This window comes from Neobacillus novalis NBRC 102450, assembly GCF_001591805.1.
Lineage (GTDB): Bacteria > Bacillota > Bacilli > Bacillales > Cytobacillaceae > Neobacillus > Neobacillus novalis.
In genome coordinates this window covers 57672-173014 of the sequence record NZ_BCVP01000010.1, presented here as the reverse complement: position 1 = coordinate 173014, position 115343 = coordinate 57672, and the positions used below count along the sequence as shown (strand labels likewise).

At 41.6% G+C, this 115343-nt stretch carries 120 protein-coding genes, 2 pseudogenes and 3 riboswitches (1 of these 125 only partly in view); of the genes and pseudogenes, 100 read left to right on the top strand and 22 right to left on the bottom strand.

What is annotated here, in order from left to right; translation table 11 throughout:
* Nucleotides 1-95, top strand: the 3' end of a protein-coding gene (locus BANVL01_RS08780) for a flagellar hook-basal body protein (protein ID WP_066086152.1). 679 nt of this gene lie to the left of the window's left edge; the window shows 95 of its 774 coding nt (coding positions 680-774); the start codon falls outside the window, past its left edge; the stop codon is at nucleotides 93-95.
* Between the two features lie 40 nt (nucleotides 96-135).
* Here the strand turns inward: BANVL01_RS08780 and BANVL01_RS08775 are convergent, their stop codons facing one another.
* On the bottom strand, nucleotides 136-585 hold the full coding sequence (locus BANVL01_RS08775) for a PilZ domain-containing protein (protein WP_066086155.1): 450 nt from the start codon (nucleotides 583-585) through the stop codon (nucleotides 136-138).
* A gap of 144 nt (nucleotides 586-729) precedes the next feature.
* Here BANVL01_RS08775 and flgM point away from each other — a divergent pair, with 144 nt between their 5' ends.
* The 8 genes from flgM to fliD all read left to right on the top strand — a co-directional run bounded on the left by flgM (nucleotide 730) and on the right by fliD (nucleotide 7999).
* Nucleotides 730-1011, top strand: a complete 282-nt coding sequence (flgM, locus tag BANVL01_RS08770) for a flagellar biosynthesis anti-sigma factor FlgM (RefSeq protein WP_169803150.1) — start codon at nucleotides 730-732, stop codon at nucleotides 1009-1011.
* Nucleotides 1004-1474 carry a flagellar protein FlgN gene (locus BANVL01_RS08765; RefSeq protein WP_066086165.1) on the top strand — a complete coding sequence of 157 codons (471 nt, stop codon included), beginning with the start codon at nucleotides 1004-1006 and terminating at the stop codon, nucleotides 1472-1474. The genes flgM and BANVL01_RS08765 overlap by 8 nt, the downstream gene beginning before the upstream one ends.
* 12 nt (nucleotides 1475-1486) lie before the next feature.
* Nucleotides 1487-2920 carry a flagellar hook-associated protein FlgK gene (flgK, locus tag BANVL01_RS08760; RefSeq protein WP_066086170.1) on the top strand — a complete coding sequence of 478 codons (1434 nt, stop codon included), beginning with the start codon at nucleotides 1487-1489 and terminating at the stop codon, nucleotides 2918-2920.
* Between the two features lie 23 nt (nucleotides 2921-2943).
* Nucleotides 2944-3819 (top strand): flagellar hook-associated protein FlgL, encoded by an 876-nt coding sequence (flgL, locus tag BANVL01_RS08755; RefSeq protein ID WP_066086175.1) that lies wholly within the window; start codon nucleotides 2944-2946, stop codon nucleotides 3817-3819.
* A 168-nt stretch (nucleotides 3820-3987) separates the two neighbouring features.
* Nucleotides 3988-4842 (top strand): flagellin Hag, encoded by an 855-nt coding sequence (gene hag, locus BANVL01_RS08750; protein ID WP_066086176.1) that lies wholly within the window; start codon nucleotides 3988-3990, stop codon nucleotides 4840-4842.
* A gap of 177 nt (nucleotides 4843-5019) precedes the next feature.
* On the top strand, nucleotides 5020-5910 hold the full coding sequence (gene hag, locus BANVL01_RS08745; protein ID WP_066086179.1) for a flagellin Hag: 891 nt from the start codon (nucleotides 5020-5022) through the stop codon (nucleotides 5908-5910).
* Nucleotides 5911-5995: 85 nt separating this feature from the next.
* Nucleotides 5996-6361: a flagellar protein FlaG gene (locus tag BANVL01_RS08740; protein WP_066086182.1), complete on the top strand. Its 366-nt coding sequence runs from the start codon at nucleotides 5996-5998 to the stop codon at nucleotides 6359-6361.
* A gap of 111 nt (nucleotides 6362-6472) precedes the next feature.
* Nucleotides 6473-7999, top strand: coding sequence for a flagellar filament capping protein FliD (fliD, locus tag BANVL01_RS08735; RefSeq protein ID WP_066086185.1), 1527 nt, complete (start codon nucleotides 6473-6475; stop codon nucleotides 7997-7999).
* 18 nt (nucleotides 8000-8017) lie between these two features.
* On the opposite strand, the gene BANVL01_RS08730 is transcribed toward fliD, so the two are convergent.
* Nucleotides 8018-8716, bottom strand: coding sequence for a glucosaminidase domain-containing protein (locus BANVL01_RS08730; RefSeq protein WP_066086188.1), 699 nt, complete (start codon nucleotides 8714-8716; stop codon nucleotides 8018-8020).
* Nucleotides 8717-8883: 167 nt separating this feature from the next.
* On the opposite strand from BANVL01_RS08730, the gene BANVL01_RS08725 reads away from it, so the two are divergent.
* The 27 genes and pseudogenes from BANVL01_RS08725 (at nucleotide 8884) to BANVL01_RS08595 (ending at nucleotide 30775) form a co-directional block, all read left to right on the top strand.
* The gene (locus BANVL01_RS08725) at nucleotides 8884-9993 is read left to right on the top strand and encodes a flagellar hook-length control protein FliK (protein ID WP_066086190.1); all 1110 of its coding nucleotides are present in this window, start codon (nucleotides 8884-8886) and stop codon (nucleotides 9991-9993) included.
* Nucleotides 9994-10006: 13 nt separating this feature from the next.
* Nucleotides 10007-10444, top strand: coding sequence for a flagellar hook capping FlgD N-terminal domain-containing protein (locus BANVL01_RS08720; RefSeq protein WP_066086192.1), 438 nt, complete (start codon nucleotides 10007-10009; stop codon nucleotides 10442-10444).
* Nucleotides 10444-11229, top strand: coding sequence for a flagellar hook-basal body complex protein (locus BANVL01_RS08715; protein ID WP_066086195.1), 786 nt, complete (start codon nucleotides 10444-10446; stop codon nucleotides 11227-11229). The genes BANVL01_RS08720 and BANVL01_RS08715 overlap by 1 nt, the downstream gene beginning before the upstream one ends.
* Before the next feature lie 88 nt (nucleotides 11230-11317).
* Nucleotides 11318-12274, top strand: a complete 957-nt coding sequence (gene fliM / locus BANVL01_RS08710; protein ID WP_066086198.1) for a flagellar motor switch protein FliM — start codon at nucleotides 11318-11320, stop codon at nucleotides 12272-12274.
* A gap of 118 nt (nucleotides 12275-12392) precedes the next feature.
* Nucleotides 12393-12638, top strand: a pseudogene (gene fliN, locus BANVL01_RS28185) (flagellar motor switch protein FliN); the annotation flags it as partial.
* Between the two features lie 23 nt (nucleotides 12639-12661).
* The gene (locus tag BANVL01_RS08700) at nucleotides 12662-13021 is read left to right on the top strand and encodes a hypothetical protein (protein WP_066086206.1); all 360 of its coding nucleotides are present in this window, start codon (nucleotides 12662-12664) and stop codon (nucleotides 13019-13021) included.
* A 77-nt stretch (nucleotides 13022-13098) separates the two neighbouring features.
* Nucleotides 13099-13470: a flagellar export chaperone FliS gene (gene fliS, locus BANVL01_RS08695; protein ID WP_066086209.1), complete on the top strand. Its 372-nt coding sequence runs from the start codon at nucleotides 13099-13101 to the stop codon at nucleotides 13468-13470.
* A gap of 121 nt (nucleotides 13471-13591) precedes the next feature.
* Complete coding sequence (gene flgB, locus BANVL01_RS08690; RefSeq protein ID WP_066086213.1) at nucleotides 13592-13978, top strand: flagellar basal body rod protein FlgB; 387 nt, start codon at nucleotides 13592-13594, stop codon at nucleotides 13976-13978.
* Between the two features lie 4 nt (nucleotides 13979-13982).
* Nucleotides 13983-14423 carry a flagellar basal body rod protein FlgC gene (gene flgC, locus BANVL01_RS08685; protein ID WP_066086216.1) on the top strand — a complete coding sequence of 147 codons (441 nt, stop codon included), beginning with the start codon at nucleotides 13983-13985 and terminating at the stop codon, nucleotides 14421-14423.
* Between the two features lie 14 nt (nucleotides 14424-14437).
* Complete coding sequence (gene fliE / locus BANVL01_RS08680) at nucleotides 14438-14728, top strand: flagellar hook-basal body complex protein FliE (RefSeq protein WP_066086217.1); 291 nt, start codon at nucleotides 14438-14440, stop codon at nucleotides 14726-14728.
* Between the two features lie 195 nt (nucleotides 14729-14923).
* The gene (gene fliF, locus BANVL01_RS08675) at nucleotides 14924-16516 is read left to right on the top strand and encodes a flagellar basal-body MS-ring/collar protein FliF (RefSeq protein WP_066086220.1); all 1593 of its coding nucleotides are present in this window, start codon (nucleotides 14924-14926) and stop codon (nucleotides 16514-16516) included.
* Nucleotides 16517-16534: 18 nt separating this feature from the next.
* Complete coding sequence (gene fliG / locus BANVL01_RS08670) at nucleotides 16535-17578, top strand: flagellar motor switch protein FliG (RefSeq protein ID WP_066086225.1); 1044 nt, start codon at nucleotides 16535-16537, stop codon at nucleotides 17576-17578.
* Nucleotides 17568-18320, top strand: a complete 753-nt coding sequence (locus BANVL01_RS08665) for a FliH/SctL family protein (RefSeq protein WP_066086229.1) — start codon at nucleotides 17568-17570, stop codon at nucleotides 18318-18320. The genes fliG and BANVL01_RS08665 overlap by 11 nt, the downstream gene beginning before the upstream one ends.
* Nucleotides 18313-19638, top strand: coding sequence for a flagellar protein export ATPase FliI (gene fliI / locus BANVL01_RS08660; protein ID WP_066086233.1), 1326 nt, complete (start codon nucleotides 18313-18315; stop codon nucleotides 19636-19638). Before BANVL01_RS08665 ends, fliI begins: the two co-directional genes overlap by 8 nt.
* Nucleotides 19635-20072: a flagellar export protein FliJ gene (gene fliJ, locus BANVL01_RS08655; protein ID WP_066086240.1), complete on the top strand. Its 438-nt coding sequence runs from the start codon at nucleotides 19635-19637 to the stop codon at nucleotides 20070-20072. Before fliI ends, fliJ begins: the two co-directional genes overlap by 4 nt.
* Before the next feature lie 22 nt (nucleotides 20073-20094).
* Nucleotides 20095-20442, top strand: coding sequence for a flagellar motor switch protein FliN (gene fliN, locus BANVL01_RS08650; protein WP_066086243.1), 348 nt, complete (start codon nucleotides 20095-20097; stop codon nucleotides 20440-20442).
* A 14-nt stretch (nucleotides 20443-20456) separates the two neighbouring features.
* Complete coding sequence (locus tag BANVL01_RS08645) at nucleotides 20457-21071, top strand: flagellar biosynthetic protein FliO (RefSeq protein WP_066086248.1); 615 nt, start codon at nucleotides 20457-20459, stop codon at nucleotides 21069-21071.
* Nucleotides 21072-21135: 64 nt separating this feature from the next.
* Entirely contained in the window at nucleotides 21136-21825 is a 690-nt protein-coding gene (gene fliP, locus BANVL01_RS08640) for a flagellar type III secretion system pore protein FliP (RefSeq protein WP_066096397.1), read from the top strand.
* A 14-nt stretch (nucleotides 21826-21839) separates the two neighbouring features.
* Complete coding sequence (gene fliQ / locus BANVL01_RS08635) at nucleotides 21840-22109, top strand: flagellar biosynthesis protein FliQ (protein ID WP_066086251.1); 270 nt, start codon at nucleotides 21840-21842, stop codon at nucleotides 22107-22109.
* A 1-nt stretch (nucleotide 22110) separates the two neighbouring features.
* Nucleotides 22111-22887 carry a flagellar biosynthetic protein FliR gene (gene fliR, locus BANVL01_RS08630; RefSeq protein ID WP_066086254.1) on the top strand — a complete coding sequence of 259 codons (777 nt, stop codon included), beginning with the start codon at nucleotides 22111-22113 and terminating at the stop codon, nucleotides 22885-22887.
* A gap of 13 nt (nucleotides 22888-22900) precedes the next feature.
* On the top strand, nucleotides 22901-23992 hold the full coding sequence (gene flhB / locus BANVL01_RS08625; protein WP_066086256.1) for a flagellar biosynthesis protein FlhB: 1092 nt from the start codon (nucleotides 22901-22903) through the stop codon (nucleotides 23990-23992).
* Between the two features lie 4 nt (nucleotides 23993-23996).
* A complete protein-coding gene (flhA, locus tag BANVL01_RS08620; protein ID WP_066086258.1) occupies nucleotides 23997-26027 on the top strand; it encodes a flagellar biosynthesis protein FlhA in 2031 nt (676 codons plus the stop codon).
* Complete coding sequence (gene flhF, locus BANVL01_RS08615; RefSeq protein WP_066086261.1) at nucleotides 26024-27157, top strand: flagellar biosynthesis GTPase FlhF; 1134 nt, start codon at nucleotides 26024-26026, stop codon at nucleotides 27155-27157. Before flhA ends, flhF begins: the two co-directional genes overlap by 4 nt.
* Nucleotides 27135-28004: a MinD/ParA family protein gene (locus BANVL01_RS08610; protein ID WP_066086265.1), complete on the top strand. Its 870-nt coding sequence runs from the start codon at nucleotides 27135-27137 to the stop codon at nucleotides 28002-28004. Before flhF ends, BANVL01_RS08610 begins: the two co-directional genes overlap by 23 nt.
* Nucleotides 28005-28022: 18 nt before the next feature.
* On the top strand, nucleotides 28023-28724 hold the full coding sequence (locus tag BANVL01_RS08605) for a sigma-70 family RNA polymerase sigma factor (protein WP_066086268.1): 702 nt from the start codon (nucleotides 28023-28025) through the stop codon (nucleotides 28722-28724).
* A 106-nt stretch (nucleotides 28725-28830) separates the two neighbouring features.
* The gene (locus BANVL01_RS08600; protein ID WP_066086271.1) at nucleotides 28831-29769 is read left to right on the top strand and encodes a manganese-dependent inorganic pyrophosphatase; all 939 of its coding nucleotides are present in this window, start codon (nucleotides 28831-28833) and stop codon (nucleotides 29767-29769) included.
* Nucleotides 29770-29941: 172 nt separating this feature from the next.
* Nucleotides 29942-30775 (top strand): DMT family transporter, encoded by an 834-nt coding sequence (locus BANVL01_RS08595; protein WP_066086274.1) that lies wholly within the window; start codon nucleotides 29942-29944, stop codon nucleotides 30773-30775.
* Between the two features lie 78 nt (nucleotides 30776-30853).
* Here BANVL01_RS08595 and BANVL01_RS08590 read toward each other — a convergent pair whose 3' ends face one another.
* A complete protein-coding gene (locus tag BANVL01_RS08590; RefSeq protein WP_066086276.1) occupies nucleotides 30854-32698 on the bottom strand; it encodes a helix-turn-helix domain-containing protein in 1845 nt (614 codons plus the stop codon).
* Between the two features lie 263 nt (nucleotides 32699-32961).
* On the opposite strand from BANVL01_RS08590, the gene BANVL01_RS08585 reads away from it, so the two are divergent.
* The 4 genes from BANVL01_RS08585 to BANVL01_RS08570 all read left to right on the top strand — a co-directional run bounded on the left by BANVL01_RS08585 (nucleotide 32962) and on the right by BANVL01_RS08570 (nucleotide 36803).
* Nucleotides 32962-34146: a M20 family metallopeptidase gene (locus tag BANVL01_RS08585; protein ID WP_066086282.1), complete on the top strand. Its 1185-nt coding sequence runs from the start codon at nucleotides 32962-32964 to the stop codon at nucleotides 34144-34146.
* A gap of 96 nt (nucleotides 34147-34242) precedes the next feature.
* The gene (locus BANVL01_RS08580; protein WP_066086286.1) at nucleotides 34243-34440 is read left to right on the top strand and encodes a DUF3311 domain-containing protein; all 198 of its coding nucleotides are present in this window, start codon (nucleotides 34243-34245) and stop codon (nucleotides 34438-34440) included.
* Nucleotides 34440-35915, top strand: a complete 1476-nt coding sequence (locus BANVL01_RS08575; RefSeq protein WP_066086290.1) for a sodium:solute symporter family protein — start codon at nucleotides 34440-34442, stop codon at nucleotides 35913-35915. The genes BANVL01_RS08580 and BANVL01_RS08575 overlap by 1 nt, the downstream gene beginning before the upstream one ends.
* Nucleotides 35916-36230: 315 nt before the next feature.
* Entirely contained in the window at nucleotides 36231-36803 is a 573-nt protein-coding gene (locus tag BANVL01_RS08570) for a DNA-3-methyladenine glycosylase I (RefSeq protein WP_066086291.1), read from the top strand.
* A 232-nt stretch (nucleotides 36804-37035) separates the two neighbouring features.
* Here the strand turns inward: BANVL01_RS08570 and BANVL01_RS27695 are convergent, their stop codons facing one another.
* Nucleotides 37036-37200: a hypothetical protein gene (locus tag BANVL01_RS27695; protein ID WP_169803149.1), complete on the bottom strand. Its 165-nt coding sequence runs from the start codon at nucleotides 37198-37200 to the stop codon at nucleotides 37036-37038.
* 335 nt (nucleotides 37201-37535) lie between these two features.
* Between BANVL01_RS27695 and BANVL01_RS08565 the strand changes: the two genes are divergently transcribed.
* Nucleotides 37536-38243 carry a GTP pyrophosphokinase gene (locus BANVL01_RS08565; protein ID WP_066096400.1) on the top strand — a complete coding sequence of 236 codons (708 nt, stop codon included), beginning with the start codon at nucleotides 37536-37538 and terminating at the stop codon, nucleotides 38241-38243.
* A gap of 79 nt (nucleotides 38244-38322) precedes the next feature.
* Here the strand turns inward: BANVL01_RS08565 and BANVL01_RS27690 are convergent, their stop codons facing one another.
* Complete coding sequence (locus BANVL01_RS27690) at nucleotides 38323-38484, bottom strand: hypothetical protein (protein WP_169803148.1); 162 nt, start codon at nucleotides 38482-38484, stop codon at nucleotides 38323-38325.
* A 197-nt stretch (nucleotides 38485-38681) separates the two neighbouring features.
* Between BANVL01_RS27690 and BANVL01_RS08560 the strand changes: the two genes are divergently transcribed.
* Nucleotides 38682-39029 carry a metal-sensitive transcriptional regulator gene (locus tag BANVL01_RS08560; RefSeq protein ID WP_066086295.1) on the top strand — a complete coding sequence of 116 codons (348 nt, stop codon included), beginning with the start codon at nucleotides 38682-38684 and terminating at the stop codon, nucleotides 39027-39029.
* A 75-nt stretch (nucleotides 39030-39104) separates the two neighbouring features.
* Here the strand turns inward: BANVL01_RS08560 and BANVL01_RS08555 are convergent, their stop codons facing one another.
* Together BANVL01_RS08555 and BANVL01_RS08550 are read right to left on the bottom strand one after the other, a co-directional pair.
* Nucleotides 39105-40379 (bottom strand): MFS transporter, encoded by a 1275-nt coding sequence (locus BANVL01_RS08555; RefSeq protein WP_066086298.1) that lies wholly within the window; start codon nucleotides 40377-40379, stop codon nucleotides 39105-39107.
* Nucleotides 40380-40394: 15 nt separating this feature from the next.
* Nucleotides 40395-41705 carry an alkaline phosphatase family protein gene (locus BANVL01_RS08550; RefSeq protein WP_066086301.1) on the bottom strand — a complete coding sequence of 437 codons (1311 nt, stop codon included), beginning with the start codon at nucleotides 41703-41705 and terminating at the stop codon, nucleotides 40395-40397.
* 154 nt (nucleotides 41706-41859) lie between these two features.
* On the opposite strand from BANVL01_RS08550, the gene BANVL01_RS08545 reads away from it, so the two are divergent.
* The 3 genes from BANVL01_RS08545 to BANVL01_RS08535 all read left to right on the top strand — a co-directional run bounded on the left by BANVL01_RS08545 (nucleotide 41860) and on the right by BANVL01_RS08535 (nucleotide 44699).
* Nucleotides 41860-42813 carry an alpha/beta hydrolase gene (locus BANVL01_RS08545; RefSeq protein ID WP_082804917.1) on the top strand — a complete coding sequence of 318 codons (954 nt, stop codon included), beginning with the start codon at nucleotides 41860-41862 and terminating at the stop codon, nucleotides 42811-42813.
* 178 nt (nucleotides 42814-42991) lie between these two features.
* Nucleotides 42992-43486, top strand: coding sequence for a flavodoxin domain-containing protein (locus BANVL01_RS08540; RefSeq protein WP_066086306.1), 495 nt, complete (start codon nucleotides 42992-42994; stop codon nucleotides 43484-43486).
* A 184-nt stretch (nucleotides 43487-43670) separates the two neighbouring features.
* Complete coding sequence (locus BANVL01_RS08535) at nucleotides 43671-44699, top strand: ATP-grasp domain-containing protein (protein WP_066086309.1); 1029 nt, start codon at nucleotides 43671-43673, stop codon at nucleotides 44697-44699.
* A gap of 58 nt (nucleotides 44700-44757) precedes the next feature.
* Here BANVL01_RS08535 and BANVL01_RS08530 read toward each other — a convergent pair whose 3' ends face one another.
* Nucleotides 44758-45132 (bottom strand): nucleotide excision repair endonuclease, encoded by a 375-nt coding sequence (locus BANVL01_RS08530; RefSeq protein ID WP_066086313.1) that lies wholly within the window; start codon nucleotides 45130-45132, stop codon nucleotides 44758-44760.
* Between the two features lie 326 nt (nucleotides 45133-45458).
* Here BANVL01_RS08530 and BANVL01_RS08525 point away from each other — a divergent pair, with 326 nt between their 5' ends.
* Both BANVL01_RS08525 and BANVL01_RS08520 read left to right on the top strand, forming a co-directional pair.
* On the top strand, nucleotides 45459-46040 hold the full coding sequence (locus BANVL01_RS08525; RefSeq protein WP_066086318.1) for a TerD family protein: 582 nt from the start codon (nucleotides 45459-45461) through the stop codon (nucleotides 46038-46040).
* A 184-nt stretch (nucleotides 46041-46224) separates the two neighbouring features.
* Entirely contained in the window at nucleotides 46225-46620 is a 396-nt protein-coding gene (locus tag BANVL01_RS08520) for a hypothetical protein (RefSeq protein ID WP_066086323.1), read from the top strand.
* A 73-nt stretch (nucleotides 46621-46693) separates the two neighbouring features.
* On the opposite strand, the gene BANVL01_RS08515 is transcribed toward BANVL01_RS08520, so the two are convergent.
* Complete coding sequence (locus BANVL01_RS08515) at nucleotides 46694-47758, bottom strand: putative glycoside hydrolase (protein ID WP_066086326.1); 1065 nt, start codon at nucleotides 47756-47758, stop codon at nucleotides 46694-46696.
* 110 nt (nucleotides 47759-47868) lie between these two features.
* Between BANVL01_RS08515 and BANVL01_RS08510 the strand changes: the two genes are divergently transcribed.
* From BANVL01_RS08510 to BANVL01_RS08420, 19 genes are all read left to right on the top strand, one after another.
* Nucleotides 47869-49380, top strand: coding sequence for a helix-turn-helix domain-containing protein (locus tag BANVL01_RS08510; RefSeq protein ID WP_066086330.1), 1512 nt, complete (start codon nucleotides 47869-47871; stop codon nucleotides 49378-49380).
* A gap of 188 nt (nucleotides 49381-49568) precedes the next feature.
* Entirely contained in the window at nucleotides 49569-51242 is a 1674-nt protein-coding gene (gene hutU / locus BANVL01_RS08505) for a urocanate hydratase (RefSeq protein ID WP_066086335.1), read from the top strand.
* Nucleotides 51243-51263: 21 nt separating this feature from the next.
* The gene (gene hutI, locus BANVL01_RS08500; RefSeq protein WP_066086338.1) at nucleotides 51264-52556 is read left to right on the top strand and encodes an imidazolonepropionase; all 1293 of its coding nucleotides are present in this window, start codon (nucleotides 51264-51266) and stop codon (nucleotides 52554-52556) included.
* Entirely contained in the window at nucleotides 52534-53526 is a 993-nt protein-coding gene (locus BANVL01_RS08495; RefSeq protein ID WP_066086342.1) for an agmatinase family protein, read from the top strand. The genes hutI and BANVL01_RS08495 overlap by 23 nt, the downstream gene beginning before the upstream one ends.
* A 170-nt stretch (nucleotides 53527-53696) precedes the next feature.
* Nucleotides 53697-54980, top strand: coding sequence for a YjiH family protein (locus BANVL01_RS08490; RefSeq protein ID WP_235845520.1), 1284 nt, complete (start codon nucleotides 53697-53699; stop codon nucleotides 54978-54980).
* Nucleotides 54981-55321: 341 nt separating this feature from the next.
* The gene (locus tag BANVL01_RS08485) at nucleotides 55322-56341 is read left to right on the top strand and encodes a hypothetical protein (protein WP_066086346.1); all 1020 of its coding nucleotides are present in this window, start codon (nucleotides 55322-55324) and stop codon (nucleotides 56339-56341) included.
* Nucleotides 56342-56444: 103 nt separating this feature from the next.
* Nucleotides 56445-57557 carry a glycosyltransferase family 4 protein gene (locus BANVL01_RS08480; protein ID WP_066086347.1) on the top strand — a complete coding sequence of 371 codons (1113 nt, stop codon included), beginning with the start codon at nucleotides 56445-56447 and terminating at the stop codon, nucleotides 57555-57557.
* Nucleotides 57557-58339 carry a HipA family kinase gene (locus tag BANVL01_RS08475; RefSeq protein ID WP_066086348.1) on the top strand — a complete coding sequence of 261 codons (783 nt, stop codon included), beginning with the start codon at nucleotides 57557-57559 and terminating at the stop codon, nucleotides 58337-58339. Before BANVL01_RS08480 ends, BANVL01_RS08475 begins: the two co-directional genes overlap by 1 nt.
* A 288-nt stretch (nucleotides 58340-58627) precedes the next feature.
* Nucleotides 58628-58867 (top strand): glutaredoxin family protein, encoded by a 240-nt coding sequence (locus BANVL01_RS08470; protein ID WP_066086351.1) that lies wholly within the window; start codon nucleotides 58628-58630, stop codon nucleotides 58865-58867.
* 18 nt (nucleotides 58868-58885) lie between these two features.
* Nucleotides 58886-59236 (top strand): VOC family protein, encoded by a 351-nt coding sequence (locus BANVL01_RS08465; RefSeq protein WP_066086354.1) that lies wholly within the window; start codon nucleotides 58886-58888, stop codon nucleotides 59234-59236.
* Nucleotides 59237-59459: 223 nt separating this feature from the next.
* Nucleotides 59460-59568, top strand: a riboswitch (TPP riboswitch).
* Nucleotides 59569-59647: 79 nt separating this feature from the next.
* A complete protein-coding gene (gene thiM, locus BANVL01_RS08460; protein WP_156482230.1) occupies nucleotides 59648-60466 on the top strand; it encodes a hydroxyethylthiazole kinase in 819 nt (272 codons plus the stop codon).
* Between the two features lies 1 nt (nucleotide 60467).
* A complete protein-coding gene (thiD, locus tag BANVL01_RS08455) occupies nucleotides 60468-61286 on the top strand; it encodes a bifunctional hydroxymethylpyrimidine kinase/phosphomethylpyrimidine kinase (RefSeq protein WP_066086360.1) in 819 nt (272 codons plus the stop codon).
* Nucleotides 61283-61945 carry a thiamine phosphate synthase gene (gene thiE / locus BANVL01_RS08450; protein WP_066086364.1) on the top strand — a complete coding sequence of 221 codons (663 nt, stop codon included), beginning with the start codon at nucleotides 61283-61285 and terminating at the stop codon, nucleotides 61943-61945. The genes thiD and thiE overlap by 4 nt, the downstream gene beginning before the upstream one ends.
* On the top strand, nucleotides 61929-62435 hold the full coding sequence (gene thiW / locus BANVL01_RS08445; RefSeq protein ID WP_082804916.1) for an energy coupling factor transporter S component ThiW: 507 nt from the start codon (nucleotides 61929-61931) through the stop codon (nucleotides 62433-62435). The genes thiE and thiW overlap by 17 nt, the downstream gene beginning before the upstream one ends.
* 179 nt (nucleotides 62436-62614) lie before the next feature.
* A complete protein-coding gene (tenA, locus tag BANVL01_RS08440; RefSeq protein ID WP_066096411.1) occupies nucleotides 62615-63286 on the top strand; it encodes a thiaminase II in 672 nt (223 codons plus the stop codon).
* 7 nt (nucleotides 63287-63293) lie between these two features.
* The gene (locus BANVL01_RS08435; protein ID WP_066086367.1) at nucleotides 63294-64028 is read left to right on the top strand and encodes an ABC transporter ATP-binding protein; all 735 of its coding nucleotides are present in this window, start codon (nucleotides 63294-63296) and stop codon (nucleotides 64026-64028) included.
* Nucleotides 64018-64797 carry an ABC transporter permease gene (locus tag BANVL01_RS08430; RefSeq protein ID WP_082804915.1) on the top strand — a complete coding sequence of 260 codons (780 nt, stop codon included), beginning with the start codon at nucleotides 64018-64020 and terminating at the stop codon, nucleotides 64795-64797. The genes BANVL01_RS08435 and BANVL01_RS08430 overlap by 11 nt, the downstream gene beginning before the upstream one ends.
* 8 nt (nucleotides 64798-64805) lie before the next feature.
* Nucleotides 64806-65801: an ABC transporter substrate-binding protein gene (locus BANVL01_RS08425; RefSeq protein ID WP_066096414.1), complete on the top strand. Its 996-nt coding sequence runs from the start codon at nucleotides 64806-64808 to the stop codon at nucleotides 65799-65801.
* Nucleotides 65802-65982: 181 nt separating this feature from the next.
* Complete coding sequence (locus BANVL01_RS08420) at nucleotides 65983-66510, top strand: protease inhibitor I9 family protein (protein ID WP_235845514.1); 528 nt, start codon at nucleotides 65983-65985, stop codon at nucleotides 66508-66510.
* Nucleotides 66511-66560: 50 nt separating this feature from the next.
* Here the strand turns inward: BANVL01_RS08420 and BANVL01_RS08415 are convergent, their stop codons facing one another.
* Both BANVL01_RS08415 and BANVL01_RS26660 read right to left on the bottom strand, forming a co-directional pair.
* A complete protein-coding gene (locus tag BANVL01_RS08415) occupies nucleotides 66561-67292 on the bottom strand; it encodes a protein-glutamine gamma-glutamyltransferase (RefSeq protein WP_066086371.1) in 732 nt (243 codons plus the stop codon).
* Between the two features lie 166 nt (nucleotides 67293-67458).
* Complete coding sequence (locus BANVL01_RS26660; protein WP_174524278.1) at nucleotides 67459-67887, bottom strand: MFS transporter; 429 nt, start codon at nucleotides 67885-67887, stop codon at nucleotides 67459-67461.
* A 193-nt stretch (nucleotides 67888-68080) separates the two neighbouring features.
* A riboswitch (M-box (ykoK) riboswitch) is annotated at nucleotides 68081-68246 on the top strand.
* Between the two features lie 177 nt (nucleotides 68247-68423).
* Here BANVL01_RS26660 and ftsW point away from each other — a divergent pair.
* The 11 genes from ftsW to pepF all read left to right on the top strand — a co-directional run bounded on the left by ftsW (nucleotide 68424) and on the right by pepF (nucleotide 80295).
* Complete coding sequence (ftsW, locus tag BANVL01_RS08405) at nucleotides 68424-69587, top strand: putative lipid II flippase FtsW (protein WP_066086378.1); 1164 nt, start codon at nucleotides 68424-68426, stop codon at nucleotides 69585-69587.
* Nucleotides 69565-70908, top strand: a complete 1344-nt coding sequence (gene mgtE / locus BANVL01_RS08400) for a magnesium transporter (RefSeq protein WP_235845513.1) — start codon at nucleotides 69565-69567, stop codon at nucleotides 70906-70908. The genes ftsW and mgtE overlap by 23 nt, the downstream gene beginning before the upstream one ends.
* 145 nt (nucleotides 70909-71053) lie before the next feature.
* A complete protein-coding gene (ytaF, locus tag BANVL01_RS08395; RefSeq protein WP_066086381.1) occupies nucleotides 71054-71683 on the top strand; it encodes a sporulation membrane protein YtaF in 630 nt (209 codons plus the stop codon).
* A 148-nt stretch (nucleotides 71684-71831) separates the two neighbouring features.
* Nucleotides 71832-72479 carry a helix-turn-helix domain-containing protein gene (locus BANVL01_RS08390; RefSeq protein ID WP_066086383.1) on the top strand — a complete coding sequence of 216 codons (648 nt, stop codon included), beginning with the start codon at nucleotides 71832-71834 and terminating at the stop codon, nucleotides 72477-72479.
* A 23-nt stretch (nucleotides 72480-72502) separates the two neighbouring features.
* Complete coding sequence (locus tag BANVL01_RS08385) at nucleotides 72503-73462, top strand: LCP family protein (RefSeq protein ID WP_066086387.1); 960 nt, start codon at nucleotides 72503-72505, stop codon at nucleotides 73460-73462.
* Between the two features lie 76 nt (nucleotides 73463-73538).
* Entirely contained in the window at nucleotides 73539-74723 is a 1185-nt protein-coding gene (locus BANVL01_RS08380) for an FtsW/RodA/SpoVE family cell cycle protein (protein ID WP_066086391.1), read from the top strand.
* Between the two features lie 191 nt (nucleotides 74724-74914).
* Nucleotides 74915-75115 (top strand): cold-shock protein, encoded by a 201-nt coding sequence (locus tag BANVL01_RS08375; RefSeq protein ID WP_066086395.1) that lies wholly within the window; start codon nucleotides 74915-74917, stop codon nucleotides 75113-75115.
* 142 nt (nucleotides 75116-75257) lie between these two features.
* Nucleotides 75258-76100, top strand: a complete 843-nt coding sequence (locus BANVL01_RS08370) for a hypothetical protein (RefSeq protein WP_235845511.1) — start codon at nucleotides 75258-75260, stop codon at nucleotides 76098-76100.
* 43 nt (nucleotides 76101-76143) lie between these two features.
* Nucleotides 76144-77514: an MATE family efflux transporter gene (locus BANVL01_RS08365; protein ID WP_066086404.1), complete on the top strand. Its 1371-nt coding sequence runs from the start codon at nucleotides 76144-76146 to the stop codon at nucleotides 77512-77514.
* Between the two features lie 84 nt (nucleotides 77515-77598).
* Nucleotides 77599-77967, top strand: a complete 369-nt coding sequence (locus BANVL01_RS08360; protein ID WP_066086406.1) for a hypothetical protein — start codon at nucleotides 77599-77601, stop codon at nucleotides 77965-77967.
* Nucleotides 77968-78507: 540 nt separating this feature from the next.
* Nucleotides 78508-80295: an oligoendopeptidase F gene (gene pepF / locus BANVL01_RS08350; RefSeq protein WP_066086412.1), complete on the top strand. Its 1788-nt coding sequence runs from the start codon at nucleotides 78508-78510 to the stop codon at nucleotides 80293-80295.
* Between the two features lie 91 nt (nucleotides 80296-80386).
* Here pepF and BANVL01_RS08345 read toward each other — a convergent pair whose 3' ends face one another.
* The 4 genes from BANVL01_RS08345 to BANVL01_RS08335 form a co-directional block, all read right to left on the bottom strand.
* Nucleotides 80387-80671, bottom strand: a complete 285-nt coding sequence (locus BANVL01_RS08345; RefSeq protein WP_066086416.1) for a DUF2642 domain-containing protein — start codon at nucleotides 80669-80671, stop codon at nucleotides 80387-80389.
* 181 nt (nucleotides 80672-80852) lie between these two features.
* Complete coding sequence (locus BANVL01_RS08340; protein ID WP_066086419.1) at nucleotides 80853-81035, bottom strand: hypothetical protein; 183 nt, start codon at nucleotides 81033-81035, stop codon at nucleotides 80853-80855.
* An 81-nt stretch (nucleotides 81036-81116) separates the two neighbouring features.
* Nucleotides 81117-81230, bottom strand: coding sequence for a YjcZ family sporulation protein (locus BANVL01_RS26655; RefSeq protein WP_082804913.1), 114 nt, complete (start codon nucleotides 81228-81230; stop codon nucleotides 81117-81119).
* A gap of 281 nt (nucleotides 81231-81511) precedes the next feature.
* Nucleotides 81512-82030: a J domain-containing protein gene (locus BANVL01_RS08335; RefSeq protein WP_066086420.1), complete on the bottom strand. Its 519-nt coding sequence runs from the start codon at nucleotides 82028-82030 to the stop codon at nucleotides 81512-81514.
* Between the two features lie 334 nt (nucleotides 82031-82364).
* Between BANVL01_RS08335 and BANVL01_RS08330 the strand changes: the two genes are divergently transcribed.
* Both BANVL01_RS08330 and BANVL01_RS08325 read left to right on the top strand, forming a co-directional pair.
* Nucleotides 82365-83330 carry a S8 family peptidase gene (locus BANVL01_RS08330; protein WP_066086423.1) on the top strand — a complete coding sequence of 322 codons (966 nt, stop codon included), beginning with the start codon at nucleotides 82365-82367 and terminating at the stop codon, nucleotides 83328-83330.
* 172 nt (nucleotides 83331-83502) lie between these two features.
* Entirely contained in the window at nucleotides 83503-85392 is a 1890-nt protein-coding gene (locus BANVL01_RS08325) for a Xaa-Pro dipeptidyl-peptidase (RefSeq protein WP_066086427.1), read from the top strand.
* Nucleotides 85393-85572: 180 nt separating this feature from the next.
* Here BANVL01_RS08325 and BANVL01_RS08320 read toward each other — a convergent pair whose 3' ends face one another.
* Nucleotides 85573-87108 (bottom strand): immune inhibitor A domain-containing protein, encoded by a 1536-nt coding sequence (locus BANVL01_RS08320; protein ID WP_066086431.1) that lies wholly within the window; start codon nucleotides 87106-87108, stop codon nucleotides 85573-85575.
* Between the two features lie 312 nt (nucleotides 87109-87420).
* Between BANVL01_RS08320 and BANVL01_RS08315 the strand changes: the two genes are divergently transcribed.
* The gene (locus BANVL01_RS08315; RefSeq protein WP_066086434.1) at nucleotides 87421-87984 is read left to right on the top strand and encodes a DUF2062 domain-containing protein; all 564 of its coding nucleotides are present in this window, start codon (nucleotides 87421-87423) and stop codon (nucleotides 87982-87984) included.
* Between the two features lie 45 nt (nucleotides 87985-88029).
* Here BANVL01_RS08315 and BANVL01_RS28180 read toward each other — a convergent pair.
* Nucleotides 88030-88410 (bottom strand): annotated as a pseudogene (locus tag BANVL01_RS28180) (C40 family peptidase); the annotation flags it as partial.
* A gap of 831 nt (nucleotides 88411-89241) precedes the next feature.
* Between BANVL01_RS28180 and BANVL01_RS08305 the strand changes: the two are divergent.
* The 7 genes from BANVL01_RS08305 to clpP all read left to right on the top strand — a co-directional run bounded on the left by BANVL01_RS08305 (nucleotide 89242) and on the right by clpP (nucleotide 96990).
* On the top strand, nucleotides 89242-90516 hold the full coding sequence (locus BANVL01_RS08305) for an L-lactate MFS transporter (protein ID WP_066086437.1): 1275 nt from the start codon (nucleotides 89242-89244) through the stop codon (nucleotides 90514-90516).
* An 89-nt stretch (nucleotides 90517-90605) separates the two neighbouring features.
* Nucleotides 90606-90965, top strand: coding sequence for a Na-translocating system protein MpsC family protein (locus BANVL01_RS08300; RefSeq protein ID WP_066086440.1), 360 nt, complete (start codon nucleotides 90606-90608; stop codon nucleotides 90963-90965).
* Between the two features lie 142 nt (nucleotides 90966-91107).
* Nucleotides 91108-93465 carry an FdhF/YdeP family oxidoreductase gene (locus BANVL01_RS08295; RefSeq protein ID WP_066086443.1) on the top strand — a complete coding sequence of 786 codons (2358 nt, stop codon included), beginning with the start codon at nucleotides 91108-91110 and terminating at the stop codon, nucleotides 93463-93465.
* 25 nt (nucleotides 93466-93490) lie between these two features.
* Nucleotides 93491-94315, top strand: a complete 825-nt coding sequence (fdhD, locus tag BANVL01_RS08290; protein ID WP_066086447.1) for a formate dehydrogenase accessory sulfurtransferase FdhD — start codon at nucleotides 93491-93493, stop codon at nucleotides 94313-94315.
* 514 nt (nucleotides 94316-94829) lie between these two features.
* Nucleotides 94830-95468 carry a pyridoxamine 5'-phosphate oxidase family protein gene (locus BANVL01_RS08285; RefSeq protein WP_066086450.1) on the top strand — a complete coding sequence of 213 codons (639 nt, stop codon included), beginning with the start codon at nucleotides 94830-94832 and terminating at the stop codon, nucleotides 95466-95468.
* A gap of 214 nt (nucleotides 95469-95682) precedes the next feature.
* Nucleotides 95683-96378, top strand: coding sequence for a sigma-70 family RNA polymerase sigma factor (locus tag BANVL01_RS08280; RefSeq protein WP_066086452.1), 696 nt, complete (start codon nucleotides 95683-95685; stop codon nucleotides 96376-96378).
* 30 nt (nucleotides 96379-96408) lie between these two features.
* Nucleotides 96409-96990: an ATP-dependent Clp endopeptidase proteolytic subunit ClpP gene (clpP, locus tag BANVL01_RS08275; RefSeq protein WP_066086454.1), complete on the top strand. Its 582-nt coding sequence runs from the start codon at nucleotides 96409-96411 to the stop codon at nucleotides 96988-96990.
* Between the two features lie 46 nt (nucleotides 96991-97036).
* Here clpP and BANVL01_RS08270 read toward each other — a convergent pair whose 3' ends face one another.
* Nucleotides 97037-98143 (bottom strand): AbrB family transcriptional regulator, encoded by a 1107-nt coding sequence (locus BANVL01_RS08270; RefSeq protein ID WP_235845510.1) that lies wholly within the window; start codon nucleotides 98141-98143, stop codon nucleotides 97037-97039.
* A 130-nt stretch (nucleotides 98144-98273) separates the two neighbouring features.
* Complete coding sequence (locus BANVL01_RS08265; RefSeq protein ID WP_066086458.1) at nucleotides 98274-99194, bottom strand: MBL fold metallo-hydrolase; 921 nt, start codon at nucleotides 99192-99194, stop codon at nucleotides 98274-98276.
* A gap of 160 nt (nucleotides 99195-99354) precedes the next feature.
* Here BANVL01_RS08265 and BANVL01_RS08260 point away from each other — a divergent pair, with 160 nt between their 5' ends.
* Both BANVL01_RS08260 and BANVL01_RS08255 read left to right on the top strand, forming a co-directional pair.
* Nucleotides 99355-100143 (top strand): hypothetical protein, encoded by a 789-nt coding sequence (locus BANVL01_RS08260; protein WP_066086462.1) that lies wholly within the window; start codon nucleotides 99355-99357, stop codon nucleotides 100141-100143.
* A gap of 4 nt (nucleotides 100144-100147) precedes the next feature.
* Complete coding sequence (locus BANVL01_RS08255) at nucleotides 100148-100612, top strand: hypothetical protein (protein WP_066086464.1); 465 nt, start codon at nucleotides 100148-100150, stop codon at nucleotides 100610-100612.
* 285 nt (nucleotides 100613-100897) lie between these two features.
* Here the strand turns inward: BANVL01_RS08255 and BANVL01_RS08250 are convergent, their stop codons facing one another.
* Nucleotides 100898-101158: a CGCGG family putative rSAM-modified RiPP protein gene (locus BANVL01_RS08250; protein WP_066086469.1), complete on the bottom strand. Its 261-nt coding sequence runs from the start codon at nucleotides 101156-101158 to the stop codon at nucleotides 100898-100900.
* Nucleotides 101159-101317: 159 nt separating this feature from the next.
* On the opposite strand from BANVL01_RS08250, the gene BANVL01_RS08245 reads away from it, so the two are divergent.
* From BANVL01_RS08245 to cysI, 10 genes are all read left to right on the top strand, one after another.
* Complete coding sequence (locus BANVL01_RS08245) at nucleotides 101318-101623, top strand: hypothetical protein (RefSeq protein ID WP_066086471.1); 306 nt, start codon at nucleotides 101318-101320, stop codon at nucleotides 101621-101623.
* A 236-nt stretch (nucleotides 101624-101859) separates the two neighbouring features.
* A riboswitch (SAM riboswitch) is annotated at nucleotides 101860-101961 on the top strand.
* Between the two features lie 97 nt (nucleotides 101962-102058).
* Nucleotides 102059-102187: a YezD family protein gene (locus tag BANVL01_RS28860; protein ID WP_425311862.1), complete on the top strand. Its 129-nt coding sequence runs from the start codon at nucleotides 102059-102061 to the stop codon at nucleotides 102185-102187.
* A gap of 142 nt (nucleotides 102188-102329) precedes the next feature.
* A complete protein-coding gene (locus tag BANVL01_RS08240; protein ID WP_066086476.1) occupies nucleotides 102330-103046 on the top strand; it encodes a phosphoadenylyl-sulfate reductase in 717 nt (238 codons plus the stop codon).
* Between the two features lie 14 nt (nucleotides 103047-103060).
* Nucleotides 103061-104128, top strand: coding sequence for a sulfate permease (gene cysP / locus BANVL01_RS08235; RefSeq protein ID WP_066086479.1), 1068 nt, complete (start codon nucleotides 103061-103063; stop codon nucleotides 104126-104128).
* Between the two features lie 175 nt (nucleotides 104129-104303).
* A complete protein-coding gene (gene sat / locus BANVL01_RS08230) occupies nucleotides 104304-105452 on the top strand; it encodes a sulfate adenylyltransferase (protein ID WP_066086482.1) in 1149 nt (382 codons plus the stop codon).
* Between the two features lie 15 nt (nucleotides 105453-105467).
* A complete protein-coding gene (gene cysC / locus BANVL01_RS08225) occupies nucleotides 105468-106067 on the top strand; it encodes an adenylyl-sulfate kinase (RefSeq protein WP_066086485.1) in 600 nt (199 codons plus the stop codon).
* A 20-nt stretch (nucleotides 106068-106087) separates the two neighbouring features.
* On the top strand, nucleotides 106088-106864 hold the full coding sequence (gene cobA, locus BANVL01_RS08220) for a uroporphyrinogen-III C-methyltransferase (RefSeq protein ID WP_066086486.1): 777 nt from the start codon (nucleotides 106088-106090) through the stop codon (nucleotides 106862-106864).
* Nucleotides 106865-106884: 20 nt separating this feature from the next.
* Nucleotides 106885-107643 carry a sirohydrochlorin chelatase gene (locus BANVL01_RS08215; RefSeq protein ID WP_066086489.1) on the top strand — a complete coding sequence of 253 codons (759 nt, stop codon included), beginning with the start codon at nucleotides 106885-106887 and terminating at the stop codon, nucleotides 107641-107643.
* A gap of 327 nt (nucleotides 107644-107970) precedes the next feature.
* Nucleotides 107971-109785: an assimilatory sulfite reductase (NADPH) flavoprotein subunit gene (locus tag BANVL01_RS08210; RefSeq protein ID WP_066096426.1), complete on the top strand. Its 1815-nt coding sequence runs from the start codon at nucleotides 107971-107973 to the stop codon at nucleotides 109783-109785.
* A gap of 206 nt (nucleotides 109786-109991) precedes the next feature.
* Nucleotides 109992-111707, top strand: a complete 1716-nt coding sequence (gene cysI / locus BANVL01_RS08205) for an assimilatory sulfite reductase (NADPH) hemoprotein subunit (protein WP_066086490.1) — start codon at nucleotides 109992-109994, stop codon at nucleotides 111705-111707.
* Between the two features lie 120 nt (nucleotides 111708-111827).
* Here cysI and BANVL01_RS08200 read toward each other — a convergent pair whose 3' ends face one another.
* Nucleotides 111828-112565, bottom strand: coding sequence for a metallophosphoesterase family protein (locus BANVL01_RS08200; RefSeq protein WP_066086492.1), 738 nt, complete (start codon nucleotides 112563-112565; stop codon nucleotides 111828-111830).
* Between the two features lie 75 nt (nucleotides 112566-112640).
* A complete protein-coding gene (locus BANVL01_RS08195) occupies nucleotides 112641-112859 on the bottom strand; it encodes a hypothetical protein (RefSeq protein ID WP_066086494.1) in 219 nt (72 codons plus the stop codon).
* 312 nt (nucleotides 112860-113171) lie between these two features.
* Here BANVL01_RS08195 and BANVL01_RS08190 point away from each other — a divergent pair, with 312 nt between their 5' ends.
* Nucleotides 113172-115154 (top strand): oxidoreductase, encoded by a 1983-nt coding sequence (locus BANVL01_RS08190; protein WP_066086496.1) that lies wholly within the window; start codon nucleotides 113172-113174, stop codon nucleotides 115152-115154.
* Nucleotides 115155-115343 lie beyond the last annotated feature (189 nt).

Here is a 115343-nt window from a genome sequence, read left to right as displayed (position 1 = left end):
TGATTAAGGCGCAACGGGGACTGCAGGCCAATGCCCGGGCCCTCAGCTATGCCGACCAAATGCTGGGGATTGCTAACGGAATCATGAGAACATAAAAAACGCTCGCATCAAAGGTGCGGGCGTTCTCCAACTATTTTATTGGGCAATTTTCCTTGTTAACGATGTTAATTTTTTTTGTAAATTTTCCTCCATACTAGGATTGATAAAAATGAATTTAATTCCGTACTGGTCGCGGTTGGACGCAACGGTTTGCTTTCTTTTTACCATACCCTCAAGTAAAAATGTCTCTTCTTCGAGAGTGAAATAAATAAGCAGCAACGATTTTAATGTCAGGGAATCTGATTTTGCCTCAATTCTAATTCCTGTCGTGCTGATATCACAAATAAGCGCAGCCTCTCTTGAAGAGGAATACAGTGGTTGAACGTTACACATTTTATTATTAATGTATAAACGATAGGCAAGACGTCTCTCAATACTATTCTCTTGTGCCTGAGGTTGACTTTTTCGATTATTCTTCAGCATCAACACAAGCATGGTTGTAATAATGATGAGAAGCACGAAAGACAGTGCCAGTAGTATGTACATGTAATTTCATCCCCTGTATGCGTTTTCTAGTAAAATAGTAGCATTAAAAAGTGAAGAAGAAAAGGAGAAGTTTTCCACTAACCAATTGAAGCAAACCTGCCGATACATAAGAATAGAGGAATGGATGGAAAGGAGCGGACCGTTGTGAAAATCAATAACGTTAATCAAATTAATCGAATTGGTGCAGTATACAATGCCTATCAAAAAAATAACGAGCAGCCAAAGAAGGCTACCGGTGAGAAAAAGGTGCAATTCGAGCAGGTAGAATTATCGAGCGAGGCGCAAAAGCAAATCCACCAGGAAAAAGCAGAGAAAATCGCTCACTTAAAACAACAGATTGCTAATGGGACCTACCAGGTTGACAGCGGGAAGGTCGCTGAAAAACTACTAGCTTTTTGGAAGTCAGGAGCAAAAATCGATGAATAAACTTACAGAAGCTTTGCAGACACTGGCAGACCTTCACGAAGCGTTAGTAGAGACGGCCAAAAAGAAACAGCAAATATTAATCAGTGCCGAGCTAAATCCGCTATTATCTATTTTAGCAGAAGAGTCGAAGCTGATTAAAAAAATTCAGGTAGCGGACCAAAAGCGAACGGCAATTTTAGGCGAACAAGCAAATCAGCATTCGCTTGCTGAATTAATCGAACGGGAGCCGGATGACGCGGTAAAGAAGGAATGGAGTGACCTGTACACTCATCTAAAGTCTTTATTAGCAGAAATCGAGCAGGTCAATCTGACGAACCAGCAATTAATCAAGCAGTCGTTAACATTTACAAATTATATGATCGAACAGATGGTGCCTTCATCGAACGGAACGGGTGTATACAGCCCAATGGCAGGCACACAGGAAAAGCAGGAATCTGTTCGTTTTTTTGATGCAAAGGCATAGGGGTGAAGAAAAGTGGGATCAACCTTTGGGGGATTAGAGATTGGTAAGCGAGCGATTTTAGCGCAACAGGCAGCTCTAAATACAACGGGGCACAACATTGCCAACGCCAATACAATTGGCTATACAAGACATGATGCGATTTTGAAGGCAACCAATCCGTTTGCCTATCCGGGCATGAATAACAGTACGGCACCGCAGTCGATCGGGACAGGCGTTGAAGTAACCGAGCTCCGACGGATTCGTGATCTTTTTTTAGATGGACAATACCGGATTGCCCAGCAGGCAGCGGGCTATTGGGATGCGAAAGCGAATGCACTCACAAGCATTGAGGGGTTATTTAATGAACCATCAGATTCAGGGCTGAGCATGATGCTTGACCGTTTTTGGGGAAGCTTTCAGGAACTGGCCAAGAACCCGGATAGTTTAGCGTTTAGAACGGTTGTGGCAGCGAACGGGAAGGCAGTGGCGGACAGCATTCAAGCGATTTCACGGGGAATTACCCAAATCGAAACCGAGTTAACGAAGGATGTATCGTTAAAAGAAGGGGAGATTAATGCTGCGATAAAAGAAGTGGCTGCCTTAAATAAACAAATTTCCTTGTTGACGGCAACAGGCCAGCAGCCGAATGATTTATTAGACAAGCGGGATCTACTAATTGATAATCTATCGAAATTAGTGGGTGTTCAAGCTACTCCAGGCCAAAATGGCATGGTCGACCTTAAGGTAGGCGGCGTGGCCATTGTCGATGGCATGACTCCGAAAACATTTTCAGTCAACCCACAAACGGGCGCAGCGATGGCTGATGGAAATGCCGTTACCATAGATGGCGGCGAAATCAAGGGTGCTCTTGAAATGTTGAGCGGGACTGGGTCATCTAGTATTCCATCATTAAGAAAAAATTTGGACCTTTTAGCTGGTGCGATTGCATCACAAATGAACAGCTTGCAGACAAGCGATGATGCGCGAAATTTAGATGATATTGCGGCGCAAACACAGGTAGAAAAGATCCTGTTTTTTGTTGATAAAGATGATCCTACCAAGCCGCCAAAGGATGCTGCCAGCATAATGGTCAATCCTCAACTATTGACGTCACCTGGAAAAATCGCTGCCGCAAAATCTGATTTCACTAGCGACGGCTCTAATGCGAAAGCAATGGCTGATTTGCAATTCCAAAAGATTACTATAAATGGCAGTCAAACGACGATTGGCGATTTCTATCTGTCGATTGTTGGTCAATTGGGCCTTGATGTCAATGGCGCAATCCAAGCGAGTAATAGCACGGCAGCTGTGGCGCAGCAAGTGGACAATCGCAGACAATCAATCTCCGGCGTTTCGCTTGATGAAGAAATGACCAATATGGTGCGCTTTCAACAAGCCTACAATGCCGCAGCGAAATATGTTTCCGCCGTCAACGATATGTTAGATAAATTAATTAATGGCTTATAAATGGCAAGAAAGGAGGATGTAGGATGCGCGTAACACAGCTTATGGTGACACGAAACTTTAACCAGAATTTACAGCGGAATAACACCGCAATTGATTCATTGCGCCAGCAAATCTCGTCCGGTGTGAAATACGAGAAAGTTTCCGATAATCCGATGGCGGCAATGAAAGGATTATCGCACCGATCGTCGATGATGCAACTTGAGCAATATCAAAATAATGCACAGGACGGGATCGACTGGCTCACAGCTGTTGATGATACACTCGGTAATGCTACGAATGTGCTCCAGCGAATTTACGAATTAACCGTTAAAGCCAGTAATGATACAAATGACGAGCTTGATCGAAAGAGTATCGCTGTTGAAATCCGTTCGTTAAAAGAGCAGCTTGGTAACATTGCCAATACCAATTTTATGGGGAAATATCTTTTTTCGGGTATAGACCAGAAGCAACCTTATAACAATGGTAAACTAGATATGGGCGTTCAGTCGGGGATGTCTTGGGAAGTAGGTCAAGGCATGTCGGTGAGTTCAAATGTAAATGCCCAATCGGTATTTGGATTTCAGGTTAATGGGAAAAATTTATTTGAAACCCTTGATCAGCTGTCAACAACATTAGAAGCCAACGAGAACCCTAATGATCTGATTGGCGTGATTGAAAAGCAAATGAACAACGTTCTCACCCAGCGCACTGTAGCAGGGGCCAATCAAAATTTGCTCGAATTAGCCTCCAATAAAATCGATCAAGCCACCTCCCTTCAGGAAAAAATGCTATCAAAGGTAGAAGATACGGACTATGCAAAGTCATATATCGAATTAACAGCACACGAGACAGCGTTAAAAGCATCGCTATCTGCTGGGGCGAGACTTATGCAGCCGACTTTAGTTGATTTCTTGAGATAAGTAGAACCTAAAAAAACTCGCTGATTTGGCGGGTTTTTCGTATTTAACGCAAAAATAAACATAAATAGATAAATTTTTTCAACTTTCCCCTCTACATATTTAAAAACCCTGTCGATACATAGAAATAGAGAGGAAGAATTTCCTTATCACAGTAGGAGGGTACATAAAATGAGAATTAACCATAACATTTCAGCTCAAAACACTTATCGTCAATTATCAACAAACAATGCAAATCAGGCAAAAAACATGGAAAAGTTATCATCAGGACAACGGATTAACCGTGGTGCTGATGATGCAGCAGGTCTATCAATCTCTGAGAAAATGCGCGCACAAGTTCGTGGCTTAGATCAAGCCTCTAAAAATGCACAAGATGGTATTTCCTTAATTCAAACTGCAGATGGAGCTTTAAACGAAACGCACTCTATTTTACAACGTATGCGAGAACTAGCTGTTCAAGCAGGTAATGATACAAATAATACAGAAGATAGAGCTGCTATACAAAAAGAAGCAGATGAACTATCGAAACAGATTACATCAATATCAGATGATACTGAATTTAATGGCACAAAACTATTAAATGGGACTGGAGCAGCAAATTTAAGCTTTCAGGTCGGTGCAAATTCCTCTCAAACACTTTCTTTAACTATTACTGCGATGGATTCATTTAAATTGGGTGTTTCAGCTGGAACTGATGCCCTTACATCAAAAACTGCAAATGCTATTGATTTAACAAGCAGTACTGCGGCGGCTACTGCTCTTGGAAAAATTGATATTGCAATTGGAAAAGTTTCAACCGAACGTGCAAATCTAGGTGCTACACAAAACCGTTTAGAATTCACAACAAATAATTTAGCAGCTACTTCTCAAAATCTTTCAAGTGCGGAATCTCGTATCCGTGACGTTGATATGGCGAAGGAAGTTATGGAAAGCAGTAAGAATGGAATTCTTGCTCAAGCTGCTCAAGCGATGTTGGCTCAAGCAAATCAGGCGCCACAATCAGTTCTTCAATTATTACGAGGATAATTTCAAAGGAGAGAAACCTTTATTTTTTAAGGTCTCTTTTGATAGGTAATTTCCTTAGTATTAATAATTTTGAGGTTAAAAGCGTAAAAATCTACATAACCTCTTAATTTTTATATTATGTTCGAAAAAAATTAGCAGATAGTATATTTTCTAATCAAAAAGTGGGGGACAAATGTTATGAGAATTAACCACAATATTTCAGCACAAAACACTTATCGTCAACTATCAACAAACAATGCAAACCAAGCAAAAAACATGGAAAAGTTATCATCAGGACAACGGATTAACCGTGGTGCTGATGATGCAGCAGGTCTATCAATATCTGAGAAAATGCGCGCACAAGTTCGTGGCTTAGATCAAGCTTCTAAAAATGCACAAGATGGTATTTCTTTAATTCAAACTGCTGATGGAGCTTTAAACGAAACGCACTCTATTTTACAACGTATGCGAGAACTTGCTGTTCAAGCTGGTAACGATACGAATAATACTGAAGATAGATTGGCTATTCAAACAGAGGCAGACGAGTTGGCAAAACAAATAACCGATATCGCTAATAATACAGAGTTTAATGGTACAAAAGTTTTAAATGGTGTAGGCGCTGCAAGCTTAAGTTTCCAAGTAGGCTCAAATGAAAATCAAACTCTAAGTCTAACAATCAAGGCAATGGATGCTGCTACTCTAGGAGTATCAGTAGCTGGTGCTACTCCAGATACGGATAATGCAGCTGCTACAGCAGCAGATGCTGCTATAACAAAAGGTGCTATCGATATGACCAGTAATTCTGCAGCATCCGGAACAGCTATTACTGCAATCGATAATGCAATTAAACTAGTTTCAACTGAACGTGCTAATCTAGGTGCGACACAAAACCGTTTAGAATTCACAACAAATAACCTAGCAGCAACTTCTCAAAACCTATCAAGTGCTGAATCTCGTATTAGGGACGTCGACATGGCGAAAGAGGTCATGGAAAGCAGCAAGAATGGTATTCTTGCTCAAGCAGCACAAGCTATGCTGGCTCAAGCAAACCAGGCTCCTCAAGGAGTTCTTCAATTACTTCGTGGATAATCTTTATTAATTGGGAGGCTCTAGGAAACCTAGAGTCTCTTTTTAAATAAAAAACGTATCAACAAAGGGATATGGTGATTAGATAATGGAAATTAATTCAAGATTTAATGCAAACCAAAATAATGTTTCTCCGTCTGTTCGGAAGAGTGATGAATTTGTGAAACAAGAAAATACATCTGAAAATAAGAGAATTCTAGAAACTAAACAACCAATTGACCTACAACCAGAGAAAACCCCGGAACAAACAAAAAATGCCCTTGAAACTTTCAATAAAATTTTTAAGCCTACCCATCTTGAGTTCCAAATACACCACGATTCAGGTAAATACTTTGTTGAAATTATCGATGATAAGACCAAGGAAGTACTAAAACAAATTCCTTCAGAGGAATTTTTAAAAATGATAGCCGAAGCAAAAGAAAATCATGGATTGATAGTTGATATTCGGGTTTAATCATTTTTAATAAGGCTTTTAGTCTTACTTTAAATTGATGTTTACCCTATCTTTTATTTTCTAAATAGCCGATACTAATACATAGATATTTCTTAATCTGAGGTGAAAAAATTGGCTACTTCTTCGATTACTAGAATAACTGGTATGGCAACGGGGATGGATACGGATTCGATTGTCAAAAAATTAATGGATGTCGAGAAAATCCCGTTAAATAAGCTCAAACAACAGCAACAAAAGCAGACATGGTTAAGTGACGCTTATCGCCAGTGGAATAAAGATCTGCTCTCGTTTCAATCCAATACATTGTTCAATATGAAATTATCAAGCGCTTATAACACGTTTGATGTAACTTCAAGCCTATCAAACTCAATATCTGGAACGGCAACAAGCAGTGCAATTGCTGGTACCTATACAGTAGCTGTGAACAGAATTGCCGAGTCGGCCACATTTACGGGTAACAAAGTTCAATTAGACCCGTCAAAACCTTTGGGTGATGGAACGGATAGCGTATTAACAACGATCAAAATTAAGGATAACAATGATTCAACAAAAACAATCGATATTGACATCAAAAATTCCGATACACTTAATGATGTCATTTCAAAATTCAATAGTGCAAAAGACTCCTCTGGTAAAAGTTTGGGATTGCAAGCAATTTATGATGGAAAACTGCAGCAATTTATCTTGAAAACAAAGGCCACTGGTGATGAAACAAAAATCGACTTTGGTCAGACTAGCCAAGAGGGCCAAGATTTTTTTAAAAACATTCTTGGGTTTGAAGAACTCTCGAAATCGGGTAAAAATGCGGATATTACCTTCAATGGAAATCAAATTACATCATTATCATCAAACAATGTGACGATTATGGGAATCAGTCTGACACTAAAAAGTCCGACCTTGGATGCCGCGGGAAACCCGCTTACTAGCACGATTAATGTCTCGCAAAATATCGATGCTGAAGTGAAAAATATACAAGATTTTGTTAATAAATATAATGACTTATTAGATAAATTAAACAAAGCTCTCGATGAACAATTCTATAAAGATTATCCGCCACTGACAGATGACCAACGGAAGGATCTGTCGGAAAAGCAAATTGAACAGTGGGAAGAGAAGGCGAAAAGCGGTCTGCTTCGCCGAGATAGTATCCTCACCGATATGATGAATAAACTGCGAAGCGCCATGGGTGCCATCGTAAGTAATGGCAGTACATATAATTCGCTTGGTTCGATTGGGATATCATCAAAAAGCTATCAGGACCGTGGAAAGCTATATATTGACGAAAAAAAATTACGGGAAGCAATTCAGGCAGATCCGGATGGTGTCCGGACCTTATTTTCACAAATAGGCGATACGGATAAAGGAACAAATGGAGTAGTTCAACGACTTTCTGATGTGATGACACAAGGGATTAAAGATTTAACAAAAAAAGCCGGGGTTACGGGAAGCTCCCTATATGATCAGAGTGTCATTGGAAAATTGCTCGCAAACATTCAGAAGGATATTACGCGGCAAAACAGCAGGATGTTTGATAAGGAAAATCAATACTACAAACAATTCGCCGCAATGGAAGCAGCAGTTAATAAATTCAACTCCCAAGGCTCGTGGCTGTATTCACAATTTAATAGCGGACAATAAAGAAAAGGTCGATTTCGCTTATGCGAAATCGGCCTTTGTTAGTTTTTCGAAGTAATGCTGTACGCCTGATACCCAATCGTTATTTAATTGGTTTGGGTCGTTGTCGGCGCCGATCGGTGCGTATTTCGCGCCGATTTGGGCAATTGTCATTTTGCCATCGTCCAAATAATTCTTCCTTAGGTTGCGGGCCATATCAAAGATGCTGTCTTCAACGGACGCATAGGTTTTTAAGCCGTTTTTCCCCATCATCCCCGCTACATTGTGTTTGTAATTGGCTGCATTTGAACTGCCGTTTCCTGTCTCGTGGATGGAAATAGCGGCAAGCAGTGCCGGGCTAATTTGATACATTTTCCCAGCTTCGACAAAGGTGTTTCCTTTATTTTTTAAAGCGCCCTTTAACTGGGAATCAAGGGCAGCGGAATCTACATTTTCATATTGTACCGGTGTTCCGCCCACTAAAGTGGACAGCAATTCTACGACGCTATCAGTATTAATCGAGTTAGGATTTATTCCTAAATTAATCGGATTCATCTTAAAATAATCAGCAATTGACTCGCTGTTACCACCATCGATTTTGGCAAGTTCTGCTTCAAGAATTACTTGGCTCAGCAGTGAAGAAAAAGAACTGCTTGTTGTTTTAGCAGCAATGGCAGTCTGGCCGTAGTTCGAAATAGTCTTATTCAATAATTGTTCGGTAAGTAAGGAATTTATATTCATGAACTTCTTTCCTTTCAAACAAGCATACCCTTTTATTTTACCTGATTTTGTCGAAAATGGAACGATTATTAAAAATTTTGTCAAACTTTGTTTATTTCTTGTTGTTTGATTCTTAGAAAACGATTATCCTTATGATAGTAAAGTTATAGAATAGTAGGTGGCAATAGGTGATTCAGCCTCCAATTGTAGGAAATAAATACATAATTAATGGGACTAACAGGACAGAGAATAAAGAAAAGAACACTCTTTTTGATGAGTTGCTGCAATCCACAGCCGGAAATGAGCAGGAAAATGACGAGGGAAATGTTGATTTGCTTTTAGGGTTAGTGAATATCCTCCAAGCGCCGTCGGCACAGCCAGCGCCGCAACTAGTACAACCTCAAGTAATAAACCAACCAATCTCGGATTTATCGCCGAATATTGTAATACAACAAGAGGATGCTCCACTGTTAGCGGAAAACCAGCAACGTGTTGTCCCTAACTTATTAAAAAAAGATGATTACCACCAACTGCCAATAAAAGCAGCTAATCATCAACCAGCTGCTCAACCAGTAGAATTAAAAGAAAATGAGATTCCTATTTTTCAGCAACAGCTGTCAAAAAAGTTGGTGATGGAAACAGCAGTTACTCAGTTAACTACCAATGCACCTGAGGATTTGCTTAAGGAAACTTTTATGGTAACCACTTCGGAGGAACCAGTAATCGGGCAGAAAAAAGAAGATTCCAATCCATTCAACATAACTGGATTCATTCCTCCAGAAAATCGGCAGACAAACGAATCGTCCGCAAGTCGGATAAATCCGGGTGAAAAGCCTGTTTTTCCTGTGCCAGTACGGGCAACCAATTTTCAACAGGACGTGGGGCAAGTTTTTCAAGCGGCGATTAAAGTGCAGGAGGCAAAGAAGGGGATGGAAGCAACCTTTACCTTACAGCCGGAGCATTTAGGGAAAGTTGATGTGAAAGTGCTGATTAAGGATGGGAATGTGACGGCAGAATTTCTGGCGAGCACCCCGTTAGGAAAGGATTTGCTGCAAACAAATGTGCAGGCGCTCCATATGGCACTGGAACAGCAGGGCTTTCGGGTTGATAAAATTGATATTTCGCAGCAATTCAGCCATTTGGCCAATTCTTTTTCACAAAAAGGAGATTCCAACTCAAGGCAAGGGCAGCCGGATTCACGGAAGCGGAATGAACGCTACATTCAAACGAAGGAAGAAGCCTATCTAGATTTTCCGAGCGAGATTGGCTGGAGTTCACAAATAAATACGACGGCCTAGAGGAGGAAACTAGTTGGCAACGATTAATGCGCTTAATCCATATACACAACAATCAAGCAACAATCCGCAAACAAAAGAGCTGGGTAAAGAACAGTTTCTTAAAATCTTGGTTGCCCAGCTGCAAAATCAAGATCCAACCCAGCCGATGCAGGACGGTGAAATGATTTCGCAAATGGCTCAGCTAAGTGTGCTAGAGCAGCTATCAAACTTAAACAATTCACTATCCGCCTATCTATATTTAAATTCTAACCAAGATAATTTAGCCCAATATTCTAGTATGTTAGATAAGAAGGTAACGTGGATGAATCCGGAAACGAATAAAATTGAGAGCGGCATTGTCACGGGTGTCCAATATAAGAATGGATTTGTATATTTTAAAATTGGCGATCAAGAAGTGCTTTCATCTGCTATCCTATCAGTAGAAATTAATCATAACGAGGTGGAAAAGTAATGTTACGTTCATTAAATACTGGAGTATCAGGTCTTCGTGCCTTTCAAACAAAGTTAGATGTGATTGGAAATAATATTGCAAACGTGAATACAGTCGGTTATAAAAAGGGCCGGGTTGTCTTTGAAGACATTTTCAGTCAAACCTTAAGGGGTGCTACGGCGCCATCAGCTTCTTCAGGCGGAATTAATCCGCTTCAGGTTGGCTTGGGAACAAAAGTAGCTAGTGTTGATAATTTATTTACACCAGGCAGTCCGACAACAACTAACAATCCAACAGATTTATACATTGATGGGGATGGGTTTTTTGTCGTTCAGAATTCCTCGAATGAAAGATTATTAACTAGAGCTGGTACTTTTTCATTTGATAGTAATAATCAGTTGGTCAATCCAGATGGGATGATTCTACTAGGTATAGATGGTAAACCTGTTAAACTTCCAGATGACAGCGTCGCATTTTCCATTGACATAAACGGAAATGTTAAAGGTTTTGATAAAGATGGTAAGGAGCTTCCTGGTGGTACAACGATTGGGATTTCCACAATTACCAATCCAGGAAGGTTAAGTAAGGTTGGCGGCTCATTATATCGCGATACGGATCCAATCATTATTAGTAATCCTAAAGATAAAACTGTGCAACTTATCACCGGCCAGCTTGAAATGTCCAACGTCGACCTATCGGAAGAACTAACCGACATGATTACCGCCCAGCGCGGCTTCCAAGCAAATGCGAAGATCATTACGGTTTCTGATTCGATTTTGGAAGAATTAGTAAACTTAAAACGATAATTAATAAATGATAAAGGGATTGGGGGAGAATACTCCCTCACCCTTTATCATTTTATGGAAATGGAACAAGATTGAGAGGAACGTAGCAATGGCTGATCGTAATTCGATTTCACATCAAGAGTTAACTGAAGCAAATCGGACAGCAAATGTGAAGGTTTATGATTTTAAGCGGGCGCAGAAGCGGCTATCGACAGAGCAGCTTCGAGTGCTGAAGAAAATTCATGAATCATTTGCCTATCGGTTGTCTTCCACATTTTCAACGCAGCTGCGGACAATCACCCAGGTTGATGTGGTTTCTGCCGAACAGCTCACCTATGAGGATTTCATTCAAACATTGCCCGGAAATACCGTATTAGCGGTGCTTGAAGCCGCCGGACAGGAAAAGCGTCTGGCCTTGAATTTCCCGCCGCGAATGGCTTTTGCGATGATTGACCTCCTGCTCGGCGGGAAAGGAACATGGGAGAACACTGAAACCACTTCGATTACTCCTATTGAATCAAATGTTTTAAAGCGGGTTGTCGAAGGGGTCATTCAGAATCTACACAAAGCCTGGACAGATATGATCACACTTAAGTTGAAAAGTGCTAGCGTTGAAACCAATCCACAATTTTTACAGCTTGTTGACCCTGCTGACCCTGTCGTGGTTATGACTTTTACAGTCAGCTTTGGGGAAATGCTGGAACGAATGCAGCTTTGTATGCCTTATACGTTAATAGAACCATTTATTTCAAATCTTTCGGCTCATAACTTGTTAGTGCATAGCCAAGAAGTGAAAAACAATCTAGAAAACGACTTCATTCAGGAACGAATTGAACATTTAACGGTTCCTGTTCGGGTGGAATTAGGGCGGGCAGCGATTTCGATAGAGGAGTTTCTTGGATTGTCTGTCAATGACGTGATCCAATTGGATCAGCTGGTTGATGAACCGCTAAGTGTAAAAATCAATGATGAGACGAAATTTTTGGCTTTCCCGGGAACGAAAAAATCACGGATGGCGATTAAGATTGAACAAGTAGTAGAAGGGGAAGAAAAAAATGAACGATAACGGCAAGCTTACACAGGAGGAAATGGATACACTTCTTGGCAGCAACAATGGATCAAAAACGGAGGAACCATTTCATTTTTCTGAGCTAACGGCAAAGGAAACGAAGCAGCTGAAAGAAGAGTCGGTAAATTTACCGCTCCTCCTTGATATCCCATTGGAGGTTGTCGTCGAGCTCGGCAGGACAAAAAAGAAAATCAGTGAGGTTCTTGAATGGACCAGCGGCTCGATTGTCGATTTGGACAAAATGGCCGGAGAACCGGTTGACATATATGTGAACAAAAAACTTGTTGCTAAAGGGGAAGTGGTCGTGATTGACGAACACTTCGGCGTAAGACTAACGGAAATTTCGCCAGCCCCCTTTTAAACTTGCAAACTAGGTGAATTTAAATGATAAATGAAAAAATAGGACTGCTGGAAGAATTTTATCAGCAAACACTATTAATGAAACAAGCACTCGAAACAGGCAAAGACGAAGCGGTCTTTGGATTGCTAGAGGAACGGCAGAACTGTATCGCCGCCATTGATAAACTTGATCAACAGGCTGGAACCACCCTGATGAATGAGCAAATAAAGGGGCAGCTGCAGCGGCAAATGCTCTTGGAACGTGACCTTCAGCAGAAGCTCCAGCAAGCATTGAAAAAGCTCAGCATCCAAATGCGCACACAACAAAATGAAACATTTTTAACCAAACAATACGAAGAAATGATACCGGTATCCAAAGGGATCTTTTATGATTCTAAGAAATAAGAAAAGCGGAAGTGCCCGTTTAGCGAAGTACACTAGTCGCTGGGCGCTGGAGCTAGACAATGAAGGGAAGTTGTAAGATGCTAAATCCGCAGGAAGTCTACCAAAGAAATCAAGTAATGACTGCTCGCCCGGAAGAACTAACCTTAATGCTCTATAATGGCGCCATCAAGTTTCTTCATCAGGCAAAACTGGCGATTGAAAAAAAGGATATCACGAAGGCAAATAGTTCTCTTGTCAAAACACAGGACATTCTTACCGAATTGATGACCACCTTGAACTTGGACTATGAAATTTCCAACTCGTTGTTATCACTTTATGACTATATGAAAAATCGCTTAGTTGAAGCGAATATCGCCAAAGACATAGCAGTTATAATCGAAATTGAAAATATGCTATTCGAACTAAAAAATACATGGGCGACAGCGATGAAACAGGGACTATCCTCCTAATGTGAAATCATTAGGAGTTTTTTAAATACAGACACGCATTTTTTGATTTCAAATACTGTTATATTAATGTAGAATAATATCGAATGCTGTCAAATTAATGAAATATTTGTAGGTGAAATCGATGAGTCAGATAATCGGAATTATGTCTCAAGCACTAGATGCTTCTTCGTTAAGACAAAAAGCTATTTCTAATAACATCGCAAATGCTGATACTCCTAATTACAAGCCCCAACGGGTATCGTTTGAGGACATGCTTCAGCAGGAAATACATAGCTCTTTTTCCGGAAAACGTACAAATGAAAAGCATATTGCCATCGGCCATGGAAGTACAATCCCATCTCCTAAACTAGTAAATGAACATACAGTGATGAGGAATAATGGCAACGGTGTTGATTTGGATTTTGAAATGACGGAAATGAGTAAAAACTCATTATGGTATCAATCGTTAGCCTATGGAATGAATGAAGAGTTCAATTTATTAAAAATGTCAATTAAGGGAAGAGGGTAAATAAATGTCGATCTTCCAATCTCTTTCAATTAACGGCTCGGCCTTAACGGCCCAGCGCCTTAAATTAGATGTCGTTTCCGCTAATATTGCCAATGCCAATACGACAAGGGGAGAGTTCGTGAATGGCAAATGGGTTCCTTACCGTAGAAAAATGGTTGAACTTGCTGCGGGCACGCCGTCCACTTTCGACTCCTATTTAAAGCAGGAATTAAATCCCACAGGAGTCCGTGTCAATAAAATTGTTGCGGATCAGACGCCCTTTAAAGCTGTTTATGACCCATCCAACCCGGACAGTGACGGGCAGGGCTATGTGATGATGCCGAATGTCGATGTGACAAAGGAAATGGTTGATTTAATGGCGACCTCCCGGGCCTATGAGGCAAATATAACGGCCTTTAATGCCGGAAAAACGATGCTGCAAAAAGCATTAGAAATTGGTAAATAAGGGGCAAAATTGTGATGAAAATTACAGGAATCGATCCAACAAGCAGTTTATTATCGTTAAATAAACCGCAAAAGACCGAAGGCACATCATCGTTTGAATCGATGTTAAATCAATATATTCAACAGACAGACAATGCTGTAAAAGATTTTGAAACCAAATCGATTTCCTTGGCAAAAGGTGAAGATATCAATTTGCACGATGTCACAATTGCAGCCCAAAAAGCAAGCATCGCCGTGCAACTAACCACACAAATACGTGATAAAGCAGTAGAAGCTTATCAAGAAATAATGAGAATGCAAGTCTAAAAGCGGAAGCGCCCGTTTAGCGACGTATGGACTGGAGCGCTTCGACTGAGATAAAGGAAACACGAAGAGCGGAGCGATTCGATGTTGACTTATCGTAGGGAGAAGAGCGAAGTCCACTAGTCGCTGGGCGCTGGAGCTAGACAAGTCTAAAAGCGGAAGCGCCCGTTTATTTTTTAAAGAAAAAGTGGAGAAATCATGAATCAACAGATACGAGAATTTAGTGGGAAAATCAGTGAGTATTGGAAATCGGTTAGCTCTAAAAATAAACTGCTGTCCATTGGACTGTTTATTTTTATTGTCTTAGTATTGTCGCTCACCATTTACTTTGTCTCCAAACCCAACCTTGTGCCGCTCTACACTAATGAGATGAGCCAGCAGGAAATTGGTGATATTAAGGCGGAACTTGATCGGCAAGGGTTTACGCAATATCAGTTGGGTAATAACGGGACCACCATTTTAGTTCCTGAAAAAGATGCTTCGAATTTACTCGTGTCACTGGCGGCCAAAGGGCTGCCGAAAACAGGCTCGATCAGTTTTTCCGAGATGGCAAAAAACATGCAGTTCGGGGCGACGGACCGGCAGCTGGACGCGATGGAGCGAGAAGCGCTGCAGGGACAAGTAGCCAATTTACTGTCACATGTAAATGGGGTAAAGAGCGCACAGGTCGTAATCTCGACTCCTAAGGAAACCTTATTTATTAAACCGAACGAAAAAGAAAAGGCCTCGGCTTCAGTCGTTATCACCCTTCAGCCTGGCTATGAACTGGAACCGAAGCAGGTTCAAACCTTATATCATTTAGTATCGAAGAGTATTCCTAATTTGCCTAAAGATAATATCATCATGACCGACCAATACGGGAATGGTCTGGACAATCTATCCCAGGAAAATGCAGGCACAACCGGGACGTATGAGGATCAGCGGAAGATTCAAAAGGATGTCGAAACAGATATCCAAAAAAACCTCCAGCAAATGTTAGGAACGATTATCGGCCAGAATAAAGTATTCGTACAAGCCTATGTTCGCTTAAATTTTGACCAGGTAAAAACAAAGGAAGATCTCGTTGAGCCTGTCAATAAAGAAACAAACGAAGGCATCGCGATCAGTGCCGAAAAAATCCAAAAAACCTACAGCGGGAAGGATAGTTCAGGTGCTGTAAGCGGCACCGGGGAATCCGACACCCCTGGTTATGCTGGGACTGGAACTAATGGGGCCCAAGAAAATAAGTCGGACGATATCGAAAGCCGTGTGAATTATGAAGTGAATCGCATTTCCAAGGAGATTGTGCAAAGTCCGTATAAAATCGAGGACATGACCATTAATGTCGGCGTCGAACCGCCTGATCCGAAGAATCCTGGGTCATTAACAAAGGATACGAAAGATAATATTCAGCAAATCCTTTCGAATGTGGTCAGAACGGCGCTCAGCGATAACCCGAATGTAACCGATCAGAATCTGGGCTCACGGATTACCGTCTTCCCAAGGGAATTTAGTGGAAATAAAGTGCCGGCGAGTGAATCCGTAACGGCAAGCACACTCCCTAAGTGGCTGCTTTACAGCTTAATTGGTGCAGGAGCATTGCTCATTCTCCTTATATTGTTCCTTATTTTTCGCAGGAAAAAGCCCGAGGAACTAGAAGATGAAGTGTTCCCAATGTTTGAGCCGCAAATGATTAGAACCGCTGTCGATAAAGAAGAGGAAAAAGTAGCCCTTAAACAGCAAATCGAACAAATGGCAAAAGAGCATCCAGGCGAATTTGTTGGTTTGCTTAGAAATTGGATGAAGGAATAAGAGGAGGGATGCACTAAGATGGAAAACTATACAAACATACAGAAGGCAGCCATCTTACTGCTTTCCTTAGGTCCGGATGTAACCGTACAAGTCATGAAGCATATGGAAGAAAAAGAGATTGAGAGTATTACAACTGAAATTTCAAATTTACGCAAGGTTCCACCAGAAGTATCCGAGAAAATTTTAAAGGAATTTCATGATATTGTTGTCGCTTCGCGGGTCGTTTCTTACGGCGGCGCAGACGTGGCCAAAGAATTACTGCTTCGCACCTTTGGTGAGGAAAAGGCAGCAAGCTTTATGAATCGAATCGATGAGGTCAAACACCCCGATGAGAAGCCATTTGAATTTCTTGCTGAGGTGGAGCCGAAAAGAATCGTTCACTTATTGCAAACAGAAAATGCTCAAACGATTGCACTCGTCTTGTCTTACCTTCAATCGGACCAAGCAGCCGCTGTGCTTTCGTTAATTTCGCCGGAGCGCCAGTTTGAAATCTCAAAACGGATTGCCTTGATGGGCACCACCTCTCCGGAGATTGTCCGCCAGGTGGAACAGGCATTAGTTGAAAAGTTGTCAATGGCAGGAACAAATGACTCGAACGGGCAAAACGGGATTGATTCAATTGTCAATATTCTCAGCAGTGTTGACCGCCCAACGGAGAAGAATATTCTTGAAACATTAGAAGATAAGGACCCAGAGCTTGCCAACGAAATCAAACAACGGATGTTTGTGTTTGAGGATCTGAGCCTTCTAGATAATCGCTCCATTCAGCGGATTTTGATGGATGTTACCAATCAAGACCTCCCGCTTGCCTTACGCAGTGCCAGTGAAGCGGTTAAAAATGCCATCTTCGCTAATATTTCCAAACGCCGCCTAGAAGGTCTTGAGGAAGAATTAGCTACTAATGAACCGGTACGTCAGAAAGAGATGGAAGAGGCGCAAAGCAGAATCGTCAGCATCGTTAGGAAATTAGAATACGATGGTGTCATCATTATTTCTCGAAATCAACCGGCGCAGGAACAAGTAGAAGAGATTATGGAAGAGGAAGAGGACCTTGTCATCTAAGATTGTTAAATCGCTGCATGTTGTCAAAAAAGAGGGACAGAAACTAATTACACTGCCAAATCATCCACAATTTACGGAGGAACAAACGGAAGCTGCCCCCGAGCCTGATCAATTGCTGGGTGAACAGGTTGAAATAGAGCTAGCTGAGCAAAAGGCGCAAATCGCTGCGGAATTAGCGGAATGGAAAAATAAGGAGCAAGCGCAGTTCCTTCTCCTGCTTGAAGAGGAAAAAAAGCGCGGCTATCAGGAAGGCTATCAAAACGGTTTTGACGAGGGGAAGGAACACGCAAACCTTCAATATCGCGAGTTGATTGAGCACGCAAGCGCTATTTTAGAACAAGCCTTTCAAGAAAAACAAGCCGTCATTCAAGAGGCCGAGCCGTTTGTGATTGCGTTGAGCGTCGAGATTGCCAAGAAAGTTCTACAACAGGAATTACAACTGAACCAAGAGGCATTGCTGCCGATGATCAAACAGTCGCTGTCATCCGTTTACGAAACCACTTCCTTAACGATTAGTGTTGCTCCATCGGACTTCTCCTTAGTCCAAAAGCAGCGTGAGCAATTGTTATCGGTCGTAAATGGGAAAATTGAGATAAAAATTGTGCCCGACTATTCAGTGCAGCAGGGAGGATGTATGATTCATACCTCTTCCGGAAGTGTCGATGCCAGAATCGATGTTCAATTAAGTGAAATCAAAAAAGCATTACTAACCTATCAGCAGGAGCTAGAGACAAGTGAGTAAATGGAATCTTCAAGCCTATTTAGATGTCCTGGAAACGGTGAATCCGATTAAGATGAATGGCAAAGTGACACAGGTGATTGGCCTGACAGTGGAATCACAGGGTCCTGATGTGAAATTGGGAGACATTTGTCATATTTTATCCAGCCAGCAGCAAAAACCGATCAAGGCGGAGGTGGTTGGCTTCCGTAATAATAAGGTACTGCTTATGCCGCTCGGGGAGCTTCATTCGATTGGACCGGGCTGTGATGTGGTGTCAACGGGCCGGCCATTAACAGCGAAGGTCGGGACAGACCTGTTAGGAAAGGTGTTAGACGGCTTAGGTAATCCCTTAGATGGCAGTCATCTTCCAGTCGGTCTCCTTGAGGTGAAGGCTGATAATCTTCCTCCCAATCCATTGCTGCGGCCACGGATTACTGAACCGTTAAGTGTCGGCGTTCGGACGATTGATGGATTGCTGACGGTTGGAAAAGGGCAGCGTGTTGGTGTGTTCGCCGGGAGCGGCGTCGGAAAAAGCACCCTGCTTGGTATGATTGCCCGCAATACGGAGGCAGATGTGAATGTCATTGGCCTTATCGGTGAACGGGGCAGAGAAGTGCTTGATTTTATTGAACGGGATTTAGGCGAAGAAGGGCTGAAGAAATCCGTCGTAATTGTCGCGACCTCTGACCAGCCGGCCCTGATTCGGATTAAAGGAGCCATGATTACGACGGCGATTGCAGAATTTTTCCGTGACCAGGGAATGAACGTGAATCTAATGATGGATTCTGTCACGAGGATTGCGATGGCGCAACGGGAAATTGGCTTAGCGATTGGCGAACCACCGGCGACGAAAGGCTATACCCCGTCTGTATTTGCGATGCTGCCCCGGTTACTGGAGCGGGCGGGAACGAATGAACATGGCAGTATTACCGCCTTTTATACGGTGCTTGTCGATGGTGACGATATGAATGAACCGGTGGCCGACACGGTCAGAGGCATCTTGGATGGACATATTGTCTTAGACCGCCGGCTTGCACATAAAGGAGTTTATCCGGCGATTGATATTTTAGCGAGTGTCAGCCGTGTGATGAAGGATATCGTCCCGAATGATCATCTACAGGCAGCAGAAAGATTGAAGCAGCATACGAGTGTCTACCAAAAAGCGGAGGGTTTGATTCAAATCGGTGCTTATAAACGGGGTACGGACCGGGAAATTGACGAGGCAATTGAGGCCAAGGGCTGGATTGATCAGTTTCGAAAACAAAGCACAACCGAAGCCCCGTCCATTCAAACGACGATTGAACAATTACAATCACGATTCGGAGTGAGCAGCAGATGACTTTTCGGTTTCCATACGAACATATCCTGTCCCTTAAAGAAAAGGAAAAAGAGCAGGCTTTTTCCGAATATGGCAGTTTGGTTAAGAAGAAGGATCAATTGAAAGAAGAGATTCATGGTTTGCTGGAGGAACAGGATGAACAAATCAATCGTTCCAATGGGATGACATCGGTCGTGGAAATGCAGCAGCAATCGCATTATCTGAATCTCTTAATCAAAAAAATTGCTCAGGCAAAAGAAGTACTGAGCAAAATCGATGAAGAACTGCGGGTTAAGCAGGAGAAATATATGGAAAAGCATAAGGATGAACGGATGTGGAATTTTCTCCGTGATAAATCTTTTGATGCCTTTCTGCAAAAAGAGAAAAAAGTCGAACAAGACCAGCTCGATGAACTTGCCGTCATCCGTCATTTTCATCAGCGGTTTTCCCATTAAATAAGTAAAGGGGCATTGCAGCGTGAAGGAAAGAAGAAGCGAATCGTATGGTGCGATCCAATCGGTGCAGTTTTCGCCCATCATCGAACAGCCGGACATTGCTCCAGAAAAAAAACAACTAACCTTACTAACCGATGTCTCCGTTCAAGTATCATTTGAACTTGGGAGAACGAAGAAAAAAGTCCGTGAAATTCTTGAACTGCAAACAGGGTCTGTGCTTCGATTGGACAAGCTCGCGGGTCAGCAAATTGATGTATTGGTCAACAACATGTCGATGGCTGCTGGTGAACTCGTTGTCATTGAGGATAAGCTTTCTGTCAGGATAGCGGAAATTGTCTCAAAGCAGGAACGGGAAAAGAATCTAAAGTGAAAGGGGAAAGGTTTGTGCATCATCTGAAAAAAGGGATTGTGATGTTAACTGCTATTTTGCTTCTTGTTCATTTGCCTTTACAAACGGCATATGCGAGTGAAAAGTCGGTTTACGATCAATACAAAAAAAACTCACAGCAAGAAAAAAACCTTCCCCCGGCTAAACCTGATACTTCTGCCGCCTCTACCGGGCTTTATGCGCTGCAGTTTATTGGGTCGTTTCTGTTAATCATTGCCTTAATCTATCTCGTGTTACGATTTATTTCACGGAAGACGAAACTCCTCGGATCAGGGGGTGCCTTTCATGCGATTGGCGGGCATCCGTTTGGCAATAATCGTTCCGTTCAGCTCCTGATGATTGGCGATACCTTATATATTCTTGGTGTCGGTGAAAGTATTAATGTCATCCGCACGATTCCTCCTGGGGAGGAGCAAACGAAACTGTTAGAATCAGTTGCTGTGACGCCTGTGGATATTTCCGATAGGTGGAAGGGGAAATGGAAGTTGAAGTGGAAGTGGAATCGTGACTTTTTTACCCGAAAAACTAAAGAGGAAAAATGGAATGCCCAATTCATCGAGCAGCTAAAGGACGTCCAATCTAACCAGGCCCACAATCAAGACCGCTCATGAAAGGGGGAGATGGATCGTGAGAAAAGTATTCCTCCTGACACCTTTAGTATTTTTTCTTTTTGCCATGAATGCTCTCGCGGCCCCAGCTGATACGGGACTGCAGCTTAACTTTGGCGGGTCGGGCGATGATACATCGATGACCGTGAAGCTCATCCTGCTGTTAACCGTTTTATCGGTTGCTCCGAGCATTCTCTTATTAATGACTTCGTTTACGCGAATTGCGATTGTCCTCTCGTTTGTCCGGAATTCGCTTGGAACGCAGCAAATGCCGCCGAACCAAGTCATCATGGGGATCAGTCTATTGCTTACTTTTTTTGTCATGGGTCCAACGCTGCAACAGGTTAATAATCAGGCACTGCAGCCGTTTTTTAAAGGTGAAATCAGCCAGAATGCGGCGATGGATAAAGCAACTGCCCCGATGAAAGAATTTATGGCCAAGCAAACGCGTGAAAGTGATTTAAAGCTATTTTTGGATTACAGTCAGAAGAAAAATATCAACAGCATCGACGATATCCCATTGACTACCCTTGTCCCGGCTTTTGCGATTAGTGAGCTGAAAACAGCGTTTCAAATGGGCTTCCTGATTTTTATTCCGTTTGTGATTATCGATATGATTGTGGCAAGTATCCTGATGGCGATGGGGATGATGATGGTCCCGCCTTCCTTGATTTCATTGCCGTTTAAAATTCTGTTATTTATCTTGGTTGATGGCTGGCATTTAGTCGTACAATCGTTGTTTGTCAGCTTTAAATAAGGAAGTGTGTTGTGATGACATCTGAGAGTATTATGGGACTGGGCCAAAATTCAATTTTTCTCACCTTAATGGTTGTAGCCCCGATTTTGGGGATCGCCTTAGTTGTGGGATTGATTGTCAGTATTATCCAGACGGTTACGCAAATTCAAGAACAGACACTGTCGTTTGCGCCAAAAATTATTGCTGTCTTCTTGGGATTATTGGTATTCGGTCCATGGATGCTCACCCATCTAGTCGATTTTACGCGGAATATTTTGGCTAATCTTTCGAGTTTCATAGGATAAGATGATGCCAAATTTAGATTATATACCGTTATTTCTGCTTGTATTTGTGCGGCTGACCAGCTTTTTTGTTTCCGCCCCCTTATGGATGGAGCGGCAAATTCCGGCCCCGTTTAAGTGGGGAAGTGCCTTTTTTATTTCCATCCTTGTTGTCGGCTTAATGGAAGTACCACAGGGACTGGAGCTCAATTCAAACTATCTTTTGTTAATAATGAAGGAAGTCATTGTCGGGCTCAGTATGGGGTTTTTTGCGGCGATTTTGTTTTATGCTGTTGAACTGGCTGGCAGTTTTATTGATTTGCAAAGCGGGTTTGCGATGGCTTCAATGTTTAATCCGCAATCGAGCATTCAGGAACCAATCACCGGCCGCTTTTATTACATTCTCACGATTGTCTTTTTTCTATCCATCAATGGTCATCACATCCTCATTCAAGGGGTCATGGCCAGCTTTCAATGGATTCCGATTGATTCGTGGCTCCCTAGTGATGCCTCTAGTAATTTGGTTATTCTTGCCTTAGATTCAATCAAAAACATGTTTTGGCTTGCTTTTTTAATTGCGGCACCGATGTTGGGTTCCATCTTTTTAGTCGATATCGCCTTAGGAATTCTAGCGAAAACAGCTCCGCAAATGAATCTGTTTGTCATTGGGATACCGGTGAAAATGATGATGCATTATATCGTGATATACATAACTCTGCCGGCCTTTTTTTATGTATTAGGCAGACTTGTCAATGTCATGGTTCAGTCGTTTGAACACATTCTCCAGATATTAGGGTCATAAAGGAACAAACAATATGCTGCTATCATTAGATTTACAATTATTCGCGGAAAAAACAGAAAAAGCGACACCACGAAAAAAACAGGATGCCAGGAAAAAAGGCCAGGTTGCCAAGAGTACAGACCTAACAAATGCGATTGTTTTAATTGCCTCGTTTTCGATTCTAGGAATCTATGGGCAGCAGATGGCTATCCGCTTATTTCAGCTAGTTCGTTCCGGTCTGTCCGATCTGCTGCTGATGAACCTGACGGAAGAATCTGTCCCGACCTTATTTGTCGGTCTGCTAAAAGAGGGGGCCATTATTGCTGTCCCGGTGATATTTATTGCTTGGCTGGCGTCATTAGCGTCTAATCTCTCACAGGTTGGCTTTTTGGTGGCACCTGAGTCATTGAAGTGGGATCTTAATAAACTGAACCCGATTACAGGGGCAAAGCGTTTATTCTCAGCAAGAACGCTGGTGGAATTCGTTAAATCGCTGCTAAAAGTCATTGCTGTCGCCACGGTAGCGGGACTGATGCTCTGGTCTGAAAAGGGTGAGTTTCTTAAGCTTCCACAAATGGAGCCCTTACAGATTGTTGGCTTTATTTCTTCGCTGATGATCCGGATGGGTCTGACGATTTCTGCTGTCTATTTAGTTATAGCGGCAGGGGACCTTGTGTATCAACGGTTTGATTTTGCCAAAAAGCTGCGGATGTCAAAGCAAGATATTAAAGATGAATATAAAAAAACGGAAGGCGATCCGTTAATTAAACATAAAATCAAGGAAAAACAACGGCAGATGTCACGTGCGCGGATGATGGCGGAGATTCCAAACGCCCAGGTTGTCGTGACAAACCCAACGCATTATGCCGTGGCGATTGCCTATGAAGCAGGAAAAATGCAGGTTCCGATTGTGGTTGCTAAAGGGGCTGATTTCCTTGCCCTTAATATTAAAGAAGCCGCAAAGGAACACAAGATCGTGATTATGGAGAATAAGCCATTGGCGCGGGCCCTGTATGCCAGTGTGGAAATTGGCGGGGAAATTCCCGAAGAGCTTTTTAAAGCTGTAGCAGAGATTTTAGCTTATGTTTATCGAATAAAAGGAACTTTGAGTAGTCAGCGAAGGTGAAACAATGAAACTTAAAAATCTTGTCGTATTACTGGCTGTTATTATGATTGTCGCCATGATGGTTATTCCCATGCCGACGTTTATGCTTGATATACTGCTTATCTTAAATCTATCCATTTCGATTTTAATATTATTAATAGCTATGAATACGAAGGAATCGCTTGATTTCTCGATTTTCCCATCACTGCTGTTATTAACGACGCTTTTTCGTTTAGCCTTGAACGTTTCAAGTACACGGTCGATTTTATCAAAGGCAAAAGCGGGGAATGTCATTGAGACATTTGGAAACTTTGTCATCGCCGGAAATGCCGTCGTCGGCTTCATTGTTTTCTTAATTTTAGTTATCATTCAATTCTTAGTGATAACAAAGGGCGCAGAGCGGGTAGCTGAAGTAGCGGCGCGGTTTACCTTGGATGCGATGCCGGGTAAGCAAATGAGTATTGATGCCGATTTAAATGCCGGGATGATTAGCGATAAGGATGCTAGAGGCCGCCGCCAAAAAATTGAGCGTGAAGCCGACTTTTACGGCTCCATGGACGGGGCCAGTAAATTCGTTAAGGGCGATGCAATCGCCGGAATCATTATCTTGATTATCAATGTCATCGGCGGTTTCATCATTGGGATGACGATGCATGGGATGGATTTTTCCCAAGCACTCAGCACGTTTACACTCTTGTCAGTTGGTGACGGTTTAGTCAGCCAGATTCCTGCACTGTTAATATCAACCGCAACAGGAATCATAGTGACAAGAGCCGCCTCAGACGGAAGTCTTGGCGATGACCTGACCAAGCAAATCTTTGCCTATCCGGTGCTATTGTATATCGTCGCCGCTGTGATTGCCCTGCTTGGGGTTGTGACTCCAATCGGGATTATCCTGACATGGGGGATTGCCGGTCTGATTGCGTTTGGTGGTTTTACGATGCAAAGGAGCCGCATCAAATCAGAGGAAGCGGAAGAGAATCTACAATCGGAACAAGAGCTCGAGGAGGTTCGTAAGCCTGAGAACGTCTTTAACCTGCTCAGGGAAGATCCGATTGAATTTGAGTTTGGCATTGGGTTAATCAAATTAGCCGATGCCACTCAGGGCGGCGATTTATTAGACCGTGTTGTCGCGATTCGCAGGCAAATCGCGATGGAATTAGGGCTCGTTGTCCCTGTTATTCGCATCCGCGATAATATCCAGCTTCGTCCCAATGAATATAGTATTAAAATAAAAGGCAATGAAGTGGCGAACGGGGAGATTCTGCTCGACCATTTCCTGATGTTGAATCCCGGAGCTGAAGAACATGGGATTGAGGGCATTGAAACGACCGAGCCGACATTTGGTCTCCCAGCCTTATGGGTGAATGAAGAAATGAAGGATCATGCGGAAATGTTTGGCTACACTGTCGTTGACCCTTCGTCTGTAATTAGTACACATCTATCAGAAACCATTAAGAAGTATGCCCATGAAATTTTAGGACGAGAAGAAACGAAGCAATTAATTGATCATGTGAAAGAGGGCTATCCGTCGCTCGTGGAGGAGCTTGTCGGTCAGACCTTGTCTGTTGGAGAAATTCAGAAAGTGCTTCAGAAGCTGTTGAAGGAGCATGTTTCGATCCGCAGCCTGTCTACGATATTTGAGGCATTGGCTGATAATGCTGTCTATACGAAAAATCCCGATATTTTAACGGAGTATGTCCGCCAGGGATTATCGCGGCAATTAACCTCTCAGCATACGCAAAACGGCGTCATCCATGCCCTTCGTGTTGGGGCCGGGATTGAAAAGAAATTGGCCGAGTCGATCCAGCGGACAGAGCAGGGCGATATTTTGGCTTTGGATCCAGAATCGAACCAGAGAATGCTTCAATCGTTTACGGAATCAATTCAGCAATCTTCACAGCTGGAGATTCGCCCCATCATTCTGACCTCAGCTGGAATTCGGATGTTTGTCAGACAGGTGACTGAAATAGCGTTTGGCGATATCCCGATTCTTTCTTATAATGAGCTCGAACCGAATGTGGAAGTTCAAAGTGTTGGAGTTGTGAATTTATGATTATAAAAACCTATGTAGTCGACCATATATCCGATGCTTACCCGCTGATTTTTCAAGATCTAGGAAAAGATGCGATTATTTTAAAAACAAAACCCGTTAAGGCTGCCGGTTTTTTCTGGTTTTTGCGCCGTAAGAAACTAGAGGTGGTTGCCGCAAGCGATCTTTCTGCCGGAGAGAGCCAAAAGCCAGCAGCACCGAAGCCTTCCGACCCTGAACCGGAGCAGGTAAAAATGGTATCGAATCAAGAAGTTCTGAAGGAGCTTTCTGAGGTAAAGGGGTTAATCCACTCAATAGTCAAAGGGGCCCCTGCCTCGAAGACGATTCCGCAGCCGCTTGAAAAATGGGTTGTAAGACTCCGAGACCAGGAGGTAGATGAGGAAGTCATTCAATTTCTTGTTAAACGAGTGACGATGAAATATGACCATTTAGAGCATGTGCCAAGTGAAGTAATCGAAGAAACCTTTCTCACCAACGTTGAAGAGCTGTTAGAAGAGGGCATCACTAAAGAGATGGATTCTAGTCCATTCTTGATTACCTTAATCGGACCAACCGGAGTTGGCAAGACGACAACAATCGCCAAATTGGCAGCGGTCCGGGTGTTGCAGGGACGGCAGCGTGTCGGGCTATTAACAACCGATACGTACCGAATTGCCGCCGTTGAACAATTAAAAACATACGCGAACATTTTAAATGTTCCCGTCGAGGTTGTGACGAACCCAGACGGAATCACAGATGCAGTAGATGGGTTAAAAAGCTGTCAGGTGATCCTGATGGATAGTTCGGGAAGAAATTATCTTGAGGACGAATACATCGAGGAGATTAATCAATATCTTCATTTTGATGCACCACAGGAAAATTATTTAGTGCTCAGTATGACGACGCGCTGGCGTGATTTAAAGATGGTCATCGAGAAAATGAAATCGGTCCCGATTGATAAATTAATTTTAACAAAATGGGATGAAACGACCTGTTTCGGTGCCGCCCTTAATATTCTGTACCACTATCCATATCCGTTATCATATATTAGTATTGGCCAAGCGGTTCCACAGGACATCATGCCGGCAACGGCCGATTATATCGCGAAAAAGATATTGGGAGTGGATGAGAATGCAGCAAGACCAAGCATATAGTTTGCGGCAGTTATCTAAATCCTTAGCGGACCCTGTCCGGTCTTCCCGTGTTGTTACGGTTGCCAGCGGAAAGGGCGGGGTCGGAAAATCCAATTTTGCCCTGAATTTTGCGCTTAGTTTGATTGAGCTTGGTCAAAAAGTCGTATTGGTTGACCTCGACCTTGGCATGGCCAATATTGATATTTTAATGGGGATAACCCCTCGATCCAATTTACTGGAAATGATTCAGCAACAGAAAAGTGTCTGGGATGTAGTAGAAAAGGGACCAAACGGTTTGGAATTTATTGCCGGCGGTTCAGGATTCACCAAACTCCTGCAACTACAGGAGGAGGAAAGAAGCTTCTTTTTTGCCGAATTAGAAAAACTGCACGGCTACGCGGACACGATCATTATCGATACAGGCGCAGGCTTAACCCTTGAATCGCAACAATGTCATCTGTCAGCAGATGAGGTTATTTTAATCACCACTGCGGAACCAACTGCGATTGCCGATGCCTATGCAGTTGTGAAGATTTTGCATAGTCAGCGCCCGTCTTTATCGTTTCAGCTCGTGATTAATCGCGTCACCAATCCGAAGGAAGGTATGGAAGTCGCGAGTAAATTCAAAACAGCTGTCCATTCCTTTTTGAATAGAGAAATAAAAATATTTGGCGCCATTCCCGAAGATAGTCATGTACTCCAAGCCGTGTTAAAACAAGTACCATTTTGTTTGGCCGCACCAAAGTCAGCGGCATCACTTACGTTAAAAAGATTAGCAGAGCGATTTGTTACCGGAAGCGCTGAACCAAGCGAGAATGGCGGCATTAAAGGCTTTGTCCGTAAATTGACGAAGATGTTGAATTTTTAATCAATGGGGGATTTGATAATGGAAGAGATGCTTGATAAATATATTCCATTGGTTAAAATGGTTGTCGCTCAGATGAAAAAAAAATTATCGGATCAGGCAGATGAAAGTGAACTTTTTTCGTCTGGGATGGTGGGATTATGGGATGCCAGCCTTAAATTTGATACGAATCAAGGCGTTAAATTTGAAACGTATGCCGTTCAGCGCATCCGCGGCGCAATCCTTGATGGCATACGGCAAACGGATCATGCTTCCCGCTCCTTAAGAAAAAAGGAAAAGTTAATCCGCGATGCCTTGGAAACGTTAGAGCAAGTCCTGCTAAGGAGGCCTTCTGTTGAGGAAATGAGGGAATATCTGGGGATGTCGGCTGCGGAATATGAGCAGACACTCATCCTATTATCTTCGATTAAACACGACTCTCTTGATGAGCCAATGGCTGACGATGGAATTGACGCTCCCAGCTATCACCAGATTGAGGACCATTATTTTCAAAAACAAGAGGAATGGATAGAAGCAAAAGAACGAAAGCAGCAAATGGCAGCCCTGATTGACTCGCTCCCAGAAAGAGAAAAACTGGTCTTGTCCTTAGTCTATTACGAAAATTTAAGTTTAACAGATGTAAGCAAAGTGTTAGACGTTCATAAATCCCGTATTTCACAGCTCCACTCGCAAGCAATCAAACGGCTTCGGGCAGCGGCTGAAAAGCATGGATTCAGTTTATAAATTTTTTTTTTGAATCCTTCTCCAGAATAATATATAATTTTCAGGTGGGCCAATCTCAGTTGTTTTGGCTTGTCCTACATAATTTCAAACGATTGGGAGTAGTAACATGGAAAAAGTACTTATATTCGGTCATAAAAACCCGGACACCGATACGATTTGTTCTGCGATTGCTTATGCAGATTTAAAAAAACAATTAGGCATGGACGCTGAACCGGTCCGCCTTGGGCAGATTAATGGTGAAACGGAGTATGCACTGAAACAATTCAATGCTGAGGTTCCGCGCTTGGTTGAACAGGTTTCGGCTGAAGTGAACGCTGTTATCCTTGTGGACCACAATGAACGCCAGCAAAGTGCCAATGATATTACGGATGTGCGCATTCTTGAAGTCATTGACCATCACCGGATTGCTAATTTTGAAACGAGTGACCCTTTATATTATCGCTGCGAGCCTGTTGGCTGCACGGCGACCATTTTAAATAAAATGTATAAAGAAAACGGCAAAGAGATTAAACCGGAAATTGCCGGATTGATGTTATCAGCGATTATTTCCGATTCATTGTTGTTTAAATCACCTACCTGTACGGCTGAAGATGTGGCAGCAGCGCGCGAATTAGCAGCCATTGCTGGTGTTGACGCTGACAGCTACGGCCTTGAAATGTTGAAATCCGGCGCTGATTTAAGTGATAAGACAGTGGAACAGCTCATTTCGCTTGATGCGAAAGAGTTTGAAATGGGCGGGAGCAAGGTGGAAATTGCTCAAGTCAATGCCGTTGACCCAAATGATGTTCTTGCCCTACAAGAGGAATTGGAAGCAGTAATCTCGAAAGAAATCGAGAAGAAGAACTTGGATTTATTCCTCTTTGTCGTAACAGATATTCTAACCAACGATTCCGTTGCTTTGGCATTAGGAAGCAAAACAAGTGCAGTCGAAAAAGCCTACAATGTGACACTTACCAATCATACCGCCACATTAAAAGGCGTTGTTTCACGTAAAAAACAAATCGTTCCTGTCCTGACAGATATTTTTAATAAAGGTGAGTTATAAGTAATCGACCGTCCATGTACCATTACATGGACGGTTTTTTCTATTGCTAGCACAAAATTTTTTCGTTGATAATAAATTCCTTCTTTTAATCGGCGCTCTTTTGTTGTAATCTATTAAATATTTAGAAAATCGAAATTATCAAATATTTTAATTGAAAAGGAGGAATGGACTTATGATTTTTTTGTCACTAATTAGTTCTTTTTTTAATGCACTGAATGCACTTTATGCAAAGAAAATTGTTGGGGAAATGAGAGATAATAATAGTTTTATTGTCACATCCTTTGCATTCGTAGGTTTGTTTCTCGGACTAACATTGCCGTGGCTTTATTTATTTAAAGCGAACGCGGTCTCAATTCCCTTACTTTTATTGGTCGTCTTACTAGATATGGCAGGAAATTTGCTCTTCTTTAAAGCAATGGAACGAATCGAGGTATCCGTCCTTTCCGTGTACATGGCTTTAACACCCTTATTCACGTTCATTCCGAATTCCTTCTTGAATGGGTTCCATCCCTTTGTTCTCGTGTCTGTTTTGTTTATCATGGTGGGGGTCTATTTCTTAAATTTGAAAGGCCGGAACCCATTAACACCTTTTCTTGAATTAAAAAAGCCAGGGAATTTACTGGGAATTGCTGCAGCAGTTGTATTTGGAGTGAGTATGGTGCCTTCGCAGCAGTTACTTGTTCATGGATGGGTAAATCCAGTTACACTTTACTTTTACCGTGCCAGCGGTATTGCTGCGATTACCTATCTGCTTTACCGGCCAAAGCTGTGGTTTCCTGGGCTGAATAAACATTTAAGTTTACGCGGAATGACAGTCATCATCCAATGGATTTGTCTTTTTACGGCATTAAAGTTTGCAGATGGAACACTTGTTGTGTCACTAGCGTTTACGTCACCATTATTTGCTGTTTTCCTAGCATGGTTCTATTTTAAGGAACGAATTACGCCCGCAAAACTAACAGCATGTGTGATCACAATTCTTGGTATTATTATTACTGTCGTTTAAAGGAAAAAACGTACATATTGGGGATGCATGTGAAAAATAGATAGTTAGGCGTCCCTTTTATCTAGGGGCGCCTTATCGTTATGACCCGTGCTGCGTCAGCTTTTCTTTCAAAAAAGGATAAAGGCTTACTGCTAAGTGGATATTTAAAAATTGTTGGCTATCCGATAAGTCAGTGGAAAGAATGTCTTCTATCCTTTTTAAACGGTACATTAATGTGTTTGTATGAATATGGATGGCTTCTGCTGCTTCTTTCGCATTTTGATTGTAATCAAGATAAGCAAAAAGCGAAGGGAGGAGTTCACCTTTTCGAGATTGATCATATTCAAAAAGGGGTCCTAGAAATTCGTTGATAAAATCGATAAGTTCCTCCTCGCTATTTTGAAGCAGAAGCCTTTGGACACCGAGTTCTTTATAGCTGATAACTTGATTTTTTCTTCCGAAACTATGAAGGAATTGAAGGCATTTCGCCGCTTCATGTAAAGATTTTGTTACCTTTAATAAGCTTGAATGAATTCTGCCGATACCGATCGACACCGTTGTTCCCCAGTTTTTTATGTGGATTTCCTGCCGAAATTTTGCTACAAGCTCCTTCACCTGATGATGTGCGTATGTGGGTGATACTTTTTGTTGATAAGTTAGCAGTACAACGATTTGATCGTGATTTCGTACGGCTATTCCATTTAAGGAATTTTTCAAAAATACCCGATTGGCCAATTGGACAAGATGGCGGATAATGCTGTTCCTTTTATGAGTATTGTCCATTTCGTCTACCCGAATGATAACGGTTAAATAGTCACCCAAAGGATCGAAATCCATCTGTTTGGCTTTTTGCAGAATGGTGCCATCCATTTTACCGGAAAAAAGACCTTCAATTAGTTCGCCATTTATTTTTTCCTGTGCGTCAAAAATGGCTTGATCTTTTACTAGTTCGAGCGAGATGACTGTACAGGCATGCTCTAATGCTGCAATATCAATTTCACGCATTTTTTTAGCGGAAACGATAATAAGTGTGCCAAAAAGTGACGCCTTTGCCCCAATTGGAAGGATCGTAATACACTGATTCTCCTCATTCATGTTTATTTCAAGGAATGAACGGACTGTACCAGGTGTTCTTAGCGACTCCTGGGCTTTATCCCTTATGGTTAATAACTCATCATCTGACAAGGTATTTTTATAGGTGTGAGAAATCAATTCGCCGAGATCATCAAATAACAAAACCGTATGGCCGGTCGTATCGTACAAATAACTAATAATGGAATCTAGACCCTCACCGTATAATACAAGTGCGGCTAGTCGATTATGGATATCCACTGATTGGGATAGCATCTCATTTTGTTTAGAGATTGTATTATTTAAATATTCAAGCTGCCTCACAGTCTGTTCTTGTTCGTGGTAAAGGTTCGCTTTCTCTAATGCAACTGCTGCTTGATGGGCAATCGCAGTTAATAGATTAATATCCTCCGGAATAAAGTGAAGCAATGGATCAAAAGAATCAAGCGTAATCACTCCGATGCACTCGCCTTTTAACAGAATTGGGGCGCAAATTGAAGAATAAGGAAGTGTTGGAATCGATTGATCCATCAGCTTATGATTCGATTCTGAAAGAGTTGCCGTTGCTTTTTCCACTTCCGTTCTGTTATGAAAAATTAAACATTTTTGGGCAGTAAAAGCAAGACCTGTCATAGACTCACCTGGTTTCAATCGAACCGTTAATATGTCAGATTTAAAATTGCTGTCAGACTTTGGGATCAGCAAATCTTGTTTTGGGTCATAAATGAATAAAACACCACCGCCTGCAGCATCAATGACCGAGACTGTTTGTACCATAATGGAATCAATAATGGTGTCTATGTCTAGGGATGAGTTTATTACATTGGAGACGTGAATTAATGATTGCAGCTGGCGATGGCTAAGTGTTTGCATTCATAATGCACCTCACTATCTGATGATTTTGGAAAAATCTTATCATTTCATTTCTTTTGTCTATTGTAACAAAATTCGCTAAAAGTGTGTGCATTTTATAAGTAATGATAAGGGAAAAGGGGATTTGTTGTGCTTTTTTGTGTGTTTTCACAAATTGTTTGTTAAAAATTTTGTAGAAAAATACAATAAAAAATATTCAGATTAGTTCTATAATTGAAAATAAATTTAAAAACTAAAAGACAACAAACTAGGAGATGACAAACATGAGTGTCAGCGAAACAGTAAATCTTAATCGATTAGCAGAGGAAGTTAGAGAACAGGTTATTAGCTGGAGGAGGCATTTGCATCAAAATCCTGAACTATCTTTCCATGAAGAAAAGACAGCTCAATTTATTTATGATACATTACAATCCTTTGGAAATTTAGAGATTTCTCGTCCGACAAAAACAAGTGTAATGGCACGTTTGATTGGCCCGGTGCCAGGTAAAACCCTCGCTATTCGTGCCGATATGGATGCTCTCCCAATCCAAGAAGAGAACACATTCGAATTTGCTTCGCAAAACCCTGGGGTCATGCATGCATGTGGCCATGATGGTCATACAGCGATGCTGCTCGGAACAGCAAAAATTCTCTCAGGCATGAAGGAGCATATTAAAGGGGAAGTTCGTTTCTTGTTCCAGCATGCAGAAGAGCTCTTCCCTGGCGGTGCTGAGGAAATGGTCGAAGCAGGAGTAATGAATGGGGTTGACCTTGTGATCGGTGCACACTTGTGGTCACCACTCGAAAAAGGAAAGGTTGGCGTCGTTTACGGCCCCATGATGGCATCGCCGGACACTTTCTGGATTACTGTTAATGGAAAAGGCGGACATGCAGCACTTCCACACCAAACCGTCGATTCCATCGCCATTGCTGCGCAGGTTGTAACCAATCTTCAGCATATCGTGGCAAGAAATACGGATCCACTAGATAATTTAGTTATTTCCGTGACCCAATTTATTGCTGGCACCACTCACAATGTTATCCCAGGTTCTGTGAAACTTTGGGGGACAGTTCGCAGCTTTGATGCAAAGCTGCGTGAATCCATCCCAGTTAAAATGGAGCGGATCGTCAAGGGAATTACTGAAGCACATGAAGCTGATTACGATTTCAAATATGAATTCGGCTATCGTCCAGTCATCAATGATAACGAAGTGACAGCTGTGATTGAAGAAACAGTACGAGAGGTATTTGATGAAAAGACGCTTGATTTGATGAGACCTAATATGGGCGGTGAGGATTTCTCAGCATTCATGGAAAAGGCTCCAGGCTGCTACTTCTATGTTGGAGCGGGTAATGAGGAGCTGGGTATTACTTATCCGCATCATCACGAACGTTTCACCGTTGATGAGGATGCACTAGAAATTGGTGTCAAAACATTCCTGCATGCCACGTTTAAGTTTTTAGCTTAAGTTATTAACGGAACCTTTGTATGAATAATAGAGAATAAGCAAAGGTTCTATTTAATAAAAGTGCAAAACTAGCAATTACAATTGGGGGTTATTTTTATGAAAATTCAACATCTGCTTGCACTTATTCCATTTATTGGCTTGCTTGGCGGGATAGCTTTTGCTAATAAAGTCACTCCATACGTGTTCGGGATGCCTTTTATTCTCTTTTATATCGTCTTGTGGGTTATTCTTACTTCCGCCATTATGGCAATGGTTTATAAGCTTGATCCTGCAAATAAGGAGGAGGAAATCTAATGAATATAGCATTAATCATTATTTTCGGATTTTTAGCCTTTTCCATCTTCCTTGGTGTACAGGCACAAAAGGGCAAGGACATGAGCCTTGAGCAATGGTCAGTAGGTGGACGAGGTTTTGGAACGATCTTTGTGTTCTTATTAATGGCAGGTGAAATTTATACAACCTTTACTTTCTTAGGTGGAAGCGGCTGGGCGTACGGTAAAGGCGGTCCAACTTATTATATCTTAGGTTACGGTTGTTTAGCTTATATCATGTCGTATTGGTTACTTCCTGCCATTTGGAAATATGCCAAAGATAACAAGTTAATGTCTCAATCAGATTTCTTCGTTAGCAAATATAAAAGTCCTTTTCTCGGTGTTTTTGTATCGATTGTAGGTGTAGTAGCTCTTATCCCTTATCTTGTCCTGCAATTAAAAGGCTTAGGAATTATTGTTTCAGAAGCATCAGCTGGCTCCATTTCATCAACTGCAGCTATTTGGATCGGTGTTATTTCGGTAACTGTTTATGTCATGATTTCCGGGATCCATGGTTCGGCATGGACAGCTGTAATAAAAGATATCATGATTCTTGGTGTTGTGTTATTCTTAGGAATTTATTTGCCTATTCATTATTATGGAGGCTTCCAACCAATGTTTGAAGCAATCGAGGCAGCAAAACCAGGTTTCCTTGCCCTGCCTGACACTGGTTTAAGTGTTTCATGGTTTATTTCCACAGTTCTATTAACCGCACTTGGTTTCTATATGTGGCCGCACACTTTCGGATCCATTTATTCTGCACAAAGTTCAAAGGTTTTCCGGAAAAATGCGATCATCATGCCACTATACCAACTAGTCTTATTGTTTGTATTTTTTGTAGGATTTGCGGCCATCCTCCAGGTAAAAGGTTTGGAAGGGCCAGCCGGTGACCTTGCCTTATTAAGGCTCTCGATGCAGACATTTAATCCATGGGTAGTCGGTTTAATTGGGGCTGCTGGCTTATTAACAGCAATAGTTCCAGGTTCGATGATTATGATGTCAGCTTCTACTTTACTTGCGAAAAACGTGTTTAAAGTTTTTGTACCAAAAGCGTCTGACCAACAAGTAGCTAAATTAGCTAAAAATCTAGTACCTGTAGTAGCGGTCATCGCTCTATACTTTACCTTTAAAGGTGGGGATACACTAGTAACCTTGTTATTAATGGGCTACAGTCTTGTAACACAATTGTTCCCAGCATTGGTATTCAGCTTAGCTAAAAAGAACATCGTAACAAAAGCCGGTGCTTTCGCCGGAATCGCGGTAGGGGTGTTTACAGTAGCATATATTACCATCAGCGCATCAACAGTAGGTACAATATTCCCTGCTCTGCCACAATTTATTAAGGATTTAAATGTTGGTGTTATCGCACTTATTATTAACCTAGTTGTTACATTTGTAGTTAGTTTTGTTACCAAATCGGCAAGTACTGGGAACAGCACGAATGAGCGTGTGGCATAATGAATAAATAAAACACCCCCAAAAGTCGTTAGAAGGAATTACGACTGGGGGTGTCTTTATTTTATACTAGGTTAATTAAACGCATGGAAAAAGAGAGCGACCGATCACATAGAGAGGTTGATAGCGGTTTTCTATTGAAAATCCGGTCACATCGAACTCGCTCCTGCCTCTTTATGTATACAAAATATTGTTTTAATAACAAACAATCGATAAAATAGAAGAGAAAAAATAATCTAGGGGATAAAGATATGCGTCATTATTTACGAATCAACCCCGACAGAGAAATGAACCACTTTAAGGGGAGGCATGGAAAAAATGAATAGATGCGGCTGGGTCAATCAGGATCCACTATATATCGATTACCATGACAATGAATGGGGTGTACCTGTCTATGATGATCGCTTACTATTTGAATATTTAAATCTCGAAGGGGCCCAGGCAGGACTGAGCTGGTATACAATATTAAAGAAACGCAACAATTACCGCCAAGCCTTTGATCATTTTGAAGCTGAAAAAATCATTCGTTACGATGAAAATAAAATCGAGGAACTTTTAAATAATGAAGGAATTGTCAGAAATAAACTGAAAATAAACGCGGTGATAACGAATGCCAGGGCCTATTTGCAGGTGGTCGAGGAATTTGGCTCTTTCCAAAAGTACATCTGGTCATTTGTTGGAGGGGAACCGATCCAAAATCACTTTAACGAGATGAAAGAGGTTCCGGCCACGACAGAAATAAGTGACAAACTAAGTAAGGATCTAAAAAAACGTGGTTTTAAATTTGTCGGCTCCACAATTTGTTATGCGTTTATGCAGGCAACCGGCATGGTAAATGACCATATCGTCACCTGTGACTGTTATCAAAAGGCTGTTCAAATAATGAAATAAAGAAAAAAGCGATTATCTCATTTGCGAGACATCGCTTTCTTTCGGTTGGGTATAGAAAAAGATAAAGACAGCGATCGATAGCAGAAATAAAAATATGCCGCCCTTTGATGGTTCAATAGTTGGTAAATCAATTAAATTTGGGCAGGACAAAAGCACAGACCTTGAAATGGACTGTAAACAAAATATAAAAAAGCCCACCACGGTTGTGATGGACTTCTGGGGAAAGAAAAGGCTATGACTCTGTTGGTTTTTCCATCAGAAAATCAGAAGCAGGAATCGGAATTATTTTTCCGCCAATTTGAACATGAATGGTATCGTTGAAAATGGCTTTCACAATTCCTTTTAATGAAATGGTGGAATTAACAGCGATTTTTTTAGAGTCAGATTGATTGGCCAAAGTAATCAACACCTTTCAAATGATGTAAATCAAATCTATCATTGAAATAATCAAACAAATGATACATTAATTTATTCGCAAAAACATCGTGATTTCCTTCATTACCAATCATTTTTTTAGAAAAAAATGTTCAGGTTACCTTCATTTCATTATACAAGGGGTGTGAATTATATTGAAATAATGTTAACATGAATCTTGAACCGAGCTGGGTGCCGCTAGGTATTTCGGCCAGATGTTCTGGAGAAACTACGGACCAATCAAATCGGATCCAGCATAGTAACCGGCAAACACCATGGAGAGGACGTTGCTGATTGAATATTGAGCAATTGATTGATATGAAAGAATTGAAAGCATTGAAAGTGGAACTAACAAGGTTCATAATGGCCTATAAATTTGCATTAGACGAAATGAATACGAAAATAAATATACTAAAAGATGAGTTTAATTATATTCACGACTATAACCCAATAGAACATGTAAAATCGCGGATTAAGTCGCCGGAAAGCATTTTTAAAAAGGTATATCGGAAGGGCTATGATTTTTCGTTACCTTCGATTAAAGAAAATGTCAGGGATATTGCCGGGATTCGGATTACCTGTTCCTTTATCTCGGATATATATGAATTGAGTAAGATGATTGCCGGACAGAAGGATGTTCGCGTTGTTGATTATAAGGATTATATTAAAAACCCGAAGCCGAATGGCTATCAAAGCCTTCATTTGATTTTGGAAATTCCTATCTTCATGTCTGACCGAGAGGAATTAACCTATGTTGAGGTGCAAATCCGGACGATTGCCATGGATTTTTGGGCCAGTTTAGAACATAAAATATATTATAAGTACAATAAAGAAGTGCCGGACCGGATGATTGCTGAATTAAAAGACGCAGCTGTAATCGCAGCGGAGTTAGATCGAAAAATGGAACGGCTTCATAAAGAAGTATCTGATATAAAACAAGCTGAACATGAAAAAGAAGAACTCCTGTCATTAAATAATGGAAGTTTTAATCTGCCGTTTTTTGAACAGCTGCTGCAACGAAAATAGCCTTCGTTGGTTTCGAAGTGAAGTGCAAGAAAGCCTCTCATTTATTAAAAGTGAGAGGCTTTCTTGAATAAAGAAAGATTTATCGGGTTGGTTTTTCGAGCAGATATTCTGCTGTTGGAAGTGTAATGATCTTTCCGCCAATTTGTACATGAATGGTATCGTTGAAAATGGCTTTCACGATTGCCTTTAAAGAAACAGTCGAATTAACGGAAATTTTCGGCGCTTCAGATTGGTTTGCCAATGGAACCAACACCTTTCAAATAGTTATGAAATTATTATAAATGATTTCATCCGATAAATGCGAGCGTAAAGAACCAGAGATTTGGAAAATTCTCTAGAGATATTAAGCGGGATTTTTTAGAATGAATAAAAGGCCATATATCGTATCGTTTTACCCTACCGGGGTATGATATAATAAGAGAAAAAGGAGGCGGTTGAATGTCTTTTGATCAAGGTGAAAACGAAGAAATATTGGATGATTCCTGCTGCGGCCATGACGGCAGCAATCGAAAAAGTCATCATTCTGATAAAGTGAAAAATAATTTGGTAACAAGACTTAACCGTATCGAAGGCCAGATTCGCGGCATCAAAGGGTTAATCGAAAAAGATACGTACTGTGATGATGTGATTAATCAGATTTCCGCCACTCAAGCGGCATTAAATAGCGTCGCGAGAATTTTGCTGGAAGGTCATATGAAGAGCTGTGTGGTGGAACGGATTCAAGAAGGCGATTTCGAGGTTTTGGATGAAATTCTAGTCACTATCCAAAAATTAATGAAAAAGTAATGAAATGGAAGTGGGTGTCAGGCACCTTTTTCCAAATTAAGGGAGACCTAACTCTGAAGTGCGGTCTCCTTTGGTTTAGTGTGATATTGAATTTGTTTTTGAAATATTGTTTGGTTCCGGTACGCGCAGGAGAATGATGCCTCCGATGATAAATAGGACGATTAGGCTGAAGACGCCGCTATTGGTGTTACCGGTCATTTGTGCAGTGAATCCAACTAAAAATGGTCCTAAGATTGCGGCAAATTTGTAAAAGATGCTATAGAAACCAAAGAACTCGTTGACATTTTCTTTCGGGACAAGTTTGGCGAAATAGGAACGGCTTAATGCCTGGATTCCCCCTTGTGAAGAGGCAACAAGCATCGCAAGAATCCAAAAATCTAAAGTCGTTTTTAAGAAATAGGCATAAGAACAAATCACGATATAAACAAAAATCCCCACTAGAAGCATGGTTTTGCCTTTATATTTATCGGCAAGCTTCCCATAGATAATCGCGAACGGTGCCGCTACAACTTGGGTGGCAAACAGGATAATCAGCAGATTGTTGGAATCAATCCCTAAATCGGATCCGTATGCCGTTGACATCGTAATGATGGTATTAACCCCGTCAATATAAAAGAAATAGGCGATTAGAAACAGAAACAATGGCCGGTAAAGCTTAATTTTTTTAAACGTTTCAAATAGTTGTTTAAAACCATTGCTAATTGGGTTTGGCACCCGTTCCTTATAATAAACCTGCTTAACATTTTTTAACATTGGAATGGTGAACAAGCCCCACCACAATGCCGTAATCGCAAATGCTACCTGGCTTGCGACGGGGACGGGTAATGGTATGATGTTTTTCTGTGACAAAATGATGAGTGCAATACTGATAATAAAGGGAATCGTACTTCCAATATAGCCGTAGGCATATCCTTTTGAAGAAATCTGATTCATCCTGTCTTCTGTCGTCACATCGACCAGGAACGCGTCATAAAAAATATTGGTTCCGCCAAAACCGATGACGGTGAGCATATAACAAATTAAAAGAATTAGCCATTGATTGCTAGGTACAACGGCAAGCAGCAGGGTGAAGACAACTCCGAGACCTAAGAAAAAGCTGAAAAATCGCTTCTTAAATCCTTTGAAATCGGCGATGCTCCCCAAAATGGGTGCGCAAAGGGAAATCAACAGTGTCGCAAAGGAATTAGCATAACCCCAGTAAGCAGTGGAAGTAGCTCCCGCTAGTCCAGCCTCATTGGCCGCTGCTTTAAAGTATAATGGAAAGATGGCGGTAGTAATGAGAATGGAGTAGGCAGAGTTTGCCCAATCATAAAACACCCAGCTCTTTTCTGGCTTTGACATTCGACCCATTCTAGTTCCCCCTTTTTATTTTTTTAATAGTTCTTCAATCACACAGCCGTCTGTATTCCCCAGGCTGACACCAAGAAGCCTTGCAAAGGTCGGTCCTTCATCAATCAGCCGAATACTGGGCAGCGTAATCGGGTTAATCCCGCAGCCTGCTGCCATCAAAATCGTGCCGTAATTTTCTTTCTCAGGTGAATATCCATGGCAGGCTAAGGTGTACTTTTTATCTGCGGTGACATCCTCCTGCGAAATGGTTTTGAGATACTCCCCTTCAAAGTCTTCTAAAAAGTAATAACCCTTCCTGGCCTCGAGCATAAAGGCACAAGTACCGTCTGCTCCTTTTTCTGCTGCTTGGGCACCGGTCAATACCTTTTCAATTCCCGAATCAGGGTCCTGGAGCAAAGAATCTACCAGAAGTTTCACTTCGTTAAATGCCGCGATGTCGCGTTTGTCTTTCATGTAAATATATGCAGAGCCATCGCAACTTTTACAATAAGCCTTCCAATTAATGAGCTTAGAGTTGGTGTTGGTTATAATGAGCTCTTGTTTATGTAAAAGGACATTCAGGTTGATTGCTTTATTTTCATCGAGGGCACTATGGTCACCCAACACGACTACTGTTGAGTTTTCCTCGAGTCCGCTATCCTTCAAGGCTTCCATGATTTTCCCCAGCCGCTCGTTGTGGCGATGGATTGCGGTGATCGCTTCCTCAGTTGAAAAACCATGATAATGGCGCTGGGTATCCAAATCGGTAAAGTGGGCCAGCAATAAATTCGGTTTCTTTGTTTTAATGGTGTGGACAGTGGATGCTAAAACAAAGTCATCCAGCTCCGGCTGATTCAAACCGTTGCGGATATGACCGTAGCGGTTATTAAGCTCCAATTGGTAGCCGGGGGTACCGTTCATAAGTGAAACAAGGATCTGATTTTGCCAAGGGCGATTAGCAAAAATCTCCGGCATATTATAGTCTATGTTCTTCGCCTTGGCGGTTACTGGCCATAACAAAGCAGCGGTTGTCAAATTGGACTTTTTCGCCTCATCATATAATGTTGTGCCGTGTATGCAAGCACGGTACCAATTCCAATCCGGCGAAAGCCTGCCAGGCTGAAGCAAGGTGTTATTGATGACCCCGTGCCGGTTCGGATAATTTCCAGTTACAATCGTCGCATGACAAGGATAGGTGACAGATGGATAAATCGTTTCGACATTTTCGACGTATGCCCCTTTTTTCAATAGGGTTTGAAAATGAGGTAAGTCTTTTAGAATCGGGAAGTCTAAGGCTGATAGACAATCAAAAGAAATAATAATGAGATGATCGGTAAGACGCTTCACGAAAAAACCTCCATGTTACGTTTTTCGGTTACCTCAATTGTACAATAGGCAATGGACAAATTGTTACAGAATGTTTACAAGTATCTTGAAATTTCAATAAATAACGTAGAATTTTTGACTGGCAGTTATTTGTAAAAATGATTTTTTCAGTATAATGAAAATAATGGAATCAAAGATTGAAAGGGAGATGGGGGTCATGCTGAGTTTCAAAGGTTATTTTTTAGAAAAAGCAATTAAACTTACGGCTAAGAGCGTGGGCGGTAAGAGTTTGGAAAAAAGAGGGATAGCGGAAAGGCGGAAAAAACTGGATACTGCTTCAAAAAGATTAAGGATGCCGGAAAACTGCCTGGTTGAGCCGCTTCAAATCGAGGGAATCTACGCAGAGTGGCTTTCCTATCGTGACTCGCTGGATGACAAGGTGATTCTTTACCTCCATGGCGGCGGCTATGGCTATTGCTCCGTCCAAACACATCGAACGCTGGCTGCTGGGATTGGCAAAGCGGCGGGGGTAAAGGTGCTTGCACTGGACTACCGGCTCGCGCCTGAACATCCTTTTCCGGCTGCGATTGAAGATGCTGTCCTTGTTTATCGCTGGCTGCTTGGGCAGGGTTACCATTCCAGCAAAATAATTTTTGCCGGGGACTCTGCTGGCGGCGGATTGAGTATAGCCACTGCTTTGGTGTTAAGGGATCAGAATGAACCGCTTCCGGCAGCGCTTGTCTGTCTTTCACCATGGGTAGATTTAACAAGCAGCGGGCAAAGTTACCAAAGAAACGGAAGTGTCGATCCGTATTTGAACTTGGACGGTGTGAGGAAAACAGCCCGTATGTATGCCAGAGACGAAGCACTTGATCACCCGTTGATTTCACCGGTGTTTGCCGATTTAACCGGCCTCCCACCGTTGTTCATCCAGGTTGGCAGCCACGAAATCCTGCAAAGTGATGCTGAAATGCTTGCTGCCGCGGCCCGCAATGCTGGGGTTTTGGTGAAGCTGAAAGTTTGGGAGGGGATGTGGCATGTTTGGCAAATGAGCGGTGATTTTTTACCAGAAGCGAGAAAGGCAATTAAGGAGATTGGGGATTTTGTAAAGGGGACATTCAGGGGTTGATAATGTTAAGTTCATTTGGTGCCTGACACCCTGGGTAATTTGTAATAATATTGCCAATATTTTAACTCGTTTTGGCAACAATTGGCTTTATAATAGAATTAACTTATATTCACATCCTAGCCTTTTCATAAGTAACTACGGTTGGTTTTTTTGTGAATTAACGGAGAGGGGTAGTGACATGAAAACATTAATTGTTTATTGCTCATCGCATGGGACTACAGAAAAAGCGGTAGGATTAATTTGCGAGACCCTTGAAGGGGAGGTATTAACGGTAGATTTGAAGCGAGAGAAAACGATGTTTGATCTCAGAAATTTTGATGCCGTTATCATTGGTGGTTCGATTCATGCCGGACAAATCCAACGAAGAATAAAACAGTTTATTAAACAGAACCATGATGAATTGATGGAGAAAGAATTAGGACTTTTTCTTTGTTGTATGCGTGGAGGCGAGCTTGCTATTGAGCAATTTAACCATGCATTTCCGCAAGAATTGCGCAAGAACTCCGTTGCCATGGGCTTGTTCGGCGGGGAATTTCTCGTTTCAAAAATGAACTTTTTTGAACGGCAGGTTGTCAAAAAAGTAGACAATATTACCGCCGATCAATCAATGTTAGATATTGAGGCGATAATGGAGTTTACATCAAAGTTGAATAATCTGAAAACTATGGTTTAAGGGACTTTTTCTGGAATGATAGGTTAACAAGGCCATGGGATATCTTTTAAAAAACCGTTTCTGCTCATGCAGGAACGGTTTTTTAATTGAACAATATCACTTTTCTACCAATTTTGGATTATAAAATGATTCAAGTTGGCGCATAATGGGAAAGGTCTGAACTACAACATGAAAGAGGATAAAAATGAAGATTTGGTTTAACCGCTGGTTTACAACAGTTTCGCATTACATTGATAGGATTCGGGCTAATGAAGATAGGCGGAAATTTATCATCTATGGATCACATCCGAATAAAGATGCGCTTTATTTACAAAATTGTGATTTCGCATTCGTGGAACCCGATGTATCTGGCCATGACTATATAGCGTTTTGTCTTGATTTTTGCCAAACGTACGGTATCGACATTTTCATACCCCGGAAAGAAAATGTGCTAATTTCTAAACGGCTTGCGGAATTTGAAGCACTTGGTGTCAAGGTGTTGGTTTGCCCTGATGCTGAACTGATGGAGACGATGGATAATAAAGCAGCCGCGTACCAAGTGTTATCAAATGGACCGCAAATCTTTTCCCTTCCTGACTACTTTGTTGTCAATACGGTCAGGGATTTTAAAAAGGCTTACACGCAACTTAAGGAAAAAGGCCATAACGTTTGTTTCAAGCCTGTGGTTGGTGAAGGGGCAAACGGCTTTCGGGTGATTAAGGACGAGATCGAGTCAATCAATCAGCTTTTTCATCATGGGGTTGGTTATCGAATTCCCTACAGCTATGCTTGTGAAATATTAGCTCAGCAGGAAACCTTTCCCTATCTAATGGTTCTGGAGTATCTAGAGGGCAGGGAATATAGTATTGATTGCCTTGCTTCGAGTGAGGAACTGCTGGCTGCCATTCCAAGGATGAAGGGGGACGGAAGGGTGCGGGAGCTTGTTGAAAGCATGGAGCTAATCGAATTGGCACACAGGTTTCATCAAGAATATCGATTGCCCTATATTTTCAATATCCAGGTGAAATATAACAATGGTGTGCCGAAGCTGCTGGAAATCAATCCGCGCATGAGCGGGGGAATGCACGTAAGTTGTCTCTCTGGCATCAATATTCCTTACCTCGCGATTAAGATTTTATTGGATGAAAAAGTAGAACCTTTGAAGCCGCAATTTGGCATTCGCGCGAGTCATATTGAAAAAGAAATGATTCTTAAAATAGCTGATATCAGTTAAAAAAAATGACAAGCGCAGGGTTTCGAAGAATCGTACCTGCGCTTGTCACTATAGTGAATTACTTATAGAAAACCTTGTCCACATTGTATTTTGCATGAAGCGTATTAATCGCATAGGTTTCGTATATTTCTCGCTCCATCGGATTATCGACAACAATGACGGCAATCTTGTAAACTTCATCTCGATACGATTTAATGGGGGAAACAGTATCTTCAAAATGCCGCTTTACCCTTGGTCTTAATTTTCTGGCTTTGCCCACATACATTAATTCGTCATCCGCATTGAAAAATAAGATGATTCCGCCTTTATCCCTTGGAATCTTATGATAATCTGTAAAGCCATATTCACTGCTTAGCGGTGCTTCAACCTTTTCGCCAACTTGGTTCTTTTTCGTAATCACGATATCCGGATTAGGTATTTCAATTTTTATCATCTGAAAGAATCGCTCCCTGCTTAATATAAACGGTAAACCCGTTTTGCTAATAGTTCATTATAGCACAACTATCATATTCGAAGTTTGACTTTCTTAATTTAACCAAATTTCTCTACTCTTAACCTAATTGGCGATGAAATGGCAGGATAATCATGAATATAATGGTAGCAAAATATTGCTGGTTTTTGTACACTTAAGAAGGTATTGTAATTTTAGGATTTGATTTATTTTTTAGTCTATAATCAGTAATGTGGGTCTATTTTGTTATTGGCTTTCTATTTTATTAGAAAGTTACATAAAAAAGTAAAATTCGAAAGGGTGTTTTTATGGCAATCTCATTGTCTAAAGGTCAAAAGGTAGATTTAACGAAAACGAATCCAGGTTTGTCGAAGGTCGTTGTTGGTCTTGGCTGGGACACGAATCGCTATGATGGCGGCAACGATTTCGATTTAGATGCAAGTGTGTTTTTACTAGATGCAAATGGAAAATGTGCTTCAGACCGTGATTTTATTTTCTATAATCAGCTTGAAGGCGGAAATGGTTCCGTATTACATACAGGTGATAACCGCACGGGTGAAGGGGAAGGCGATGATGAGCAGGTAAAAGTTAGCTTAAGTGCTGTTCCTGCTCAGGTGGAAAAAATTTCGTTCGTCATTACGATTCATGATGCTGAAGCACGGAGCCAAAACTTTGGACAAGTGTCGAATGCATTTTGCCGAATTGTAAACGAAGATACCAATCAAGAAATCATTCGTTACGATTTGGGAGAAGATTTTTCTGTTGAGACTGCCATCATCGTTGGGGAACTATACCGCCACAACGGCGAGTGGAAATTCTCTGCAGTCGGTTCGGGCTACCAAGGCGGCCTTGGCCGCATCGCCACAGACTTCGGCCTAAACGTAGGCTAATCGGCACACAAAAAAATAGGTAAAAAAGGACAGACAGGCCGTTGACAACCCGCCTGTCTTTTTTTTCTTTCTGAAGATTATTTCCTTTTTTTAGTGTCCTCTCCACGTGGACAAATGTCTTTTTGTGGTGCCTGACACCCATGTTGTGGTAAAATTATTTCCTATTGTGTAGGGAGGTTTGAAGTTGAGGTTTTTTGTTAGGTCACAGGGGCTTGGTGTTTTATTTGCGCTTTTTTGGGTTGTTTATATAAATGTTTTGGCGTTTTTGGATTCTCCGGGTCGTGCCATGCAATATATTAACTGGTTTGTTTACGGGTTTGGCTTTTTGTTTGCGATTATTTATTTTCTACTCACCAAATATTTGATTGGTCATAATTGGCGGGCAGTTCCACTTATCCTGATTCCTTATTTCCTTGTTTACCAGCCTATGCTCCACCGGCTTCTATTTAGCCTGGTTCATGATGGGTATGGGATGACTGTCAAGTTTCTTTCACTTTCAACGGGAACCATCCATTTTTTGATGGTGCTTTTCGGTGTTATTTTCGGGATCATTTTCTCTGGGCGACAACCGAAAGCCTAGAAACTCTTATTCTCCACCAGCCGAATCAAGAAAAAAGGCCAAATATTCATCAATTGTGTATTTGGCCTTTCTATTAATAAGGTGTATAGTCGACGTTTTTTGTATAGCTGTTGGCGGCGTTCCATAATAAAAATTCATTGATTCCCTGCGCATGCAAGCCGCGAATCTGATCTTCGATTTCTTGTTTGCCGTACACCTTAAAATTCCCTTTTCCAAGCCAGGCAGCGGTGAAATCTTGTAGCCAGGGCCTAGATGTAGGTGGTGCGGGTAATTTCTTCAACCGATTATTTTCAATCTTTGCATATTCCTCAACTAGCCTATAGGGCTCTAAATCAGGTTTGGCAATCCCGAAACTGCCCGTCCAATGACTTGGATAGATCATTGCTGAAATCACATCCACATGCCGAGCGATTTCGGAAAAATTTTGTCCGATTCCACTTGCTTCCGGAATCACCGTGGCATTTCCAAATGTATCAACAGACATCTTCACTCCATAAGGCTTTAATTTTTTCTTTGCATATTTAACGAATTCAGTCACGGCGGCAGCGCGATTGCTCCCTTTCCCAGTGTAGGTAAGCGACCCCTCAATCGATTCAAACTTCTCAGGGAATCTGACATAATCAAATTGGATTTCTTTAAAGCCAATGTTGGCGGCTTCAATTGCCATCCCGATATTATAGTCCCAAACCTCTTTTTGAAAGGGGTTTGTAAACGAATCACCGCGGGAACTCCGCCAAATCCCTTGCGCGTTCTTAAAAGTCCAGTTAGGGTTCGAATTTGCTAGGACCTTGTCCTTAAAAACAACCATTCTCGCGATCGGATAAATATGATTCTTCTTTAACGTCTGAATCAGGCTTCGTGGATTATTAATATAGGCTCGACTGGCAGCGTAGTACCGTGAATTTATCCCAGGATTGAACGTGAGATTGCCATTGTCATCCTTAATATCAATAACCATTGCATTTAGGTCGGTCCGGTTGACAAGGTTAAGTAATTGATTGAACGGAGGGCCACTTGTATTTGCGGCTTTGACGTAAATGCCCCGAATCGGTTCATTCCATTCAAGGGTGTTTGCAAACACTAAATTAACGGGATAGAAAGCGGCAATAATGACTGCTAAAATAAAATTCTTGCGCATGAGCTCACTCCTCGGATTTTGTTCTTATCGTTTACACTTATGGAAGAAATCATTCGTATCGTGCTGTTTCGCCGTTTTATGTATAATTGTAGGGAAGGGGTGTGGGCCTTATGGAAGGGAAATGGCTGATTGCTGATCGGGATTTGAATGAGCGCGAGGGGTTAAAATGGCTGTTAAAAACCTCTTCCATCCCAGTGACGAACATTTTTTTGGCAACGGATTATCAGGAATTTATCGTTTTGTTTGAGAAGGAAACACCTGATGTGGTCTTAATGGAACTTGATATGATCAGTAAAGAAGAGTGGTCAACCTTTCGAGAGCTGATGCAGATTTACACCCCCGTTTTATTGTTAACGAGTGCGGAAGCAACCTTTGAAAAGGCGCGCTTGGCGATTGACATGCAGGCACTTGATCTGATGATAAAACCTTTTTCAACAACCAAAGTAAAAGCAGCCTATCAAAAAGCTTCACGAAAACTAACTGCAAAAAATAGTCCGGGTGGAAGCTTCCATTCTAGCTATTATCATAAAGAAGTTTCCTATGAAGCCTTATTTCTCTCCCAGGCGGCTAGCGCAGAGAACTACCACATTGCGGCTTTTCAAACGGAAAGTAATGAAACGATTCACACGCTGCATTCTTTTTTAACAGAATATCCATTCAAAAGCATTCAAGGGATTTTCCCTTTGAGTGATATGGTTATCCTTTTATTTCAAGAAACTTGTACGAATATAACGGAACAGTGCCAAAAAGTGATGAGAAGGTGGGAGGAGGAGTTTTCTGACCCGCTGGCGATTGTTATTCACAAAGGGCAATCCCAAACGCTTAACTTAAATCAAAAATATTTACAAACTAGAAAAATGCTCGAGCTCACCTATTACAAGGGATATCAGCAGATCGTAGAGTTTGACGATCCGCCGGATTGGGTTCACACCGATCCCTTTTTAACGCCGCCAGAACAGCGTGAATGGGTCGACATGCTAGCAAACTTTGCTTTGGAAAAAATAAAAAAGTGGCTTTATGACGAGTTTTTACAATTAAATCCCTTTCCAGACCCTGGCTTAGTAAGGATTAGGCTGACAAGCATTCTCGCTCAAGTAAGAAGATTTATGAAAACGTATAATCTTCATGACAACCAAGAGTTTGAACGGGAATACCGCTATATTTTCAATTCGATTTTATATGACACCGTTCTTTATCGAACCGTTCAAAACTTGATTTTGTTTAATCAAAGACTTTTTGTAGGTGCCAAAAGAAGCATTCAAAACCTGAAGCAGGATCCGATTGAACGGGCAATGGTGTTCATTGAGGATAATTTTTCCAATAGCAGCCTTCGTCTTGAAGATGTTGCAAAATATGTGGACCGCAATCCTTCCTATTTCAGCCATCTGCTTGCATCGAGCACAAACTCAAGCTTTACAGATGTTTTGGCCGGCATAAGGATAAAGGAAGCGAAACGGTTATTATTGGAGACAAACAAGCCAGTTAAAGAAATATCCGCTCTTGTCGGTTATCAAAATTCAAATTATTTTAGCAGAATCTTTAAGAAGCTGAGCGGGTCGTCACCGCGGGAATTCCGAATGAAAAAAGTGAATACGTTGTACGGAAAGATAGGCTCAGAATGAAACTTGAGTCTATTTTTTGCAAAAATAATACTAATTTCTAAAAATATTATCTTTTATTAGTTATGCCAAGCCCATATTATCTATCTATAGCTAAAAATACTACCGTTTATCTATGTTTTCAACGGTTTTTTTCAGAAGATTTAATTTTTATAATATAGGTAAATAAAGTTAACAAAGGAGTGGCGATAATGGAAACTAATACGGCAAAACCACGAGTGATTAAAAACTATCAAGGAACTGAATTACACGCAAAGGGCTGGATTCAAGAGGCCGCGCTTCGGATGCTGATGAACAATCTTGATCAGGAGGTTGCTGAAAGACCAGAGGATTTAGTCGTTTACGGCGGCATTGGCAAGGCAGCCCGGAACTGGGCGTCATATGATGCCATTGTGAAAACGCTGCTTGAATTGGAAAACGACGAGACCTTATTAATTCAATCTGGTAAACCAGTGGCTGTTTGGAAATCCCACAAGGATGCACCGCGTGTGTTACTAGCCAACTCCAACCTCGTACCGGCTTGGGCGAATTGGGAGCATTTCCATGAGCTTGATAAAAAGGGCTTGATGATGTACGGACAAATGACCGCAGGAAGCTGGATTTATATCGGCAGCCAGGGGATAGTCCAAGGAACCTATGAAACATTTGCCGAGCTTGCCCGTCAAGAATATGGCGGAACCTTAAAACACACGATTACTTTAACGGCAGGCCTTGGCGGCATGGGCGGTGCGCAGCCTTTAGCGGTCACGATGAACGATGGGGTTTGCTTAGCGATTGATGTCGATGAGACAAGAATTGACCGCCGGATTGAAACCGCTTACCTCGATGTGAAAACAACTGACCTTGATGAAGCGTTAAAAATGGCTCAGGAGGCGAAGGCGGCCGGAAAGCCGTTATCGATTGGTTTAATAGGAAATGCAGCTGAAATGTTACCATTAATGATTGAAAAAGGCTTCAATCCAGATGTCTTAACGGATCAAACCTCGGCGCACGATCCATTAAATGGCTATCTTCCAATTGGCTTTACATTAGAAAAAGCAGCAGCAATGCGTAAAGCAGACCCGGCTGGTTTTGTGAAGCTTGCGAAGCAAAGTATGGCTGTTCATGTGCAGGCGATGTTGAAAATGCAGGAAATAGGCGCAGTTACGTTTGATTATGGTAACAATATCCGTCAAGTGGCGAAGGACGAAGGCGTGGAAAACGCGTTTGACTTCCCAGGCTTTGTTCCCGCCTATATCCGCCCGTTATTCTGTGAAGGAAAAGGACCGTTCCGCTGGGCTGCACTTTCAGGTGACCCTGAAGATATTCGCAAGATTGACGAAGCATTGCTCCGTGAGTTTAAAGAAGACGAACATTTATGCAAATGGGTGAGAATGGCCCAAGAAAAAATCAGCTTCCAAGGGCTGCCGGCACGGATTTGCTGGCTTGGCTACGGCGACCGGGCCCGTTTTGGTAAAGTGATCAATGACATGGTTGCTTCTGGTGAGGTTTCTGCTCCAATCGTCATTGGCCGCGATCATTTGGATGCAGGTTCTGTTGCCTCGCCAAACAGGGAAACAGAAGCAATGCGGGATGGCAGTGATGCCGTTTCTGACTGGCCAATTTTGAATGCGATGATCAATGCCGTTGGCGGCGCCAGCTGGGTGTCTCTGCACCATGGCGGCGGTGTTGGCATGGGTTATTCTCAGCACTCCGGAATGGTGATTGTTGCGGATGGAACGAAGGATGCGGAAGTTCGCCTTGAGCGGGTTTTAACTACGGATCCTGGTATGGGGGTTGTCCGTCATGCGGATGCTGGCTATGAGCTGGCGATTAAGACGGCTAAGGAAAAGGGCATCAAGATGCCAATGCTGCAACAAGACTAATAGACTGAGAGGATGTTGGAATTGAGTAGAGCCATTTTTATCAGAAACGCGAATCAGCTTGTCACTTTACAGGGGAGCTCCCATGCTCCCCGTGTAATGGGTGAGATGTCTGAGCTTGGCATCATTGAAAACGGCAGTATCTGGATTGAGGACGGCGTCATTCAGGCGGTTGGTACGGATGAAGAACTTGCTGCGAAATACGAAGCGCGATTGTCTGAAGCAGAGGTGGTCGATGCGAGCGGAAAGCTTGTGACACCAGGACTTATTGACCCGCATACCCATCTTGTTTTTGCCGGGAGCAGGGAAAATGAGTTTAATATGCGCCTGCAGGGTTCTACCTACATGGAGATTATGAACGCCGGCGGCGGCATCCATGCGACAACAAGACGGACACAGGCCGCTACTCATGAAGAACTTTTTCACGAAAGCTTCGAACGATTGAATCAATTCCTGCGCCATGGCGTAACGACGGTTGAAGCAAAAAGCGGTTATGGGATGGAATGGGAAACCGAGCTAAAGCAGCTGGAAGTGGCAAAGCAGCTGAATGAAAAGCATGTGGTCGATATTGTTCCAACCTTTATGGGGGCTCATGCGATCCCGAAGGAATATAAGGATCAGCCGGATGAGTTTGTACGGCTCCTGATTGAGGAAATGATTCCGAAGGTGGCCGAACTTGGGCTTGCGGAATTTAACGATGTCTTCTGTGAGCATGGTGTGTTTACACCGGAGCAATCCAGGAAGATTCTGGAGACTGGCAAGCGCCACGGGCTGCTGGCGAAAATCCATGCCGATGAAATTGAACCATATGAAGGGGCAGAACTCGCCGCAGAAGTTGGAGCGGTTTCCGCTGACCATTTATTAAAAGCATCGGAAAAAGGCATGAAGGCAATGGCTGAGAAGGGGGTAGTCGCTGTCTTGCTCCCTGGAACGGCTTACTTTTTAATGGCAGAGTCTGCGAATGGTCGGAAAATGGTTGATTTAGGGGTGCCAGTGGCATTGTCTACCGATTGTAATCCCGGCTCATCACCGACCGTATCGCTGCCATTTATTATGAATCTAGGCTGTTTAAAAATGGGGATGACACCTGCAGAAGTTATCACGGCGACGACGATTAATGCGGCACATGCGATAAGCAGAGGCGGCGAGATTGGCAGTTTAGAAGTCGGCAAAAAAGGTGACGTGACGATTTTTAACGTCGAGAATTATATGAAACTGCAATACTCGTATGGCGTGAATCATACGGATACGGTTGTGAAAAATGGTCAGGTGGTTGTCAGGGGAGGGCATTTAGTTGAAGAGCTTTCTCTATCCTAAACTAAATCCTTCGAGCTTTACATGGGTGAGACCGGAACAGGGGGCTGTTGTTTCCAAGGTTCACGAATGGATTCAGCCCTTGACTGCTGACTTAAATCCAGAGAAAAGCAATGTCGATTTTGTCGTAGTAGGCGTCCCGCTTTCCCGTTCATCAATCAGCGCTTCGGGGGCATCCGAATTTCCAGATGCCTTCCGCCGCGCTTGGAAGGGTTTTACAACCTATAATCTGGATGAAGACGTTGATTTGTCAGAGAGGAGTGCGGTGGATGCCGGCGATGTTCCCATGCACGTCACAGATATCCGGCGCTGTCATGAGAATATCATTGAAGCGTCTGCGGCACTACATCACCATTTTGAAAGCGCCAAGGTTTGTGCGATTGGCGGCGATCATTCGATTACTGCGATGATGGTCAAGGGATTGCAGCAAGCGAAGCCTGCTGAAAAAATCGGCATCCTCCAGTTTGATACTCATTTTGATTTACGGGATATGACCGATAATGGCCCATCGAACGGCACACCGATGCGTAATTTGATTGATAGTGGTGTGGTCAAGGGCTCTGATATGTACAATATTGGTCTGCATGGTTTTTTTAACACAAAGGATTTAAAGCAGTACGCCGATGAACACGGTGTCAATTATATTACACTTCGGAACGCAAGGAAAAAAGGCATCGAGGATACAACCCGCCAATGTTTAGCGGAGCTGGCAGCAAAAGTGGATACGATTTACTTAACAGTGGATATGGATGTCCTTGATATCGCGTATGCCCCAGGGGTACCGGCCTCAACGCCGGGGGGCATGACAACCGCTGAACTGCTGGACGGAGTGCTGGCAGCCGCCAGTCATCCAAAAGTGAACGCCATGGACATCGTCTGCCTCGATCCGCTCAAAGACACACAAGCCCAGCCAACCGTCAAACTAGGCACCCACGTATTTTTAACCTTTTTAACAGGGGTAATGTTGCGATAGTAGGTGGTGTCAGGCACCACAGAAAGACATTTCGAGGTATTTGTCCACCCCAGGTGGACAAATACCTAATTATTGGAATGGTGTGAACGAGGGAGTATTATTTAGGGGGATGGAGAATGGAAAATCAGCCGTTAGTTAATGCAAATCAAACAGAATTACAAAATAGCAATATGATGAATATTATAAAATTCTTTGTTTTTAGTGCCATTGGTATTTTTGTGTTTTTTGTTCCGATTACGTTGAATGGGAAATCTTCGATTATGCTCGATCATATTGTTTCCTTTATCCAAGCAGCAGCTCCAGGAGTTTTGCCTTATTACGCCCTTTTAGTGATTTTATTGGGAGCTGTTTATCCGTTTTATAAGAAAACATGGAATAAGGATAAGGTTACCTTAGTTTTTTCTATTTTGAAGGTTTTTGGATTCGGTGCAGGTGCAATGTTCGTCTTTAATGTGGGCCCTAAGTGGTTTTTTGATCCTGATATGGCCCCGTTTTTATTTAACAAGCTAGTTATTTCCGTCGGATTATTAGTCCCCATTGGATCTGTTTTTCTTGCTTTATTAGTAGGTTATGGCCTGCTTGAATTTGTCGGAATATTCATGCAGCCAGTCATGAGACCGGTATGGAAAACGCCAGGTAGATCAGCCATCGATGCGGTTGCTTCGTTTGTTGGCAGTTACTCGATTGGACTGCTGATTACCAACCGCGTTTTTAAGGAAGGGAAATACAGTATTAAAGAAGCTGCCATCATTGCAACAGGTTTCTCGACTGTGTCTGCGACTTTTATGATTGTAGTGGCCAAGACGCTGGATTTAATGAATATATGGAACACCTACTTTTGGGTCACATTTGTCGTAACCTTTATTGTGACTGCGGTTACAGTCCGGATATGGCCATTATCGAAAATGAGTGAAGCTTACTATCAGGATATGGAAGGCGACCAAGAGGTCCTTATTAAAAAAGATCGTGTTAAAACTGCTTGGAAGGAAGCAATGATTACAGCAAATGAATCATCAAGTCTTGGAAAAAATATTTGGGACAACCTGAAAGATGGTTTTGTCATGACAATGGGCATCCTGCCTTCGATCATGTCTGTTGGCTTACTTGGCCTTATCCTGGTGGAGTTTACCCCTGTATTTGACTGGTTAGGATACATTTTCTATCCATTTGCAAAACTTGTTCAGCTTCCTGATGCGATGCTGGCTTCAAAAGCGAGTGCTGTAGGAATTGCAGAAATGTTCTTGCCCGCGCTTTTAGTGACAAAAACAGCATTAGTCACTAAGTTTGTCATTGCGGTCGTTTCTGTGTCATCGATTATTTTCTTCTCAGCAGTTGTACCATGTATTCTTTCAACAGAAATTCCGCTTACCATTGGCAAGCTTGTCGTCATTTGGTTCGAAAGGGTCGTACTTACCATCTTAATTACGGCACCAATTGCTTACATACTACTCTAAGCTGGTGTCAGGCACCAGATAAAGATATTAGACCGAATTGGTCATTTCCAACATCTCGAAAAAATATCAACCACCGTTCGAAATTCTCGAGTGGTGTTTTTTTTTCTGGATAAGGGGACGGAGCGCAGTAAAGATGCCCCTTATAGTTTTTTCGTTTTTTAGCCGCTTGCCTATACATTTTCTTACATCCATGAATTAAATATTAAAGAGGACAGGACTTAAAAATGATAGGTTTTTATCAGTTAAGCTTTTAATCAGGTCTGAAGATAAACGGACATGAGTAAATTGGCTTACGATCAACGATTGTTTGCTTATTTTTATAAGATTTAAAGGAGGTTTATATGGATACTAAACAACTAAAAGATTGGATTAAAGATATCCAAGTTTTAAATGTGGTAAACGCGGACGTCGAAGTAGTAAATCATTCACCCTTACACATGATCGGTAAAGGACGTCAAGGAGCGGTATTTCAAGTTTCTGACGATATTTGCGTGAAAGTGTTTGGTAACGCAGAAGATTGTGATCGGGAACACTATGCCTTATCGCTAGGACAGAAGACAGAGCTTTTTCCCAAAATACATGCAAAAGGGCAGCTCTATATTGCGATGGATATTGTTAGAGGGGTCGATGTCCGTGAATACCTGCAATCCCAGCCACTAACGCCAGCACTTTCCTCCAAACTAATTGAGATGTTAATCACATTTAAAGAAATTGGTTTTGAACGGATTGATCATCATAAGCGGCAAATTTATGTGCAAGAGGATGGCAGCCTAAAAGTGATTGATGTGGCCAGGACGGTTTGGCGCGACCGTGTATATCCGTATCCAAGGAAATTATTGAATTCGTTAGGGGATGAAAATAAAGCATTATTTTTAACACATGTACAAGAAATGGCCCCCGATCTATATGAGGAATGGCTGCACTACATTCGGTTGGAAGAGATATCCCATCAAATTTACCAAATACTACTTCCGGAAAAACCTAACAAAGAGACATTGAAAAAACTCAGTAAAAAGTTGTTAACAACTGAGGAAGAGGAAAAATACGTTAATCAATTACAGGGCTTAGTCCATAAGGTGTTCAAGGAGGAATGGATCAAAACGATGCTTGCTCGCGGAAAGGACCCTGAAGCAGTAATGGAAAAAATCGATCAATATTGGGATTCACTTGTGCAGGGACTAACACGCGGCAGTGAACGAGACAGGGATCGAGACAGGGACAAAGGCCGTAAAGGAGAAAGACGATTTGAAGGGGAAATTCGGCGCCCGCATGATAAACATCACCATGGGGTAAAACGATATGAAGGGGAAAAATACCGTGAACGTCTAAGTGGCAGGCGCAAAAGTTTGCTCCATAAATAAATCATCGGTTGTTCCAGGGAGTTTAATCGCTAATAAGAAGACAGGCGAACACAAAAGCCGCACACAATGAGGAGAGGACCCAATCATACAAGGAGCTGACAAAATGAAAGTACTTGTAATCTGGCGGCTGCTCACTGTTGGCGGTGTCAATGCCGGATGGCGAAATCGTGCGATTTATTTTAAAAAGAAGGAAATTGAAACTGAGTTTCTCTATACGACCGACCACGGCGGGCTCCATATTATGCAGGATGTCGCCAAAGTTTATTTAACAAAAGATGAACGCAAGATTATTAAGATTATTAAGGAAAATGCCTATGACGCCATCATTGTTGTCGACACAGGAGCCGCTTATAAATGGATCCGAAAGGCCAAATATAAAGGTCCTGTTTTTATTGAAGCTCGCACACCTGAGCTGATCAAACTCCAGCCCCATTTAAAAACATTCAAAGGAATTCAGCCGGAACTAATTATCGTTCCTTCACAATATCAAAGGCGTTTGGTCTCTATTCTTACTGAGGACATTCCAATCCACGTTATCCATAATGGCGTTGATACCTCTTTTTTTCGAGCATTATCGGATGAGGAAATTGACTTCGACAGCACTCCCACAATGACGACAGGTAAAAAGATTATCGGCTGGATTGGCAGGCTAGACAAGCGGAAAAACTGGCCAATGTTGATTGAGGTCGCCAAAAAGATAAACAGTGAACGTGATGATATCGAAATTTGGGTGATTGGCGGAGCGCAAAGTGTCCAGCGTGAAGAATTCGCCGCTGTATGGCAAGAGGAAGAACTCGCTGAAATTATCAAGTGGTTTCCTGTCATTCCCTATCAGCAAATGCCTCATGTTTATGCAAAAATCCGTCAATCAGGCGGCTGCACACTCGCCACTACTAAAGCCGAATCATTCGGCAATACCTTTATCGAATCAATGGTATGCGGTGTGCCTGTAGTTGCCTCCAATATTATGCCAATTAATGAACTCGTTGTAAATGGAGAAACCGGACTGCTTTATCGAGGTCAAAACGTCGAGGATGCTGTCAATCAAATTTATGGGATTATCAACGAATCGGAAGTACATCAACAAATGTCACAAGCTGCCATTCAAAGGGTGGAAGAGATGTTCGCGATTCAAGTGGTAGCGGAACAATATATCAGCTTATTGCAAAAATTAGTCAAGGCGGATACTCTTGGCAATGATGAGGTGAAGCCTTAATGATCGAACCCATTACTTATCTTAGGAAACTAGAAGGAAAATCGAATGCTCATTTAATCACTTTTAGTGATGGTAAAGACTATGTCGTGAAATATTTTCAGCCTGGTTTTGAAAAATCATTACCAAATGAATGGGTCGGATATGGCTTAGGAAGATACCTTGGACTCCCGATTCCCTTTGCGAAAATAATCGAAATTCCTCCAGAATTCTCGGCACAAGTGCCCGAACTTAGAGAGATGAGCCATGCACAACATCAATTTGCTTCGCTGTATGTTCCTGATTGTTTGGATGGTCATCAGGTTTCCAATGTTCGCCAGATTAACAATCACCAGACGTTAGCAGGAATCATTTTACTAGATTACTGGCTTTGTAATCGTGACCGCACGCGGAAGAACATTCTTTTGCGTGAAGAAACCGCAAATTCTTACCAATTATGGATTATTGATCAGGCGGAAATTTTCGGATCATACAGTTGGCTGGAGGCTGAGCTTGATCATCTCCCCGTTGAATTGCTTAAAAGTGCAACCCACCAAATAATGGCTTCCTTTATCGAAGAGGAGGAACCATTTTTCGAGCAATTGGATGTCATTCAAACCATTCCCATTTTATTAATAGAAGAAATTGTTGAAGTAATCCCTGATGACTGGAATGTGTCAAAAGATGAAAAAAAGGCGATGGTCACAGCGCTAGTGACAAGACGCAAAAAAATACTGCCGGATTTAATGAATAAATTCATCAAAAAAATATACCGGCCCATTCATGCAAACTGCAATAACTCCTAGACCCAGTAGGGCGAGAGAAGGGGTGTCAGGCACCACAAAAAGACACTTTCGGTAAAATGTCCACCCCAGGTGGACATTTTGGTTTTTTTTGTAATTCCTTTGAGTGAATCTCGGGTTTTTGATGTGTTTGTTTCTTTTGTACTGTTATTATAGTATTTTATCGTTCATTGTTTATAATGAAATTATTGCTTGGGAAAGCGCAAGAACTGACAATTATCGAGTTCAGGGACGGCTTCTCCAATTTCATACATAACCTGCGAAAAACCTAGAAAGAGGGGAAATCGATTAATGAAAAAACAGGTCATTGTTTATACGACAAACGACTGTATTGAATGTGATATGGTCAAACAAGTACTGACACAAGAAGGGATTCCATTTGAAGCCAGAAACGTGTCAGCCAATTCGCAATATCAAAAGGAAGTGGAGAACCTCGGCTTTATGGGTGTCCCTGTCACCGTGGTCGATCATCGTGCGGTAAAGGGTTTTACAAATGAACTAAAAGATCTTATGGATTTCGCGAAAAGCTAAAAAAGGAGATGGTGGCGAATGGGAAAAGTAATTGGATTTGAACTAAATAGCCAAGAACCTGAGAAAGCAGCGGAATTTTATTCAAAAGTTTTTGGTTGGGAAATAGCCGAACCTAAATGGGATTATTGGGCTGTTACGACTGGAAAAAATATAAAACCTGGAATTGATGGAGGAATCGGAAGAGGACCAAATGATTATGCTAATGGAACTCGTATTCAAATTGAAGTCGATTCAATTGATGAGGCTATTTCTAATGCTAAAAACAATGGTGCGATGATAGTGCGAGATAAAATGGAGTTTGATAATTTTTATCTTGCATACTTGGTGGACCCTGTAGGACTTGGTTTTGGTCTTATTCAAAAAAAATAAACTAAAGGTAAGTGAAACCTGATATTTACCTACCAGGAGTTTATGTTGAATAAGGAAGATTAAAAAATGCTCAGAACCTTAAAAAGTTCAGAGCATTTTTATGTGCTTAAATGGTTTTATCCTGCAATGTTTTTAAGCTTTTCCCAAAAGTGCTTAATCATTGGAACAATTTCCTTTACTTCCAAATTAATCAGCGTTAAGATGAACATAATTTAATAAGTGAAATATCTACTAGGGGTGCCCTGTTATCAGGCTGAGAGAAAACGTTTAGTTTTTAACCCTTCGGACCTGATCTGGGTAATACCAGCGTAGGAAAGTAGTTAAGTGAATTTATTTTATTCGCATGCTTACTAACCAGGTCCTTTTTAGGGGATCTGGTTTTTTTATTTTTTTAAAAAGGGAGAGATTAAAATGGAAAAAATCAACTTATCCGAGACTTTACAAAAAGTAAGGGAGGTAAACCCGCTTGTACATAATATAACAAATGTTGTCGTTACGAATTTTACGGCGAATGGGCTTCTTGCTCTTGGTGCATCACCCGTCATGGCCAATGCCGTCGAAGAGGCAGCGGATATGGCACAGATTGCTAGTTCACTAGTTTTGAATATTGGCACGTTAAATTCGCAAACGGTAGAGGCAATGATTCTGGCTGGAAAAGCCGCCAATTGGCACGATATTCCCGTCATTTTTGACCCGGTTGGCGCCGGAGCAACGCGGTACCGAACAGAAACTGCACAAAAAATCATGAATGAACTCAAGGTTTCAGTGATTAGAGGGAATGGCGCCGAAATCGCCAATGTCGTTGGTGAGGATTGGGAAATTAAAGGCGTTGATGCAGGCGATGCTAAAGGGAACCTCCTTGATCTCGCCATCACCGCTGCCCAAAAATTAAATTGTGTCGTCGTCGTAACCGGAAAGGAGGATGTCGTGTCAGACGGGGAAGCGACATATGTAGTTGCCAACGGACACTCGATTTTGACAAAAGTAACAGGTACCGGCTGCCTATTAACTTCTGTAATTGGAGCTTTTGCAGGAGTGGAAAAGGACCTGCTCACGGCATCTGTAGCTGCACTAGCTTACTATGGCATTGCAGCGGAACAGGCAGCACAGAAAACAGCGGAACTGGGACCGGGCAGTTTCCAAATCGAATTTTTAAATCAATTGTCATTGGTTTCGGGAGAAGACGTTAATTTATATGCTTCTTTTAAAAAAATGAGCGGAGGAATGTAATATGAAAAAGGCATTAACAATCGCGGGATCCGATAGCGGCGGAGGGGCTGGGATTCAGGCTGATTTGAAGACATTTCAAGAATTAGAGGTTTACGGCATGTCGGTTTTGACTGCTATCACGGCCCAAAATACATTGGGAGTTCATGCGGTATATCCGATGACGGTTGAGGCAGTTGCCAAACAGATTGAGGCCATCGGACAGGATATCGGAACGGACGCCGTGAAAACAGGAATGCTTTTTAGCGCAGAAATCATCGAGACCGTTTCGGAACAACTCGAAAAATATCAATGGGAGAACGTGGTTGTCGACCCTGTGATGATTGCAAAAGGCGGCGCCTCCTTGCTGCAGCAGGAAGCTATCTTTTCCATGAAAAGGAGCTTATTGCCGCTGGCGAAAGTAGTGACTCCAAATATTCCTGAGGCGGAAGTGCTGACTGACATGGTGATCCGGACATATGAGGATAAGAAGGAGGCAGCCAAACGACTTTATGATATTGGTGTGAAAAATATCGTTATCAAAGGCGGTCATGATGAAAATGAATCTGAATCAACTGATTTATTATTTGATGGTGCCGAGTTCTACACTTTTACAAGCAAGCGTATCCAAACAATGAACACACATGGAACAGGGTGCACTTTCTCAGCCGTTATAACTGCTGAATTGGCTAGAGGCTCCAACGTTTATCAAGCTGTTTTAACTGGGAAGGATTTTATTCAAGCAGCAATTGAAGATGGATTAGTGATTGGTCAGGGAAATGGACCCACGAACCACTGGGCCTATCGAAAAAGAAAATACATAAAGGAGTTGGCGGGATCATGAAATACTTGCGTGAGGCATTAAGTGTTTATTTTATCATGGGCAGTACGAACTGCAGGAAAAATCCAATACAAGTATTAAAGGAAGCCATTGCAGGTGGAATTACCCTTTTTCAGTTCCGTGAAAAGGGAGAAGGGGGATTAATGGGACTGGAAAAATACGCACTTGCCAAAGAATTCCAGGCAATCTGCAAAAAGCACCAGATTCCGTTCATTGTCAATGACGATATCGAATTGGCGCTGGAGATTGAGGCAGATGGTGTTCATATCGGGCAGGAGGATGAGCCAGTGAAAACGGTAAGGGAGAGGATTGGCGACAAAATCCTTGGTGTTTCCGTACATACCACAGAAGAGGCTAGGATTGCCCTTAGAGATGGCGCCGATTATTTTGGGATTGGACCTGTTTTCCCGACAAAAACGAAGTTGGACGCAAGGCAGTCACGGGGGACAACACTCATTCAAACATTAAGAATGGAGGGTTACACCGTTCCAATCGTAGGAATCGGCGGAATCACAAGTGAAAATGCTGCCTCTGTCATTAAAGCTGGCGCAGACGGAGTTTCCGTGATTACTGCCATCAGCCAGGCAGATTCACCAATGGTTGCAGCAAGTGTATTAAGAAATATTGTTGAGGAGGAAAAATGGAGTGAACAAAACGTATAAACTGACGCTTACGGCAATGATGATTGCGATTGGCACGATTTCCAGTTCCATAGTATCTATTCCAATTGGATTTACGAAGGTCTTTCCAATGCAACATTTTCTAAACGTTTTGTCAGCTGTGTTATTAGGTCCCTTTTACGCTGTCGCCCAAGCCTTTTGTGTCTCCCTGCTCAGAAATTTGATGGGAACCGGTTCCATGTTTGCCTTTCCGGGAAGTATGGTCGGGGCACTGCTAGCATCGATTTTATTCTTAAAAACTAGAAAAATCTATCTGGCTTTTATTGGTGAAGTAATTGGAACGGGAATATTCGGTGCCATTCTCTGTTATCCTGTTGCAACACTTTTACTTGGAAAAGAAGCAACCCTTTTTGGGTTCATCCCCTTATTTATCTTTAGCTCGTTCGCTGGAGCTCTGTTGGGGTTGGTGATATTAACGATTTTCTTAAGAAAGAAAGTTTTAATTATGGCTGGTAAATCTATTAAAAACTAAGCACACGTTAAAATATGGTTGGATGTGTAGATTCGCTGATTGAAACGGCAAATTCGCTGATAGGATCTCAAAATTCGCCGATAGACGGGTTGGCTCGTTAGAACAAAGGAGATTTTTCAGGAATTCAGTCCGGCAAAAGGCAATACATGAAGGTAAATACACAAAATAAGGGAGTAATCATGAAATTTTCGTTGCGTCTACATGAAAAGGTAAAAGAAATATGGGAGAAAACCCATCAACATCCATTTGTTATCGGATTAGGCAAGGGAGACCTCCCAGTAGAATCATTTATCCGGTATATGAAGCAGGATTACGTGTTCTTAATAGACTATTCCAAGTTGTTTGCATTGGGTTCGGTTAAAGCGAGGGAGCTTGACACAATGGCAGTTTTCGCAAAGCTGCTTCATGAAACATTGCATGGAGAAATGGAATTGCACCGTGGGTACGCTACCAAATTCGGCATTACCCGGCAACAGCTCGAGGAAACAAAGCCGTATCCCATCAACTTAGCCTATACACGCTATATGCTGAATGTCGCTCAAAATGGAACGCTTGAGGAATTAATCTCAGCACTGCTGCCTTGTATGTGGAGCTATTGGGAGATTAGCAAGATGCTAGCAAATAAATATCCAACTGCTAGTGAACATCCTCTGTATGGTGATTGGATAAAAACGTATTCCTCAAATGAATTTGGTTCACTTGCCATTTGGCTTATTGAGTTGTTAAATCATTTGACAGAAGGAAAGCCAGAACGGGAGTTAGCGATTTTAGAAGAACATTTCCTGACGACTTCCCGCTTTGAATACATGTTCTGGGATATGGTTTACGAGGGAGAGGATTGGCCTGTCTAACCCATTAATGTTATCAATCGAAAAACTTACATACGCTTTTGAAAATGCTAGACCCATTTTTCAAAAAATCTCAATGGATGTAAAAGTGGGTGAATTTGTTTCTATTATCGGTGCAAGCGGTTCTGGAAAAAGCACCCTTTTTCAATTAATTACTGGTTTACTAGAGCCAGACCAGGGGGAAATCCGGATCAATGGCGAAAATACTGAAAACAGGTTAGGCAAAGTAGGCTATATGCCGCAAAAGGATTTGCTATTACCATGGCGAACAGTTTTAGACAATGTCTTGCTGCCACTTGAGGTGTCAAAGGAAAATCGTCAGCGGAAAATTCCTCAGATTCGAGAATGGTTAGGCCGCTTTGGTTTGGCAGAAGTCGAAAAATCCTATCCGGATGAACTTTCCGGCGGGATGAGGCAGCGGGCCGCTTTTTTAAGAACCATCATGACGGGTAAGGACCTTTTATTGTTAGACGAACCGTTTGGGGCACTTGATTCGCTGACGAAACGGAACATGCACAGCTGGCTATTAGGGCTGTGGGGCGAATTACAAAAGACGGTATTGTTCATCACCCATGATTTAGAGGAAGCCATTCTGTTAAGCGACCGGATTTATTTGCTTGGTCGGGAGAGTTTGCAAGAAGTAAAGGTGAGTCTTTCGCGTCCAAGAAGCACGGAAATAATCTATCAATCAGAATTTATCACGATGAGACAAGAACTGGAGCGGCTGATTCACGATGAAAATTAACTGGAAAAAATGGCTGAGGGATTATGGTCTTTTCCTACTTGTTGCCATTATGTTAGTAAGCGTTTGGGAGTGGGTTGTGACGAAAGGGTTGGTGCCCCCCTTCATATTACCGTCTCCTTCGGCAATCTGGCGGTCACTTATAGAAAACAGGCAGCTCCTATTGCAAGAACATTTGCCCGCAACCCTACTAGAGGTTTTGAGTGGTTTTGGAATATCTCTTACAGGCGGCCTGTTGCTTGGCGCGGGAATGCATTTTTCCCGTGCCTTAGAGAAAATAGTGTACCCGTTTCTGGTTATTTCACAAACCATCCCGCTGATAGCGATTTCGCCGATTTTTATCATGTGGTTCGGATATTCTATCTGGAGCAAAATCGCCGTGACGATTTTAATCTCCATTTTTCCAATCGTTGTAAGTACATATGACGGGCTGAAGTCGGGAGGGAAGGAATACCGTGACTTACTGCTCACAATGGGTGCTAATCGCTGGGCAATTTTTAAAAAAATTCAGGTGCCGATGGCCTTGCCAGTTATCCTGTCTGGGGTGAAGATGGCTGCCGTTTATTGTGTTGTCGGAGCAACCATCGGTGAATGGCTTGGTGCTAGTGTTGGCTTAGGCTACTTCAGCAGGCGAATGTCAGGAAATTTACAAGCGGATGCAGTGTTTGCCGCGATTTTCCTGCTGTCATTGTTGGGCATTGTACTGTTTTTATTGATTAGTTTCATAGAAAAACAGTTATTAAAAAATAAAATTCGCAACTTGAGAGGATGATTTCACAAGTGAAAAAAAGATTTTTGATTATGATTTGTTTTTTGATACTTCTAGTAAGTGCATGTGGGAAAGGGGATTCAGATAAAACCTCTAGTAATGCTGTTAATTTACAAAAAGTGAGTTTAATGCTGGACTGGTATCCAAATGCAGTGCACTCCTTCCTATATGTTGCTAAAGAAAAGGGCTATTTTAACGAACAAGGGTTGGAAGTGGAAATCCAAATGCCAGCTGATACCAATGATCCTCTTAGACTTGTTGCGGCTGAAAAAATTGACATGGCGATCAGCTATCAGCCACAGGTGCTGGTGGCGCGCAGTGAGGATATTCCCGTGCTATCATTTGCTGCAATTGTTCGCCATCCATTAAATCAATTAATGGTACCCAAAGAAGGGCCAATCCATTCTCCGAAGGATTTAACAGGCAAAACAATAGGCTACCCAGCAATTCCATTAGATGAAGCAATTATTCAAACGATGATGGAGTCAGATGGCGGGGATGTGAAGAAGGTAAAGATGGTTGATGTCGGCTGGGATTTAATCCCCGCGATGGCAACTAAAAAAACTGATGCCCTGATGGGTGGATTTATCAATCATGAGAAATTATTGTTGGAAAAAGAAGGCCACCCGATGCGTACCTTAAATCCTGCAGACTATGGGGTTCCGGATTATTATGAATTGGTTTTGGTGGCTAGTGAAAAAGGGTTAAAAGCAAAACCAGAAGTATTTAAAAAATTTATCGCTGCCATTACGAAGGGACAACAATTTGTTGTTGATCACCCAGTAGAAGGGTTGTCTTTATTAATGGGGCATGAAGAGAAAACGTCCCCACTGGAAAAGGATATTGAAACGAAAAGCCTACAAATCCTCCTCCCGCTGATGGACGCAAAAGACAAACCATTCGGTTCCCAAGACAGAGAAACCTGGGAAGAGGTCGCGGAATGGTTAAAAAGTACAAAAATGATCAAACAAGAAATAAAAGCAAAGGATGCCTTTATCAATTTCTAAGATCAATTGGGTGTCAGGCACCATATATGTCCACCGTACGCGGACATTTGTCCACGAGCGGTGCCTGACACCGCAGTTCATTTTATAGAACCCCTATGAAAAAAATAATGGAAGCAAATTGCAATTAGTGGTTAAGAGTAGTAGCGTATAATTAAACCTATTTATGGAAGGGGGTATGGATTTGCGAAAAGGGGGAAAGGTTTTACTGGTTTTTTGTCTGCTGTCTTTGGTAGGCTTTGGTGTATTTTTTTCACAAAATAAACGGGATAAAGAAGTACAGACTGAACCAATGGAAGAACAGGAAGAACAAGAAGAACCGAAGGGGGAAGAGGTTGTGACGCAGAATATTTATATTGACCCTAAGATTAATATGAATAGCCCGGCAGAGGTAACGATCATTATTAACTTCAAAACAAAACCGGCAAAAACGGCTGTCGCCTTGGCAGAAGCAAGTGGAATTCCATTAACATTGGAACAAGCGGAACAGGACGTCAAGGATAGTCATGAACGGTTTCTTAAGGACTCGGAAAAGTATTTAGGCGAAAAGCAAATTCCCTATCGCATTGTCCATACCTATACAGCTGCCCTTAATGGCGTGGCCATGAAACTGCCTGCGAATGAGATTCAAACGTTGTTACAATCCGCTGAAATAGAGGCTATTTATGCCAACCGGGAAATCAAGCTTGTCCCGCCGGTGCAGCCGTCTTAAATAAAAAATAGAAGCTTGGCAAGGGAAAGTATCCCAATCCCAAGCTTTTTTTAGTAAAAAATCAATTGATAATGGGGCCTTGTAATCATACTCATTAGGTAAGCTGACGTCTTCGGTTCGGTTTTTCGTTTTTTATTCAAAAAGTCAATAATGGTTTTTGCATTTTGGATCCCCACCCCATGTCCGTAGTATTGATCGTCACCAAAATAAATCACATTTTCAGCACGCCACCATGGCTGTTTCGGATCAAAGTCGGGATTATTGAAATGGAGGACATCCCCAGGCAGGTAATCATCCCCATTTTTCTGGTGTATCGGCAGGTCATCATCAAATTGCCAATCCATCAAATAAAGCCTGGCAAACAGGATATTAAACCTCTCTTCTCCGATCGAATATAGTGCAGCGAGATATAAAACAATAGCAATCCCAGTAGAGCACTCAAAGGCGTATAGCTTTCCATTTTTAATAATGTCTAAAATGGCGACAGAAGGACGAACATCAGGCTTTAAGAGAAAGCCGCCGTTCCCTAAGCGATCCCAATACTTTTTATTGCAGAATGCATAGCTAAACGTGGTAAACTTCGCACCGCTTTTGTTCAGCTCCCGAGCTGCTTTCATCGTATTCGACCTAAATAGAAGTTCGAATTTTAATTGGTCAACAGTGCGATATTGATAATTTTCATTAAAGGCGGCCATTTGTTTAAGGATGTTTTTCTGTTCAGCATTTGAAACACTAGAAAGGAGCTCATCGAGCTTGACAGGTTGATGATTGATTATAATCATGTTTCTCCCCCCTGTTTTTCTAAAAATCAACTCACCTTCTAAAATATGAAACTTAGCATCGTTATATTTGTATTTTTCCTAAACCTTTTTTACTTTTCAAAAATTTAATATACATGAGTAGGAAGACAAGCGAACTCATAAATCTAAATAAGGAAATTATTCCCATTTATTTTTGCATTCCGATTGTTTCTAAAAGCCAGATTCCGATTTGCGGTGCCATAAAGGCGACAAACGATAACAGGACATTATAGGTGGTAATACAGTATGTCCTCTTTTCCTTTGGAGATTGTTCCAACAGGAGGTTGAACAACAACAGCATGGTTCCAGATACAAAGAAACCCGATGTCATTTGCACGAAGGTTAGATAGATGAGATTAGTAGACAATACCGTTAAAAACGGTGCTGTAGCCATCCCGGCTGCTACCCAGACAAGCATTAATGTGTTTGATTTCTGTTCTGCCCATTTTTTCCATAATGGGAAAGAGAAGATTTGCACCAACTGACTGCCAACGGAAAAAATACTATCCCAGAGAATGGTCGCGTGGGCATACCTCACATTGTAAATATTAAAAAGCCTTATACAATCGAATCGCATTATTTCTACTAAATATTTTAAAATAAATATATTTTACAATAATTTTATTTTCAATAAAACGATTGAATTATCAAAAAATAATACTGTGTTTCCTGACGGAGAATTTTTTCAAAAACATTCTGTACACCGTTGAATTATTTCGTTGACATTTCGACAACAACATCATATATTTTAATTAATCTAATAAACACTTAAAGTATTCTGTTAGGTGAGGCTCCTAAATAGAGAAACGCTTCTGCCCAAAAATGTCGAGAGACGCCAATGGGTCAACAGGAAAGATCGGAAGAAGGTCTTTTTTAATGAAGCTGGTAAACGTACCTATGCTATTTAGTGCTAAAACTTGAACGAGGGGAAACTTAGGTAATAACTATTAAGCTGTCAATTTTCTAAAAAATTGCCGAACGAAAGTAGTTTTTTTATGTGCAAACATAGCCTTTATTTCCACTGGTTGAGAAATAAGGGCTATTTTTTTCTGCCGCAAAAATTTGGCTAGGCAGTGTCGAAGTTTACGATAATCGTCAACATGAGGTGAATACATGGATCTAAACCGTTTAAAAAAAATGGATCTTTTATTAGTCATTGCGGCCATTTTCTTATGTTTGTTTGGGCTTGTAATGGTATATAGTGCAAGCTTTCCGATCGCTTCGGTTGATTTCCAGGATTCTCGCTACTTTTATACAAAACAGCTTCACTCATTAGGAATTGGCTTCGTCCTGATGGTCATCACAGCTGTATTTCCTTATCGTGTTTACGGTAAACTTAGTCCTATTTTGGTAGTGATATCGATTATTTTATTGATCATGGTGTTACTTCCAGGGTTCGGAGTGGAGAGGAACCATTCGCAACGCTGGCTCCAAATAGGACCAATGCTTGTTCAGCCTACTGAAGCGATAAAACTTGTGATGATCATATATTTTGCCAACATATATGCAAAAAAACAAGCCTATATTGCCCATTTCTGGAAGGGTGTCATGCCGCCGCTGTTCATTTTGGCTGTTGTTTTTTTACTGATATTAAAACAGCCGGATTTAGGAACAGCCACGGCCATTTTACTACCTTGCGGGTTCATCCTTCTGTGTTCAGGAGCGCGAGTTATTCACCTGATTCTTTTAGGAAGTATAGCTGTAGGTGGAATTGGCTTTTTAGCCATATCCGCCCCTTATCGCATGAATCGGATTTTGTCGTTTCGAAATCCGTTTGCCGACCCATACGGCGACGGTTACCAGTTAATTAGTTCTTACCATGCTATCGCATCGGGAGGGACATGGGGGAAGGGTCTCGGACATAGTATTGAAAAATTTGGCTATCTTCCTGAAGCACATACGGATTTTATCATGGCTGTTGTTTTGGAAGAGCTCGGGATAGTTGGACTGCTGTTAGTAATATTCTCTTATCTTTTTATTATGTACCGTGGGGTTCGTATTGCCCTTCAAGCCAAAGATCCGTTTGCTAAATTATTGGCTATTGGTTTAACCTTTCAAATCATGGTACAGGTCATTTTTAATTTAGCAGCCGTTTCGGGTTTACTGCCGATAACAGGAGTACCTCTTCCTTTCGTAAGTTATGGAGGCTCTTCATTAATATTTATGTTAATTTCATTGGGGATTTTGACGAATTTATCATGGAAAAATACACATAAAATACCTCGAGCCACTTTACAAAATGGAGGTTATAATCATGGAACAAAACATGATGCTTGAATTGCAAACAATCTTACAAGAGCAAAGTCAAGTCAATTTAAATGAATTAATAAGTGATTTACAGCCATTTGATATAGCCGCCATGGTGAGTGAACTAGATACGGAAGAACAATTAACATTTTTCTTTTTAGCGCCTACACCACTAGGGGCAGAAATTCTTGAATATTTAGAACCGGAGCTTCAATATAAAATTCTGCTTCGAATGAAAGAACAATTTAAATCGGAATTCTTAAATGAAATGTCTAGTGATACCATCGTAAATCTGCTTTTATCTGTTCATCCGAATCAAGCGAAAAAACTAATGGACTATTTGCCAAACGATTATAGGGTGAAGATTAATACGCTGATGAACTATGAACCAAATACGGCAGGAAGATTGGCAACAATCGATTATGTTGCGGCCCGAATTCATTGGACTGTTGAGCAAACACTTGGACACATTCGAAAAGTGGGCCATGAGGCAGAGATTGTTTCCTACATTTATGTGGTAGATAGACAAGGTGAACTTGTCGGTGTTGTTTCTTTAAAGGATATAATCTTGGCTAAGGAAGGTACAGTGTTAGAAGAAATTATTCAAGGAGAACCGATATCCGTTTCTGTAGACGTCCATCAGCAGGAAGCGGCTGCTGTATTGTCAAAATACGACCTTGTTGCCATTCCCGTCGTCACCATCAATCAGCGAATGATTGGAATTCTAACAGTTGATGATTTAATTGACGTTATTCATGACGAAGCAACCGAAGATTTTCAAAAGCTAGGCGGTAGTCAACCGTTGACTGAACCATACTTTAAAAATTCCATCTGGAGCATTTATCGAAAAAGAATCGGCTGGCTATTAATTCTGTTTGTTGCTGAGGCTTATACGGGGACCGTGTTAAGGCATTATGAGGACACACTTTCTGAACAAATCGCCTTAGCCTTTTTTGTGCCGCTCTTAATTGGAACAGGGGGAAACACCGGCTCACAAACGGTAACGACATTAGTACGGGCGATGGCAGTAGGGGAAGTTGAATTTAAAGATATTTTCAAGGTATTTAGAAAAGAAGTGTCTACAGGGGTTTTTCTTGGTCTAACGATGGGGGCCGTTGCTTTAATCCGCGCCTTCTTCCTCGGTGTTAATCTCAACGTTGGAGCAGTTGTCGCGATTTCGGCATTATTTATTGTTATTTGGGCATCGATGGTAGCAGCTGTTTTGCCGATGATTTTGAACAAGTTGAAGGTTGACCCGGCAATCGTTTCAGGTCCATTTATTACCACCTTAGTCGATGGAACAGGGTTAATTTTATACTTTACAGTAGCAAAGATCCTATTACATTTATAATTTTTTCTAAAAAGAGACGAGGTTACCGCGTGGTGTAATAGTTTATCTAACGAACTGTTGACTATTTATCAATATTCAAGAAATAAATAAGCACTTTTTGTCAATTTAATCAATACAATGTTAAAAAAATTGGGAGTGATTTACATTGTCTTGGTTAATTATCTTGGCATTTGCTGTTTCATCCAGTGTCGATAATTTAGGGGTAGGTATTACTTATGGAATACGCAAAATCCGAATTGGCGTTGCGGCTAATTTATTGATTGGGTTGATTTGTTTTCTCATGAGCATAGCGGGAATTTCTTTTGGAGTTTGGCTTTCTAAGATTTTACCAGGTTTGTTCCCAGTGATTATTGGTTCGTTTATTCTCATTATTATCGGGATCAGAATTATATTATTGGCTGTACCACGGAAAAAGGCTTTACACGAAAGCCATAAAGAGGGGAACCCTTCTTCAGGCATGAAGGGTATTCTTAGAAATCCTGAAGCTGCTGATGTAGATAATTCTGGAGAAATTGGCTGGGGGGAAGCGATAATACTAGGTGTAGCCTTATCAGCGAATGCTCTTACCAATGGCTTAGGCGCCGGTCTTCTTGGTTTTTCACCGCTTGCTATTTCACTTACCGCTGCAATTGGCAGTATTATCAGTGTTTGGGCCGGAGTTAAGTTAGGTCATAAATTAGCTGCCGTCCGTATTGGTTCTTTTACACTAGGGGAATTCGGAACCATCATTAGCGGGATTATCATCTTAATCATTGCCATTACAGCTTTCTTTTAAATTTTTCTAAATAAAATTTTATTGACAAAATGTCAATAGTTATGTATATTCCACTAAGACACTTACTTTATTAATCTATAAAAAATAAAAAAAATCATTTTCTCATATGAAAAACGAGCTAATCTTTGTTCGAAGGGGATAGATGGGTATGGCGGATCAACCTAAAACGAGTAAACTTGGTTTACTGTTAAAAGAATTACTGAAGGAACGGTCATTATCAATGAGAAAGCTTAGTGAGCTCACTAACATTGATACAGCAACCATTTCGAGGATTATTAATGGGAAACGAAGGGCAAATCCTGAACATTTACAAAAAATCGCGAACTGTCTTGAATATCCAATCACTAATTTATTTGTAGCTGCCGGGTTCCCGGTAGATCAAAGTCAGGAACAGCAGAGTTCAGATATTCACTGGTCGATTGACAGCATTCAAAGGATTCTCGAATCATCTGAATTGAACAATAAAACGTTTTCGATTGAGTTGGTTGAACAGCAATTGGCAAAATATCAACAATATGCAAAGACCGATGAGGGGAAAGAGACGATTCTTACTGGCTTTAAGAAAAAGCTGCGAAAAGTTGGCAGCATCGGCCCATTTATCAGCCAGTTAAAAGAATTGTTTGAGCGGTTTCGCTTAAAGAATGGCACTCCTTTGGAGCTTGCTATCATTGGCAGTGTACTGATTTATTTTATTATTTCGGTAGATGTAATCCCTGATTACATTTTTCCGATTGGCTATGTAGACGATGCAATCGCCGTAAAACTTGGTTTAGATTTATTATCCAAAAATGCTTGAAACAAAAATGATTCTGACAGGTGATGTGTAAAATGGAAAACAGAGTAAGAACCAAAAAGAAACGAAAATGGCTAAGAAACAGCCTTTTAACCGTTCTACTATTAGGTATATCCGTCGTTATTTATAGTGTCTATCAATATAAAAATGGCTTGGCAGAAGCGAGTGCTGGAAAGCACAAGGACGAACAAACATCGTATGATGAATTTCAGGGAGCTGAACCTCAATTTGGCGAGATCAATATTTTATTACTTGGCAGTGATTCACGCGGTGAGGAACATGCACGTTCTGATACCTTAATGATTGCTCATTATAACCAAAACACACATAATATGAAGGTCGCTTCAATTATGAGGGATTCATATGTCGATATTCCCGGACATGGCAAGCAAAAAATTAATGCCGCGTTTGCATTTGAAGGCCCAGAATTAGTCAGGAAAACGATTAAGGAAAATTTTGATGTCGATATTAATTACTATGCCATTGTCGATTTTGAAGGGTTTTCAAAAATCGTTGACCTCGTTGCCCCTAAAGGAATTGAAGTGGATATTCCACATGAGATGTCCCACGGAATTGGAATGACACTTCTTCCTGGTAAACAAATATTACATGGGGATAAATTAATAGGATATGTTCGTTTTCGCCATGATCGCTTAAGTGATTTCGGCCGGGTGGAAAGACAGCAGGAAGTAGTTTCAAAAATCAAAGAACAAGCAGTCAGTGTTCAGAGTTTAGTTAACCTGCCAAAAATCCTTGGGATGGCTACGCCTTATATTGATACAAATGTCGATACACCAACGATTCTATCAATTGGTAAAGGGTTAATTACTGGGGACTCCAAAAAAGTGGAAAGTATTCGGATACCAATTGAAGGTTCATATGAGGATGAAACGGTTAAAGTCGGAGCCGTGCTTAAACTTGATTTTGAAAAAAATAAGCAGGCTTTACGTGATTTCTTGTCATCTTCAGAAGATAGCAGCCAATGAGCAAGGCCCACTAACACCGCTGAGTAAGCTCGGAGCATGCTAAATGATTGATCAAAATGGTTTGAAGGTGAAATAAATGAACACAGAAACAACAATTTTTAGAAGATTAGATGGTGCCATCATGCTCATTTTGATGGCCTTTTTTATGATAAGTATTGTATTTATTTATAGCAGTCAGCAGACAGGTCAGTATGGTGCACAAAATTTTGCCTTGAAACAGGGAATCAATTATATGATCGGTTTTGTCCTGTTAATCCTTGTGGCCAAGCTTGATATGGATCAAATTGAAAGATTAGCTTGGCCCGCCTATATTTTTATGTTTATCACCATCATTTTATTGCGTTTTGCACCGGAGAAGATTGCTCCGGTGATTTATGGTGCGAAAAGATGGTATAGCATTCCTGTATTAGGCTCAATTCAGCCATCTGAGTTTTTCAAAATTTCATTAATCATATTAGCTGCTAGACTCATTTCAAAGCATAACGCAGCTTATATTTTCAGGACAGTGGGGTCAGATTTACTGCTTGTTGGAAAAATACTGCTCGTAACGATTCCGCCTTCCTTGTTTGTTTACCAACAGCCCGACACGGGAATGGTATTTCTCTATTTCATTGCAATCGCGAGCATGCTGTATTTATCAGGATTAAAACGGAAATTGGTGACTATTTTTGTAATGGTGCCTCTTTTATTAGCCGGTGTGCTTGTTTATTTGTTTTACTATCAGCCCGACATTATTTATAAAGATTTAATTCCTCTCTTAAAGCCACATCAACAGGAGCGAATAATCGGGTGGCTGGATCCTACAGGGGATAGTAAAGGAGCCTATCAAAGCCAAAAATCCTTGCTAGCAGTTGGGAGCGGTGAATTCGTAGGGAAAGGATACATGCAGGGGAATGTTTACATTCCTGAGAAACATACTGACTTTATATTTGCAACCGTAGCAGAAGAAGGCGGTTTTATCATTTCCTCTTTCGTTGTTCTTTTATTCATGCTTTTGCTCTATCGAATTATTAGAATCGGTCATAAATCACAAACCTCTTTTGGTATGTATATTTGTGCTGGAATCACATTGAGTTTTTCTGTGCAAATTTTCCAAAATATCGGCATGGTTGTTGGAGTCATGCCGGTTAAAGGGATTGCCCTTCCGTTTTTAACCTATGGCGGCAGCTCCTTGTTTTCCAATATGATTTTAATGGGAATGATATTATCGATAAGAAAAACGTTTGGTTTATATATGTTTGCGAAATCGCAGCACTCTTAAAGGATGCAGACGAAAAAATCTTGTACTTTGCTTGCCATTATTCGGTTGCATTTTCCAATTGTATCTGTTATAGTTAAGAAGAATTATTTTTGTCTATCGGAAAGAACGTTAAAGTGATAAGCTTTTTGTCTTGAAGATTTGAGCAAGGATAGTAATACATTGTGCACAGCGCACAGCAGGAGGATATACAAATGGAACATGGTAAAGTGAAATGGTTTAATGCAGAAAAAGGTTTTGGATTTATCGAACGCGAAGCTGGAGACGATGTATTCGTTCACTTCTCAGCAATCCAAGGAGAAGGTTTCAAATCTTTAGACGAAGGCCAAGCAGTTACTTTTGATGTTGAGCAAGGTCAACGTGGACCACAAGCATCTAACGTTCGCAAAGCATAATTAAAGCCAACATAAATGAAAAAGACCCTCTCGCAGGGTCTTTTTTTATGCCAAAATATCCACCTCTTTATGTGCCATTCACTTTGTGTTCATGAAGTTTATGGTTTTCCCCTTGAAATGGTATAATCAAACAAGAAACATAGTGAAAGGAAGTGAAGTAGTTGTTATGGCACATGTACATATCGAACAAACAGAGTTGACCCGCTATATTCCGCCAAAAGGGGACTACGAGACTTTTCGAGATGTGGAGCATTATAAAGACAAGCTGAAGGAGTGGGGACTATCCTCAGCAAAGGAAGCGAAAAAGGAATTTTGGTACAAGGACCGAACCTATCAGCGTCAGGTTACTATCAAAGGATATGAAACCTACGGGAGTGGAGGGGGATTTGCTACACTGGTGATTGAGTTTCAAGACGGGAATGTAAGCTGTATCCACCCTGCCTATTTAAAAGAAATGCAGCAATCAAGTTTTGGGAAAGAAAGCCTGTTGACAGTCGAGGGCAAAGAACCTGCAGCATCTGCAGCGACAGAACCTGGTGGAGCAGTTACCCAACCATCACAGACTGCCAAGGACACAGATACTTCCAAAAAAGAAACAGCAGCGAAACCCGCAAAAGCAAAAGAAACGAAACCAAAGAAAGAAAAGGCTCCGAAGCTCGAACTTCCCGTCGATAAAGTTCACTTTACAGCCACCGTCAAACAATTTGCCCTAACCTACAATCCTTTTAATGAAGAAAATGATGAAGTGGTCGTTTTAGAACATGTACAAATTGTTCAGGAATCCCCGCTAGAGATTGGACTTGCCTGGTGCAGCCACAGCAAAACGCTTAAGAAATTTGAACTTGCCCCCGGTGATTTACTCGAATTCGACGGAAAAGTGGCCGCCAAGAAATTAGCCAAAGGGAAAGACGTGGCGGAGGAATTCTTGGTTGATACAGCAGTCCTGTACAAACTCAACAACCCATCAAAAATAATAAAAAAATAGGGTAATGAAGGTTCGTGCTTTAAAATCTTAAGGAGTACCCATTATGAATCAGACTTTTACCATCAAAGAAAAGACAAAACAAATTTTTATTTTATTAATACCGATTTTAATTACCCAGCTTGGCATGTTTTCAATGGTTTTTTTCAACACGATTATGTCAGGCAAATATGATTCCTCAAACCTTGCTGGAGTGGCGATTGGCTCCTCGATTTGGAGTCCGGTCTTCATGGGAATCAGCGGGATCCTGCTTGCTGTATCCCCTATTGCGGCGCAGCATTTCGGGGAGAAGAAGAACGAAGAGGTTTCCTCGGTTGTCAAGCATGGAATCTACCTGTCCGTCATCATTGCCGTGGTCGTTATCATCGCAGGATTTTTCTTGTTAGATCCCATCTTAAATAAAATGAATCTGCCCGCCCGTGTGCAAAACACGGCTTTTGAATATTTGGTTGGCCTAAGTTATGGACTTTTGCCTTTGTTTATTTTTAACGTGCTGCGCTCTTTTATTTATGCACTTGGAAAAACAAGAGTCGTAATGGTCATCCTCCTTTTAGCATTACCACTCAATTTCTTCTTGAACTATTGTCTCATCTTTGGAAATTTGGGTTTTCCGGAACTCGGCGGAGCCGGGGCGGGGTATGCGACCTCGATTACCTATTGGGCAATAATGGCCATGACCATTTTCATCGTTAAAACACAAGTTCCATTTTCTTTGTTTCCTGTGTTTGCCAATATGAAGGAGTTTTCGTGGGATCAATGTAAGGAAATTTTAAAAATTGGCGTGCCGATGGGACTGTCAACTTTTTTTGAAACGAGTATGTTTGCCGTCGTCACGATTCTTTTAAGTAAGTTTAGCGTCACGACAATTGCGGCCTATCAATCGGCGTTAAACATCGTCTCCTTTCTCTATATGATTCCAATCAGTATCTCGATGGCCCAAACGGTTCTTGTCGGATATGAGGTCGGTGCGCGCCGTTATAAGGATGCGAAACAATACAGCTGGCTCGGGATTTACCTAGCGATTTTAAGTGCGGTTATTAGCGGAGTATTTGTTGTAATATTTCGCTACCAGGTTGCCGGATTTTATTCCAATGAAGCAGCGGTCATCAACTTAACGGCGAACTTTTTAATTTTTGCCCTCTTTTTTCAAATTTGTGACGCGATTCAGGTAACAGCGCAGGCGGCGTTAAGAGGGTACAAGGACGTCAATATTGCCTTTATCATGACCTTAATTGCTTACTGGTTAATTTGTCTTCCCGTCGGATACCTCCTCGCTCATTATACCAGCTTAGGAGCTAGAGGCTATTGGATTGGATTAACCTTCGGATTACTTGCGGCAGGCATCGCTTTATCATTCCGACTGCTCTACATTCAAAAACGGAAGTTCACGGATGTAAAAATAAAAGAGGTAGTTTAGAAAAAAATCAATGGCTTACTAAATATTCCAGTGTTAAAATATGTATAAGGATATGATCGAAGTCCAAATGTGAGGTGGCCGCTTATGGGGAGAGTAGTGCGCTTTAACAAGGAAGATTTCAATCTTAAATTAACGGGAGTTTTAAGTTTGTTTGCCCTAAAGTGGCAGTTGAAAATTCCCTATACAGCAATTAAAAGTATCTATATCGATGAATTTGAACCACCGATGTGGATGCTTCGGATGCCAGGAACCACCATTGCTCCGCTCAATATTTATGAAGGAAGCTTCAAGTTTGGTGACGAATGGTATTTTCTTTCCTATGAACATAAGGTACCGCTCATACACTTGGAATTAGAGGGATTTGGAAAATATAAATATGTTATTTTTGAATTAGAAAACCCAAGAGCCGTATTGATTGAATTGCGAAAGAGAATACGAGAATTGGACGAATAAAAAAATGTAATGGACTCAAATCTATTACACTTTTTGGAATTAACAGGCAAACAATGACGCCATTCTAAATAGAATGGCGTCATACTATTAATATAGTTTTTTAAAGCTGAACCATTTCGAAAATAGATTTTGCTGTTTATCCTTGATCATAAGTTCTTCCATTATTAATTTCTCTCGATTATTGGTTATCCAATTCTGTAATTCTTGTTTATCTTTGCAAAGAGTATAATATGTTTCCCCACCTTTTCCAAGTGCGTTGACAACATACCTGCAAGTGTTCCCCATAATGTCCACCTTTAATAGTAATGTTTAGTATCTATATGGATTATAGCAGGCTTAAAAAATAAGTCCACCACTTTTTTTCAGCAAAATCATCCAAAATTTTAACAGATAAAAAAAACACTAATATTTCATAAGTGTCATCGGGTGAAGGAAGCGATTTCACATCGAATTACGATTTTTTATTTAAAAACTTCCAATGGAATCCGTTATAATAAAGATATCGAAACATTAAAAAAAAAGAATTGAGGGATGCTTGTGATGAACACGTATCAATCCAGAGCAGAAATACCTGAGAACGAAAAATGGAACATGGAGGACATTTATCCGTCGTTAGAAACATGGGAAGAGGACTATCGCCGTATCGAAGAAATGACAATGAAATTTAAGCAATATGATGGCGCCATTCACGATGGCACATCCCTTTATCTTTATCTATCTGAAAAAGAAGAAGTATCCAGTACATTCAACCTTGTATATGTGTATGGAATGCTGCAGGCAGATGTGGACACGAGAGATATCGCAGCGCAGTCACTGGTTGACCGGGCTAAGCAGCTTGCCGTTAAATTAAATGCGGCAACATCGTTTTTTATGCCCTATTTATTAAGTCTTGAAGAACATACCTTAAGAGAATTTATTGAACAAGAGCCGCGGCTGGATTACTTCGAACAGGATCTATTCGAAGCGTATCGTTACAAGGAACATGTCTTAAGTAAGGAAAAAGAAGAAATTCTTTCCCATCTAGGAGAAGCACTTTCAGCTCCCAGCCAAACCTATAATATGCTCAATAACGCTGATATCAAATTCGGTGAGGTAACAACGGATGATGGAGATAAAGTGGAATTAACGCGCGGCATGTACTCCAAACTGATTGAAGATGATGACCGAAATAAGCGCCAGGAAGCCTATAAGTCCTATTACCAACCATACCTTCAGCTGAAAAATTCGCTTGCCTCCACCTTGGCTGCCAATATTAAAACAAACGTAACCCTAGCACGCCTAAGGAACTATCCTTCAGCATTGGAGAAGGGGTTATTCGGGGACATGGTTCCAAAAGAAGTTTATGAAAATCTGATTGCAGCCACGAAGGCAAATATCGCTCCGCTGCACCGGTATACCACGATTCGAAAAGAAAAGCTGGCGGTAGAGGAACTGCGTCAGTATGATCTAAATGTCCCGTTAGTGAATGGGGTGAAAATCGAAATTTCTTATGATGATGCCTATGAAACCATTCTGGAAGCATTAACCCCTCTTGGCGAGGAATACGTCAACACACTGAAAACATTTAAAGAGGCCCGTTATATTGATGTACGGGAAACGCCAGGAAAGCGGTCCGGTGCTTACAATTTAGGGGTTTACGGCGTTCACCCGTTTGTCCTGTTAAATCAACATGACGACTTAGACAGTATGTTCACGATGATTCACGAATTCGGTCATGCGATGCATTCCTGGTATTCCAGTTCGCACCAGCCTAGAATCTCAGCCGGATACAGCATTTTTGTCGCCGAAGTGGCCTCAACCGTGAATGAGGTATTACTGATTAATTATTTACTTAATAAAGAAACAAATGAAGCGATTCGAAAGCATTTACTTAATCATTTTATCGATCAATTTAGAGGAACCTTCTATACCCAGGTGATGTTTGCGGAATTCGAGAAAATCACTCATGAGCTCGCGGAATCAGGCAAGCCGCTAAATGTAGCAGTATTTAATCAAACGTATGAATCCTTATTCAGACAATACAACGGTGATGAGGTTGTTTTTGATGATGAAGTCAAATATGGCTGGTCAAGAATCCCGCATTTCTACCGGCCGTTTTATGTATACAAATACGCAACCGGCTTTGCCTCCGCTATTCATATTGCCGAAAAGCTTTTGGCTGGAGACCAAGCGACATTAAAGGCCTATTTAGATTTTCTGAAAAGCGGAAGCTCCGATTATCCACTCGAATTGTTAAAGAAAACAGGCGTTGATTTAACCACGCCTGAACCGATAAACAACGCCTTAAAGCGTTTTGACCAGTTGGTAACTGAATTCTCGTCCATTTAAAAAAATACCTATGTGGCGGGGAATGTCCTTCATATGAGCTATGAAGGACATTCTCCCCGCTAAGCTCAATTAAAATCTAACACTTGAATCCTTATCTTTTTCTCTCATCGCTGCTCTCATGGTGTTGTTCCTCATGAAATTCCTCTGGAGAAAACCCAAACGGTCCTCTTGGCATTGGTTCGGCACGATAAATTAACACAATGGTTTCGATTCTTATGGCCAAATTCACTGGACGAATTCTGCCTCTTCTTTCCAAAACAATCACATCTGTACCTACATTTATCAGCCGTCCGCTAAAATTCCCTTGAAGCGTAATAACCTCAACTTCTTTCTTTAATAACTCATGGGCAATTTGATGAAAATTCGTTTCAGTCATGAACATCATCCTCCTTCACCTTACATTAAATGCAGCTACGTAAAAAGTGGTATCGTTTTTAAAAAAAAATATGGGTGAATGCCCTGAGGGTTAAAGCAAAAATGGTTTGTCCAACTATTCGAGGTTCTATATATTAAAAAAAGAGCCCGAAGGCCCAAAGGAACATTTTTTAAATTAAACGCTAAAAGAATCTGCGTCTCCTTTCGAATTCAAACCGCCTTCTTCTCTCAATCTCAATCTCGATTTCAATTCGTCTTCTTCTCTCTATTTCGATTTCAATTTCAATGGGGAAAAACCGTCTTCTTCTAAAACCGTCACGAAAAAACCTGTCTCTTCGATCAAATCCCCCAAATCCAAATGTCATTTAATTAATCCTCTCTTCATTAGAAGTTCAAATTCATAGGAAAAATGAACTCTTAATGTGCCCGGTGTTCAGGACAGTTTACTAGCTCATGAAAGAAACACCTACGATGATAAGCAGAACGAACAATACAACGATTAATACAAAACTGCTTCCACCGCCATAGCCACCGCCATAGCCGCCGCCATAACCATACATATCTAATCACCTCCTTTTAGAAAATTGGAGGGAAAAACACTCCACTATTTAATATATTTGCTAATTCTAACCTTGATTGGACAAGCGTCATATTGTTTGAACAAATTTCGCGATTTGCTTAACCAATGATAAAAAAGGGTTGGAAGACACACAAAAAACACTTCAACGTAAGAACGAGAAGTGTTAAATGCCATTTTAAAAAGGCTACATTCTATTAGTACATGGGAATCTCCCGAATATAATCGTGAGAGTTTCCATGTATATATTCATAAAACCCTTGGTTAAACACCGGATTTCCTGTACTGTTCATAAAACACTTTAAAAAGCCGTTCATCTCCTCCTCGATCAGGATGAAGAGCTTTAAGTAGTTTTTTAAACTCTTTTTTTATCAAAGCTTTGTCAGCATCCGGATCTAATCCTAAAAATGTGGTGTATGTAAAAGGTGGTGACTCGGAAAGAGCATATTCTGCTGTTAACATTTTTTTTAAGCCGCGAACTTTGGATTGTTCGATGCGAATTATACTTTTTAATTCTTCGATTTCCTCTTTTAATATCTGGTTTTCATGGAACGTTTTCTCCCATTGTTGATAATCAACACCAAATTGTTTGCTCTTTTTCTCAATCTGCATTTTTAATATGAATGCTGCTAAATCCCCTGGTTTGATTATGTAATCAATATTTAAATTCTTCGTCCGCTTAGCTTTAATTTTCCCTTCCAAAATCCAACGTATAACGATCTGTTCGCTATCTGTTATCTCTAAGTCCTTTAAGTGGTCAGTAACTTCTTTTACGTTCAACATGTAATCAACTCATTCTTTTTCGCAAAATAGAAGCAAAATTTATTCTTACAAACTCTCAGGTTTTTTAAAAGGCTAAAATCAATGTATCATACATAAAACCACTATTGTTTTACTAGATTATTTAATTTTTATTAAAAATTCTTTTCGAAAGTAACGAATATATCAAAAGCTGTAAAATGTTACATATTGCTACTTGTTTTTCAAATTCGATATCTATTATGTTAAAAAATCACTAAAAACACTCCAAAGGAACCTTTTTTAATATATTCTGAATTGTTAAACTATTACTAACATCATGGGTTGGCTTCAATTAAATCTGTTAGGAGGGAATTAGATGGAGCGAAAAGTACGCTTGATTCCGTACCAGGTGATTGCAGAGTTTGAAGAGGTAACCGAGGTGCCAAAAGGGGTGGAATTGATTCAGGCCCCTGAGGTTTGGGGAAAAACAAAAGGGAAGGGGATCACAATCGCTATTTTAGACACTGGCTGTGAGAGTTCCCATCCCGACTTAAAGGATCGAATTATTGGCGGTCGAAATTTCACCAAAGATGACCGCAGTGATCAAACGAACTATCGGGATTACAATGGTCATGGCACACATGTTGCCGGTACGATTGCAGCAACCGCGAATGATCTCGGAGTAGTAGGAGTTGCACCGGAAGCCAATCTGTTAATCGTGAAGGTTCTTGATAAACATGGCTCCGGACAGTATGAGTGGATTATCAATGGAATCTATTATGCGATTGAACAACAGGTGGATATTATCTCGATGAGCCTTGGCGGTCCTGCAGATGTTCCTGAATTACACGAGGCGATTAAAAAGGCCGTAGAAAGTGGGATTCTTGTTGTTTGTGCGGCCGGAAATGAAGGGGACGGACGGGATTCAACAGACGAGTTTTCCTATCCTGCTGCTTATAACGAGGTAATCAGTGTAGGCGCCACCGGACTGGGTCGCCATATCTCGGATTTTAGCAATTCAAATGAGGAAGTTGATTTAGTCGCTCCGGGTGAAAATATAGTATCAACCTACCTTAATGGAAAATATGCGAAGCTTAGTGGAACTTCAATGGCAACACCGCATGTATCCGGCGCACTTGCGCTGATTAAAGCGATCTCGAATCAAGCTTTTGAAAGAAAGCTAACCGAGCCAGAGCTGTATGCTCAACTGATTAGAAGGACCGTACCACTAGGGAATTCGCCAAAGCTTGAAGGGAATGGAATCCTATATTTAACGACCATAGATTATTTAGCCAATTTATTAGGCGCAAAGGAAGAACGAGAAGTGATGAATGTTAATTAATCGATTTTACGAATAAACTAGCTTTTTTTAAAAGACTTTTCCTCTATTAAAAGATGTAAGTCCTTTCACGTATTAAATAAAAATTAATAGTTTGAAAATTGGTAATTTATGCACTATTTACAGATCCCTCCATATCCAACAATTGAATTTAATAGGGTAAAGGAGGGATTTAATGAAAAAGAGAGCGTTTTCTCTAGTAACCACTTTAGTAACAACCATCGCTTTAACGCTATCATCTGTGAATTATACAAATGCGGAAACAGTAGCGCCGAAGAAGGGTCAAGCAGTAAACTCATTGGCAAATGTAAAATCAGAGGCGAAATATTCCTACAAGGATGCCATTCGCGAGACCGTTTTTGTCCAATCAAGCCTTGACACGGATGAAAACGGGGTTCCTGATCGAATTGCCGTAGACATCATTCGGCCGAAAGAGTCTGACACAGGGCTGAAGGTACCTGTGATTATGGATGCCAGCCCTTACTATGAGAGTTTAGGAAGAGGCAATGAAAGTGAAGTAAAGGACAAAGATAAAGACGGGATTAATGAGAAGTTTCCGCTTTATTATGATAATTATTTTGTTCCAAGAGGATATGCAGTTGTCTTGCCGGATATGGTAGGAACCAACCAATCGGATGGCTGCCCAACTACCGGCGGTTATGAAGAAATTGAAAGTATAAAAGTTGTCATCGATTGGCTTAATGGAAGGGCAACGGCAGTTGATAAAAATAATAACGAGGTAAAGGCCTCGTGGACAACCGGTAATGTTGGGATGATTGGTAAATCGTATGACGGCACATTAGCAAATGGTGTCGCGGCTACGGGAGTAGAAGGCTTAAAAACAATCGTTCCGATTGGCGCAATTAGCAATTGGTATAATTATTACCGCTATGCAGGGCTTACGTACTATAATAATGGGCCTGGTGGATTGGCAAGCAGGGTGGTAAACAGTTCCCGGAAAGCAACATGTCAGCATGTGTTCGATCGTGTAAATCAAGCGGCAGATGACGCCACCGGCGACTACAATGAATTTTGGAATGAAAGAAACTATGTGAAAGAAATAAAAAACGTAAAGGCCAGTGTCTTCGCCATCCATGGTTTAAATGACTTAAACGTGAAGATGAACCATTTCAATGACTGGTGGGAAGCACTAAATAAGGAGAAAGTGCCTCGCAAACTATGGCTTGCGCAAACAGGCCACGTCGATCCATTTGATTTCCGCAGAGCAGAGTGGGTCGATACGCTGCATCGCTGGTTTGACTACTGGCTCCTTGGCATGAAAAATGGCATCATGGATGAGCCTGCTGTAGATATTGAACGAACAGCAGATGTTTGGGAAACCCATGCCTCATGGCCGGAGAAAAATGTGAAATCAACGAAAATCCGCTTTGGACCTGGGGAAAACGAAAATTCACCTGGAGTTTTAACAACTGGTCCGGTAAAAGGTAATTTTACGCAAACCTTTACAGACAATCCGAGGCAAACAGAAACGGCGATGGTCACAAATGAAATGACCGTGAAAAGCGACCGTTTAGTATTCCTCACTGAACCACTAAGCGATGATGCCCGCATGAGCGGTGTACCGGAAATTTCACTTCGAGCAACAGTAGATAAGGATAATTCCAATTTAACCGTGATGATCGTCGATTACGGAATGGACACAAGGGTAAATCATACCGGAAGCGGAGAAGGAATCAGGACGTTAACAAACAGAACATGCTGGGGTGAGAGTACGGAGACCGATAGCGCATGTTATTTAGAAACAGAAAAAACGTTCCGGACAGCAGCATATGAAATTGTCTCTAGAGGCTGGTTTGATCCGCAAAATTGGAAATCACTTTTAGCAACAGATCCACTAAATCCAGGTAAAAATTATAAATTTGAGTGGGGCGCATTGCCTCATGACTATGTCTTTAAGAAAGGCCATCGCATCGGAGTCATTATAGCAGGAAGCTCGTATCAGCGGACACTTCCTTCGGCAACAGGTGCTACTTTCAATGTCCATCTTGGCCAAAGTGTTATAAATTTGCCAATCGTGGAAGGGAAAAAAGGCGTTAATTTTTAAAAGTATGCTGTGTTGCCAAACCCACCAATGATTTAGTGAACGGTAGACTATGTTCCTCTGTAAATGCAAGCCAGCAGTATCCCTTTGGAGGCTGCTGGTTTTTAATGTGCTCCCTATAAATCTAGCAGTCTATTAAAAGAGGTAATACCCAAGGGGTATTACCTCTTTAACTATTATGCTTTAATTTCCATTACCAGGGCCAACACGGCGAGTCACGGTAGATGTCTTTCCTGCATCAGTCTCTGATGTGCTTGTGAAGGTAAGGTTTGTCGGTGTTGGCTGCATCTGACCTTTGCCCCCTTTAGGTATCTTAACGTAAACTGGTACGGAAACCGTTTTACCTGCTTCCAATTCAATCACGTTATGTTGTAACTGAATTTCCCAGCCAGCAACAGTTTTGGCATTAAGACGAATGAGATCTGTTGCATTCCCTGTTTTCTTTACATTGAAATAGTAGACAGCTACTTTACCTGGTGTAGCAAAGTCTGACCTACCGATTGCAACAGACACACCACGTGTAAAGGAGCCGGCGCCATCCAGATGCCGCACTGCTACCCGATAAGAAAGAGCACCTTTTGCGTCATATTTTTTATCTAACATGTAGAAGTGAAGAAGGTTATATTCATCTGTGTACTCACTAACCACGTCATCACCAGTCCCTGCCTTAAAGAGGGCGTCGGCTAACTGTTGATAATCCCCCTTGGAGAGCATGGCAGTGGATCCATCTGGCCGTTTGAAGTCTACTTTATTGATATCTTCTATATGCGAGTCTACTACCCAGATGTTTGGTGCAGATTCGCTATTCTTTGTTTTCGCCAGTAATACACCTGAGTCCGGAACAAAAGAATCTGAACCTATGCGGTCGACTACTTCGACTGTATAGTTATCGTACCATTTAGGCCCGCGCTGCATGTCAGCACGCCAATCGTCATTTAATGAGTTTGCAGGTGTGTTATCCACCATGCTAATATTGATGCCGTGTAATCCCTCGCGTCCAAATTCGCTGCCAGTAGGCACCTCACGCGCAAGAATATCGGCGAATACTGGTCCAGTTTCAGCAAGTTTGTCACGGTCCAGACTCAGATATTGGTCCGGCGCGAGGAAGCCTTGTTTGATTTTATTTCGCAGCATATGGTGTGATGGTGCGGATGCTCCGAGAGTAGATGGGACCATCCAGCGAGTGTGTGAACCACCTGGACCGTTGAAGTTGCCGCGGCTCATAATTTCCCAAGGACCCGAGTAAGTACGGGATACAGGAATAGCATATGGATTATTATAGTTGTCGCCTAGATTCATAATATGACCAAATTCATGAGCAAATACGCCCATTCCATCATTTTCACCTTGGATGGATGTGCCGCCGCCGGCACTTGACCAGATACTTTTGGCAGCATACCAGGAGGTCCACGGTACATAGCGGGTAATCGCCGAATTAGGCATACCAGGTACATTTGCTCCAGCAACGATTGGACCGAATGGATTTGTTATCGCATCGGCATTTTGAAACATTATTTCGCCAAATTCCTGCCAGACGCCTGATTCATCATATCCTGCATGGATGACAAAATTAAAATCGAACTTTTCACCTGAAGCAGCCATATCAGCCTTCGCTGCGTTAACAGCTTCTGTCCTTAGGTTTCTGCCTTTGAAGCCGGCAGGCATGTTTACCGTCTGTCCGAACTCGTTAAGACCATATTCGAATTCATTGCCCTCCATCCGATACGTACCGAAGGATTTAACCTCAATTTGCCATTTGCCGAAGTAAAAATGATTAAGAGGTCCTGATTCTTAAGTCTCGAATACACCGTTACTAATCCTGCTTTGGTAGTGGATGAATATTTACCAATAACTAATAAATTTTTTATTAATTTTTAATAATTAAAGTGTAAAATAGAGGATACAGCTAGACATGTGTGTTAATGATGCTGCTTTTTCTATCCTATGAAAAAAATTTTTTGAAGGGTTAGAATTTACCGCTAATATAGAATATAATAAACTTATCTTTTTTTTCACTAGGAGGGGAACCTTATGAGCATAAAACAAAAAAAATATAATGCTTTTCAACGGCTTGGACGTGCTTTTAAGTTAAACTTCTTAAAACTTCTTCGATCTCCTGAAGGAGCCAAAAAGGTTTCATTGGGCTTTGCCCTTGGCTTTGGCTTGGAAATGCTCGTTATTTCAACGGCTTCACTAATATATATACTATTTGTACCAATTGTCCGGTTGGCTAAAGGATCATTACCGGCGTCCATCATCGGAAATGTCATAGGAAAACTTACGCTGCTTCCCGTGATTCTGTTACCTTTTGCTAGAACACTTGGAAAAGCAATCTTTCCAATGCAAGTCAGAATCGGACACCATACATCTTTCTCTTTTCATCAATTCATACAAGGTGATTTCCACAGTTTAGTTGGCCTCCTTCATGGGGGAGTCCATGCTTTAATTGGAATGACCATTTTTGGAGTTATCCTGAGCATTATTTCTTACTTTATTGTTCATTATTTCTATCAAAAAGAAAAAGCGAATAGGCTAAAAAGAAGACGACATAAACATGAGATTCGCCTCAATAAAATCAATGAGAATTTAATATAAGAAATCTCTTTTGTAAGCTCTTACGGTAAAATTAAGGGCTTTTTTTTAAATTCGAATCACACGTCCTTTAAACGCGTTTTTCCAATAACCTTTCGTCATGTCGGCAATGGCGACACCGGTAGAGCTTTGGGATCCAATAAATTTTCCGTCACCAAGATAGATCCCAACATGTCCGTCTCGTTTATATGTGTCAAAGAAGACAAGATCTCCTGGCTGCATTTCTTGAGGAGAAACTTGACGACCGCCCTTTTTTATTGAATCTGTATGGCTGCCAATTTCGATATCTGCTTGTGCAAACGCCCAATGAACAAAGCCGGAGCAATCAAATCTTCCACGGGCAATATCATTAGCGTTTCTTCCGCCGCCAAACACATAAACAGAGTTTCCAATGTACTTGCTCCCTGCCGTGGTGACCGTACTTATGTATTCATTCCCTATTATCGAGACGACCTCATTGACTGTTTCAGGAATTGCCTTACTATTCTCTTGAATAGTTTCAGATACTCGTTTCATTTCGTTATTTAGATGGATAAGAAGGTTGGGGATTTTTGGTTCCGCTGTTAGTTTGCTTACTAATTTATCTTTGAGGTTTGGAACCTCTGGTTCAGCAGTTAATTGCGTTGTTTGAATGGCTGCCTGCTCTACTTGGATTGGTTTGTCTTGATTATGTAAGTCACTGAACGATTCCGCATAAACCATATGTATAGAAAATTCATTCGCGAACGCGGTAAGCATGATGGCCAAGCTAAACAATGTTACGATCTTTTTTATCACTTAACATCACAACCTTCTTTTTAAAATAATGATTCTATTATTAATTCCCCGAATGTTCATACTATTAAATGTATCGAAATTATATCAGATAATTCTGTCAACTATGTTATAAGAATATTACAATTTAATAACAGTGAAATATGGCAGTTGAAATCCGCTTCATTAGATATTTTTTCTCTTGTATTGAATTCGCTTCCATGGTATGATAAAAAACATCAAATGTGAACAAATTGTGAACTTTTAAAAAATTATGAATCACTTTTAATACGAAATAGCGTTCCTGTTGATCGGTTAAAGGTATTTATAACTCTATTAAACAATAACTGTTGGTACTTAACAGCGTCCCTGTTTAAGGCAAACCGTTGTAAGAATTCATTATGATTCCCTTTTTCTTAGGAACCTACAGTGAATTTTTTCAACGGTTTTTATTTGTTCACAAAGCTTATATATAAAATGAATTTCAAAAGGGAGAGGTAAGTAAAAATGAAAAAGACAAAAAATCGGTGGCTGATTGCTTTATCGGCAGTTGGGATTCACATCTCAATTGGTTCTGTGTATGCATGGAGTAATTTTACGACTCCATTAAAGGACTTATTCGGATGGACGGATTCAGAAGTGGCTCTGACATTTAGTATTGCTATTTTATTTTTAGGTTTGTCTGCCGCATTTCTTGGTCACTTTGTTGAAAAATATGGCCCTAGAAAATCAGGGTTACTAGCTGCAATCTTTTTTGGAGTGGGTATCGTCGGGTCTGGTCTGGCTGTTCATTTAGGTTCAAAATACCTTTTATATGTTTTCTATGGAGCACTTGGCGGAATTGGATTAGGAGTGGGGTATATTGCGCCTGTTTCCACGCTCGTAAAATGGTTTCCTGACAGAAGGGGGCTTGCAACCGGACTTGCGATTATGGGTTTTGGATTTGCAGCCGCCATTGCTAGTCCGATTATGAACATGCTCATTGAGACAGTAGGTGTTGCCAATACTTTTTACATACTTGGAATTTCGTACTTCATCATCATGATGCTATCCTCGCTTTATCTTGAAAAACCTGAAGAAGGATGGCTCCCAGACGGATATAAACAGAAAATTAATAGTGGCAAAGCGAAACCAAATATGGATTTATCACAACTGATGGCTAATGAGGCGGTTAAAACAAAACGTTTCTGGTATTTATGGCTGATGTTATTTATTAATGTGACTTGTGGAATTGCGATTTTAGCAGTTGCAAAGCCACTGGCGATGGAAAGTATCGGCATTGATATGACGGCAGCCGCAGCTCTTGTCGGAGCGATTGGAATCTTTAATGGTTTAGGAAGAATTGGCTGGGCTAGTTTTTCAGATATTATTGGACGACCTGCTACATATACTTCCTTCTTTGTCCTGCAAATGGTGATTTTCTTCTTCTTACCAGAGGTATCGATTAAATGGTTGTTCATAGGGATGCTAATTATCGTCTATACTTGCTATGGCGGTGGATTTTCCTCGATTCCAGCCTATATCGGTGATTTGTTTGGCACAAAGCAGCTCGGAGCAATCCATGGGTATATTCTAACCGCTTGGGCAGCGGCGGGTCTTGCGGGTCCATTATTTGCCGCTTGGATTAAAGATACGACAGGCAGCTACTCAGGCAGCTTAACGTTCTTCTCAGGATTGTTTGTCATAGCGTTTGTCATCTCAATACTTATCCGTGCTGATATTAATAAGCTAAAACGTGGCCAAATGAATAAAAATACACCATTGAAAAACCAGGTAAGTTAAGAAAGTTGCAAATTTTCTAGTAAACTAATACAATATTAACAACATTAACAGTATGTAAACCTGAAGTAATAGCAAGTGAGATGAGTTTATTGAGTAAATATGAAGCGGAATTTAGTAATATTGTTCGCGCGTATCGTAAACGCCATATGGGGAAAGGCCCTAGTCAAGTGCGAACAACCTTTTGTAAGAACTGGGCAATCTGTGAATTAGAGGGGAATTTATCTCCGATTGAAAAATTTATTGCTACTGCGGAAGATGGAAAACAAATGCTGCGGGCTGCTCGGACCGAAATGGTTAAGGAGATTTATAAGAAAAATCACCCAGCTGAGATGGAGGAACTTTTAGGAGTAGAATTCGTTGAGGTATTTGTTGATATCAATATCGAAGAGGACAAAGGAATGTCCATCTTCGTGTTTGATCGGGATATTGAAGAGAAGTTTAAAAATTAATGACTACTAAATAGTTGGTACTTGGCAGCGAACCTGTTGAAGACTAACCACCTTGGTGCATTCATCCTTTTCCTGAGATGAATGCTGTCCTTGGTGGTTTTTTATTTGTTTTAAAATTGGAGAACTTGAGGAGGAATGAAGGATGGGAAAGACATTACATCCAGGTCCACAGAAAAAATCAGTTGTGCCTGCACCCGAACACTGGGTGAGTCCAATTCCTTTTGGACTAGGAAAAATGAAACCAAAACATATTCGCGATACGATGAAGGTCGCTTGGGAGAATAAAGATAATCTCGGCTATGCCGCCAATATATTAACAAAAGGGGTATGTGATGGCTGCGCGCTTGGTGTATCCGGTTTATATGACCAGACGTTAACAGGACCACATGTGTGTACAACTCGCTTAAATGTCCTAAGACTCAACACCATGCCTGCGATTAAGCCTGAAATTCTTCATGCAGATATAGATGAATTAAGGAAATATGACAGCTCAGAGCTTCGGAAGCTAGGCCGTATTCCCTATCCATTAATCCGCCGTATAGGGGAACGAAAATTTTCCCGAATTACTTGGGATCATGCAACGGAAATGATTGCGTTGAAAATGAGAAAGCTGAACCCACAGCAATTTGCTTTTTATTTAACAGCACGCGGGATTACAAATGAAAGCTATTATGTGGCCAGTAAAGTAGCCCGTTTTCTTGGGACCAATCACATTGATAATGCCTCACGGATTTGTCACGCACCAAGTAAAACAGCGTTAAAGCGTTCAATTGGTGTCGGAGCTTCAACGTGCAATTATTTAGACTGGATTGGCACAGATGTTCTATTGTTTTGGGGCAGTGTCGCAGCGAACTCTTCACCAGTTTCTTCAAAATACATGCTTGAAGCGAAGAAAAAGGGCACCAAAATCATTGTTGTCAATCCATACCGAGAACCAGCGATGGACCAATATTGGATTCCTTCAAACCCAGAATCCGCCTTGTTCGGAACCAAAATTGCTGATGATTTCTATCAAGTCAACATTGGCGGCGATATCGCGTTCATGCATGGGATTATGAAGCATTGGTTTGATATGGATGAGAAGGTGTATGGTTCTGCAATCAACCACGAGTTTGTTGGGGCACATGTGAATGGTTATGAAGAGCTTAAGAAAAAGGTTCAAGTCCAATCGTGGGAAGCAATCACTGAATCTTCGGGTGTTTCGAAAGGACGGATCATTGAATTAGCTGAACTGTTAGCAGGCAGTAAAAATGCTGTTTATGCATGGGCTATGGGACTTACTATGCATTCATTTGCCACTGATAATATTTCTCAAGTGGCAAACTTGGCACTTCTTCGCGGACACTTAGGACGAAAGCATACAGGTCTTATGCCGTTCCGGGGACATTCGAGCGTTCAAGGAAGCGGTGAAATGGGTGCTGATCCATTCGTCTTACCGGGCGGCGGCTGGGATGGGAACACTGTCGAGAGAATCGAACAGCTTTGGGGATTTGAACTTCCAAAGTGGCAGGGGGATATCGTGGGAGTTACTCTGGAAAACATTGTCCTTCCAGAAGATCATGAGCGCAAAGTTAAACTCTACTACTTATCTGGCGGTAACTTTTTAGAGACGATGCCTGACCCTGATTTTATAAAAGAGGCCTTATCTGAATTAGAAATTCGTGTGCACCAAGATATTATTTTAAACACCTCGACATTGGTCGATGCAAAAGAAGCAGTCATCATATTGCCGGCGAAAACACGTTATGAGCAGGAAGATGGCGGTACGAGTACTTCAACAGAACGGATGGTTTATTTTTCACCTGAGATAACGGGTAACAAAAATAGGGTGGAAGAAGCACGGGCAGAATGGAAGATTTATATCGATCTTGCTAAGCGTGTGAAACCGGAAACGGCTCATTTGATTGATTTTGCTGACGGTTATGCCGTTCGTCGTGAAATTGCGAAAGCAAACCCTGATTATGAGGGCATCCAACACTTGAAAGTACAGGGAGACGTCTTCCAGTGGGGCGGCGCTTGGCTATGTGAAGGCGGGATTTGTCCAACTCCGGACGGAAAAGGAAGTTTAATACCAGTTGATATTCCCGATTTAAATAAGAAGCCTGAACAATTTATCGTCACCTCCCGCCGTGGGAAGCAATTTAATTCAATGGTTTACAATGAGGTGGATCCGTTAAACGGGGCAGGTCGTTATGACGTGTTAATGAGTGCTGTCGATGGGCAAAAACTAAGCATTGCCGAGGGTGAAGGAATCGTCGTATATAACGGATTCGGCGTATTCCAAGGCAAAGCAAAATTTGTTGAGATTGCACCAGGGAATATCGAAGTGCACTTTCCAGAGGGTAACTTCTTGCTGCCGCGGGGCCGATATGAGAAATTTGCGGGAATTCCTGATTACAATATCACCGTTCATGTTGAAAAAGCAGAACGATATAACGCTAGGAAAGATACCGTCTATCTTGAAAAGCCAATTCCTGAACTCGAAACAGAAGTAGGTTAATTTTCCATGGAAAGGGGCAAAGCATGTGTTAAATGAAATCACTACTTCACAAAACATTCTCAGGTTTAACGGACAAGACTTTTTCGAGGATGAGGATGATGTTGCTGTTGAATCAGCTTTAACTATTGCGGTAGACGGAAACGAGTTCGCCACCATGGTATGTACCCCTTCTGACTTGCAGGAATTGGTGGTTGGATTTTTAGCATCGGAGGGTGTTATTCGCGCTTACCGGGATATCAAATCCCTTCAAATTGATGAAGATCGGGGATTTGCCTATGTGGACCTGATAAACAAACACTCCGTTTTAAAAGAATTTCATTCGAAGCGATTTATTGGTTCCTGTTGTGGAAAAGGTCGGCAGTTTTACTTTCATAATGATGTGAAAACAGCAAAAACGGTAATGACAAAATTGACAATCACGCCGGAACAATGCCGCATGTTAATGAAGCAAATGCAGGAAAGCTCTTCTCATTTTCAGCAAACAGGCGGCGTTCATAATGCTGCTCTGTGTACAAGTAATGGAATTGTAGTATCCAGAACCGATATTGGTCGTCATAATGCCTTAGATAAACTGTTTGGCTACTGTATTATCCACCGAATTTCACTAAAGGATAAGATAATAGCTTTTAGCGGCCGAATCTCATCAGAGGTGTTGCTGAAAGCCGCCAAGATTGGGGTTGGAATTATCCTATCGAAATCAGCGCCAACCAATCTTGCCTTAAACTTAGCGGAGGAACTGGGAATTACCGCGGTAGGCTTTATTCGAGGAAACGGGTTTAATGTATACACTCATCAGCACCGGATCCAGGGGATCGGATCACTTCCTACAATCATTGGTTTAGATGATTGATAGAAAGAGAGGTTCATAGTGCCCGTGAAACCGAAAAAAAGCGGGAGCCGGTCACTAAGAGAGGTTCATAGTGCCCGTGAAGGTGAAAAAAAGCGGGAGTCGGTCACTTAGAGAGGTTCATAGTGCCCGTGAAGCTGAAAAAAAGAGGGATTCGGTTACTTAGAGAGGTTCATAGTGCCCGTGAAGCCGAAAAAAAGCGGGAGTCGGTCACTTAGAGAGGTTCATAGTGCCCGTGAAGCCGAAAAAAAGAGGGATTCGGTCACTAAGAGAAGTTCATAGTGCCCGTGAAGCTAAAAAAAAGCGGAACATGGTCACTAAGAGGGGTTCATAGTGCCCGTGAAGCTGAAATAAACCGAATTAAGGTGGCCTCCCTCCATTAAGTTAATACGTTATTTCACCGGGGGGCAATCATTCCCCTTTTTATCAAAAAAAGTTGATTTTAAGTAAACAATCATTCTTTATTATAAAAACGATATAATTAGAGAAAGGTTATTTACTTAAGGGGTGGATATTTTTGGAGATTGGCAATCCATTTAAAGATTTTATTGAGTCAGAAGAAGAGCTGCGTTCCCTTGTTGGTTATCCAAGTGAATTAGTTAAAAATAAGGTGATTACCTATATTGATCACCATTGTTCAAGCTTTATTTCCAAGTCACCATTTTTAGTTCTTTCTACTGCTGATACTTCCGGTTTTTGTGATGTGTCGCCACGCGGGGATAGTCCTGGATTTGTCCATGTTCTAAATGAGACCTATTTGATCATCCCAGAAAGACCAGGGAATAAAAGAATCGATTCGATGCGAAATATCTTATCAAACCCAAAAGTAGGGCTGCTATTTCTCATACCAGGTTTAGGAGAAACGCTAAGGGTTAATGGCAGGGCAGCTTTAGTAAAAGATAACGAGTTACTTGAAAAGATGGCAGTAAGAGGACGAAAACCTCTTGTTGGAATTGGGGTAGAAGTAGAGGAATGTTTTATCCATTGCGCGAAAGCCTTTAAACGCTCAGGATTATGGGAGCCGCATTTCTGGGCTGATCAAGAAACCTTACCTTCGGCTGCTCAAATATTATTTGAGCACGCAAAGCTCCCAAATAGCAGTGCCGAAACAATAGAAGAAAGCTTAAATGAAAGCTATACTAAACGGCTTTATTGAAATCAAACGACAGTTCGCTGTCGTTTTTATTAAAAATTATAATAATGTTATGTAAACTCATTATTGAAATTTGTATCAGCAAATTTCATTTCCCATTTGTTTAATTGAAAAATAGGTTCATTAGCATATAATATTAAAAAAAGTTTATGACCCCGTATCTATTTATCCTTCTTGAAACGTTTATTGGGTAGAGAGTGCAAAAGGAGTGAAAACCATGCCACAAAAGCTTAGCCCTTTCAGCAGTGAAAATTCACAGGTTGATGATAGGCTGTGGAGCGAATATTATCCAAAGCTTCAGCGATATTGCCGTTTTCTAACCCAAAACTCATGGGATGGAGACGATATCGCACAGGAGACCTATCTTAAAGCATTAAAATATAACCAGCAACAAATGAGTTCAGCTTTGTTAAATAAAATTGCTTATCATCATTGGATTGATTTGCTTCGAAAAAGAAAAAATGTGACGGTAGAGGCCGATTTTGATCATTCCACTCATGAATTAACAGCTCAACTCGATGAAATGTCACATGCAGTTGATTTGCTCTTGACGCATTTTACGCCAAAGCAGGCCGTTATCTTTATGTTAAAAGAGGCATTTCAATATCAGTCAAAGGAAATAGCAGAGCTAATAAACACGACAGAAATGGCCGTGAAGGCAAGTCTTCATCGGGTGAAAAAACGTCTCGAAAAAGATAGTCATTCATATTTAGCCGAATCATTTTGGAATCAGGAAGAGAGGGCGGAGCTATCAGACATTTTTTATGAAGCCTTGAAAAATCAAGACCCAACCGTCCTGATTCAATCCATTCCATGGCTAACAAGTATTAGTGAAGTGCCAAAGCTTGTTTCACGGAATTTACAACCCATTCAAACTTATTCCCCTTCAAGCACTCTCTGTATGGCGGCATAGCCAATAAATCGCTTTAAGGAGGAAAAGTAAATGAGTACCATTCCATATGTGATCGAACAATCTAATCGTGGTGAACGTTCCTATGATATTTATTCAAGACTGCTAAAGGACAGAATCATAATTATCGGTGATGAAATAAATGACCATACGGCCAATAGTGTCGTGGCTCAATTATTATTTTTAGCAGCGGACGCCCCAGATAAAGAAATTTCTCTCTATATTAATAGCCCAGGTGGTTCAACTTCAGCAGGATTTGCTATTTTCGATACAATGCAGTACATTAAGCCGGATGTCCGAACGATTTGCACGGGTATGGCCGCTTCATTCGGGGCGATGTTACTGCTTGCAGGTACAAAGGGAAAACGGTACGCCCTGCCAAATAGTGAAATCATGATCCATCAGCCCTTGGGTGGTGCCAGGGGGCAAGCAACAGAAATCGAAATATCAGCACGGCGTATCTTAAAATTAAAAGAACATACCAATCAAATTATTTCAGAACGCACCGGACAGCCAGTTGAAAAGGTGGCAAAGGATACCGACCGGGATTACTTTATGAGTGCTGAGGAAGCGAAAGAGTACGGGATTATCGATGAGATTCTTTATCCAAAATAAGACACTCCAATTTGAACAATACAGGAAAAAAACGAGGAAGGCAGTCTCAAGCTGCCTTTCTCGTTTTTCCTTTTCCAACTTTAAAAAATAACCTTAGGAGCGGTGGTACGGCAAAATAGATAAAAAATAGCCGGAATAACTGGTACCCCGTCACCATAGATAAATCAGCATCGACTTCGTGGGCAAGAATCCCCATTTGATCCATCCCACCTGGAGCCAAGCTTAATAAACTGGTGGATGGGGTAATATGGTAATAATTAACAAGCAGCAAACCTAAACCAACAGATCCAAAAATCATCAGCATGCCGCTAAGCAGTGCAAGGGTAATTATTTTTGCCTTATGCTCCAGTTTTTCGGGCTTCAATAATAAGCCGATATACCCTCCAATCATAAATTGAGAAACGTCCAATATTGGCTGCGTAAGAGCAGGACCATGGAAACCTGAAATGCTGGCGATGGCTGTTCCTAATATTGGACCCAATAAATAGGGAGTAGGAAACTTAAATTTCTTTGCAAGAAAAGCACAGAGCACACAAATTACGGCAAACAAAACAATGGTTGAAAATAGCGGTTCTGAAGTTTGAATTGACTTTACAACCAAATCCGATGTCGGTTCAGTAGCTGTATTTTTAAAAAGTGGCCCAAAGATGAGAAAAGGGACGAAGAAAATGATCATCATTAATCTTGCCACTTGCAGGAACGTTACGGTGGTAATATCGATTCCTTTCATTTCTTCGGCAAAAATAATCATTTGCGAAAGTCCTCCTGGAATGCTGCCGGTAAGTACAGTTGGATAATCCACGCCCGTAAGCTTGGAAACAACCCAGGCAATTCCGGCACAAAAACAAACGAGTAAAACGGTCATGATCAGCATGGAAGGCAGTTTTGCTGTAATTTGGATGAGCGCTTCTTTCGTGAAGGATAAACCAATTGAATAACCTACTATTATTAATCCCATATCCCGAATGTAAGTTGGCCAATAATATTGAATTTTTCCAAACCTTGCACCAATTAAAACAGCCGCCATTGGCCCGAGCAGCCATGGAATTGGTGTATGAAGAGCTGTGAATGCCAGGCCGCCGGTGAATGCAGTTAATACAGTTATCGAAAAACGAAGCATTTTATTGTCATGTTTTTTTGAAAAATTAAACAAGGGAGCCATCCCTTCTGTCTATTTAAGTTTTTATATATCTTTGTATTTTAGGTGATAAGCCTTTTTTTTATGTCTATAAGAAGGGGTATTAAATACATTGAAATTAATTGGCTAGAAATAATTTCTATTGCTATTCAGACCCCAAAACCGTTTCTCCAAGTAAGAGCACATTTAGTTGTTCTTCGGGGAGCTGCCGCTTTTCCCATTCACGGTATAACCGTTCTAATGCTTCAGGCCCCGTGTCATCGGCCAAACGATAGGCACCATAATGCATCGGTACGAAGTGTTTCGCTTTTAATTCGATGAACGCTTTCACACTGTCTTCTGGAGAAATATGGGATGCAGCCATAAACCACTCCGGCTCATAGGCGCCAATCGGCATAAACACTGTATCGATTGTAAAGCGGTCTGCAATTTGTTGAAAGCCGGCGAAATAGCCTGTATCGCCAACAAAATAATACGTTTCTTCGGTAGTTTGAAAAATCCAGCCGCCCCAATGGGATGTATTCATATCTCGCAACGTTCGTCTCGTCCAATGCTGGGCAGGGACAAAATGAACGGATATCCCTTTGTATTCGGTGCTTTCCCACCAACTCATCTCAGTCACCTGCTGATAGCCTTTTCGGATAAAAAGGGACTTTAAACCAGCAGGAACAAGGTAGTGCGGATTTCCTTTTAATTTTTTCAAAGTGGGGAAGTCCAGATGGTCGTAATGGCCATGGGAGATGACAACGAGATCAATTTCCGGCAGATCTGCTAAGGAAAGGCCCGGCTCCGTTAATCTTTTTTGAAACCCCATCCGCTTGGCCCACACAGGGTCCGTTACAATATTTATGCCATTCAGCTGAAGCAAAAAAGTAGAATGGCCAACCCACGTATAAGAAGTCCGGCTTTTGTTTTCGATTAGTTCTTTCACTTTTTTAACGGGAGATTGTTCGATGTTTACCGATAAATCCTTCACTTTACTTCGTCGTTCTTTCTGCCATTTCCTCATGTCTTTAAACGATTTGTTGTTTGACACATTATCCAAATTAGCAAATTTCATAATCATCCACTCACCTTGATTTTCTCTGAAAACTATCATTAGAAAAAGTATAGCAAAATTCCACATCAATCATCAAAAATTTGCTATCGGACCGAATGTAAATGGGGATAAATCAGCCACTATATGGAAAACTATTGGGAATTAGTTGATTTAAGGGTGGCGTTAAATGGATAACTATTCAAATGATAATACTGCAAGACGTTATAAGGCTAATGTTAGCATATTTGGTACAACGCTAATCCATTTACGCAATCCTTATATTATTGCCTGGTGGTCAGCCGCTTTCCCTGGATTTGGACATCTGCTGTTGTCAAAATATTTCAGGGGATATGCCTTATTTATTTGGGAAGTGGTTGTTAATATTAAGGCGCACGTGAACCTTGCGATGGTTTACTCATTTCAAGGAGATATAGCGATGGCAAAAGAGGTATTGGATACCAGATGGTTACTCATGTATATTCCCGTTTATCTATTTGGAATCTGGGATAGTTATCGAACAACGGTTGATTTTAACAAGGGGTATATTTTAGCGGATCATGAAGACCACCGTTTCAACTCATTTAGCTTAGGACCAGGGGAAATAAATTATTTAGATAATAGAAACCCCTTGATGTCCGTCATGTGGTCACTATTTGTGCCTGGGCTAGGGCAGCTTTATATCCATAGAATTTTGACCGCGTTCTTTGTCATTGTTTGGGTTGTCGTCTTTTTTTATCAATCACATGCCCTTGAAGCGGTTTCTTTATTATTCCTAGGAAAAATAAAAGAGGCTACCACTATTTTAAATCCAGAATGGCTATTATTCATTCCTTCCCACTATGGGTTTGCCACCTTCGATGCTTATATGAATTCGATTGAAAATAATAAACTGTTTGAAAAAGAACAAAGGAAATATTTGATAGAACATTACCAATCAAAAGGTTTCCGAATACTAAAAGGACAAAAAGTGAAGTGATGATGTGCAGCTCTTTTCCACTTTTGAAAATCAGCCGGGTCTAGAAATGGCGATTTCTACTTTGGAGAAACATGGTATTAAAAAAGAAGATATATTTGCTGTTCCCCTCGATAATCGGCAAGAGGAGCGTAAAGTTTTCGATACGCTTCACCGTTCGGACGGAACATCACTAATCGATATTGGCATGGCTCTTGCCACGGCATTTTCTGTGGTAGGGGCAAGTATCGGTTTTAAATTGTCGTGGGGTCCCATTTACTGGGGACTTATCGGGGCATTTATCGGATTTGTAATAGGATTTGCCATTAGACTTTTGACCGAAGTAGTTTTAAAAAAGAAAAAAAGACTATTAAAAGGAAAGCAATCAGAGGTTATTCTTATTATTGATTGCAAAGAATCACAGTCTGAATTGGTAGAGAACATTCTTTGGAGTCATTTTGCGTTAGGGGTAGCTAAAGTAAAAAATACATGAACCCCTAAACAGTAGACATCTTGGGTACAGCCCGCATATTCCAATTTTAACAACTTCCCCCCATTTTGAATAAAAATAAACGAATGCAAAAAACGGAAGGAGAAGGGGCAATAAGCCTCTATTCCATACAAAGTTTTTAATTGGGGGGAAACACTTGAAGAGTTTGGAAAGTTTTTTTCAAAAGATGGAGAAGGAAATAAAGAGACGGCTTTATCAATTGAAAAGGGGTAGCGTATAAAAAAACGGGTGCATGTCCCCGCTGTGGAGTGGGGGGAGTGGTACCAGTTAGTTGTTTTTCCATACCCTAAGCACATAGCCCCCACAGCCGCATTGATCGATAAATTTGCTTTTAATGCTATCACCAAAAAATAAGGCCAGCTCCTCTGTTAAATAATCATCAGGTTCTCCGAAATCTGCCGGCGTGACGATATTGACATAAAACCCCTTTGAAGTATTCGTAATTGCGTCAATAGCATCTTTTACAACCAATTCAACATCATTTTCATATTCCTCATGTTCAAGTGAAACAGACCAATTCTTGTCCATAAAACTCACCTCTTACCATTATTATAAAAGGAATGGGAATTTTGGTTGGTGATATGTATCACACGCTCCCATTTTCCTTCCAAATGATTTGAAACCCATCGACAAATATCTACATAAATCTGCTATACTATAAGCAATAAACGAAGGAGGTGAAAATAGATGGAAAAAACACTCAAGTTGATATTGGACAAGCTTGATAGTCTGGACCAAAAGGTAAGTACTATGGACGAAAAAATAACTACTATGGACCAAAGATTAAATCAATTAATTAATACCGTAGCAGTCACGAATGTAAAGATTTCTGAAACAAACCAAAGAATAGATGCCCTTGAAACGAAGGTGGACACTGTTGTAGAAGATGTTAAAGAAATCAAAAGTTCTATGGCGACAAAACAGGACCTTGAATTTTATGATCGCAAAATTTCTGAACACTCCAGGGAAATTTACAAGTTAAAAAACAACTAAGTCACTCCAGATATAATCCACATTTAAACCTATTTCAATAAATTAAATTCCCCGATCCTTCTTGTATAAAGATACGGGGTTTTTTGTATTTCATTAACAGAGCCAGTCCCTACAGCGAAGTAACGCTTTAATTCGTCAGAGAACTAGACGCCTTAAAAAGAATTTTTAAAATATTTAGTTTTCCTATTTACATTAAACCAATTGGTATGATAGGATTAATTTCATTAATCATTCAATTCTTATCAAGAGTGGCTGAGGGACTGGTCCAATGAAGCCCGGCAACCTGCAAAGCAAGGTGCTAATTCCAGCAAAATGACCTTCATTTTGGGAGATAAGGTGTTAACAGTGGTAGTTCTAACGCCTTTCCTTGATGGGAAAGACGTTTTTTTTGAAAGGAGACGAATCAATCTGAAGGCAGATGAAAAGGAAGAACTAATCGCACATCTCGAGAAAATGATGGAGACCTTAAAATTTGGCTCGATCACCTTAGTTGTCCAAGATGGCAAAATTGTTCAAATTGAGAAAAATGAAAAGGTTCGTCTTAAACCAAATAAGCATCGCTGACTAGACAAACTAGAGGCGGTCTTCACTTTATCAAAGTGGAAGACTGCCTATTTTTGTGGGAAATTCTCAGGCAGGAATAACTGATTCGTTTTTCGATAGATGAAACTCAAGTTAGATTTAGTGAAAAAGGAGGCGTTGAGCCATGAATGAAACAATAACGTATCAAAATTGGCAGCAAATATCTGATACTTTCCCAATTGCGGATGAAACCAAGGGTGCTCATTCTGTGCTGGAGTGGGCTTTCCGGGCTTACCAATCCGATGAAATTGTGTATGCGTCCAGTTTCGGGGCAGAAGCGATTGTTTTGATTGACCTCATCCAGCAAATTAAAGCGGATGCCCGGATTGTTTTTTTAGATACGGGACTGCATTTCCCAGAAACATATGAGGTCATAGACAAGATTGAAGCTCGATTCCCGTCGTTAAGGATTGAGCGAAAACAGCCGAAGTTAAGTCTCGATGAACAAGCGGAACAATATGGTTCGGCGTTATGGAAGACTGCTCCTAACCAGTGTTGCAATATTCGCAAGGTTATTCCGTTAAGGGAAACATTGGCGGGAAAACAAGCGTGGATCTCGGGGCTTCGGAGGGAACAGTCACCGTCAAGAGCGAGCACTGAATTTCTTAATAAAGATGAAAAATTCAGGAACATCAAAATCTGTCCCTTGATTCACTGGACATGGGATGAGGTTTGGGGCTACATCAGGGGACACGAGCTCCCGTACAACACCCTGCATGACCATCAATATCCAAGCATAGGCTGTTTTCCCTGTACCCAACCGGCTGCAGCTGATGGGGACTCACGTGCTGGACGCTGGGTTGGAAGCGGCAAAACGGAGTGTGGCTTACACACCAAATAGGGAGGGCTAAAGCTTTGCTTACAATCATTGCAATAACAATTGGGTTATTTTTTGCAATAAATATTGGTGCCAGTGGTGCGGCGGCTTCGATGGGAATCGCCTATGGAGCCGGTGTGGTGAAAAAACGGCTGGCTTTGCTGCTGTGCAGTATCGCCGTGTTCCTTGGTGCTTGGCTTGGCGGTGGTGAAGTAGTCAAAACGATTGGCAGCGGGATTGTCCCATCTAGTACATTTACCGTGCCTGTAGCCTTAATCGTATTAGCATCAGCGGCATTATCATTGTTTTTGGCCAATATTTTTGGTATACCACTTTCTACCAGTGAAGTGGCAGTTGGATCTGTCGTTGGTGCCGGGATTGTTTATCAATCTGTGTTTGCCAGTAAGCTTGTCTGGATAATGCTTTTTTGGCTGCTTACACCTTTTACCGCGTTTTTCATCGCAATTGGTGCTTCGTTTTTGTTGGAAAATAGAAGGCTTAAGGGCTGGATGAAGGCTCGGAAAGCTGTTCCATTTCTGTCTGTGCTGGTTGTATTTATGGGTTTGTTCGAAGCCTTTTCAGCAGGGATGAACAATGTTGCCAATGCTGTCGGCCCACTTGTGGGTGCCAACATCCTCGCTGTTGGAAGTGGTATTTTCTGGGGTGGGTTGTTTGTCGCGGCGGGCGCACTGCTGCTGGGTCAGCGCGTCCTAGAAACGAATGGAAAAAAAATAACGACGCTGCGGCTCGAAGAGGGCTGTGTCATCTCGGGAACAGGTGCAACCATTGTAACCGTTGCCTCCGTGTTCGGGATTCCTGTCCCACTTACCCAAATCACAACCTCATCCATTATCGGAATGGGTTTCGCCAAGCATGGCAAAGCAGTATTGAAAAAAGACATTGTTGTTCAGCTCCTGACCGTTTGGATTGTTTCACCCGTCCTATCGATGGTGCTGTCATATACCCTCATCCAATTGATTATCGAACATAACTTTTACCCAATTATTGCCATGGTTGGGGTCCTGATCTCTGTGTTCGGGGTGTTGTCGTTGATGAAGCGGCAGAAGCCCGCGGTAGCGGTGCAGCAACAAGTTGCAAAAGAATAGCCGGCTTTCGGTGGTGGAAGCGGGAGTCGCCAGTGAAATGCGGGTATCCGTTGCTTGAAGTTGTTAGTCGCCAGTAAACGGCGTTTAGTCGCCAGAAAACATCCGATATCCGCCAGTAAGCAGCACATCAATACCGGTAAACAGTTAAATTAAGCAAAGGAAGGATTTGATTTACATGTCATTTTTACCAAAACCACATGGAGGAACGCTGGTTCAAGCCTTTAATCCAAACTATGACGTAGCGCATATCGAAAAAGAGCTGGAGATTGACGCAATTGCTTTGAGTGATCTGGAGTTAATCGGCGTGGGACTGTTCAGTCCGCTGACCGGATTTCTTGGCAAAGCAGATTACCAATCGGTAGTCGACCATATCCGTTTAGCGGATCAAACGATTTGGTCGATTCCTGTAACGCTGCCAGTATCCGCTGAAACAGCAGCTACCCTCGCAGTCGGGGAAGAAATCAAGCTTATTTTTCAAAAAGAGGTTTATGGCGTGATCAAAGTAGCGGAATGGTATGAACCTGACCTAGACAAGGAAGCACTTGAGGTATATAAGACACTCGAGCTTGCCCACCCGGGAGTCAAGCGGCTTTATGAAAGAGGTCCAGTCTACGTGGCTGGTGAAATCACACTCGTAAAAAAACAGGAAAAAGGGGTTTTCGCCGATGTGTGGCTTGAGCCGAAGGAAACACGGGCATTGTTTGAAGAAAAGGGCTGGAAGACAGTGGTTGGCTTCCAGACGAGAAATCCGATTCATCGTGCGCATGAATACATTCAAAAAGCAGCACTGGAAACGGTCGATGGGCTATTCGTCAACCCACTTGTCGGTGAAACAAAGTCTGACGACATCCCGGCTGATGTCCGGTTGAAGAGCTATCGGGTCCTGCTGGAAAATTACTACCCTGCAGAACGGGTACAACTCGGTGTTTATCCTGCTGCCATGCGTTACGCAGGACCAAGAGAAGCGATTTTTCATGCGATAGCCCGTAAGAATTTTGGCTGCACTCATTTCATCGTCGGCCGCGACCATGCTGGCGTCGGGAATTACTATGGAACGTATGATGCCCAGCTTATTTTCAGCGAATTTCCTGAAGGGGAACTTGGCATTGAGCCGCTATTCTTTGAACACAGCTTTTATTGCCATAAATGTGAGGGGATGGCATCTGATAAAACTTGCCCGCATAGCCATGATGATCGTGTCATTCTATCCGGAACAAAAGTTAGAGAGTTACTGCGCGCAGGAAAGATGCCCCCGTCCACCTTCAGCCGGAAAGAAGTCGTCGAAGTGCTGATTGAAGGATTGAAAGAACATCAGACGGTGTAAGGAGGGTATGCAACCATGTCAAAATCAACAAATATCACCTGGCATGACGCGGCAATAACGAAGTCAGACCGCCGAATTCAAAATCGCCATGGAAGCTGTGTCCTCTGGTTTACAGGCCTCTCGGGCTCCGGAAAATCAACAATTGCCAACGCAGTTTCAAGTGAATTGCACCGCCGGGGAATTAATGAATATGTCCTTGATGGCGATAATATCCGTCATGGCCTTAACCGAGATCTTGGCTTTTCGGACTATGACCGAACGGAGAATATCAGGAGAATTGGCGAAGTGGCCAAACTATTTGTTGATAACGGCACCGTCGTGACAACGGCATTCATTTCGCCTTTTCGATCCGATCGTGACCAAATCCGTTCCCTTTTTGAAAAAGAAGAATTTATCGAGGTATACGTCGAGTGCCCGTTGGAAGAATGTGAACGAAGGGATCCAAAACAACTATACGCAAAGGCACGCCGCGGTGAAATAAAGGATTTTACCGGGATAGATTCACCGTATCAGGCGCCGGAACGCCCGGAAATTACCGTCCGCTCCGACCTTTTGACAGTTAAAGATGCAGTAGGACAAATTTTTCAATACCTTCAGGAAAAAAACATTATTTAGTTGGGAAAGGATGGGAAGCCATGGCTGGCAAGGTTTATTTAGTTGGTGCGGGACCAGGAGATCCGGATTTAATTACCGTAAAAGGACTGCGATGCCTCGAACAAGCCGATGTCATTCTCTATGATCGGCTTGTCAATCCCGAACTGCTGAAGCATGCAAAAAAAGAGGCACAGCTGGTGTATTGCGGCAAGCTCCCCCATTATCACACAATGAAGCAGGAGACCATCAATTCCTTTTTGGTGAAATATGCTAAAAAAGGGTATCAGGTTGTCCGCTTAAAAGGAGGAGACCCGTTTGTTTTCGGCCGCGGCGGGGAAGAAGCGGAGGAATGTGTCAAGCATGATGTGCCGTTCGAAATAATCCCGGGCATCACGGCCGGAATTGCGGCTTCCGCTTATGCAGGAATTCCAGTTACCCATCGTACCTTAAGCAAAAGCTTTGCGTTTATTACTGGACACCAGGCAGGCGATGTCGCTGCGGAGCACCAGTGGTACCATCTAGCAAACGGGGTCGATACCATTTGTGTCTATATGGGGGTTTCTCAGCTTTCAACGATAATTAAGCAATTAATCCGGCATGGCAAACAACCGCAAACGCCAATCGGCCTTGTCCAGTGGGGGACATTAAGCGACCAGCGAACCGTGACAGGCACGCTCGAGACAATCGAAGAACGGGTGAAAGAAGAAGGAATTTCTAATCCCAGCATGATTGTCATTGGCGAGGTTGTCCGTCTTCACAAAAAATTAAATTGGTTTCATGAAGAAATAGTTCCTCATTTGCCAGTCGTTCATGGATAAAGGCAGAGGGGGCGGTTAGGATGAAGGCCATTTTATACATTGGTCACGGCACACGCTCTAAAAAAGGAGCGGAGGAAGCGAGGGCCTTTATCGAAAGAGTCATAGGTCGAATTGATCTTCCTATTCAAGAAATCAGTTTCCTTGAGCTGACGGATCCTTCGATTGAGGAAGGCTTCAAGCGCTGTGTAGATAAAGGCGCGACTGAAATTATTGTTGTTCCTTTGTTTCTGTTGGCTGCGGGTCATATCAAAACAGATATCCCTCAGGCCCTGTCTTTATTGCAGCTCAGATATCCTCATATTGAGGTTCAGGTTAAGGATCCTTTTGGGGTGCAGGAGAAAATTCTTGATGCAGCAGTTGAACTTGTCAGTGATTCTGCAGGTACCTTGGAGCCGCAGGACCGGTTATTGATTGTTGGAAGGGGAAGCAGTGATCCTGAAATTCACGGTAACTTTGCCGTTATTGCGGAGGGTATTAGGAATCGGCTCGGAATAAATCATGTATCGGTTTGTTATTTGGCCGCAGCCGAACCAAGGCTCCAGGAAGCTTTGCAGACTATTTGTGTAAAAAATGTTGGCAGAACGATTGTCGTCCCCTACTTATTATTTTCTGGCCTGCTTATCGGCGAAATAAACCAAGAGGTCCTTAAACGGCAAAAACTAGGCTACAAGATTCTCTATACCGGCCCATTGAGCGGGCATCAAATGTTTGAGGATATCGTGGTCGAACGGGCAATAGGAAATAAAGCTTGTGTAGCTTCATGTAAAGTCAGTTCATAGTGCCCGTCGTCCGGAAAAAAGAGCGTTCATGGGCACTATAAGAGGTTCATAGTGCCCGTCGCCCGGAAAAAAGAGCGTTCATGGGCACTATAAGAGGTTCATAGTGACCTTCGCCCGGAAAAAAGAGCGTTCATGGGCACTATAAGAGGTTCATAGTACCCGTCGCCCGGAAAAAAGAGCATTCATGGGCACTATAAGAGGTTCATAGTGCCGTTGCCCGGAAAAAAACGTGTTCACGGTCACTATGACCTTCACAAAACAAAAAAAATTTGCGGCACTCCGCCCCATATCGATAAACAACTTTTATACCATAGCGAGGTGGTAATATTGCAACTTCAAGTATTAAACAGTCCGTTTAATCAGGAGCAGGCAGAGCTCCTAAATCGCATTCTGCCGACCTTGACAGAATCACAGAAATTTTGGCTCAGCGGTTTTCTCGCTGCATCTCACATGAATTCCGCACTGGAAACATCAGATGCACAAACAACACAACAACTGGCAAAAGAACAAACAATCCCAAAAAAAATAACCATTCTTTACGGATCACAGACGGGAAATGCCCAAGGACTGGCGAAAAAGGCTTCCAAAACGCTTGAGGGGAGCGGTTTTCAAGTAACCCTCACATCCATGAGCGATTTTAAACCAAATAATCTAAAAAAAGTCCAAAATCTTCTGATAATCGTCAGCACCCATGGAGAAGGTGACCCGCCGGATAGTGCGCTTACATTTCATGAGTTTTTTCATAGCAAACGGGCACCGAAGCTTGAAGACCTTCATTTTTCCGTATTAGCGCTTGGCGACAGTTCGTATGAGTTTTTCTGTCAAACGGGAAAAGAGTTCGACAAGCGCCTCGAAGAACTCGGCGCTACCCGACTTTACCCTCGCTTTGACTGCGATGTGGATTATGATGAACCGGCGGCAGAATGGCTGGAAGGAGTCCTTGGCAGCTTAGGGGATGTAGAGGGCGAAAGTCCAACCCCGTCGCAATCAACAGCTCCTCAAGGGGTAGAATCGGCATACGATAGATCCAATCCATTTCAAGCAGAGGTACTAGAAAATATCAATTTGAACGGCCGGGGCTCGGATAAGGAAACGCGCCATCTTGAGATATCTCTTGAAGGTTCAGGCCTCACATTCGAACCAGGAGACAGCCTTGGTATCTACCCGGAAAACGATCAAGCACTAGTCGACCTGCTAATTGAGGAAATGAAATGGATTCCAGAGGACCTGGTGACAATTAAACCGGGAGATGTTCGACCTCTTAGAACAGCCTTACTTTCCCACTATGAAATTACGATTCTAACAAAACCACTGCTAGTGAAGGCTGCACAGCTTTCAGCGAGTAAGGAACTAAAAGAGTTGACCATACCGGGAAATGAACAAATGGTAAAGGCGTACCTTGATGGACGCGATTTACTAGATCTAGTTCGTGATTTTACCCCTTGGATTTGTTCGGCTCAGGAGTTTGTAAGCATTCTTCGAAAAATACCGGCTCGGCTATATTCGATTTCGAGCAGTTTAGCAGCCAATCCGGATGAAGTCCATTTAACAATTGGTGCAGTCCGCTATGATGCACACGGGCGTGAACGGAATGGCGTCTGCTCGATTTTGGCAGCTGAGCGAATCAAACCAGGGGATACATTGCCAGTTTATATTCAACATAACGAAAACTTTAAGCTGCCACAAAACCCGGAAACACCAATCATCATGGTTGGCCCAGGCACAGGTGCAGCGCCGTTCCGTTCTTTTATGCAGGAGCGTGAAGAAACCGGGTCCCCTCAAGGGAAATCATGGCTGTTCTTCGGAGACCAGCACTTTGTCTCCGATTTCCTTTACCAAACAGAATGGCAAAAGTGGCTGAAGAACGGCACACTGACAAAAATGAACATTGCCTTTTCACGTGACACCAAGCAAAAGGTATATGTGCAGCACCGGATGCAGGAAAACAGCAAGGAATTGTTCGAGTGGCTTCAAAATGGAGCAGCGGTTTATATTTGCGGCGATGAGAAACACATGGCCCATGATGTCCATCAAACACTCCTCACAATTATCGAAAAAGAAGGCGGCATGAGCCGTGAAAAAGCAGAAGAATATCTTGCCGGGATGCAACAGAACAAACGGTATCAGCGTGATGTATATTGATTGTGTGGAAAAGGGGCGGAGCGCCGCAAAAACGAATCATTTTAACCAATTTGAGTGGGTTTTATTCATTTTTCACTTCGAATTGGTGAAGTTCTGCTCTGCTCGCACCGCCTTTATTGGCAGGAATGGACCTTTGAATAATTTTTCATAGTAAATGGAAGTGTGAAACGCTATATTTATTTTGGAGTGAAGGGAGTTTTTTCAAAATGGTGAAGCAAACGTTAACAGCGCCAGTGGGAGATCCAAGCGATGTTGAGCGTATAAAAGAAGAAAGCAACTATCTAAGAGGCACTTTGGTGGAAGTAATGCAGGACCCAATCAGCGCGGGTATTCCAGAAGATGATAACCGCCTGATGAAACATCATGGCAGCTATTTGCAGGATGACCGTGATCTCCGCAATGAGCGCCAAAAACAAAAACTTGAGCCAGCGTATCAGTTTATGCTCCGTGTCCGTGCTCCAGGTGGAGTGGTTACACCTGAACAATGGCTTGTATTAGATGAGCTTGCAGAAAAGAATGCGAACGGAACGATAAAGCTGACGACACGGCAGTCGTTTCAAATGCACGGTATTTTAAAGTGGAACATGAAAGAAACGATTCAGGAGATTCATCAGTCCCTTTTGACCACACTTGCAGCATGCGGGGATGTAAATCGGAACGTGATGTGTAACCCGAATCCTGATCAATCTGGAATCCATGCCGAAGTGTATGAATGGGCGAAAAAGTTGAGTGATTACTTATTACCGCGCTCAAGAGCCTATCATGAAATCTGGCTCGATGAGGAAAAAGTGGCATGTACACCAGATATAGAGGAAGAACCCATGTACGGAGCACTCTATTTACCGCGGAAGTTTAAAATCGGAATAGCTGTCCCGCCCTCGAATGATATCGATGTTTTTTCACAGGATCTTGGTCTCATTGCGATTGTAGAGGATGGCAAACTTAGTGGTTTTAACGTGGCAATCGGCGGCGGGATGGGGATGTCACACGGCGATAAGGCGACATACCCTCAGGTAGCAAAGATCATTGGCTTCTGCCCGCCAGACAAAGTGGTGGAGCTGGCAGAACAAACAATTACGATTCAGCGCGATTACGGGAACCGTTCTGTTCGGAAAAATGCCCGCTTCAAGTACACAGTAGACCGCCTCGGACTCGAATCGGTTAAGGCAGAATTGGAAAAAAGACTTGGCTGGAGCTTGGAAGAGGCAAAACCATTTCAGTTCAATCACAATGGTGATCGCTATGGTTGGATAAAAGGAATGCAAGGAAAATGGCATTATACGCTGTTTATCGAAAATGGCCGCGTTGCAGATTTTGCGGATTACAAGCTCAAAACAGGCTTACATGAACTTGCCAAAATCCATACGGGTGATTTCCGGCTGACAGCAAATCAAAATCTAATCATTGCAAATGTATCAAGTCCGGAAAAGAAAAAAATAAGTGAATTATTGGAAAAATACGGACTGTCAGACGGCAAACATCACTCCACATTAAGACGCAGCTCGATGGCGTGCGTCGCCCTTCCAACGTGCGGTTTGGCAATGGCAGAATCAGAACGCTACTTACCTGAACTTATCGATAAAATTGAGGAAATTGTCGATGAAAATGGCCTGCGTGACGAAGAAATTACGATTCGAATGACAGGATGTCCGAATGGCTGTGCCCGTCCTGGACTCGCAGAAATTGCCTTTATTGGCAAAGCGGTCGGCAAATATAACATGTATCTTGGCGCAGCCCGCAACGGGAGCCGCTTGAATAAAATGTACCGCGAAAACATTGGCGAAGCTGAAATTCTGAGTGAGCTTAAGGTACTTCTTTCAAGATTTGCCAAAGAACGCCGGGAAAGTGAGAACTTCGGTGACTTTGTCATCCGCACGGAGATTGTCAAAGCAACAACGGACGGAACGAATTTTCATGAATAATAAGGATAAAAAGAGACAGGGTTGCTGTCTCTTTTTTCCGCATCAAGCAACAGTCGCCAATAATATTTTCCGGATCAAAAGCGCCATTGGCAGCCGAAGTGAAAATGCTAGCAAAGGCAATCACAGGTATTGTAGATGCTGATTCCCATGAAACATTTTCAAAATATACTCCGAATCCGGTACGTTCTGCCTGTTGTAACCTAATAAAAATTCTTTATTATCATAAGGGGCTTCTTTAAATGTAACGCCTATTTCACCGCGTTCACCGATAGTCAAAATTGTGTAAGAGGCGAGCGGCTTCGGATAACATCCCAGTGAGCAGGGATTAAGATAGAGCCTTTTCTTTGTTTTAAAATGATGGATGACATGATGATGGCCAAAACAGACGATATCAGCAGATGAATCTCGGTAAAGGAAGTCCAATTTTTCAATGGTCGGTTCATAATCAACCGATAAAAAATCACCGTGTTCGTCTAAATGATAATGGGAAAAAAGTAATTTTTTTTCATTATATACAGCATCAATTGTTGTGGGAATCGCCAGTAAGAATGGCAGGAATTTCCGATCTAAATGGGAGGCAATCCACTCGTGGTGTTCCCTTTCTTTCTTCTTACTGTAAGGTTCTCTGCCTGCGATGATATCTAGGATTGCTTCATCATGATTTCCTAATACAAAAGAAATATCGTCACGAGAAAAAAGCAACTCAAGCACTTCATTTGTTTCATAGCCAATTCCAACTAAATCCCCTAAACAATAGATGTGGTCAATTTTCCCTTCTTGACTGATATCGTCAAATACAGCTTTTAAAGCAGATTGATTGCCATGAATATCTGATATTATAGCGATTTTCTTCTCCATACCGAAATCTCCGTTTTTCTCTAGTTTCCCTATTTTGGTAAAAATTAATACAAAAAATTATTTTTTCCTCCACCGTTATCTTTTTTTCTTTTTAGAATTATCAACAACCACTTTATTCTTTTTGACAGTTTCTAAGATCACTTGCACATGAAAATTTTTTTCATCCATTTGAAATACACTCGAAACCTTTACTTTACGACCCTTAATATTTAACTCTTCCCCAACAGATGGTACACGTTTAAGCAACTGAGTTAATAAAACATTTTTCTTTTCTAAAAAATGAACAGCAAACATTTGGCCTCACCTACTCCATATAGTATCTGTTATAAAAAAGCTCATTTTGTAACCTTCATATAAAATATTTAATAATAGGTAGATTTAGACCAATTTCCTACTATACAAACTTTGAAAAATTGCTGAAATTCTCGATCCCTATTATCAACGCAGACTTTCGGTGTGGAAATCGGTGCCTGACACCTTTTAGGCTAAAAATTGACACTTCAAATTCACAAAGTTTCTGATGCATTCGGTTATAATTAGTATTGGAAATATTTACTTTACAATCGTTTATGTGAAGTGTTGAGCAAGATAAAGGGAGGCGTTTGTATGAAGTTCCGTCATCTATTTGAAAAAGGAAGAATCGGGAGTTTGGTTTTGAAGAATAGAATTGTGATGCCTGCAATGGGAACGAATTTGGCAGGCCCGAATGGTGAAATCACAGACCATCAAATTGCCTATTATGAAGAACGGGCAAAAGGGGGAACTGGATTAATTTTTGTTGAATACACATCAATCGATTACGAATATGGCAGAGCCGCATTTAATCAACTAAGAATAGATGAACATCGTTTCATACCGGGGATTCATCGCTTGTCGAATGCTGTCCAAAAATATGGTGCAAAACTATTTGTTCAGCTACAACATCCAGGCAGAGAAACCACTTCCATGGTATTAGGCGGCGGGAGACAAATCGTAGCGCCGAGTCCGGTTACTTGTGCGGCAATTGGAGAAGAACCGAGGGAATTGACAACGGCAGAAGTGAAAGAAATCGTAAATAAATTTGTGATGGGTGCTGTTAGATGTCAACTAGCCGGTGTTGACGGAGTCGAGCTTCATGGTGCACATGGCTATTTAATTAACCAGTTCCTAAGCCCTAATACCAATTTACGGTCCGATGAATATGGCGGCAGCTTTGAAAATAGAATGAGATTTGTCGAAGAAATCGTTGTCGGTATAAAGGAAAAATGCGGCTGGGATTTTCCGGTTACGATTCGACTAAGTGTAGACGAGTTTGAAGAAGGTGGAACGAATGTAGAATTAAGCAAGGAAATTTGCCGTTACTTGGAAAAAGTCGGGGTAGATGCGATTCACGCTAGCTGCGGAAACTATAATTCTTTGAATAAAATAATCGAATCGATGTTGTTCGACCAAGGGGGGAGAGTGTACCTTGCGGAAGAAATAAAAAAAGTAGTGAAGATCCCAGTGATTACTGTTGGGGTTATTCGTGAACCGGCATTTGCCGACAACATTTTAGCCGAGGGCAGAGCTGACTTTATTGCGATGGGACGTTCCCACCTCGCTGACCCGGAATGGGCGAAGAAAGCATCGGAAGGCCGTGATCAAGAAATTAGGAAGTGTATTTGCTGCCTAAATTGTACAAGGTCTACCGCTCACGTTCTGTGCGCACTTAACGTTCGAACCGGCCGAGAACTGGAGTTTAAGGAAATCAAACCGATTGAAGATAAGCGAAACGTGGCTATCGTTGGCGGCGGACCTGGCGGAATGGAAGCGGCAAGAGTTCTTACTTTAAAAGGATATGACGTTACCATAATTGAGCAGGACAATAGGCTTGGCGGGCAATTGAACCTTGTTACGGCACCAAAAGCAAAAGAGAAAATGAACTGGATGATCCAATATCATAGCAATGAAATGGAACGATTAAAGGTGGATGTACGCCTAAATACAAAGGCTTCAGTTGAAATGATCAAAGCTTTAGATCCCTATGCTGTATTCTTAGCAACCGGTGCTAAACCAATCATTCCGGACTTAGAGGGAAATGATTTTACGAATGTATGTGACTATGAAGATGTTCTTTTGGAACGCAAAGCATTTAATGATAAAAGAATTGCCGTAATCGGTAGCGGGATGGTTTGCTATAGCGTAACCCGCCAGCTTGCCGAAAAGGGGAACGCTGTCACATTGATTGACGTCCCAACTGCCACTGGAGAAAAGGTCTCAGTCCACACCAGATTGATGCTGTTGAATCGTTTGAAAAAGGTAAATGTCGAGATTATCGAAGGTCAAAAAGTAGCAGAGCTCCGGCCAAATTCCGTTATCGTCGAGGATGAAGTATCAGCTGCGCAAACTGAGTTTGAAGTCGATCATGTCGTGTTCTCCATGGGAACAGAAGCCTATAATCCACTAGAAGAGCTCTATCGAAGCCATTTTGAAAATGTCTTTGTTTTAGGAGACGCAAACAATCCAGGTTCCATTACAGGTGCGATTAAAGATGGATTTGAAATGGCCTATGTTATTGAGTCGCTTGTTTCTAAAAGGAATGAAGCGGAAGAATTGGTGGGAACTAACTGATCGGAGGAAAAAAGAACAGGGTCCTTTTAACGGGAACCTGTTCTTTATTTTTGGCTCACTTCTAAAGGATTGTTGTTTTTTTGGATTCGCTCATTGAAAGGAAAAATTCGCTCATTGAACCCGCAAATTCGCTCAATGAACACTATAATCCGTTCGTAAAAGGGTTAGTTTGTTTTTGTTCGCCTCGGA

What these genes read in the sequence shown, in the direction of transcription:
- BANVL01_RS08775 (WP_066086155.1), bottom strand. Translation starts at nt 585, where the DNA reads ATGTACATACTACTGGCACTGTCTTTCGTGCTTCTCATCATTATTACA.
- BANVL01_RS08765 (WP_066086165.1), top strand. Translation starts at nt 1,004, where the DNA reads ATGAATAAACTTACAGAAGCTTTGCAGACACTGGCAGACCTTCACGAA.
- flgL (WP_066086175.1), top strand. Translation starts at nt 2,944, where the DNA reads ATGCGCGTAACACAGCTTATGGTGACACGAAACTTTAACCAGAATTTA.
- hag (WP_066086176.1), top strand. Translation starts at nt 3,988, where the DNA reads ATGAGAATTAACCATAACATTTCAGCTCAAAACACTTATCGTCAATTA.
- hag (WP_066086179.1), top strand. Translation starts at nt 5,020, where the DNA reads ATGAGAATTAACCACAATATTTCAGCACAAAACACTTATCGTCAACTA.
- BANVL01_RS08740 (WP_066086182.1), top strand. Translation starts at nt 5,996, where the DNA reads ATGGAAATTAATTCAAGATTTAATGCAAACCAAAATAATGTTTCTCCG.
- BANVL01_RS08730 (WP_066086188.1), bottom strand. Translation starts at nt 8,716, where the DNA reads ATGAATATAAATTCCTTACTTACCGAACAATTATTGAATAAGACTATT.
- BANVL01_RS08715 (WP_066086195.1), top strand. Translation starts at nt 10,444, where the DNA reads ATGTTACGTTCATTAAATACTGGAGTATCAGGTCTTCGTGCCTTTCAA.
- fliM (WP_066086198.1), top strand. Translation starts at nt 11,318, where the DNA reads ATGGCTGATCGTAATTCGATTTCACATCAAGAGTTAACTGAAGCAAAT.
- BANVL01_RS08700 (WP_066086206.1), top strand. Translation starts at nt 12,662, where the DNA reads ATGATAAATGAAAAAATAGGACTGCTGGAAGAATTTTATCAGCAAACA.
- fliS (WP_066086209.1), top strand. Translation starts at nt 13,099, where the DNA reads ATGCTAAATCCGCAGGAAGTCTACCAAAGAAATCAAGTAATGACTGCT.
- flgB (WP_066086213.1), top strand. Translation starts at nt 13,592, where the DNA reads ATGAGTCAGATAATCGGAATTATGTCTCAAGCACTAGATGCTTCTTCG.
- flgC (WP_066086216.1), top strand. Translation starts at nt 13,983, where the DNA reads ATGTCGATCTTCCAATCTCTTTCAATTAACGGCTCGGCCTTAACGGCC.
- fliE (WP_066086217.1), top strand. Translation starts at nt 14,438, where the DNA reads ATGAAAATTACAGGAATCGATCCAACAAGCAGTTTATTATCGTTAAAT.
- fliF (WP_066086220.1), top strand. Translation starts at nt 14,924, where the DNA reads ATGAATCAACAGATACGAGAATTTAGTGGGAAAATCAGTGAGTATTGG.
- fliG (WP_066086225.1), top strand. Translation starts at nt 16,535, where the DNA reads ATGGAAAACTATACAAACATACAGAAGGCAGCCATCTTACTGCTTTCC.
- fliJ (WP_066086240.1), top strand. Translation starts at nt 19,635, where the DNA reads ATGACTTTTCGGTTTCCATACGAACATATCCTGTCCCTTAAAGAAAAG.
- fliP (WP_066096397.1), top strand. Translation starts at nt 21,136, where the DNA reads ATGAATGCTCTCGCGGCCCCAGCTGATACGGGACTGCAGCTTAACTTT.
- fliQ (WP_066086251.1), top strand. Translation starts at nt 21,840, where the DNA reads ATGACATCTGAGAGTATTATGGGACTGGGCCAAAATTCAATTTTTCTC.
- fliR (WP_066086254.1), top strand. Translation starts at nt 22,111, where the DNA reads ATGATGCCAAATTTAGATTATATACCGTTATTTCTGCTTGTATTTGTG.
- flhB (WP_066086256.1), top strand. Translation starts at nt 22,901, where the DNA reads ATGCTGCTATCATTAGATTTACAATTATTCGCGGAAAAAACAGAAAAA.
- flhA (WP_066086258.1), top strand. Translation starts at nt 23,997, where the DNA reads ATGAAACTTAAAAATCTTGTCGTATTACTGGCTGTTATTATGATTGTC.
- flhF (WP_066086261.1), top strand. Translation starts at nt 26,024, where the DNA reads ATGATTATAAAAACCTATGTAGTCGACCATATATCCGATGCTTACCCG.
- BANVL01_RS08610 (WP_066086265.1), top strand. Translation starts at nt 27,135, where the DNA reads ATGCAGCAAGACCAAGCATATAGTTTGCGGCAGTTATCTAAATCCTTA.
- BANVL01_RS08605 (WP_066086268.1), top strand. Translation starts at nt 28,023, where the DNA reads ATGGAAGAGATGCTTGATAAATATATTCCATTGGTTAAAATGGTTGTC.
- BANVL01_RS08600 (WP_066086271.1), top strand. Translation starts at nt 28,831, where the DNA reads ATGGAAAAAGTACTTATATTCGGTCATAAAAACCCGGACACCGATACG.
- BANVL01_RS08595 (WP_066086274.1), top strand. Translation starts at nt 29,942, where the DNA reads ATGATTTTTTTGTCACTAATTAGTTCTTTTTTTAATGCACTGAATGCA.
- BANVL01_RS08590 (WP_066086276.1), bottom strand. Translation starts at nt 32,698, where the DNA reads ATGCAAACACTTAGCCATCGCCAGCTGCAATCATTAATTCACGTCTCC.
- BANVL01_RS08585 (WP_066086282.1), top strand. Translation starts at nt 32,962, where the DNA reads ATGAGTGTCAGCGAAACAGTAAATCTTAATCGATTAGCAGAGGAAGTT.
- BANVL01_RS08580 (WP_066086286.1), top strand. Translation starts at nt 34,243, where the DNA reads ATGAAAATTCAACATCTGCTTGCACTTATTCCATTTATTGGCTTGCTT.
- BANVL01_RS08575 (WP_066086290.1), top strand. Translation starts at nt 34,440, where the DNA reads ATGAATATAGCATTAATCATTATTTTCGGATTTTTAGCCTTTTCCATC.
- BANVL01_RS08570 (WP_066086291.1), top strand. Translation starts at nt 36,231, where the DNA reads ATGAATAGATGCGGCTGGGTCAATCAGGATCCACTATATATCGATTAC.
- BANVL01_RS08565 (WP_066096400.1), top strand. Translation starts at nt 37,536, where the DNA reads ATGAAAGAATTGAAAGCATTGAAAGTGGAACTAACAAGGTTCATAATG.
- BANVL01_RS08560 (WP_066086295.1), top strand. Translation starts at nt 38,682, where the DNA reads ATGTCTTTTGATCAAGGTGAAAACGAAGAAATATTGGATGATTCCTGC.
- BANVL01_RS08555 (WP_066086298.1), bottom strand. Translation starts at nt 40,379, where the DNA reads ATGGGTCGAATGTCAAAGCCAGAAAAGAGCTGGGTGTTTTATGATTGG.
- BANVL01_RS08545 (WP_082804917.1), top strand. Translation starts at nt 41,860, where the DNA reads ATGAAAATAATGGAATCAAAGATTGAAAGGGAGATGGGGGTCATGCTG.
- BANVL01_RS08540 (WP_066086306.1), top strand. Translation starts at nt 42,992, where the DNA reads ATGAAAACATTAATTGTTTATTGCTCATCGCATGGGACTACAGAAAAA.
- BANVL01_RS08535 (WP_066086309.1), top strand. Translation starts at nt 43,671, where the DNA reads ATGAAGATTTGGTTTAACCGCTGGTTTACAACAGTTTCGCATTACATT.
- BANVL01_RS08530 (WP_066086313.1), bottom strand. Translation starts at nt 45,132, where the DNA reads ATGATAAAAATTGAAATACCTAATCCGGATATCGTGATTACGAAAAAG.
- BANVL01_RS08525 (WP_066086318.1), top strand. Translation starts at nt 45,459, where the DNA reads ATGGCAATCTCATTGTCTAAAGGTCAAAAGGTAGATTTAACGAAAACG.
- BANVL01_RS08515 (WP_066086326.1), bottom strand. Translation starts at nt 47,758, where the DNA reads ATGCGCAAGAATTTTATTTTAGCAGTCATTATTGCCGCTTTCTATCCC.
- BANVL01_RS08510 (WP_066086330.1), top strand. Translation starts at nt 47,869, where the DNA reads ATGGAAGGGAAATGGCTGATTGCTGATCGGGATTTGAATGAGCGCGAG.
- hutU (WP_066086335.1), top strand. Translation starts at nt 49,569, where the DNA reads ATGGAAACTAATACGGCAAAACCACGAGTGATTAAAAACTATCAAGGA.
- BANVL01_RS08490 (WP_235845520.1), top strand. Translation starts at nt 53,697, where the DNA reads ATGATGAATATTATAAAATTCTTTGTTTTTAGTGCCATTGGTATTTTT.
- BANVL01_RS08485 (WP_066086346.1), top strand. Translation starts at nt 55,322, where the DNA reads ATGGATACTAAACAACTAAAAGATTGGATTAAAGATATCCAAGTTTTA.
- BANVL01_RS08480 (WP_066086347.1), top strand. Translation starts at nt 56,445, where the DNA reads ATGAAAGTACTTGTAATCTGGCGGCTGCTCACTGTTGGCGGTGTCAAT.
- BANVL01_RS08475 (WP_066086348.1), top strand. Translation starts at nt 57,557, where the DNA reads ATGATCGAACCCATTACTTATCTTAGGAAACTAGAAGGAAAATCGAAT.
- BANVL01_RS08470 (WP_066086351.1), top strand. Translation starts at nt 58,628, where the DNA reads ATGAAAAAACAGGTCATTGTTTATACGACAAACGACTGTATTGAATGT.
- BANVL01_RS08465 (WP_066086354.1), top strand. Translation starts at nt 58,886, where the DNA reads ATGGGAAAAGTAATTGGATTTGAACTAAATAGCCAAGAACCTGAGAAA.
- thiM (WP_156482230.1), top strand. Translation starts at nt 59,648, where the DNA reads ATGGAAAAAATCAACTTATCCGAGACTTTACAAAAAGTAAGGGAGGTA.
- thiD (WP_066086360.1), top strand. Translation starts at nt 60,468, where the DNA reads ATGAAAAAGGCATTAACAATCGCGGGATCCGATAGCGGCGGAGGGGCT.
- thiE (WP_066086364.1), top strand. Translation starts at nt 61,283, where the DNA reads ATGAAATACTTGCGTGAGGCATTAAGTGTTTATTTTATCATGGGCAGT.
- tenA (WP_066096411.1), top strand. Translation starts at nt 62,615, where the DNA reads ATGAAATTTTCGTTGCGTCTACATGAAAAGGTAAAAGAAATATGGGAG.
- BANVL01_RS08435 (WP_066086367.1), top strand. Translation starts at nt 63,294, where the DNA reads ATGTTATCAATCGAAAAACTTACATACGCTTTTGAAAATGCTAGACCC.
- BANVL01_RS08430 (WP_082804915.1), top strand. Translation starts at nt 64,018, where the DNA reads ATGAAAATTAACTGGAAAAAATGGCTGAGGGATTATGGTCTTTTCCTA.
- BANVL01_RS08415 (WP_066086371.1), bottom strand. Translation starts at nt 67,292, where the DNA reads ATGATTATAATCAATCATCAACCTGTCAAGCTCGATGAGCTCCTTTCT.
- BANVL01_RS26660 (WP_174524278.1), bottom strand. Translation starts at nt 67,887, where the DNA reads ATGCGATTCGATTGTATAAGGCTTTTTAATATTTACAATGTGAGGTAT.
- ftsW (WP_066086378.1), top strand. Translation starts at nt 68,424, where the DNA reads ATGGATCTAAACCGTTTAAAAAAAATGGATCTTTTATTAGTCATTGCG.
- mgtE (WP_235845513.1), top strand. Translation starts at nt 69,565, where the DNA reads ATGGAACAAAACATGATGCTTGAATTGCAAACAATCTTACAAGAGCAA.
- BANVL01_RS08390 (WP_066086383.1), top strand. Translation starts at nt 71,832, where the DNA reads ATGGCGGATCAACCTAAAACGAGTAAACTTGGTTTACTGTTAAAAGAA.
- BANVL01_RS08385 (WP_066086387.1), top strand. Translation starts at nt 72,503, where the DNA reads ATGTGTAAAATGGAAAACAGAGTAAGAACCAAAAAGAAACGAAAATGG.
- BANVL01_RS08380 (WP_066086391.1), top strand. Translation starts at nt 73,539, where the DNA reads ATGAACACAGAAACAACAATTTTTAGAAGATTAGATGGTGCCATCATG.
- BANVL01_RS08375 (WP_066086395.1), top strand. Translation starts at nt 74,915, where the DNA reads ATGGAACATGGTAAAGTGAAATGGTTTAATGCAGAAAAAGGTTTTGGA.
- BANVL01_RS08365 (WP_066086404.1), top strand. Translation starts at nt 76,144, where the DNA reads ATGAATCAGACTTTTACCATCAAAGAAAAGACAAAACAAATTTTTATT.
- BANVL01_RS08360 (WP_066086406.1), top strand. Translation starts at nt 77,599, where the DNA reads ATGGGGAGAGTAGTGCGCTTTAACAAGGAAGATTTCAATCTTAAATTA.
- pepF (WP_066086412.1), top strand. Translation starts at nt 78,508, where the DNA reads ATGAACACGTATCAATCCAGAGCAGAAATACCTGAGAACGAAAAATGG.
- BANVL01_RS08345 (WP_066086416.1), bottom strand. Translation starts at nt 80,671, where the DNA reads ATGACTGAAACGAATTTTCATCAAATTGCCCATGAGTTATTAAAGAAA.
- BANVL01_RS08340 (WP_066086419.1), bottom strand. Translation starts at nt 81,035, where the DNA reads ATGACATTTGGATTTGGGGGATTTGATCGAAGAGACAGGTTTTTTCGT.
- BANVL01_RS26655 (WP_082804913.1), bottom strand. Translation starts at nt 81,230, where the DNA reads ATGTATGGTTATGGCGGCGGCTATGGCGGTGGCTATGGCGGTGGAAGC.
- BANVL01_RS08335 (WP_066086420.1), bottom strand. Translation starts at nt 82,030, where the DNA reads ATGTTGAACGTAAAAGAAGTTACTGACCACTTAAAGGACTTAGAGATA.
- BANVL01_RS08330 (WP_066086423.1), top strand. Translation starts at nt 82,365, where the DNA reads ATGGAGCGAAAAGTACGCTTGATTCCGTACCAGGTGATTGCAGAGTTT.
- BANVL01_RS08325 (WP_066086427.1), top strand. Translation starts at nt 83,503, where the DNA reads ATGAAAAAGAGAGCGTTTTCTCTAGTAACCACTTTAGTAACAACCATC.
- BANVL01_RS08320 (WP_066086431.1), bottom strand. Translation starts at nt 87,108, where the DNA reads ATGGAGGGCAATGAATTCGAATATGGTCTTAACGAGTTCGGACAGACG.
- BANVL01_RS08315 (WP_066086434.1), top strand. Translation starts at nt 87,421, where the DNA reads ATGAGCATAAAACAAAAAAAATATAATGCTTTTCAACGGCTTGGACGT.
- BANVL01_RS08305 (WP_066086437.1), top strand. Translation starts at nt 89,242, where the DNA reads ATGAAAAAGACAAAAAATCGGTGGCTGATTGCTTTATCGGCAGTTGGG.
- BANVL01_RS08295 (WP_066086443.1), top strand. Translation starts at nt 91,108, where the DNA reads ATGGGAAAGACATTACATCCAGGTCCACAGAAAAAATCAGTTGTGCCT.
- BANVL01_RS08280 (WP_066086452.1), top strand. Translation starts at nt 95,683, where the DNA reads ATGCCACAAAAGCTTAGCCCTTTCAGCAGTGAAAATTCACAGGTTGAT.
- clpP (WP_066086454.1), top strand. Translation starts at nt 96,409, where the DNA reads ATGAGTACCATTCCATATGTGATCGAACAATCTAATCGTGGTGAACGT.
- BANVL01_RS08265 (WP_066086458.1), bottom strand. Translation starts at nt 99,194, where the DNA reads ATGATTATGAAATTTGCTAATTTGGATAATGTGTCAAACAACAAATCG.
- BANVL01_RS08260 (WP_066086462.1), top strand. Translation starts at nt 99,355, where the DNA reads ATGGATAACTATTCAAATGATAATACTGCAAGACGTTATAAGGCTAAT.
- BANVL01_RS08250 (WP_066086469.1), bottom strand. Translation starts at nt 101,158, where the DNA reads ATGGACAAGAATTGGTCTGTTTCACTTGAACATGAGGAATATGAAAAT.
- BANVL01_RS08245 (WP_066086471.1), top strand. Translation starts at nt 101,318, where the DNA reads ATGGAAAAAACACTCAAGTTGATATTGGACAAGCTTGATAGTCTGGAC.
- BANVL01_RS08240 (WP_066086476.1), top strand. Translation starts at nt 102,330, where the DNA reads ATGAATGAAACAATAACGTATCAAAATTGGCAGCAAATATCTGATACT.
- sat (WP_066086482.1), top strand. Translation starts at nt 104,304, where the DNA reads ATGTCATTTTTACCAAAACCACATGGAGGAACGCTGGTTCAAGCCTTT.
- cysC (WP_066086485.1), top strand. Translation starts at nt 105,468, where the DNA reads ATGTCAAAATCAACAAATATCACCTGGCATGACGCGGCAATAACGAAG.
- cobA (WP_066086486.1), top strand. Translation starts at nt 106,088, where the DNA reads ATGGCTGGCAAGGTTTATTTAGTTGGTGCGGGACCAGGAGATCCGGAT.
- BANVL01_RS08215 (WP_066086489.1), top strand. Translation starts at nt 106,885, where the DNA reads ATGAAGGCCATTTTATACATTGGTCACGGCACACGCTCTAAAAAAGGA.
- cysI (WP_066086490.1), top strand. Translation starts at nt 109,992, where the DNA reads ATGGTGAAGCAAACGTTAACAGCGCCAGTGGGAGATCCAAGCGATGTT.
- BANVL01_RS08200 (WP_066086492.1), bottom strand. Translation starts at nt 112,565, where the DNA reads ATGGAGAAGAAAATCGCTATAATATCAGATATTCATGGCAATCAATCT.
- BANVL01_RS08195 (WP_066086494.1), bottom strand. Translation starts at nt 112,859, where the DNA reads ATGTTTGCTGTTCATTTTTTAGAAAAGAAAAATGTTTTATTAACTCAG.
- BANVL01_RS08190 (WP_066086496.1), top strand. Translation starts at nt 113,172, where the DNA reads ATGAAGTTCCGTCATCTATTTGAAAAAGGAAGAATCGGGAGTTTGGTT.